At 73.0% G+C, this 113,000-nt stretch carries 98 protein-coding genes and 2 pseudogenes (1 of these 100 running past the window's edge); 56 read left to right on the plus strand and 44 right to left on the minus strand.

The window, feature by feature from the left end; all coding sequences use genetic code 11:
- Positions 1–181 precede the first annotated feature (181 nt).
- Positions 182–409: an FG-GAP repeat protein gene (locus ACFYR0_RS26675; protein WP_389333065.1), complete on the minus strand. Its 228-nt coding sequence runs from the start codon at positions 407–409 to the stop codon at positions 182–184.
- 397 nt (positions 410–806) lie between these two features.
- Here ACFYR0_RS26675 and ACFYR0_RS26680 point away from each other — a divergent pair, with 397 nt between their 5' ends.
- Complete coding sequence (locus ACFYR0_RS26680) at positions 807–1,331, plus strand: hypothetical protein (RefSeq protein ID WP_389333067.1); 525 nt, start codon at positions 807–809, stop codon at positions 1,329–1,331.
- 221 nt (positions 1,332–1,552) lie between these two features.
- On the opposite strand, the gene ACFYR0_RS26685 is transcribed toward ACFYR0_RS26680, so the two are convergent.
- Complete coding sequence (locus tag ACFYR0_RS26685) at positions 1,553–2,764, minus strand: acyltransferase family protein (RefSeq protein ID WP_389333070.1); 1,212 nt, start codon at positions 2,762–2,764, stop codon at positions 1,553–1,555.
- Between the two features lie 182 nt (positions 2,765–2,946).
- Between ACFYR0_RS26685 and ACFYR0_RS26690 the strand changes: the two genes are divergently transcribed.
- Both ACFYR0_RS26690 and ACFYR0_RS26695 read left to right on the plus strand, forming a co-directional pair.
- On the plus strand, positions 2,947–3,162 hold the full coding sequence (locus ACFYR0_RS26690) for a hypothetical protein (protein WP_389333072.1): 216 nt from the start codon (positions 2,947–2,949) through the stop codon (positions 3,160–3,162).
- 131 nt (positions 3,163–3,293) lie between these two features.
- Complete coding sequence (locus ACFYR0_RS26695) at positions 3,294–4,148, plus strand: class I SAM-dependent methyltransferase (RefSeq protein WP_389333075.1); 855 nt, start codon at positions 3,294–3,296, stop codon at positions 4,146–4,148.
- A 45-nt stretch (positions 4,149–4,193) separates the two neighbouring features.
- On the opposite strand, the gene ACFYR0_RS26700 is transcribed toward ACFYR0_RS26695, so the two are convergent.
- Positions 4,194–4,946: a GntR family transcriptional regulator gene (locus ACFYR0_RS26700; RefSeq protein WP_389333078.1), complete on the minus strand. Its 753-nt coding sequence runs from the start codon at positions 4,944–4,946 to the stop codon at positions 4,194–4,196.
- Between the two features lie 117 nt (positions 4,947–5,063).
- On the opposite strand from ACFYR0_RS26700, the gene deoC reads away from it, so the two are divergent.
- The gene (gene deoC / locus ACFYR0_RS26705; protein ID WP_389333081.1) at positions 5,064–5,825 is read left to right on the plus strand and encodes a deoxyribose-phosphate aldolase; all 762 of its coding nucleotides are present in this window, start codon (positions 5,064–5,066) and stop codon (positions 5,823–5,825) included.
- 32 nt (positions 5,826–5,857) lie between these two features.
- Here deoC and ACFYR0_RS26710 read toward each other — a convergent pair whose 3' ends face one another.
- On the minus strand, positions 5,858–6,148 hold the full coding sequence (locus ACFYR0_RS26710) for a hypothetical protein (RefSeq protein WP_389333084.1): 291 nt from the start codon (positions 6,146–6,148) through the stop codon (positions 5,858–5,860).
- A gap of 118 nt (positions 6,149–6,266) precedes the next feature.
- Positions 6,267–7,103, minus strand: coding sequence for a hypothetical protein (locus tag ACFYR0_RS26715; RefSeq protein ID WP_389333087.1), 837 nt, complete (start codon positions 7,101–7,103; stop codon positions 6,267–6,269).
- A gap of 194 nt (positions 7,104–7,297) precedes the next feature.
- Here ACFYR0_RS26715 and ACFYR0_RS26720 point away from each other — a divergent pair, with 194 nt between their 5' ends.
- Complete coding sequence (locus tag ACFYR0_RS26720; protein ID WP_389333090.1) at positions 7,298–9,370, plus strand: DUF4139 domain-containing protein; 2,073 nt, start codon at positions 7,298–7,300, stop codon at positions 9,368–9,370.
- Between the two features lie 8 nt (positions 9,371–9,378).
- Positions 9,379–10,938 carry a DUF4139 domain-containing protein gene (locus tag ACFYR0_RS26725; RefSeq protein WP_389333093.1) on the plus strand — a complete coding sequence of 520 codons (1,560 nt, stop codon included), beginning with the start codon at positions 9,379–9,381 and terminating at the stop codon, positions 10,936–10,938.
- Between the two features lie 71 nt (positions 10,939–11,009).
- On the opposite strand, the gene ACFYR0_RS26730 is transcribed toward ACFYR0_RS26725, so the two are convergent.
- Positions 11,010–12,401, minus strand: coding sequence for a glutamate decarboxylase (locus ACFYR0_RS26730; protein ID WP_389333096.1), 1,392 nt, complete (start codon positions 12,399–12,401; stop codon positions 11,010–11,012).
- 429 nt (positions 12,402–12,830) lie between these two features.
- On the opposite strand from ACFYR0_RS26730, the gene ACFYR0_RS26735 reads away from it, so the two are divergent.
- Positions 12,831–13,676, plus strand: coding sequence for a hypothetical protein (locus ACFYR0_RS26735; protein WP_389333099.1), 846 nt, complete (start codon positions 12,831–12,833; stop codon positions 13,674–13,676).
- Between the two features lie 732 nt (positions 13,677–14,408).
- On the opposite strand, the pseudogene ACFYR0_RS26740 reads toward ACFYR0_RS26735, so the two are convergent.
- Positions 14,409–14,831: pseudogene (locus tag ACFYR0_RS26740) on the minus strand (LysR family transcriptional regulator); the annotation flags it as partial.
- 218 nt (positions 14,832–15,049) lie between these two features.
- Here ACFYR0_RS26740 and ACFYR0_RS26745 point away from each other — a divergent pair.
- From ACFYR0_RS26745 to ACFYR0_RS26765, 5 genes are all read left to right on the plus strand, one after another.
- Positions 15,050–15,331: a hypothetical protein gene (locus ACFYR0_RS26745; protein WP_389333102.1), complete on the plus strand. Its 282-nt coding sequence runs from the start codon at positions 15,050–15,052 to the stop codon at positions 15,329–15,331.
- Between the two features lie 476 nt (positions 15,332–15,807).
- A complete protein-coding gene (locus tag ACFYR0_RS26750; protein WP_389333105.1) occupies positions 15,808–15,939 on the plus strand; it encodes a hypothetical protein in 132 nt (43 codons plus the stop codon).
- A complete protein-coding gene (locus tag ACFYR0_RS26755; RefSeq protein ID WP_389333108.1) occupies positions 15,936–16,547 on the plus strand; it encodes a toxin in 612 nt (203 codons plus the stop codon). The genes ACFYR0_RS26750 and ACFYR0_RS26755 overlap by 4 nt, the downstream gene beginning before the upstream one ends.
- The gene (locus tag ACFYR0_RS26760; protein ID WP_389333111.1) at positions 16,544–17,734 is read left to right on the plus strand and encodes a DUF6545 domain-containing protein; all 1,191 of its coding nucleotides are present in this window, start codon (positions 16,544–16,546) and stop codon (positions 17,732–17,734) included. Before ACFYR0_RS26755 ends, ACFYR0_RS26760 begins: the two co-directional genes overlap by 4 nt.
- Positions 17,727–19,133: an NAD(P)/FAD-dependent oxidoreductase gene (locus ACFYR0_RS26765; RefSeq protein ID WP_389333114.1), complete on the plus strand. Its 1,407-nt coding sequence runs from the start codon at positions 17,727–17,729 to the stop codon at positions 19,131–19,133. The genes ACFYR0_RS26760 and ACFYR0_RS26765 overlap by 8 nt, the downstream gene beginning before the upstream one ends.
- 183 nt (positions 19,134–19,316) lie before the next feature.
- Here ACFYR0_RS26765 and ACFYR0_RS26770 read toward each other — a convergent pair whose 3' ends face one another.
- Complete coding sequence (locus tag ACFYR0_RS26770) at positions 19,317–19,967, minus strand: sigma-70 family RNA polymerase sigma factor (protein ID WP_389333117.1); 651 nt, start codon at positions 19,965–19,967, stop codon at positions 19,317–19,319.
- 223 nt (positions 19,968–20,190) lie between these two features.
- Complete coding sequence (locus tag ACFYR0_RS26775) at positions 20,191–20,928, minus strand: hypothetical protein (RefSeq protein ID WP_389333120.1); 738 nt, start codon at positions 20,926–20,928, stop codon at positions 20,191–20,193.
- Between the two features lie 355 nt (positions 20,929–21,283).
- Here ACFYR0_RS26775 and ACFYR0_RS26780 point away from each other — a divergent pair, with 355 nt between their 5' ends.
- Together ACFYR0_RS26780 and ACFYR0_RS26785 are read left to right on the plus strand one after the other, a co-directional pair.
- Complete coding sequence (locus ACFYR0_RS26780; protein WP_389333123.1) at positions 21,284–22,402, plus strand: MFS transporter; 1,119 nt, start codon at positions 21,284–21,286, stop codon at positions 22,400–22,402.
- Entirely contained in the window at positions 22,399–23,412 is a 1,014-nt protein-coding gene (locus ACFYR0_RS26785) for a sugar ABC transporter permease (RefSeq protein WP_389333126.1), read from the plus strand. The genes ACFYR0_RS26780 and ACFYR0_RS26785 overlap by 4 nt, the downstream gene beginning before the upstream one ends.
- Before the next feature lie 46 nt (positions 23,413–23,458).
- On the opposite strand, the gene ACFYR0_RS26790 is transcribed toward ACFYR0_RS26785, so the two are convergent.
- On the minus strand, positions 23,459–24,646 hold the full coding sequence (locus ACFYR0_RS26790) for an acyl-CoA dehydrogenase family protein (RefSeq protein WP_389333129.1): 1,188 nt from the start codon (positions 24,644–24,646) through the stop codon (positions 23,459–23,461).
- Between the two features lie 124 nt (positions 24,647–24,770).
- Between ACFYR0_RS26790 and ACFYR0_RS26795 the strand changes: the two genes are divergently transcribed.
- Together ACFYR0_RS26795 and ACFYR0_RS26800 are read left to right on the plus strand one after the other, a co-directional pair.
- Positions 24,771–26,510 (plus strand): CoA transferase, encoded by a 1,740-nt coding sequence (locus ACFYR0_RS26795; protein WP_389333132.1) that lies wholly within the window; start codon positions 24,771–24,773, stop codon positions 26,508–26,510.
- Positions 26,507–28,180, plus strand: a complete 1,674-nt coding sequence (locus ACFYR0_RS26800) for a class I adenylate-forming enzyme family protein (RefSeq protein WP_389333135.1) — start codon at positions 26,507–26,509, stop codon at positions 28,178–28,180. The genes ACFYR0_RS26795 and ACFYR0_RS26800 overlap by 4 nt, the downstream gene beginning before the upstream one ends.
- Before the next feature lie 91 nt (positions 28,181–28,271).
- Here the strand turns inward: ACFYR0_RS26800 and ACFYR0_RS26805 are convergent, their stop codons facing one another.
- From ACFYR0_RS26805 to ACFYR0_RS26820, 4 genes are all read right to left on the minus strand, one after another.
- On the minus strand, positions 28,272–29,102 hold the full coding sequence (locus ACFYR0_RS26805) for a metal ABC transporter solute-binding protein, Zn/Mn family (RefSeq protein ID WP_389333138.1): 831 nt from the start codon (positions 29,100–29,102) through the stop codon (positions 28,272–28,274).
- Entirely contained in the window at positions 29,051–29,929 is an 879-nt protein-coding gene (locus ACFYR0_RS26810; RefSeq protein WP_389333141.1) for a metal ABC transporter permease, read from the minus strand. Before ACFYR0_RS26810 ends, ACFYR0_RS26805 begins: the two co-directional genes overlap by 52 nt.
- Positions 29,926–30,561: a metal ABC transporter ATP-binding protein gene (locus ACFYR0_RS26815; protein WP_389333144.1), complete on the minus strand. Its 636-nt coding sequence runs from the start codon at positions 30,559–30,561 to the stop codon at positions 29,926–29,928. The genes ACFYR0_RS26810 and ACFYR0_RS26815 overlap by 4 nt, the downstream gene beginning before the upstream one ends.
- 142 nt (positions 30,562–30,703) lie before the next feature.
- Positions 30,704–30,958 carry a hypothetical protein gene (locus tag ACFYR0_RS26820; RefSeq protein ID WP_389333147.1) on the minus strand — a complete coding sequence of 85 codons (255 nt, stop codon included), beginning with the start codon at positions 30,956–30,958 and terminating at the stop codon, positions 30,704–30,706.
- 161 nt (positions 30,959–31,119) lie between these two features.
- Between ACFYR0_RS26820 and ACFYR0_RS26825 the strand changes: the two genes are divergently transcribed.
- On the plus strand, positions 31,120–33,042 hold the full coding sequence (locus ACFYR0_RS26825) for a WD40 repeat domain-containing protein (RefSeq protein ID WP_389333150.1): 1,923 nt from the start codon (positions 31,120–31,122) through the stop codon (positions 33,040–33,042).
- 95 nt (positions 33,043–33,137) lie between these two features.
- On the opposite strand, the gene ACFYR0_RS26830 is transcribed toward ACFYR0_RS26825, so the two are convergent.
- The 3 genes from ACFYR0_RS26830 to ACFYR0_RS26840 all read right to left on the minus strand — a co-directional run bounded on the left by ACFYR0_RS26830 (position 33,138) and on the right by ACFYR0_RS26840 (position 36,390).
- Positions 33,138–34,001 (minus strand): carbohydrate ABC transporter permease, encoded by an 864-nt coding sequence (locus ACFYR0_RS26830; RefSeq protein ID WP_389333153.1) that lies wholly within the window; start codon positions 33,999–34,001, stop codon positions 33,138–33,140.
- Positions 33,998–34,975 carry a carbohydrate ABC transporter permease gene (locus ACFYR0_RS26835; RefSeq protein ID WP_389333156.1) on the minus strand — a complete coding sequence of 326 codons (978 nt, stop codon included), beginning with the start codon at positions 34,973–34,975 and terminating at the stop codon, positions 33,998–34,000. Before ACFYR0_RS26835 ends, ACFYR0_RS26830 begins: the two co-directional genes overlap by 4 nt.
- Before the next feature lie 92 nt (positions 34,976–35,067).
- Positions 35,068–36,390, minus strand: coding sequence for an ABC transporter substrate-binding protein (locus ACFYR0_RS26840; protein WP_389333159.1), 1,323 nt, complete (start codon positions 36,388–36,390; stop codon positions 35,068–35,070).
- A gap of 273 nt (positions 36,391–36,663) precedes the next feature.
- Here ACFYR0_RS26840 and ACFYR0_RS26845 point away from each other — a divergent pair, with 273 nt between their 5' ends.
- Entirely contained in the window at positions 36,664–39,093 is a 2,430-nt protein-coding gene (locus tag ACFYR0_RS26845; RefSeq protein WP_389333162.1) for a glycoside hydrolase family 2 protein, read from the plus strand.
- Positions 39,090–40,118 carry a LacI family DNA-binding transcriptional regulator gene (locus ACFYR0_RS26850; RefSeq protein ID WP_389333165.1) on the plus strand — a complete coding sequence of 343 codons (1,029 nt, stop codon included), beginning with the start codon at positions 39,090–39,092 and terminating at the stop codon, positions 40,116–40,118. Before ACFYR0_RS26845 ends, ACFYR0_RS26850 begins: the two co-directional genes overlap by 4 nt.
- Before the next feature lie 129 nt (positions 40,119–40,247).
- Here ACFYR0_RS26850 and ACFYR0_RS26855 read toward each other — a convergent pair whose 3' ends face one another.
- A complete protein-coding gene (locus tag ACFYR0_RS26855) occupies positions 40,248–41,195 on the minus strand; it encodes an ROK family protein (RefSeq protein ID WP_389333168.1) in 948 nt (315 codons plus the stop codon).
- A 160-nt stretch (positions 41,196–41,355) separates the two neighbouring features.
- Complete coding sequence (gene manA / locus ACFYR0_RS26860) at positions 41,356–42,561, minus strand: mannose-6-phosphate isomerase, class I (RefSeq protein WP_389333171.1); 1,206 nt, start codon at positions 42,559–42,561, stop codon at positions 41,356–41,358.
- A gap of 847 nt (positions 42,562–43,408) precedes the next feature.
- On the opposite strand from manA, the gene ACFYR0_RS26865 reads away from it, so the two are divergent.
- Positions 43,409–44,713 carry a cellulase family glycosylhydrolase gene (locus ACFYR0_RS26865; RefSeq protein WP_389333174.1) on the plus strand — a complete coding sequence of 435 codons (1,305 nt, stop codon included), beginning with the start codon at positions 43,409–43,411 and terminating at the stop codon, positions 44,711–44,713.
- Positions 44,714–44,876: 163 nt separating this feature from the next.
- On the opposite strand, the gene ACFYR0_RS26870 is transcribed toward ACFYR0_RS26865, so the two are convergent.
- Positions 44,877–46,151, minus strand: coding sequence for a PucR family transcriptional regulator (locus tag ACFYR0_RS26870; protein ID WP_389333177.1), 1,275 nt, complete (start codon positions 46,149–46,151; stop codon positions 44,877–44,879).
- Between the two features lie 230 nt (positions 46,152–46,381).
- Between ACFYR0_RS26870 and ACFYR0_RS26875 the strand changes: the two genes are divergently transcribed.
- The gene (locus tag ACFYR0_RS26875) at positions 46,382–47,722 is read left to right on the plus strand and encodes a lipase family protein (RefSeq protein ID WP_389333180.1); all 1,341 of its coding nucleotides are present in this window, start codon (positions 46,382–46,384) and stop codon (positions 47,720–47,722) included.
- 165 nt (positions 47,723–47,887) lie between these two features.
- On the opposite strand, the gene ACFYR0_RS26880 is transcribed toward ACFYR0_RS26875, so the two are convergent.
- Together ACFYR0_RS26880 and ACFYR0_RS26885 are read right to left on the minus strand one after the other, a co-directional pair.
- Complete coding sequence (locus tag ACFYR0_RS26880; protein WP_389333183.1) at positions 47,888–48,538, minus strand: response regulator; 651 nt, start codon at positions 48,536–48,538, stop codon at positions 47,888–47,890.
- 2 nt (positions 48,539–48,540) lie between these two features.
- Positions 48,541–49,737 carry a sensor histidine kinase gene (locus ACFYR0_RS26885; RefSeq protein ID WP_389333186.1) on the minus strand — a complete coding sequence of 399 codons (1,197 nt, stop codon included), beginning with the start codon at positions 49,735–49,737 and terminating at the stop codon, positions 48,541–48,543.
- Between the two features lie 179 nt (positions 49,738–49,916).
- Here ACFYR0_RS26885 and ACFYR0_RS26890 point away from each other — a divergent pair, with 179 nt between their 5' ends.
- A complete protein-coding gene (locus ACFYR0_RS26890) occupies positions 49,917–50,432 on the plus strand; it encodes a YceI family protein (protein WP_389333189.1) in 516 nt (171 codons plus the stop codon).
- Positions 50,433–50,591: 159 nt separating this feature from the next.
- On the opposite strand, the gene ACFYR0_RS26895 is transcribed toward ACFYR0_RS26890, so the two are convergent.
- A complete protein-coding gene (locus ACFYR0_RS26895; RefSeq protein WP_389333192.1) occupies positions 50,592–51,605 on the minus strand; it encodes a YhjD/YihY/BrkB family envelope integrity protein in 1,014 nt (337 codons plus the stop codon).
- A 208-nt stretch (positions 51,606–51,813) separates the two neighbouring features.
- Between ACFYR0_RS26895 and ACFYR0_RS26900 the strand changes: the two genes are divergently transcribed.
- Together ACFYR0_RS26900 and ACFYR0_RS26905 are read left to right on the plus strand one after the other, a co-directional pair.
- Positions 51,814–52,503, plus strand: coding sequence for a GAP family protein (locus ACFYR0_RS26900; RefSeq protein ID WP_389333195.1), 690 nt, complete (start codon positions 51,814–51,816; stop codon positions 52,501–52,503).
- A gap of 106 nt (positions 52,504–52,609) precedes the next feature.
- Positions 52,610–53,695 carry an alcohol dehydrogenase catalytic domain-containing protein gene (locus tag ACFYR0_RS26905; protein WP_389333198.1) on the plus strand — a complete coding sequence of 362 codons (1,086 nt, stop codon included), beginning with the start codon at positions 52,610–52,612 and terminating at the stop codon, positions 53,693–53,695.
- Between the two features lie 381 nt (positions 53,696–54,076).
- Here ACFYR0_RS26905 and ACFYR0_RS26910 read toward each other — a convergent pair whose 3' ends face one another.
- A complete protein-coding gene (locus ACFYR0_RS26910) occupies positions 54,077–54,367 on the minus strand; it encodes a DUF1876 domain-containing protein (RefSeq protein ID WP_389333201.1) in 291 nt (96 codons plus the stop codon).
- Positions 54,368–54,691: 324 nt separating this feature from the next.
- On the opposite strand from ACFYR0_RS26910, the gene ACFYR0_RS26915 reads away from it, so the two are divergent.
- Positions 54,692–55,687 (plus strand): Acg family FMN-binding oxidoreductase, encoded by a 996-nt coding sequence (locus tag ACFYR0_RS26915; RefSeq protein WP_389333204.1) that lies wholly within the window; start codon positions 54,692–54,694, stop codon positions 55,685–55,687.
- A 68-nt stretch (positions 55,688–55,755) separates the two neighbouring features.
- Here ACFYR0_RS26915 and ACFYR0_RS26920 read toward each other — a convergent pair whose 3' ends face one another.
- Positions 55,756–56,661, minus strand: a complete 906-nt coding sequence (locus ACFYR0_RS26920) for a universal stress protein (protein WP_389333207.1) — start codon at positions 56,659–56,661, stop codon at positions 55,756–55,758.
- A 113-nt stretch (positions 56,662–56,774) separates the two neighbouring features.
- On the minus strand, positions 56,775–57,677 hold the full coding sequence (locus tag ACFYR0_RS26925) for a universal stress protein (RefSeq protein WP_389333210.1): 903 nt from the start codon (positions 57,675–57,677) through the stop codon (positions 56,775–56,777).
- 259 nt (positions 57,678–57,936) lie between these two features.
- Here ACFYR0_RS26925 and ACFYR0_RS26930 point away from each other — a divergent pair, with 259 nt between their 5' ends.
- The 3 genes from ACFYR0_RS26930 to ACFYR0_RS26940 all read left to right on the plus strand — a co-directional run bounded on the left by ACFYR0_RS26930 (position 57,937) and on the right by ACFYR0_RS26940 (position 59,734).
- Positions 57,937–58,314, plus strand: coding sequence for a hypothetical protein (locus ACFYR0_RS26930; RefSeq protein ID WP_389333213.1), 378 nt, complete (start codon positions 57,937–57,939; stop codon positions 58,312–58,314).
- 199 nt (positions 58,315–58,513) lie between these two features.
- Entirely contained in the window at positions 58,514–58,969 is a 456-nt protein-coding gene (locus ACFYR0_RS26935; RefSeq protein ID WP_389333216.1) for a cyclic nucleotide-binding domain-containing protein, read from the plus strand.
- A 105-nt stretch (positions 58,970–59,074) separates the two neighbouring features.
- A complete protein-coding gene (locus ACFYR0_RS26940) occupies positions 59,075–59,734 on the plus strand; it encodes a CBS domain-containing protein (protein ID WP_389333219.1) in 660 nt (219 codons plus the stop codon).
- On the opposite strand, the gene ACFYR0_RS26945 is transcribed toward ACFYR0_RS26940, so the two are convergent.
- The 3 genes from ACFYR0_RS26945 to ACFYR0_RS26955 all read right to left on the minus strand — a co-directional run bounded on the left by ACFYR0_RS26945 (position 59,616) and on the right by ACFYR0_RS26955 (position 63,862).
- Positions 59,616–60,035: a CBS domain-containing protein gene (locus ACFYR0_RS26945; RefSeq protein WP_389333222.1), complete on the minus strand. Its 420-nt coding sequence runs from the start codon at positions 60,033–60,035 to the stop codon at positions 59,616–59,618. The two genes, ACFYR0_RS26940 and ACFYR0_RS26945, sit on opposite strands and share 119 nt — an antisense overlap.
- Positions 60,036–60,074: 39 nt before the next feature.
- On the minus strand, positions 60,075–62,774 hold the full coding sequence (locus tag ACFYR0_RS26950) for a GNAT family N-acetyltransferase (protein ID WP_389333225.1): 2,700 nt from the start codon (positions 62,772–62,774) through the stop codon (positions 60,075–60,077).
- A gap of 182 nt (positions 62,775–62,956) precedes the next feature.
- Positions 62,957–63,862, minus strand: a complete 906-nt coding sequence (locus ACFYR0_RS26955) for a universal stress protein (RefSeq protein WP_389333228.1) — start codon at positions 63,860–63,862, stop codon at positions 62,957–62,959.
- A gap of 265 nt (positions 63,863–64,127) precedes the next feature.
- Here ACFYR0_RS26955 and ACFYR0_RS26960 point away from each other — a divergent pair, with 265 nt between their 5' ends.
- Both ACFYR0_RS26960 and ACFYR0_RS26965 read left to right on the plus strand, forming a co-directional pair.
- Positions 64,128–64,748 carry a CBS domain-containing protein gene (locus tag ACFYR0_RS26960; RefSeq protein ID WP_389333231.1) on the plus strand — a complete coding sequence of 207 codons (621 nt, stop codon included), beginning with the start codon at positions 64,128–64,130 and terminating at the stop codon, positions 64,746–64,748.
- A gap of 116 nt (positions 64,749–64,864) precedes the next feature.
- Entirely contained in the window at positions 64,865–65,071 is a 207-nt protein-coding gene (locus ACFYR0_RS26965; RefSeq protein WP_389333234.1) for a hypothetical protein, read from the plus strand.
- Between the two features lie 83 nt (positions 65,072–65,154).
- On the opposite strand, the gene ACFYR0_RS26970 is transcribed toward ACFYR0_RS26965, so the two are convergent.
- The 3 genes from ACFYR0_RS26970 to ACFYR0_RS26980 all read right to left on the minus strand — a co-directional run bounded on the left by ACFYR0_RS26970 (position 65,155) and on the right by ACFYR0_RS26980 (position 69,141).
- Positions 65,155–65,325, minus strand: a complete 171-nt coding sequence (locus ACFYR0_RS26970; protein WP_389333237.1) for a hydrophobic protein — start codon at positions 65,323–65,325, stop codon at positions 65,155–65,157.
- 106 nt (positions 65,326–65,431) lie between these two features.
- A complete protein-coding gene (locus ACFYR0_RS26975) occupies positions 65,432–68,212 on the minus strand; it encodes a SpoIIE family protein phosphatase (protein WP_389333240.1) in 2,781 nt (926 codons plus the stop codon).
- Positions 68,213–68,286: 74 nt separating this feature from the next.
- Positions 68,287–69,141: an endonuclease/exonuclease/phosphatase family protein gene (locus ACFYR0_RS26980; protein ID WP_389333243.1), complete on the minus strand. Its 855-nt coding sequence runs from the start codon at positions 69,139–69,141 to the stop codon at positions 68,287–68,289.
- Between the two features lie 212 nt (positions 69,142–69,353).
- On the opposite strand from ACFYR0_RS26980, the gene ACFYR0_RS26985 reads away from it, so the two are divergent.
- Positions 69,354–70,724, plus strand: coding sequence for an FAD-dependent oxidoreductase (locus ACFYR0_RS26985; protein ID WP_389333246.1), 1,371 nt, complete (start codon positions 69,354–69,356; stop codon positions 70,722–70,724).
- 128 nt (positions 70,725–70,852) lie between these two features.
- On the opposite strand, the gene ACFYR0_RS26990 is transcribed toward ACFYR0_RS26985, so the two are convergent.
- Complete coding sequence (locus ACFYR0_RS26990) at positions 70,853–71,236, minus strand: VOC family protein (RefSeq protein ID WP_389333249.1); 384 nt, start codon at positions 71,234–71,236, stop codon at positions 70,853–70,855.
- A 268-nt stretch (positions 71,237–71,504) separates the two neighbouring features.
- On the opposite strand from ACFYR0_RS26990, the gene ACFYR0_RS26995 reads away from it, so the two are divergent.
- The 4 genes from ACFYR0_RS26995 to ACFYR0_RS27010 all read left to right on the plus strand — a co-directional run bounded on the left by ACFYR0_RS26995 (position 71,505) and on the right by ACFYR0_RS27010 (position 77,128).
- Positions 71,505–73,262 (plus strand): SpoIIE family protein phosphatase, encoded by a 1,758-nt coding sequence (locus tag ACFYR0_RS26995; RefSeq protein ID WP_389333252.1) that lies wholly within the window; start codon positions 71,505–71,507, stop codon positions 73,260–73,262.
- Positions 73,263–73,527: 265 nt separating this feature from the next.
- Complete coding sequence (locus ACFYR0_RS27000) at positions 73,528–73,950, plus strand: DUF6003 family protein (protein ID WP_389333255.1); 423 nt, start codon at positions 73,528–73,530, stop codon at positions 73,948–73,950.
- Between the two features lie 172 nt (positions 73,951–74,122).
- A complete protein-coding gene (locus ACFYR0_RS27005; RefSeq protein ID WP_389333258.1) occupies positions 74,123–75,241 on the plus strand; it encodes an ABC transporter substrate-binding protein in 1,119 nt (372 codons plus the stop codon).
- Between the two features lie 108 nt (positions 75,242–75,349).
- Positions 75,350–77,128 (plus strand): serine/threonine-protein kinase, encoded by a 1,779-nt coding sequence (locus ACFYR0_RS27010; RefSeq protein WP_389333261.1) that lies wholly within the window; start codon positions 75,350–75,352, stop codon positions 77,126–77,128.
- Between the two features lie 54 nt (positions 77,129–77,182).
- Here ACFYR0_RS27010 and ACFYR0_RS27015 read toward each other — a convergent pair whose 3' ends face one another.
- Positions 77,183–78,457, minus strand: a complete 1,275-nt coding sequence (locus ACFYR0_RS27015) for a hypothetical protein (protein ID WP_389333264.1) — start codon at positions 78,455–78,457, stop codon at positions 77,183–77,185.
- Positions 78,458–78,639: 182 nt separating this feature from the next.
- Here ACFYR0_RS27015 and ACFYR0_RS27020 point away from each other — a divergent pair, with 182 nt between their 5' ends.
- The 3 genes from ACFYR0_RS27020 to ACFYR0_RS27030 all read left to right on the plus strand — a co-directional run bounded on the left by ACFYR0_RS27020 (position 78,640) and on the right by ACFYR0_RS27030 (position 80,700).
- Positions 78,640–79,278 carry a hypothetical protein gene (locus ACFYR0_RS27020; protein ID WP_389333267.1) on the plus strand — a complete coding sequence of 213 codons (639 nt, stop codon included), beginning with the start codon at positions 78,640–78,642 and terminating at the stop codon, positions 79,276–79,278.
- Between the two features lie 88 nt (positions 79,279–79,366).
- Entirely contained in the window at positions 79,367–79,951 is a 585-nt protein-coding gene (locus ACFYR0_RS27025; protein ID WP_389333270.1) for a sigma-70 family RNA polymerase sigma factor, read from the plus strand.
- The gene (locus tag ACFYR0_RS27030; RefSeq protein ID WP_389333273.1) at positions 79,948–80,700 is read left to right on the plus strand and encodes an anti-sigma factor domain-containing protein; all 753 of its coding nucleotides are present in this window, start codon (positions 79,948–79,950) and stop codon (positions 80,698–80,700) included. The genes ACFYR0_RS27025 and ACFYR0_RS27030 overlap by 4 nt, the downstream gene beginning before the upstream one ends.
- Before the next feature lie 54 nt (positions 80,701–80,754).
- Here ACFYR0_RS27030 and ACFYR0_RS27035 read toward each other — a convergent pair whose 3' ends face one another.
- The 5 genes from ACFYR0_RS27035 to ACFYR0_RS27055 all read right to left on the minus strand — a co-directional run bounded on the left by ACFYR0_RS27035 (position 80,755) and on the right by ACFYR0_RS27055 (position 85,409).
- Positions 80,755–81,450 carry an alpha/beta fold hydrolase gene (locus ACFYR0_RS27035; RefSeq protein WP_389333276.1) on the minus strand — a complete coding sequence of 232 codons (696 nt, stop codon included), beginning with the start codon at positions 81,448–81,450 and terminating at the stop codon, positions 80,755–80,757.
- The gene (locus ACFYR0_RS27040) at positions 81,447–82,718 is read right to left on the minus strand and encodes a class I SAM-dependent methyltransferase (protein ID WP_389333279.1); all 1,272 of its coding nucleotides are present in this window, start codon (positions 82,716–82,718) and stop codon (positions 81,447–81,449) included. The genes ACFYR0_RS27035 and ACFYR0_RS27040 overlap by 4 nt, the downstream gene beginning before the upstream one ends.
- Positions 82,715–83,473 (minus strand): DUF1365 domain-containing protein, encoded by a 759-nt coding sequence (locus ACFYR0_RS27045; RefSeq protein WP_389333282.1) that lies wholly within the window; start codon positions 83,471–83,473, stop codon positions 82,715–82,717. Before ACFYR0_RS27045 ends, ACFYR0_RS27040 begins: the two co-directional genes overlap by 4 nt.
- Positions 83,470–84,783: an NAD(P)/FAD-dependent oxidoreductase gene (locus ACFYR0_RS27050; protein ID WP_389333285.1), complete on the minus strand. Its 1,314-nt coding sequence runs from the start codon at positions 84,781–84,783 to the stop codon at positions 83,470–83,472. The genes ACFYR0_RS27045 and ACFYR0_RS27050 overlap by 4 nt, the downstream gene beginning before the upstream one ends.
- Before the next feature lie 242 nt (positions 84,784–85,025).
- Positions 85,026–85,409, minus strand: a complete 384-nt coding sequence (locus tag ACFYR0_RS27055; protein ID WP_389333288.1) for a hypothetical protein — start codon at positions 85,407–85,409, stop codon at positions 85,026–85,028.
- A 231-nt stretch (positions 85,410–85,640) separates the two neighbouring features.
- Between ACFYR0_RS27055 and ACFYR0_RS27060 the strand changes: the two genes are divergently transcribed.
- From ACFYR0_RS27060 to ACFYR0_RS27070, 3 genes are read left to right on the plus strand one after another with little or no spacing between them, the layout of a single operon-like run.
- On the plus strand, positions 85,641–86,165 hold the full coding sequence (locus tag ACFYR0_RS27060; RefSeq protein ID WP_389333291.1) for an ATP-binding protein: 525 nt from the start codon (positions 85,641–85,643) through the stop codon (positions 86,163–86,165).
- Positions 86,166–86,170: 5 nt separating this feature from the next.
- A complete protein-coding gene (sigK, locus tag ACFYR0_RS27065; protein ID WP_389333294.1) occupies positions 86,171–86,767 on the plus strand; it encodes an ECF RNA polymerase sigma factor SigK in 597 nt (198 codons plus the stop codon).
- Complete coding sequence (locus ACFYR0_RS27070) at positions 86,764–87,516, plus strand: anti-sigma factor domain-containing protein (protein ID WP_389333296.1); 753 nt, start codon at positions 86,764–86,766, stop codon at positions 87,514–87,516. The genes sigK and ACFYR0_RS27070 overlap by 4 nt, the downstream gene beginning before the upstream one ends.
- Positions 87,517–87,570: 54 nt before the next feature.
- Here the strand turns inward: ACFYR0_RS27070 and ACFYR0_RS27075 are convergent, their stop codons facing one another.
- Positions 87,571–89,439, minus strand: a complete 1,869-nt coding sequence (locus ACFYR0_RS27075; protein ID WP_389333299.1) for an RICIN domain-containing protein — start codon at positions 89,437–89,439, stop codon at positions 87,571–87,573.
- Between the two features lie 266 nt (positions 89,440–89,705).
- On the opposite strand from ACFYR0_RS27075, the gene ACFYR0_RS27080 reads away from it, so the two are divergent.
- Together ACFYR0_RS27080 and ACFYR0_RS27085 are read left to right on the plus strand one after the other, a co-directional pair.
- On the plus strand, positions 89,706–89,885 hold the full coding sequence (locus ACFYR0_RS27080) for a hypothetical protein (RefSeq protein WP_389333302.1): 180 nt from the start codon (positions 89,706–89,708) through the stop codon (positions 89,883–89,885).
- Between the two features lie 150 nt (positions 89,886–90,035).
- Positions 90,036–90,686, plus strand: coding sequence for a TetR/AcrR family transcriptional regulator (locus tag ACFYR0_RS27085; RefSeq protein ID WP_389333305.1), 651 nt, complete (start codon positions 90,036–90,038; stop codon positions 90,684–90,686).
- A 15-nt stretch (positions 90,687–90,701) separates the two neighbouring features.
- Here ACFYR0_RS27085 and ACFYR0_RS27090 read toward each other — a convergent pair whose 3' ends face one another.
- A complete protein-coding gene (locus ACFYR0_RS27090; protein WP_389333308.1) occupies positions 90,702–92,264 on the minus strand; it encodes a serine hydrolase in 1,563 nt (520 codons plus the stop codon).
- A gap of 103 nt (positions 92,265–92,367) precedes the next feature.
- Positions 92,368–92,949 (minus strand): NUDIX domain-containing protein, encoded by a 582-nt coding sequence (locus ACFYR0_RS27095; protein WP_389333312.1) that lies wholly within the window; start codon positions 92,947–92,949, stop codon positions 92,368–92,370.
- 503 nt (positions 92,950–93,452) lie between these two features.
- Between ACFYR0_RS27095 and ACFYR0_RS27100 the strand changes: the two genes are divergently transcribed.
- The 6 genes and pseudogenes from ACFYR0_RS27100 to meaB all read left to right on the plus strand — a co-directional run bounded on the left by ACFYR0_RS27100 (position 93,453) and on the right by meaB (position 103,772).
- Positions 93,453–94,205, plus strand: coding sequence for a hypothetical protein (locus tag ACFYR0_RS27100; protein ID WP_389333315.1), 753 nt, complete (start codon positions 93,453–93,455; stop codon positions 94,203–94,205).
- Positions 94,206–94,327: 122 nt separating this feature from the next.
- Positions 94,328–94,588, plus strand: a pseudogene (locus ACFYR0_RS27105) (substrate-binding domain-containing protein); the annotation flags it as partial.
- Positions 94,589–94,861: 273 nt separating this feature from the next.
- Positions 94,862–98,245 (plus strand): CARDB domain-containing protein, encoded by a 3,384-nt coding sequence (locus tag ACFYR0_RS27110; RefSeq protein WP_389333318.1) that lies wholly within the window; start codon positions 94,862–94,864, stop codon positions 98,243–98,245.
- A 543-nt stretch (positions 98,246–98,788) separates the two neighbouring features.
- Positions 98,789–100,606, plus strand: a complete 1,818-nt coding sequence (locus tag ACFYR0_RS27115) for a methylmalonyl-CoA mutase family protein (RefSeq protein WP_389333321.1) — start codon at positions 98,789–98,791, stop codon at positions 100,604–100,606.
- Positions 100,606–102,789, plus strand: a complete 2,184-nt coding sequence (gene scpA / locus ACFYR0_RS27120; protein ID WP_389333324.1) for a methylmalonyl-CoA mutase — start codon at positions 100,606–100,608, stop codon at positions 102,787–102,789. The genes ACFYR0_RS27115 and scpA overlap by 1 nt, the downstream gene beginning before the upstream one ends.
- A 5-nt stretch (positions 102,790–102,794) precedes the next feature.
- Positions 102,795–103,772 carry a methylmalonyl Co-A mutase-associated GTPase MeaB gene (meaB, locus tag ACFYR0_RS27125; RefSeq protein ID WP_389333327.1) on the plus strand — a complete coding sequence of 326 codons (978 nt, stop codon included), beginning with the start codon at positions 102,795–102,797 and terminating at the stop codon, positions 103,770–103,772.
- A gap of 72 nt (positions 103,773–103,844) precedes the next feature.
- Here meaB and ACFYR0_RS27130 read toward each other — a convergent pair whose 3' ends face one another.
- Positions 103,845–104,585: a DUF6193 family natural product biosynthesis protein gene (locus tag ACFYR0_RS27130; RefSeq protein ID WP_389333330.1), complete on the minus strand. Its 741-nt coding sequence runs from the start codon at positions 104,583–104,585 to the stop codon at positions 103,845–103,847.
- Between the two features lie 152 nt (positions 104,586–104,737).
- Between ACFYR0_RS27130 and ACFYR0_RS27135 the strand changes: the two genes are divergently transcribed.
- Both ACFYR0_RS27135 and ACFYR0_RS27140 read left to right on the plus strand, forming a co-directional pair.
- Complete coding sequence (locus tag ACFYR0_RS27135) at positions 104,738–105,100, plus strand: DUF1304 domain-containing protein (RefSeq protein ID WP_389333333.1); 363 nt, start codon at positions 104,738–104,740, stop codon at positions 105,098–105,100.
- Positions 105,097–105,663, plus strand: a complete 567-nt coding sequence (locus tag ACFYR0_RS27140; protein ID WP_389333336.1) for a TetR/AcrR family transcriptional regulator — start codon at positions 105,097–105,099, stop codon at positions 105,661–105,663. Before ACFYR0_RS27135 ends, ACFYR0_RS27140 begins: the two co-directional genes overlap by 4 nt.
- A 15-nt stretch (positions 105,664–105,678) precedes the next feature.
- Here ACFYR0_RS27140 and ACFYR0_RS27145 read toward each other — a convergent pair whose 3' ends face one another.
- A complete protein-coding gene (locus ACFYR0_RS27145) occupies positions 105,679–110,085 on the minus strand; it encodes a CHAT domain-containing protein (RefSeq protein WP_389333339.1) in 4,407 nt (1,468 codons plus the stop codon).
- Positions 110,086–110,152: 67 nt separating this feature from the next.
- Between ACFYR0_RS27145 and ACFYR0_RS27150 the strand changes: the two genes are divergently transcribed.
- The 5 genes from ACFYR0_RS27150 to ACFYR0_RS27170 all read left to right on the plus strand — a co-directional run.
- On the plus strand, positions 110,153–110,539 hold the full coding sequence (locus ACFYR0_RS27150; protein ID WP_389333342.1) for a hypothetical protein: 387 nt from the start codon (positions 110,153–110,155) through the stop codon (positions 110,537–110,539).
- 5 nt (positions 110,540–110,544) lie between these two features.
- Positions 110,545–111,363 carry a hypothetical protein gene (locus tag ACFYR0_RS27155; protein ID WP_389333345.1) on the plus strand — a complete coding sequence of 273 codons (819 nt, stop codon included), beginning with the start codon at positions 110,545–110,547 and terminating at the stop codon, positions 111,361–111,363.
- Positions 111,364–111,459: 96 nt separating this feature from the next.
- Positions 111,460–112,296, plus strand: a complete 837-nt coding sequence (locus ACFYR0_RS27160) for an alpha/beta fold hydrolase (protein WP_389333348.1) — start codon at positions 111,460–111,462, stop codon at positions 112,294–112,296.
- Between the two features lie 22 nt (positions 112,297–112,318).
- Positions 112,319–112,852, plus strand: coding sequence for a TetR/AcrR family transcriptional regulator (locus ACFYR0_RS27165; RefSeq protein ID WP_389333438.1), 534 nt, complete (start codon positions 112,319–112,321; stop codon positions 112,850–112,852).
- Positions 112,853–112,965: 113 nt separating this feature from the next.
- Positions 112,966–113,000, plus strand: the 5' end (the start) of a protein-coding gene (locus tag ACFYR0_RS27170) for a peptidoglycan-binding domain-containing protein (protein WP_389333351.1). The gene runs 379 nt beyond the window's last position; the window shows 35 of its 414 coding nt (coding positions 1–35); it begins with the start codon at positions 112,966–112,968; the stop codon falls past the right edge of the window.

The following is a 113,000-nucleotide window of genomic DNA, read 5'->3' on the forward strand; positions in this document are numbered from 1 at the left end:
CCCTCCGCCACACCGCCCGAAACCACCTGCGGCCCCTCACCGCCCTCGGCCTGGCATGACGAACCCGGACACAACATCACTTCTCAAAGACCCTGACGGTCCTCAACCTGTCCGAGGCCCCGGACCCGACGGCCGAGGGAGGAGGTCAGGGGCCTCGCCTGCCCGTGAACGAGCCCGCGCCTCACTGCGGCAGCCTGTTGCCTCCGAGGAGCTGGTAACCCTGGGCGGGCAGGCCGAACAGCGACGTGGTGAACACCTGGCTGCCGCGTCCGGCCGGCCGGACGGCGCCGCCCGGCAGCACCCGGACGGCACCCGCGTAGCCGTCCTCGCCGACCGCCGAGACGAGCAGTTCGGGGCGGCCGTCACGGTTCAGATCGCCCGCGGTGACCGACCCGAACCACATGTCCATGCCGCGCGCCGATGGCGTGGCGCCCCGAGCGCGGTGAACGGGCCGTTGAAGGTCTGGGTGAGGTTCCGGCCGCCGACGGTCACCAGACTGGTCGAGGAGGTTCCCTTGCCCGCGGCCGTCACACCCCGGCCGAACATGTCGAAGTCGCGGGGCGTCGGCATCAGCCGCCCGGACACCAGACCGGACCCGCTGCCCCACAGGCGAGTGACCCGCGGCTCGGCTCATGGCTGCGGTCCCTGATTCCGGGCCTGCCCGGGATGGGAGCGGCACCCCGGCCGCGCCGCTCTGCCCTCCGGGAACGGAAACTTTCCGCCTCCCTGTCGCGTTACCGGGAACGACCTGATCGTTCGATGTGTGACACGACGGCGGCGCCGTCGACGGGAGCAGTGAGCAACGCATGGCCATGGTGGGTCTGTTCTGGATCGCCGAGGGCGACGTGTACGTGGGAGCGAAGCCGTCCGGTCTGGGCCGCGGGGTACGCCTGACCCCTGAGGGCGTGCTCGCGCTCGGCGACGGGCGGTCCCGCCTCTTCCTGTGGGAGGACGTACACGCCCTGACGGTGGGGGACGTGCCGGTGAAGACGCTGAGGCGGCAGGTCGGCGCGGCGACGGGCCTGGCTCTGAGCACGGTGATCAACCTTGCCGCGCCCGAGGGCGGCGCCACCGAGGAGGCCCCGCCGCTCATGACCGTATGGCTGGAATCGGGCGCCGAGACACATGGGTTGCCGACGTACTCCGCCGCGGCCGTCGGCTACACCCAGACCGAGGTCGACCTCTCCCGCGCCCTCCTGACCCACCTCACGGAGGGAGCCGCCACGATGGCCACGGCCCTGACGGCGATGTCGGAGTGGGGCCGCGCCCGGGAGGGCGGATCGCCTCGGAGGGCGGAGCGGGAGGAGTTGTTGCGGGGGTGGGTCGGCTAGGTTCCTCCCCTGGCGGATGAACCAGCAGGTGTCTTCCTCCGGCCGGACAGGTCGTCTCTCCGGCGGCCCTGTCATCCCTCGTTCCGGCCGGCCCGGTCATCCCTCGCTCCGGCAACGCGTCGCCCGAAGCCGGAGAAGTCCCGGCCAGCCGCCCTCCTCACCCCTTGATGACCACCGCTCGTACGGCTCCGCGCGGGGCTGCGGCGCGAGACCGCCGCCCCTCACGGCGGCTGGACGCGACGCCCCAGCCTGCGGCCGTAGTCGTGGCACGGGGCTTCGATGTAACGGTAGGTCAGGACGCACAGGGGCAGCAGCACGACGAAGAAGGCGACTTCCAGGAGCAGGTTGTCCTGCCATCGCCGGGCGATGGTGCCGGCGATCACCGCGAGCAGCACCGGGTGCACCAGATAGACCGAGTAACTGATCACTCCCAGTCCGGTCAGCGGTCGCGGCAGGCGTCGACGGCGCAGGGCCAGGCCGATGCCGAAGGTGAGCACGGCCAGGAGGAACGCCAGGATCCACCCACGCCGGGTGAACAGGTCCCCGTCGCCGTACCGGTAGGCGCTCCACACCCCGCAGGCGACCACCACCAGCGCCGCGCCCACCGCGTGCCACCAGGGGCTCTGGCCGTGCTCGGCCTGGTGGACGGCGGTGCCGAGGAACATGACGGCGAGGATCATCAGGCTCTCCCACAGGGGGACCGTGCCGTTGCAGACCAGAACGAGCGCCAGGACCCCGCCCAGCACGCCCCCGAACACGCGAAGCGCGGGCGTCGTGGCGCTCGCGCAGCAGATGGCGGCCACCATGCCGACCGAACCGAACGCGATCAGGGGGCCGACGCCGACCAGGTCCGACAGAGCGGAGCCGCGCAGTGTCACCCCCACGGTGACACTCACGGCCGCGAGCCCGGCCAGGACCGCGGCGACCGTCCCGGACCGCCGCACCCGCAGGGTGAACAGGGCGACGACCAGCAGGTAGAAGGCCATCTCGTACGACAGCGTCCACAGCACCAGCAGGAGACTGGGAGTCCCGAGCAGCTCCTGGAGCAGGGTGACGTGGGCGACGGCCAGCGCTCCGGCGCCCTCCGCCCCCAGGTCACGGATCCTCGCGACGCCGAGCAGGCCGAGAGCGAGGGTCACGACCACCACGGCCGCCCACAGCGGGTAGACGCGGAACACCCTCACGATCCAGAACGTCCTTACGCAGCCGCGGCGTTCGAGGGAGGCGGGGATGATGTAGCCGCTCACGAGGAAGAACACCAGGATGCCGTACCGGCTGGTGTTGAACTCCGGCATCAGATCCTGCCGGAACTCCGGCATGAAGGTCGCGGAGGAGTGGTCGAACGCCACGACGAATGCCGCGATGCCCCGCAGGGCGTCCAGCCAGCCCAGCCGCGCCGGACCGGTGACAGTGGACACAGACGGCAGTCGCATGAGTACTTAGGGTAATCGCGAGAGGGTCGGCAAGACGTGGGCACAGGGCAGCGGGTCGCCCCGCCTCCTCCGGTACGCGGCGCGTGTCCGGCGGGTTACCTGTCGCGCGAGGTCGCAAGGTCGCCGGAGTCCGCCCGCCGGGCGCCGGGCGCCACCTCCTCACCTGCGCCGACGGCTCGGCCGTGACCAGCGGCGTCCTCGTCGGTGCCGACGGCGCGTGGTCGAAGATCAGGCCGCTGCTCCCGGCGATGATGCCGCACGCGATCGGCGCCGAGGGCGGGCCCTGCGAGATCCTGGGCACCTTCGACCGGGACGCCCGCCGGGGCCATCGGCGCAGAAGCGGCGACGCGAGCGAGGGCGGCACCCAGAACGGCACGGTCCAGGGCACCGACGGGTGAGGACGGATCGGGCCGGGCGGCGACTCCGCACAACGGTCACGACCTGCGCCTCGGGCAGCACACCCGGCCATCACCTTGCGGAAACGGCAAGCAACCGTGCCGCTGAGGCATACCCGCCCTACGGTGACGGCATGACCCACGCACACCCCCACCACACTCAGCACCAGCGGCAGCACGACACCGACGGCCAGGCCGAGATCCTCGACCTCGACGCCGAGGTCCTCGCCGAGCACACCGCCTCCATCACCGCATGGCTGCCGCTGACGACCGGCCCTCGACGGATGGCCGACCTGGGCTGCGGCACGGGCGCGGGCACCTTCGCGCTCCTCGACCGTTTCCCCGACGCCCATGTCACCGCCGTCGACGCGTCCGCCGAACACCTCCGGCGGCTGCGCGCCAAGGCCCGCGCCCGCGGCGTGGACGAACGCGTGCGGACCGTGCACGCCGACCTCGACGACGCCGCCTGGCCCGACCTCGGCTCGCCGGACCTGGTGTGGGCCTCCGCGTCGATGCACCACATGGCCCACCCCGACCGCGCACTGCGCAACGTCCATGACGCACTCGCGCCCGGCGGTCTGTTCGCCGTCGTCGAACTGGCCGGATTCCCCCGCTTCCTGCCCGAGACCGCCCCCGAGGGCCGCCCGGGTCTGGAAGAACGCTGCCATGCCGCGAGCGCCCGCTTCCACGCCGAGCACGTGCCCCATCGCGGCGCCGACTGGGGGCCGTTGCTGACCGCCGCCGGATTCACCGTGGAGGGCGAACGCACGGTCAGCGTGCACATCGACGGCTCCGGCAGTGAGGGCGTCGGCCGCTACGCCCTCGGCAGCCTGCTGCGCCTCCGCGGCGCCGCCGCCGAGGCCCTCGCCCCCGAGGACCTCACCGCGCTCGACCAGCTCCTGGACACCGCGAGCCCGCACAGCGTCCTGCGCCGCGACGACCTGACGGTGCGCACCGAACGCTCCGTCTGGGCCGCACGCCGCCCCTGACCGCGGGCGTGCCCGGCTACCCGCCCAGCGGCATCCGTCAGGGTCTCACCGTGCGCCGGAGGACGCCGGTGCGGAGTGCCCGGGCGCGGCGACCGAGAAGTCGACCTTGAGGGCGTAGCGGTGCGCGACGTACGAACTGACCGTGTACTCAAGGGGGTTGCCGTGCTGGTCCACGATGGAACGCGTCTCGACGAGCATCGGCGTGGCATGGTCGACGTCGAGGTCGGGCGCGTCGTCGTCGGCGGTGCGGGCGGTCAGGACGGAGGAGCCGAGCGTCGGGTGCAGTCCCAGGCGGCGCAGCGTCTGGTGCAGGGACCCGGTCTCCAGGTCGGCGGTGAGCAGCGCCCGGAGGGAGGCGGGGAAGACCGCGCGCTCTATGGCCACGGGCAGGTCGTCGAAGAGCCGGACGCGGGTGATCGCGACGACGGACGCGGGCTGCGCCGGGGCGGCCGGGTGGAGTACGGCCTCCTCCTGGACGGTGGCGGGGCGGAGCACGGCCTCCAGGACCCGGGAGCGGGGCGTCCTGCCGGCGGCGAGGGCCTGGTCGTGAAAGCTGAGCAGGGTGCCGACGGGCCGGGCGGCGGCGGCCTGACGTACGAAGCTGCCCCTGCCGGGGACCCGCTCCAGCAGGCCGTCGCGCTCCAGCCGGACCAGGGCCGCACGTGCCGTCATACGGGAGACCCCGAACTCCTGCGCCAGCCGTGACTCGGAGGGGAACGGGTCGCCGTCGGCGGCGGCTTCCAGACGTCGGCGCAGTTCCTTCTCGATGCGCTCGTACAGCGGTTGCGACGAAGCCATGACGGGCGGGTTCCTCCTCGGTCCGACGTGCGGACTCCCAGTGTGACGCCGGTCGACACTGCCGATGACAGCTGTATAGGCTGTATATACAGCTTAGTCGAATCGAAGGAGAGCGCCATGTCCGTGGCCTCGATCGACGTCCCGCGCTGGGACGGCCCTCTGCCCTCGTACGACGAGGTGGCGAAGATGATCGACCACTCGCTGCTGCGACCCGAACTGACTCCCGCCGAGGTCGAGGACGGACTGGCGACCGCGCTCCGGTACGGCACGGCGTCGGTCTGCGTCCGGCCCGCCGACGTGACGGCGGCGGCCGCCACGCTGCGCGGCGGCCAGGTCGCCGTCGGCACGGTCGTCGGCTTCCCGCACGGCGGCGGCACCACGCGGGCGAAGGTGTTCGAGACCACCGAACTGGTCTCCCTCGGGGCGGAGGAGATCGACATGGTGATCAACATCGGCCGCCTGCGCGGCGGCGACATCGCCTACGTCCAGGACGAGATCGCGCGTGTCGTCCAGGCCGCCGAGGGCCGCGTCGTCAAGGTGATCTTCGAGAACGCGTATCTGACGGACCAGGAGAAGACCGCCGGGTACAAGGCCGCCGAGTCCGCCGGCGCGGCGTTCGTGAAGACCAGCACCGGGTTCGCCCCCGGCGGGGCGACGGCCGCCGACATCGCCCTGATGCGGCGCACCGTGTCCCCCCGCGTGCGCGTCAAGGCCGCCGGGGGCGTCCGCTCCCTGGACGCGCTGCTCGCACTCAACCGCCTGGGCGCCACCCGTTTCGGGGCCACGGCCACCGCGGCGATCCTCGAGGACCTCGAAGCCCGCCGCGCCGGCGACCCGCCCGCCGCGAGCACCACCGGCGACACGACGTCCGGCTACTGAGCCTCCCGAAGCAGGCCGCCCGTCCGCTCGGGTCAGGGCGCATCGCCGGAGTGGTGGAAGCGGCACACGACGCCGGGCGCGGGCGCGCGGGGTTCACCTGCGCGCGGAACGTAGAGCGACCGGCCGCCGGGAAACCGCCCGAGCTCGGTGAACAGCGCGGCCCCGTCCTCGACTTCCCTCGCCGCCCAGCCGGTGATGTCCAGCAGCAGCCCGTCCAGCGGCCCGCCTGTCAGCGCGGCATACGTCCGCCCGGGCAGCGGACCGGGGTCGTCATGGTCGCGGCCGTACACCCGTCCGCGCAGCAGCTGCTCGTCACCGTTCATCCGACCAGCCTTGCAGGCACCACTGACAACGGGCTGTGCTGTTCACGCCTGCCGTCCCATGGCCACCCTGCTGGTGGCCGGTCGGCCTGTGCCGAGCGGAGCGACGTCGTCGACGTGCTCATCGCAGGAGCCACCAGATGCCTACGGCGATGAGCGCCAAGGACACCAGCACCATCAGTGGCCGGAGGAACGCGGCACGGCGCCTCGTCGCCTCCTGGCCGTAGGGCGTCCGGGCTCCGCCACCGTAGGGCGTCCGGGCTCCGCCCGCGCTCGGCGGGGGCGCCGGAGCATAGGTCCGTTCGCCCTCTGGAGCCGACGGGCCCGAGGGCGGGCCGTCCGGTCGGACGACAGGTGGCTCCGGGGCACCCCAGTTCTCCTGGCCGCCGACGCCCTGCCCGGCGCGCTCCAAGGCCCCTTGGCCCTCACGGCGCCAGCGGATGCCCTGGACGTCCGTGAACTCGACAGTGACCTCGCCCAGTTGGCCGTGGTGATCGTCCGTGGTCCGCACGGGTGGCAGGGGGAAGATCTCGCTGCCGCCGGCCAGCACCGGCATCTCGCTGATCACCTCGCCGCGGAGGGAGACGCGAACGTCCAGGACCGGCTGGTCGGAGCCGTTGAGAACGACCACCTGCGGGACGACCCAGTTGTCACTGAGCGTCGACCGTGACAACCTGACCTGCCCCACGATCATGGATGCCTGATACCGCTCACGTTCTCGCCGGGCCCTCCTCGCCCGCTCCCGCCGGGCGTCCGCCTCCCGCTCCCGGTCCTGCCGCTCCCGTTCCAGCCGCTCCGCCGCCTCCCGCTCACGAGCACGCTCGGCTCTGCCCTGTTCGTCGGCACGACGCGTCGACTCCCGCTCCTGCCGGACCTTCTGCCGGTGACCCGCGTAACTCAGCGCCAGTCCCGCGAGACCGACCAACAGGCTGAACACGGCGACAAGGTTCTGCACCATGTCCGGACTCTGGTCGACCGGATCCCGCCCTGTCAGCACGCAACCCCGGCCGCGCGGACAAGTCGTTCCGGATGTCACCCTGCCGCCACCGGACGCGGGCGGCAGGGCTATGGGCGAGGTCAGGAGATACTTCCCGCCACCGCCGCCCCGCGCGCTAGGCTTCGCGCGGCACGGAGACGACGGGGGCGTAAGGCATGAAGTCCGAGGAGACACCGCGGTGGGCGTCGGCCCTCGACGCGGTAGTGGTGTACGCGCAGGGCGCGTTGTGCAGTCGGCTGGCACACGGCACGGTGCCGCCGCAGGGGCGGGTACGGGTGGCGGGTCTGCCCCGCTCGATGGACCCGGGATCCCTGCGCGCCCGTGTGCTCGGCGACACCGGTGTGCGCGTCACCGAGGTCCGGGTCGAGGTGGACGCCGAGCCGGCAGCGTCCGGCTCCACGGACGCGTTGAGGCAGGAAGTGGACCGGCTGGCCGACGAGGAGGCGGCGGTGGAAGGCCGCCGCGACCGGCTCCTCGCCCGCATCAAGGAGATCACGGACCTGCGCCCGGTCCCGCCCGCCCGCAAGCGTGACGACCCGCACCGCCGCACACCCGTCGAGGCGTGGCTGACCCTCGCCGACTTCGTCGACGAACGGCTGACGGCCCTGCACCGCCGCCTCGCCGAACTGGAGACGGAACTGAGCCGTGTCCAGCACGACCTCACCGTCGCGACCGACCGCTGGACCAGGAGCTCCACCGACGCCCCCGCCGCCCACGTCGAGACCACGGTCTGCGCCGTCCTGACCCTGGACGGGACGGGTGAGGTCGAACTGGAGCTGGAGTACGGGGTCCCGGGCGCCGTGTGGGTGCCGGCCTACCGGCTGGCCTACCGTCAGAGCGCGGACTCGGGCAGTCTCGTCCTGCGTGCCTCGGTCGCCCAGCGCACCGGCGAGGACTGGACCGGGGTGCGCATCGCCCTGGCCACCGCCGATCTGCGCCGCCGCACCGACCTGCCGCAGCTGCGCTCCCTCCGGATCGGCCGGCGCCAGCCCACCCCCGCCGCCACCGGCTGGCGCGAGCCCCCGGCGGGCCTGGCCGACCTGTTCACCGGCTACGACTCCGCCGGCCCGCGCCCGAGCACCGCCCCGGTGGCCGTCGGAGCCGCGCCTCCGCCGCCTCCTCCGGCCTTCGCCGGCAGCGCACCCGCCCCCGTCCTCCCGCCCGTCCCCATGCCTCCGCAGGAGACGTTGTACGGCGTACGGCCCCCACGCCCCGTCGAGCCGGGCGGCCTCCCGCCGTCGGTCCAGGCCGCCGCAGCCGACTCCGCGCAGGCACGGCAACGCAGCCGTCCGCGCGCGGGCGGCGCGCCCGCCGCCCGCCCGCCGGCCCCCGCCGCCTCGATGGCTCCGCCGCCCCAGGCACCCCCGGCGCCTCCCGCGCCGGTGACCGGCCCGCCGCAGCCCACCGGCGACGAGCTCGACTACGCCGCTCTCGTCCTCGACGGCCCCGAGCAGCCCGGGAACCGCAGGGGCCGCCTCTTCCCGCACACCCCCTCCGACCTGGTGGCGGTCGAGTACCGGCGACGTGCCGAGGCCGTGGCCTCGCTGCCGCTGCCCGGGCACGCCGTACGGCCCCGCGAGTCGGCGGGTTCCTTCGACCACCGGTACGACGCCGTCGCCCGCGCGGACATCCCCTCGGACGGCACCTGGCACACCGTCACCATCAGCGAGATCCCCGTCGGCCTGCGCACCGAGTACCTGTGCGTGCCCCGCGTGCAGGAGAAGGTCTACGGGACCCTGGTGCTGTCGAACGCCACCGACCAGGCGCTGCTGGCCGGGCCCGTGGAGGTCACCGTCGACGACGACTTCCTCCTCACCGCCGCCCTGCCCACCCTCGCACCCGGCGGCGTCCGCCGGATGGGGCTCGGACCCGCCGAAGGCATCCAGGTCACCCGCCGGGCTCACCTCAACGAGTCCACGGCGGGCCTGCGCAACAACGTCACCGTCCTGGACCACCGGGTGCGGGTGGACGTGGCCAACCGGCTCGCCAGGCCCGTCCGCGTCGAGGTCCACGAGCAGGTGCCGGTCACCTCCGAGGCGGACGTCCGGATCGAGGAACGGGCCGACTGGACCGTCCCCGACGACGAGAAGGGACCCGACCACCACGCCCCGGGCACCCGCGTCTGGCGCGTCGACCTGCCCGCCGGGGGCACCGCCGCCCTGCACGGCGGCTACGAGATCCGTATCCCCGCCGCGAAGGCGCTGGCCGGCGGCAACCGCAGGAGCTGACACACACCATGGCCACGGATCCCGACATCCTCCCCGCCCCCGTCACCGCCGTCACCTGCCTGGAGGACCGCGCCCAGGTGGAGCGCGCCCTCACCGTGGAGCTGCGAGCGGGGGTGCAGCGGCTGCGCCTCGGCCCGGTCAGCGCGCTCGCCCTCGACCGCACACTCCACGCCGACGTGACGGCCGGGCACGAGGCGAGCGTGCTGGACGCGCGTATCGTCCGCGCCTGGACACCGCGCCAGCCGCTGCCCACCGCCGAAGACTCGGAACTGCGTCGGCGCGCGCACGCGCTGGAGGAGGAACAGCACGCGCTGGAACAGCGCGCCGACCGGCTGCGCGCCCGGCTCGACCTGCTCGGCCGCCTCTCCACGGACCTGCTGCGCGAGATCGGCGAGGGAACCGGCTCGGGCGAGACGGACACCCTCCGCTGGACCGAGGAACTCGACCATGTGGACGCCGAACGCGACGACCACAGCGAGCAGTTGCGCGCCACACAGGCGCAGCTGACGACACTCGCCGCCAAGATCCGGGACACCTGGCAAGCCGTCCTCCTGTCGGAGCAGCAGCCCGCCGAACTGCTCGGCCACATCGAACTGACCGTACGGTCCGCCGCCGCGGGACCCGCCCGCCTGCGGCTCAGCCACCTCACCGCCTGCGCCCTGTGGCGCCCCGCCTACCGGGCCGTGCTCGACGGGGAGTCCCTGACCCTGGAGACGGACGCCATCGTCTGGCAGCGCACCGGCGAGGACTGGTCCGACGTACTGCTGACGCTGTCCACGGCCCGCTCGTCCTCGGCCACGGAACCACCGCGCCTCACCGAGGACCGGCTCACCCTGACCGACCGGTCCCCGGCCGAACGACGCACCGTCGAAGTGGAGTTGCGCGAGCAGGAGATCACCGATCTCGGCCCCGCCCCCGTGCTCGGCCTGCCCGGCGTGGACGACGGCGGCCAGGCGCGGGTAATGCACTCCCCCGCCCCCGTCACCGTGCCCACCGACGGACGCGCCCACCGCGTACCGCTGTCCTCCGTCACCACCCCCGCGCACAGCGAGTACGCCTGCTCCCCCGAACTGTCGCCGCTCGTGGCCCAGTTGGTGCGCTTCGACAACCCGACCGGACACGCCCTGCTGGCCGGACCCGTCGACCTGGTCCGCGGCAGCGGCTTCACCGGCCGCGGCACACTCGGCTTCACCGCCCCCGGCGCCCCCGTCGAACTCGCCTTCGGCAGCCACGACGACTACCGCGTCCTCCGGCACACCGAGGAGACCCGCGACACCACCACACTGACCCAACGCACCACCGTCACCCGCACGGTACGCCTGCACCTGTCCCGCTTCTCCGCCCCCGGCACCCACACCGACCAGACGGTCGTCCTGCGCGAACGCGTCCCCGTCTCCGAGGTGTCGGCCGTGGACGTACGCCTCCGCAAGGAAGCCTGCTCCCCCGTACCCGACACCGTCGACGACGAGGGCATCGTCCGCTGGGACATCGCCCTGCCACCCGGCGGCCGGCGCTCGATCACCCTCGTCTACGAACTCTCGGCGAGCGGCAAGGTCAGCGGTCTCTGAGCACGAGGAAGCCCCCTGAGGCCCACCGCACCTCAGGGGGTGCCCGCCGAATCGGCCCCTCGCGGGTGTGATCAGTGGTGGAACCCGACGCGGTCGGCGTCGTGGGGGCGTCCTTCGTCGAGGCGTCTGATCGCTCTGCGCATGTCCTCCGCGAGGAGTTCGACCTCGTCGCGGTCGACGCCGTGGCGTACGAGGACTCGCTGGATCACCGTCTCCTGGCGGTCGGGCGGGAGCGGGTAGGACGGGACCTGCCAGCCGCGCATCCGGAGCAGGTCGGAGAGGTCGTAGAGGCTCCACCCGGTCGAGGCCGGATCGGTGAGGGTCCAGGAGACGGCGGGCAGCGCTCCGGCGCCGTCGTAGAGCAGGGTGAACGGGCCCATGTCGGCGATCTGGCGGCCGAGGTGCTGCGCGGTGTCGGCACACGCCTCGTAGACGCGCCGGTACCCCTCGCGGCCCAGGCGCAGGAACATGAAGTACTGCGAGACGACCTGGCCGCCGGGGCGGGAGAAGTTGAGAGCGAGGGTGGGCATGTCGCCGCCGAGGTAGTCGACATGGAAGACCAGGTCCTCGGGCAGGGCCGCCTTGTCGCGCCACAGGGCCCAGCCGACACCGAGCGGCGCCATGCCGTACTTGTGGCCGGAGGCGTTGATCGAGGAGACCCGGGGCAGGCGGAAGTCCCACTCCAGGTCGGGGTGGAGGAACGGGGCGATGAAGCCGCCCGAGGCCGCGTCGATGTGGAGCGGGACGTCGAATCCCTTCTCCGCCTGGATACGGTCGAGTTCGGCCGCGATCTCCACCACCGGCTCGTAGGTGCAGGTGTAGGTCACGCCCAGGATCGCGACGACCCCGATGGTGTTCTCGTCGACGTACTGGCTCAGCTGGTGCGCCTGGAGGCCGGTGGCGCCCGGCTCCACCGGGACCTGGCGCAGCTCGACGTCGAAGTAGCGGGCGAACTTCTCCCAGCACACCTGCACCGGGCCGCACACGAGGTTCGGCCGCTCGGTCGACTGGCCGGCGGCGCGGCGGCGGTCGCGCCAGCGCCACTTCAGTGCCAGACCGCAGAGCATGGCGGCCTCGCTGGAGCCGGTGGTGGAACACCCCACTGCGGGTGCGTTCCCGTCGGCACCGGCCGGCGCGTGCCACAGGTTGGCGAGGATGTTGACGCACCGGGACTCGATCTCCGCCGTTTGCGGGTACTCGTCCTTGTCGACGATGTTCTTGTCGAGACACAGGTCCATCAGGCGGCGGACCTCGTCATCGGCCCAGGTGGTGCAGAACGTGGCCAGGTTCTGCGCGGCGTTGCCGTCGAGCAGGAGCTCGCCGCGCAGCAGCTGGTAGACGACGTGCGGGGGCGCCGGCAGCTCCGGCATGACCCGCTTGGACAGGGGCTGCTCGCTGATCGGCGAAGTGAAGATGTCGGCGGCCGGGTCGGCGGCCGCTTCCTTGGCGTCGTGCAGGGCCACCGGGCGCACCTCTCGCGTTGTTCTGCCGTGTCTCTCTCGGAGGCTATGGGCAGGCCTCCGGACGTGACAGCGGACGTACTCCACCCGGGGCACGGTCACGGCGGGCGGGCGTGGGCCCAGGGTCCGGTGTGCGGGCGCCGGGGGTGTCGTCGCCGCTCGGGTCGAGCTCGGTCACCCTTACGGTGAAACGCCCGGGAAATGACCGTTGCGCACGGTGTGCTCTGGCAGAGTCGGTGGCTGTTCGGCGGCGGCACGAAGCGAGGTGCCCCGTGCGCCCAGTGACCCGGGATGTGCCATGAACGACTCACAGGACGACTGCGGCGGGACGGCCGGCCGGGGCACCGGGAACCGTGCTGTGGCGTCCGCCCGCACACGCCACGCCTTCCCCGTCGTTCGGCCTACGCGCGGCATCGCCGTCGGCGCGTCCGCATGAGGTCCGCGGAGCAGCGCGCGGAGGGCGCGGGGCCGTTCACCACCCGGCTCACCTGGCGGCCTCCCGGCGGTGGTACGGCGGTGTGGGAGTCGCGGCCCGCCCGGCGGCGCGGGGTCATCGCCGTCCGGGAACCCGGCGCCCGCGGCAGCAGCCACGCCAGCGCGGACCGGGTCTCCCTGAGCCGGCTGCGCAGGCTCAACACCGTCGCCGCGACCGCCTTCGTCATCGGCGGGGCCCTCTTCGCGGTCGGCGCCGGCATCGCCCAGTTCGGCTCCGGAGACGCCCTCACCTCCGCCTCGGTCTACTTCGCCGGCGGTCTCTTCTTCAACACCGGCGGCTATGTCTCCCTGCTCCAGGCGGTCAACGCGCCCCGCCATGTGCCCGGCGGCGAGGGCCGGCTCGTCACCCGCGGCTGGCGCTGGTGGAGCTACGAGCCGACGCGGGTGGACTGGCTGAGCGCGTTCGTCCTCTTCGCCGGCACTCTGGTGTTCGCCGTCGACCTCGTGGAGTCGTTCCGCGAAGGGCTGAACGCCCACCAGGTCAACCGGCGGATCTGGGCCCCCGATGTGATCGGCTGCGTGCTGTTCCTGATCTCCGGACACCTCGGGTTCGTCGAGATCTGCCACGGCCGGGGGCCGTGTCTGCGCTGCCGCGGTCTCGGCTGGTGGATCGTCGCCGTGAACCAGGTCGGCTCGGTGCTCTTCATGGTCTCGGCACTCGCCGCGTACACCCATCCCGCCACGGACACCCTGGTCAACGCGGGCATCGCCAACTGGGGCACGCTCCTGGGCGCGGTCGCCTTCTCGGTGGGGGGTGTGCTTCAGCTCTGCGAGCATCCGTGACCTTCCAGGAACCTCACCGCACGCGTGCGGTCGAGCAGCGGACCGGCTTCGCCCTCCGACGCGTACGCGGCATCGCGGAGGCCATCCTGCATCCGACGGCGACAGCGCCTGACGCAGATGGAGCACGGCGATCGGGCCGCTCTCGGAGATGAGCGCTGCGCCCGCGGTGGGGCCGGGCTTCGGTGCGAACAGCCCTGTGTCATCAAGTCTCGCCGGTGGGCTGGACGTTACGGCGCGGTGGCCTGCGGAAGGTCTGTGCCGGGTACGCGGCGTCAGTCCCATGCGGGGTAGCCGGTGACAAAGATGATCACAGATGGCCAGGACACGCGTGTACCTCCGCGGTGACCGTAGCCCGGGAGCGCGACGGGGTCGCGGCATTTTCGTCTCGGCCGCGCGGCTTGGCCTGCACGCGGGCCCCCGGCAGTGGTATCGGGCGTCCTGTCTTGGCGGGACGCGCGGAATCTGTGGTCCCGGCCGGTGACCACCCGAGCCGCGCGCCCCGGAAGCCATCCTTCCGCTGCTCGCAGGCTCGGTCTGCCGGGCTTTGCGTCATATGCCAGGCGGGCGAGGCGCGGTACATGCCTGGTCAGGGGCTGTCGGCTTCCTGTCCGAGCTCACCACCTGCAATTGGTGTGCGACCAGAAGTTACGGGTCCCGGGAGCGGCCACCAAGCCAGGAGGTCGTCCACACCCGTTGTCGCCGCTGCCTGCTTGTACTTCGCTTCGTCTCCGGTCAGCGCGGAATGGCCCAGGCCGGTGTCCAGGTCCCGGCGGTGTCCTGGTCGGCCGCCGCGGCGGCCAGGTGGGCGCGGAGGGTGTTCAGCGCGGGGTGGGGGTTGTCGCGGTGCCAGAGGAGTGAGTGCGGGTAGACGGGGGTCGGGTCGGTCACCGGGATACGGCGCAGACCGTGGCCGGCGGGCCAGACCAGGCGGGTGTGCCCGCCCGTGAACGTGGCCAGGGCCGGGGTGTCGGCGATGGTGTCGAGGAGCACGTCGGAGCCGAAGTTGGGGCCGGTCGCCTCGATGGTGAGGCCGAACTCGGCGACGAGGGCATCGTAGTAGGCGGCCCATTCGGTTCCTGGGACGATGCCGGGCATCCAGATCCGGTGCCCGGCGAGCCGGGCGAGAGGTACCGACCGGGCGCCCGCCAGCGCGTGCCTCGACGGCTCTGCTCACTGCCCTGTGGGGCGTACCGGCCACCCTTCTCGGGCTCCGCCCGGCGATCGGCCTGGCCGGCGTACTTCTGCTGGCGACACCGCTCTTGCTCCCACGCCGGGCGACGGCGACGGCGAGGACTCCGGAGACGGAAGCGGCACGGAACGGTCCGTGACGGCCCGGGAGCCCGGCCGTGGCAGCGTGATGACACCCTGGAGCAATGGAACCTGTCACCGATGCCGCCAGCACCGGCCTGCGGCGCCTGCTCAACGAGTGGGATCCGATAGGCGTCGCGGACGACGTCGACGACGAGTACGACTGCATGCTCGTCCCCTTGCTCCAGATGCTGAGCGCCGGCGTCGACCAGCGGAAGCTCGGTGAATTTCTGCGGCACGAGCTGGAGGATCACTTCGACCTCAGCCCTGTGCCGTCCGAGCCGCATGCGATGGCCGCTCGGGTGATGTCGTGGTGGACAGCCGCCTGCTCGCACGGAGGTCGGTGAATGGCAGCTGCCGCTGCCCGAGATCTGCGTAATCCGGTGACGGGTGTCCGCTGACCCGTCCACCTGGGGCGGCGACAGCCGGAGTGGCTGAATTTCTTCTCGTTGAAACGTGTGCCGTGCACCATGCACGGGCCACGGATTCGCGGCGCAGGCGCTTCGGGCACTCGCCGTCGCGTCGCGTTGTCGTGGCTTTCTGGTCTTCTTGAGAATGCGGGCGGCCGCCCGATGCCCAGACGGTCCGCAGGAGCGGCGGATGTCGGGGAGCGGCGCTCACCTGCGATGCTCAGCAATACGGACCGCATTGCCCTTGTCAGCGATCGATTTCCTTCCCGGCAGGCCTCCTGCCGTCGTACCCGCGCGCAGGTGTCAACGACGGTTTTTGGCTAACAAGCGGTCGTTGAGCGACAGGGGGGTGTGCGTAGGGTGATGTCTGCGCGACGCTTTCGACCGTCAACACAACAACGGGGAGCAGCCAAGTGGAGCAGCCGTCCAGGCCGCTCGGCGAGACATTACGCCGACTCGGCCTGATCATCGAAGTGCAGAGACTCGCCCTCGCGGACTCGGCGGTCCGGTCGGTGATGGTGCCGCTGGAGGTCGCGGCGCGATGAGCAGCAAGGCGATGAAGTCGCTCCTGGCCGACTTGGGCCGCCGTGCGGCGCGGACTCTTGAACGGCCGGCGGATCCAAGGGTCGTGATGGAGGAGTTCTGTCGCGCCATGAGCGTGCGCCGGGGCCGGCCGATCCAACTGGTCTTCAGGGCGTTCCCCGAGGACGTCCCCGCCTCCGGCCTGCGACTGGACTGTGGTGACAGATCCGTCATCGTCGTGGAGGCGCGCGCCGTCCCTGAAGCGCAACTCGTCATTCTGGGGCATGAGTTGTGGCACGAGGAGCAGGGCGGGTGCGACCGTCATGCCACCGGGTTCTCCGCGGCTGCCCGGACGCTCGGCTCCGCCGAGTCCCCGAAGGCCCTGCATCAGGTCGCGGCCGAGATCCTCGCCGCCGAGGAGGTCCCCCGCGAGACGCTGCTGGCCGTCGCGGCCCGCGCGGCTTCCGTGGACGAACACGAAGCGGATGCCGAGACGTTCGGGCTGATCTTCGCCCGTGAGGTCCGTACGTGGGTCAAGGGGCGTTACGCCAGAGGCCCGGTCAGCCCGTCCACCGTGGAAGGGCGCATCAACCTGTCCCTCAGCAACCACAGTGGGCAGATCCTGGGATGAGTCTCGAGGACCTCCGCATCCCGTACGTCGTACCGACCGTTCTGCTGATGGCAGGGCTCGGCCTGAAGTCCCCGACGATCCTGCGCTCCTGGAAGGACCCCAACGCGCGGGCGACCTGGTTCGTGCTGCTGTTCGCCTCGGCCGTCTTCCTGAGCGTGGCGCCCAGCAGCATCCGGAGGATCAACACGGTGACCGGAGTGGCGAACTTCGCCGCCCCGTGGTCCTATTCCCTGCTCACACTGTTCTGCGGCGCCTGCCTCACCATGATCATCACCTGGCGGGAGGAGCCGACCTCGCGACGGCGGCGCAGGATCCAGCTGATCTGGGTCATCTACTCGGGCGCCGTCGCCAGCCTGTGGGTGACGTTCCTGCGGGCCGACGTACCGGTCGAGCGCGTCTACGACCTGGACACGTACTACGCCAACACGCCCTGGATGCGCGAGCACATCGTGCTGTACCTGCTGGGCTACATGGTCTCCGCCCTTGTCGCCGCGTGGATGATCTGGACCTGGATCGGGCGGGTCCGTGGCCGATGGCTACGGGGCGGTCTGGTGTTTCTCCAGGCCGGCTACGCCTTCGGCCTGGGTTTCGCCGTCTGCAAGCTCATCGCCATCGGCGCCCGCTGGACCGGCAGGGACTGGGACATGCTCAGTACCGACGTCGCTCCGCTGTTCGCCCTTCTGGGCGCGACCCTGGTGGCCACCGGCTTCATCCTGCCCGTGCTCGGACCGTTCCTCCAGACATGGCCGTGTGATCAGGCCGCCTTCTGGGTCCTGAAGCCGTTGAAGAACCTGATCCGCGAGGTCGCCCCGCTGTCGGCCCGGGCCCGGGTCAGCCGCTTCGCGCCCCTGGACCTGCGGCTGATGAAACGTCAGCAGCAGATCCACGACGGCCTGTTGCGTCTCGCGCCGTTCTTCGACGAGACGCTGTACGAGCGGGCCTACCGGGCGGCGGCCGACCGGCACGGCGAGACGGCCGCCCGGGGCGTCGCCGGAGTCATCGCCCTGCGCGCCGCCGTCGACTCGTACACCAGCGGCACGCCCCGCGATCACGCCGGAGGGCCCGCCCAGATCAGTCGGGAGGTCTCGGACCATCTCACGGCGATCTCACGGGCCATGCTCCGCCCCGATCGTGTTGACCGCGTCCGCCGACAGGCGAGCACAGGCAGCACGCCCTCCCATGTCTGACAGCACAACTGCTCGCCCATACAGAGCCGTTGTCATAGGCGCCGGCGCCGCCGGACTGTTCGCGGCCGCCGCGCTGGCGGAGTTCGCCGAGGTGACCGTCGTCGAGCGGGACCGCCTCCCCCGGCACGGCCCCCAGGCCCGACGCGGCGTTCCCCAGGCCCGGCACGCCCATCTCGTGTGGAGTGGCGGTGTGGCCGCCTTCGACGAGCTGCTCCCGGGCGTCGTCGACGAGGCCGTCCTGCGCGGCGCCCGCCTGGTCCACATCATGCGCGACATGGTCAGCCGCGCCCCGAACGAGGTGTGGTTCAGGCGGTTCACCTCCGTGTGTCACCACAGCCTGGTGTGCTCGCGCCCCCTTCTGGACGCCGTCGTCGGCGCCCGCGTTCTGAACGACCCCCGGATCACCCTCCGGGAGGGCATCACGGCACTCCGGCTCGAAGGCACCTCCGCCACCGTCACCGGCCTGCGCGTCGGCGGCGTCGGTGGCGAGGAGGAGACACTCCCCGCCGACCTGGTCGTCGACGCCTCCGGCCGGGGCTCACGCGCCCCGCACTGGCTGAGGGAACTCGGCCTGCCGGACGTACCCGAACGCGAGGTCGACGCCGGAGTCCGCTACGCCACCCGCCTGTTCAAGGCACCCGGCGGCACCACGTCCGTCGTCTTCCCCCTGGTCAACGTACAGGCCAACCCCGCCAAGCCCCCCGGCCAGGCCGGTATCATCGTGCCCGTCGAGGACGGACAGTGGATCGTCACGCTCTCCGGCAGCCGCGGCGGCGAACCCCGTGACGAGTCGGGGCAGTTCGTCGACTTCGCCCTCGGCCTCGACGACCCGCTCATCGGTGAGCTGCTGCGCGACGCCGAACCGATCGGCGACGTCGTCACCAGCCGCAGCACCGCCAACCAGCGCCGCTACTACGAGAAGGCACGCGACTGGCCCGACGGCTTCGTCGTCACCGGCGACGCAATCGCCCGCTACAACCCCGTCTACGGACATGGTCTCACCGTGGCCGCCCAGTGTGCTCTCGCCCTGCGCGACACCCTGCGGGCCCACCGGATCACCGCGCCCGGCACGGCCCGGCGCGTTCAGCGTGCCGCCGCGCGTCCGGTCGGCGCCGCCTGGGACCTCGCCGTGGGCCAGGACATCTTCTACCCGGGTGCCGGCGACAAGCCGCCGACCTTGGCCGAGAAGCTGCTCGCCCGCTACGTAGACCGCTGTGTCGCGACCGCGGCGGGCAACCCCCGCGCCCTGGACGCTCTCCTGGACGTGATGAGCCTCAGCAGGCCGCCCACCCGTCTGTTCTCGCCCGACATGCTCTGGCCCATGCTCGTCGGCCGCGGCAGGCCTCGGCTGACCGCCGCGCCGTTGCGTGACGAGGAACGCAAGAGGGCGCGTCCCTGAGTCCAGCGGAGCGTCGGGCGTGGTGCGGACCTCGCACGCCCGCGTGCCACTGCCGCTCGGAACAGCATCCCGACTTCGCACGCCCGCGTACCGTCGGCGCCCAAGAACAGCATCCCAACCCCGCGCACCCACGTACCGTCGCCGCCCGGAACAGCACCCGGGCGGCGACGGCATGACCTCTCGTCAGGCGGCCACCGCCGCACACGCCGGGTTCTCCGCGTCGTCCAGCCACGCCATCAGCGTGGTCCGGGCGCGGGACACCCGGGAACGCACGGTGCCGACGGGACAGTCGGCGACGTAAGCGGCGTCCGCGTAGGGCAATCCGACGAGTTGGGTGAGGACGAACGCCTCCCGCCGGTCGTCCGGAAGCATGGCCAGCAGCTCGGCCAGGGCGATGCCGTCGTCGAAGCCGGGCAGTTCGCGCGCCTGCGTCCGCTCGGCGGCCGACTGCCAGTCCTCCGTGTCCGACAGACGGGGGCGGGTGGACGCGTAGCGGATGCTGTCGATCACCGCGCGACGGGCGATGGACAGCAGCCAGGTGCGGGCCGAGGAGCGGCCCTCGAAGCGGGGCAGACTGCCCAGGGCGCGCAGGAAGGTGTCCTGGGTGAGGTCGTCGGCGCTTTGGGGATCCGCGCCGAGGAAGGTCACGTACCGGCGGACGTCCTTGTGCAGGGCGCGGACGAAACGCTCCACGGCGACGGGGTCACCGCCGCGGGCGTCGAGCGCCCAGGCCGTGATCGACGCCTCCAGCGCCGCGTCCCCCGAAAGCCTGCCCGACGTGGGCTCCTCACCGGACGTGGGCTCCTGACGATACGTCAACTCCTCGTGGGACATGGATCCTTGGCATGCCGAAGACAGGGCAGGCGTGATCACCTGGTGTCTCTCCTTCTCGGGAAACCAGGACCGGTTCGTACCGCGGCGGCCGGAACTGCCGTGCGGGACGGTGCGGTCCGGTGAAATGGGGGGGGACGGCCGGGCGTGAGAGTGCTCGGCCGATGCCCGGGACAGGAGCCGACGGGTCGTCGTGTCGGCAGGTGTCCCGGGAATCCGGCTGTCGTCAGGCGACGGCAGCGGTCCCCGTGGGCGGTCCCCGAGAGGTGATCGCGTGGGTGAGAAGGAGTTGGCGCGGGGCGCGTTCGGACCGGCCGCGGCGGGCGTGGACGCGCGGCCGGTGCGGTGGCGCGGGCAGCGTCAGGAGCGCGCGCAGCGGTGCGGCGAACCAACCGGCGACCGCCCGCAGGATGCGGAAGGCGGCGCGTTCGCCGTGGGCGAGCCAGACGCCGCACAGCAGCGCGGCCAGCAGGTGGGCGGCGAGCATGCCCGTGGAGGACATGCCGCCCATACCGTGGTCCAGGACCTGCCCGGCGTCCATGTGGTGCATCGGCCCCATGGAGTGCGTGCCGCTCATCCCCTGACCCTGCGTGCCCTGGGACATCGGCATGGCGTCATGCGCCTCGCCCGGTCCCGAGGGTGAACCGCACAGCAGGTAGCCCAGCCATCGCCTGCCCAGCGGTCTCGTGGCGGCCGTCTGCGGGTCGGCGAGGGCCTGGGCCAGTGAGAACGAGGTGTGGAGCAGGGCCTGGGCCGCCACGGTGGCGGCGCCGACGAGGAGCGGCCTGCGTTCCCGGCCGGCGAGGGACCACGCCACGCCCCCGCTCGCCCCCGCGCCGGCGACGAGCGCCCACCAGGGCACGGCGGTCCCCGACATCATGGCGTGGCCGAGGGAGGCGAGCAGCACGCAGACGGCCGCGAACACCGCGGCCCTGAGAGCGCGCGCACACCCCCCAGCAGTCATGTCGGCCTCATCCTCGCAGTCCGGTGCTCACACGTCACGAGAGGGTACGGAAACAATCCTGGTTCCCTACTCAACCCTCCTTTGTGACGCACGCCACGACAACCGCCGGGAACTCGCCGGGCATCAAGGCCGACTTCTGGCCTGGACCCGCGAGCACCGCGGGACTGAGGAGGGGGCGTTGGTGGCGGCGGAGCACGATGAGGCACGGGCCGGCGCGGCACGGGGCCCGGCCGCGGCGGAGACGAGCACACGGACCGAAGCGGCGGCAGCCCCGGCGCCGACGCGTACACCCACCGGGGTGGCACCGGGCCCGGCACAGGCAGGCGCGGCCATGACGGCGCTCCTGACGTGTGCCATGGCCTTCTCAATGATGCAGCTGTTCCTGCTCGGCGCCCTCGGCCCACGGCTCGTGGACGACCTCGGGGTGTCACCGACCGTGCTGGGGCTGACGACGACGGTCGGCTTCGGCGCGGCGGCCGTGCTCTCGCCTCTCGGCGGACGCGTGGTGGACCGGGTCGGCCCGCGCCGCTGTCTGATCGCGCTGCTGCTGGTGTCCGCGGCGGCTCTGGCGCTGATCGGCGCCGCGCCGGGTACGGCGTTCCTGCTGGCGGCGGTCGCGCTGGGCGGGCTGCCCCAGGCCCTCGCGAACCCCGCCACGAACAAGTCGATCCTCGCGGCCGTGCCCGCCGAACGCCGTGGCTCGGTGACCGGTACGAAACAGTCGGGCGTGCAGTTGGGGGCGTTCGCCGCCGGGCTGCCGCTGGCCGCGCTCGCGGGCGCCGTCGGCTGGCGGGGCGCGGTGTGGACGGCCGCCGCGGCCGCCGTCGTCACCGCCGTCTGGGCGGCGCGCACGCTGCCCGCCGATCCGCCGCCGAAGTACACCCCCGCCTCGTGGCTCCCCCGGGGCACGATCGCCTGGCTGGCCGCCTTCTCGCTGCTGCTGGGCTGCGGCATCGCCTCCGTCAACACCTACCTGGCCCTCTACGGCGTACGGCGCCTCGGGCTCGGGGAGACGGCGGCCGCGGCCCTGGTGGCGGTGCTGGGCGTCGCAGGCATCGCCGGACGGGTGGGCTGGTCCAGGCTCGCGGACCGGCCGGGCCGTGCGCTGTGGCTGCCGTCCGGCCTGGCGGTCGGCGCGGTCGCGGCCTCGCTGCTGCTGACGGCCTCCGCTCACGTCCGTCCGCTGGCGTGGGTGGCGGCCGTGGCCGTGGGTGTGTTCGCGGTCGCGGCCAACGCGGTGTCGATGGTGCTGGTGATGCAGCGAGCGGCACCCGGCCGCGCCGGGCAGGACTCCGCGCTGGTCTCTGCGGGCTTCTTCGCCGGGTTCGCGCTCGGCCCGCCGTTGTTCGGCCTGCTGGCCTCGGCCGGGCGGTACGGGACGGGCTGGCTGCTGGTCGCCGCGGAGTTCGCGGGCGCGGGCGCGGTGGCACTGGCCTGGGCGGTACGGGAACAACGCCGGGGCGTACGTCCATGAGCGCGGCCTCCCCGGACGGGCCCGGCGCGGTGCCCGGCTGGGCCGCCCGCGCGCTACGGGCCGTGCTAGACCGGGTCTCCGTCACCCGTGCCCAAGTGGGCGACCGCTTCCCGCTGTTCGCCGCCCCTGACGAGAGCGGGTGGACGACGACGGGACGAGGCTCCTGGGCGGGCGGCTTCTGGACGGGTCTGCTGTGGCTGCGCGCCAGGTACACGGGCTCGGCGGCGGACCGAGAGGCCGCCGCGCGGTTCACCGGGCGCCTCGCGCACTGGGTGGACGCCGACACCGCCACCCGCGGCCTGGTCTTCTGGTACGGCACCGCGCTCGCCGACACCGGCGAGGCCGCCGGCCTGCGCGGACGCGCGGCGCAGGCGTGCCGGGCCTCGTACGAGCCGCGTCTCGGCCTGGTCCCGTGGGGTGCCGCGTTCGGCGGCCCCCGTCTGCTGGCCCGCGTCGACGGGGTCCCCGGCACGGTCCCGCTGCTGGCCTCGACGGCTCCCGGCCTCGCCGCGGCCCATCTGCACAGTCATCTCCGACTCTGCCTCGGCGGCGACTCCTTCCGCTGGTCCTGGCGATACGAGGAGAGCGCCGGTTGGGTTCCGTACGACGATCCACCGCCCGGCTGGAGCCGCGGACGGGCCTGGCTGCTGCTGGCCGTCGCGGACGCGGTCCACCGCCTGGGCGGCGACGATCTGTCGCAACCGCTCCACCGTCTGCTCCCCGCGGCCGTCGTTCCCCGGGCCGACGAGGCGCACCCCGACGGCCCGCCCGACACCTCCGCCGCCGCCGTCACCGCCGTGGCCCTGCTCAAGCTCGGCCACCACGACCAGGCCGCCGCCCTGCTCCACGACCTGGTACGCCATCACCTCACCGCCGACGGCCGCCTGCTGCACGGCTGCTACGACCTCGCCGCCGGAACCGCCACCGCGCACGAACTCGTCTGGGGCGACTTCTTCCTCGCCTACGGGCTGGCCGTGCTGACGGGTCTCGTGGACCCTCACACGGCCTAGCCCGCCTGACGACGACGGAGCTCGACGGGGTGCGGCGGGCTTCGCGTCATGCACCGGTCCCCGAACCGGTCGACAGCACCCGGCGCGCGACCGACGTCATGTGGAGTTCGTCCGGGCCGTCCAGGACACGGGCCGCCCTGCCGGTGCGGAACAGGGCGGGCAGTGGGGTGTCCGGGCCGAGGCCCGCCGCACCGTGGACCTGGATCGCAGCGTCGGCGACCTGCTGCAGGGTGCGGGCGGCGGCGACCTTCGCCAGGCCCACCTCCACATGGGCGTCACGGCCCGCGTCCAGGAGGGCGACGGCCTCGTACACGAGCGGACGCGTCGTGCGCAGCGCGAGCAGGGACTCGAAGACATGGCGTTGGACGAGCTGGAGGTCGCCCAGCGGGCCCCGGGAGCGGGTGCGGGTCACCGCCCGCTCCCGCATGAGATCGAAGGCGCGTCGCGTCTGACCCAGCCAGCGCAGACAGCGCAGGGTGCGGCCGAGCTGGAGGCGTTCACCCGCGACCGCCAGTGCCTTGCCGCGCTCACCGATGAGGTGGTCGCCCTCGACCACGACGGCGTCGAGTTCGATCTCCCCTTGTCCGGCGGCCCCGAACACCGGTAGTTCCCGGACCAGTCGGAAGCCGGACGAGCTGGTGGGCACCAGCAGCAGTGACAGGCCCTCGCGGTCCGACGGGCCGCCGTCGGTTCGGGCCAGCACCGTGGCCACGTCGGCGTCGGCGGCGCCGCTGGTGAACCACTTGCGCCCGCTCACCCGCCACGCTCCGTCCGGCAGCGGCACGGCCCGTGTGGCGGTGAGGAAGGGATCGGTGCCCGGGGTGTCCGGCTCGGTCATGGCGTAGCAGGCGCGCTGCTCGCCGCTCACCAGCCGCTCGGCATGGCGTTCGCGGACCCGGGTGCTGCCGTGCCGCCACAGCATCAGCGCGTCCAGCAGCGACGCCGATCCGAGCGCGGACGGCCCGTGGTCGCTGGCGCCCTCAGCCTCGGCGATGTGCGCGTAGGAGCGCAGCGGCATTCCCTGGCCACCGAGTTCGGTGGGCAGTGGCAGCGCCCACAGCCCTTCCGCCTTCGCCAGCGCCCGGAGGTCCCGCAGCGTTTCGGCGGCCTCCGTTCCACCGGCGTCCAGCACGGGTTCGTTCGGCATCACTCGGTCGCGTACGAACGCGGCGACCCGGTCCCTCAACTCAACTACACCGCTGGGGCATTCGGGCTCTCCCGTGAACTCCACCATGCGGATACCTCCTCGCTTTCCCGGCCGCGCGGGAACCCGGGCCGTCGGCCGTCCGACTGCTTCTTTCGTGGAACTGGTCGGGGGCGACCGTCCCCGGGTTCCCGCGCGTCAGGAAAGGAGAGGCATGGCAACTCCAGCCACACCGGCCATCGCGCGAACGGCCGGACCGCTCGGCGGACTTCGCTTCGAGGGATCGGGCCCACCAGGTGCGGCGGACGGTCTGGTCGCGGACCATCTGCGGCTGCTCGGCGCCCGACCCGCCGGCGGGTCGGGCGGAACGATCACCGTCGCCGGGGGCGGCCTCGGCGAGGTCACCGTCCGCACGACCTGGGGCGAGGCCGCCATGGACGAGGCCACCGTCCAGGCCGTCACCGGCATCATGGCGGTGCACGGCCGACGCGACGGGGCTCCCCGCGGCCTGGCCGTCGACTACGCCGCCACCGCCGCCGGTGTGCTGGCCGTGCAGGGTCTGCTGGCCGGGCTGCTGGCGCGCGCCCGCGGTGGCACCGGGGTGACCGGAGTCGAGGTGACTGCGGAGCGGGCCGGACTGCTCGCGGTGTCGCAGTACCTGGCCGCCGCCGGCGCCGAGGAGGGTGAGGCCGCCGAACTCGTCCCCGGCGGGCCGCCGTTCACGACGGCCGACGGCGTCGTCTTCGAGCTGGAGGCGCTCGACCCGGGCGTCTGGGCGGCGTTCTGGCGCGCTCTCGACGCCCCCGAGGAGGCGATGCGCCGGGGATGGCGGCCCTTCCAGTTCCGCTACGCCACCGCGTGCGCGCCGTTCCCGGAGTCGCTGCACGAGGTCGCGCGGGTCGGCACCTGGGCCCGAGTGCGGAACGCCGCCCTCCTGTCCGGCGCCGATGTGTGCCGGCTGAGGTCCCTCGCCGAGCGGGCGGCCGAGTGCGACGACGCGCCGCCATGGGAGTTCTCCCCTCGGGACGCGGCGTACACCGGCCGGCCCGCCACCGGCGCACTGCCCCTCAGCGGGTTCACCGTGCTGGAGGCCGGCCGTCGTATCCAGGCGCCGCTGGCCGCCCGCCTTCTCGGCCTGCTGGGCGCTCGGGTGATCAGGATCGAGCCGCCGGGCGGTGACCCGCTGCGCGGTATGCCGCCGGCGTGTTCCGGTGTCTCGGCACGGTGGCTGGCGCTGAACCGGGGCAAGGACGCCGTCGAGGTGGACATCAAGAACCCGTCCGAGCGCGAGCGGCTGCGCGAGCTGGCCGTCGACGCCGATGTGTTCCTGCACAACTGGGCGCCGGGCAAGGCCGCCGAACTCGGTCTGGACCACGAGCACTTGGCCGCGGTCAACCCCGCGCTGGTGTACGCGTACACCAGCGGCTGGGCGGGCCGGCTGCCGGACGCGCCCCTCGGTACGGACTTCATGGTGCAGGCGCGCACCGGTGCGGGTGAGGCCGTACGGCCTGCCGACGAGGCGCCCTTCCCTTCCCTGATGACCCTGCTCGACGTGCTCGGCGGGCTGCTCGGCGCCGAGGCGATCACGGCGGGTCTGCTGTCGAGGGAGCGCACCGGGCACGGCGTACGCGTGGACTCGTCCCTGCTCGGCGCCGCCGATGTGCTCACCGCCCCCGCTCGGGCCCGGGCGGCGCGGGGACTCGGTCCACGCCGGCCGCCGGGGTTCCGGCGCCCGCTGTCCACCGCCGACGGCTGGATCGCGGTCACGGACGACACCGTGATGCCGTACGAAGTAAGCGAGTTGACAACACGTCAGGCGTTGGAGCGGCTGCGTGCGGACGGGCCGGCCGCCGTCCCGGTGGTGACCGACCTCGCCGGACTCCTCGACTCCCCCGGGGTCAGCCGCGACGCGCACGGCGCCCCCGCCGTCCCGACCCCCTGGAGCTTCGCATGACCGTGGACCTGCACGACCTGCTGCCCGCCGAGCTGCGCCGCTCCTGGGCCCTCGACGGAACCTGCCCCGACCTGGACCTGTACAGCCTCTACCGTGCCCGCCAGATCGCCGACCTGCACCGCACGGCGGTTCTCGACGCCAAGGGCAAGCTCTGTTACACCGCCCTGGACCGCAAGGCGCGCTCACTGGCCGCCGGACTGTCCGGCCTCGGCGTACGCGCCGGTGACGTGGTCGGCGTACAGCTGCCCAACGGCCGCAACGCCGTCATCACCGATCTCGCCCTCGCCGCGCTGGGGGCCGTCGCGCTGCCCTTCCCGGTGGGCCGTGGCGACCGGGAGGCGGCCTCGCTGCTGCGCAGATCGGAGGCGGTCGCCGTGATCGCGGCCACCGAGCACCGCGGCCTGTGCCATGCCGCCGGTCTGCTGGCCCTGTCCGCCGAGCTGCCCGCACTGCGAAACGTGATCGCCGCCGGGCCGGGTACGGCTCCCGAGGGTTCTGTCGCCTTCGCCTCGCTGCTGCGCACGGACCCCATGTCCTTCACGCCTCGGCGGCCCGATCCCGACTCCGCCGCCCGTGTGCTGGTCTCCTCGGGTTCCGAGGCCGAGCCGAAGATGGTGGCGTACTCGCACAACGCGCTGGCCGGCGGGCGCGGCAACTTCCTCGCCTCGCTCATACCCGACGACCGGCCGCCGGTCTGCCTCTTTCTCGTGCCGCTGGCCTCGGCGTTCGGCAGCAACGGCACCGCGGTCGCTCTGGCACGGCACGGTGGCACGCTCGTCCTGCTGGACCACTTCACCCCCGAGGCGGCCCTCGATGCGCTCGCCGAGCACGGGCCCACGCACGTGCTCGGTGTGCCGACGATGATCCGGATGATGCTCGACCGGGTCGCCGAGGGGGACACCCGGCCCTTCACACCGCCGACGGCCGTCGTGGTCGGCGGCGCGCCGCTGGACGAGGCCACCGCCGAGGAGGCACGCCGGGTCTTCGGGTGCCCGGTGGTGAACCTCTACGGCTCGGCCGACGGCGTCAACTGCCACACCGGACTGTCCGGCGCGCCCCCGCGCGGCGAGGGACCGGGCGTCCCGGCCGGGCGTCCGGACCCCCGGGTGACCGAGATACGCATCGCGGTCCCCGGCACACCGGACCTCCAGGAGGTGCCCAGCGGCTCGGTCGGCGAGATCGTGGCCCGCGGCCCCATGACCCCGCTGTGCTACGTCGCCGCCCCCGAGCTCGACGCCCGGTACCGCACCGCCGACGGCTGGGTGCGCACCGGCGACCTCGGCGTCATCGAGGAGGACGGCGGTCTGCGCGTCGTAGGCCGCCTCAAGGACGTCGTCATCCGCGGCGGGTCCAACATCAGCCCGGCGGAGGTGGAGGTGGAGCTCGCCACTCATCCGCTCGTGCGGGACGTGGTGTGCGTCGGAGTGCCCGATCCGCTGATGGGCGAGCGGCTCGCGGCCTGCGTGGTGCCGCGCGAGCACGGCCGGGCGCCGACGCCGGAACAGCTGACCGCGCATCTGGACGCGCGAGGCCTGGGGCGCGGCAAGCATCCCGAACGACTGCTGGTGCTGGACGAGTTGCCACTCACTCCGGCCGGCAAGCCCGATCGGGCCCGGCTGCGGGAGCAGTGCGTCGAGCAGATGCCGGAGACGCTCGCCCAGGCCGGGTGAGGCACACCGGGAGGGGCCGCCGGGGATTCCCGGCGGCCCCTCCCGGTGTGCGCCGAGGTCTCGGCGGCAGTGTGTCAGGGACGCTCCCGCCTCACGCGGTCATCGCCTTCTCGATCGTGTCGGCGGCGTTCTTGTAGACCGCCAGCAGGTCCAGGTCCTCGCCGGGGTAGTTCACGATCCCCACCTGCTCGGCACCCGCGTCGGGGAGGACCTCACCCGTGGTCATGTGCACGTTGTCGAAGACGTACGACGGCTTCTTCTTCGCCAGATCGGCCAGTTGACCGGCGGTGACGGCCTCGGGCCCGTACGTGCCCGTCACGTTCGCCCCCGTCATCCTGGCCGACCACACGGAGAAGACCTGTGCGACGACGGCCGGGGCCCTGCCGCCCGGCCAGGCGGCCTTCAGGTCCTTCTGCAACGTGCCGTAGGTGCTCTTGAAGGACGTGTTCCACCGCGCGGCGGCGTCCTCCGTGCCGAACAGCGCGCCCAGGCGCGTGACTTCGGCGCTCGCCTTGCCGGCGTCGTTGTCGAGTGCGACCTCCACCAGCTTCGCGCTGGACCCCGCGGCCTGCCGGATCTTCTCGGCGTACGGCTCGAAGGGGGCGTAGAGCACGAAGTCGGCGGCTGCGACGGCCGCGAGGTCGGAGGGCCTGGGGTCGTAGTCCGGGGCGTGCCGCGCGGACGAGGGGACGATGACCGTCACGTCCTCGGCGCCGGCCGCCTTGGCGAAGGCGCCCTCCCAGGTGGTCGTGGCCACGACGACGGGGCCGTCGCCGTTCTTCCCGCCCGCGCCGGAGTCCGGGCCGCCGGCGGCGTCCTTGTCGCCGGAGCCGCACGCCGTGGCCGTGAGCAGCAGGGCTGTGCTCAGGCTCAGTGCGAGGAGGGAAGGGACACGGGCGATGCGGACGCGGTTGCGCGCCATGAGCTGATTCTCCGTTCGGGGATGAGATGGACGGCCAGGACGACGGTCCCGGCGGTCAGGACGAGCACGGGTCCGGGCGGCCAGTCGAGTTTCAGCGCGATCAGGAACCCGGTGAGGTTCACGACGACGCCGATACAGACGGCCCACACGGTGATGGACTTCAGGGACGTACCGAGCCGCCGCGCCGCCAGCGCGGGCAGCAGGGTCAGCGCGTCGACGAGCAGCGCACCGGTCAGTTTGATCGCCCCGGCCACGGAGACCGCGACCAGGACGAGGAGCAGGAGGGTGAGCCGGTCGACGCGTACCCCGCAGGAGACGGCGAGTTCACGGTCGTGCAGCAGCAGCGCCAGATCGCGTCGCCGCCACCAGAACAGTGCGGGGACGACGAGGGCCAGCGCGCCGAGGAGCCACAGGTCGACGGTGCCCACGGACAGGATCGAGCCCCAGAGCAGGGCGAAGGCACCCTGCGCGTTGACCCCGGACACCGACAGCACCAGCAGGGCGGCGGCGATCGCCAGACTCATCAGCAGGCCCATCGCGCCGGACAGCCCGTCCGGGGTGCGGGCGAGCGGCGCGACCCCGGCCCCCGCGAGCGCGCACGCCACGAGTGCGCACAGCAACGGGTCGAGCCCGGTCAGCAGCCCGAGGGCGATACCGAGCAGCGCCACGTGCATCATCGCGAACCGCACCGGCATGATGTCCAGGCCGACGATCACGACACCGACCACCGGCAGACCCACGGCTGCCAACAACAGGGCCGCTCCCGCTCGTTGCACCGGCAGAAGCTGGAGGAGCTGTCCGAGGTCGGCCGCGGCCAGACTGTTCACCGGACCTCCCTCAGCCGGCCGGCGGCCATCTCCAGCGTCCGGTCGCACCGTTCGGCCAGCGACCTGTCGTGCGTGACCACGACGACCGTCACCGGCAGGGACAGCAGCACGTCTGCGGCCTCCTCCTGCCCGGCGAAGTCGAGTGCCGCCGTGGGCTCGTCCGCCAGCAGCACACCGGCCCCCGCGGCGACACAGCCGACCGCCCGGGCCAGGTACACGCGCTGCAACTGCCCTCCGGAGAGCGTGTGCAGCGGCCGCCCGGTCAGCGCGCCGACTCCCAGCTTGTCCGCGGCCTCCAGGGCCGGGGCGCTCGCGCCGCTGCTGGCCAGCAACTCGCCAGCGAGCAGCGGAAATCGGCCCACCGCGGGCTTCTGCGGGATCCAGGCGCAGGCCCGGCGCCGCCAGGACCAGTCGGCCGCCGACTCGGTGCCCCGGCCGCCGACCAGGATCCGTCCACCGGCCCGGCGGTGCAGACCGAGCACCGCCCGGATCAACGTCGTCTTGCCCGATCCGTTGGTACCCGTCAGCGCGACCCGCTCGCCCCCTTCGATGTCGAGATCAACACCGCGCACGGCTTCGACCCGGCCGTGGCGGCAGGCGACGTCACGCATCCGCACATCCAGACCGTCCATCCCACCTCCTGCTCGTCGTTCGAGAGAGCAGTCGGAAGGGCGCGGGGGTGAGTTCCCGTGAACCGCAACGGAGTCGGCTCACACAGCCACCGGCCCAGCCGGCCGGCGGGCGGACCACCACCCCGGACATCGCGACAGCGTGTCAGCCGCCTCCGGTGTGCCCGTGCCCGTGCTCGGGAACGTGGCTGCCACCGCCGTTCCCGACAGGGCTGGTCGTGCTGCTCTCGCCCGTACCGGGACCTACGGGGCCGACCTTCACGCCCACGGCGTACGACACCACGAAGACGACCGCCATGAGCAGGAGGAAGCCGAACACCGCGGGTGGCGGCAGCAGTTGCCGTACCGCGCCGCCGCCCTTCTCCTCACCCCCGACACCGGACCGCGTGGACTCGGGCATGCGCAGACCTCCAGACCGCCTCGCCTCGCACGACGGCACTCGGGGCACGCCGTACCGATCCATTGGTCGGGGCCGCGGTGGCGGGAGTTCCCGTGCGCCGGAGTGACGCCCGTCACCCACGTCTCGCGGGCCGCGCGTGGGAACAGCCGTACGATGCCTCGGTGGCAGAGATCATCGACTACGGACAGTTCGCCGAGCGGCTCAAGAGACAACGGGGCAAGGGCCGCTGGGAGTTGCTCGACGCGGTACAGCGCGAGTGGGGATACGAGGACCCGGGAGGCGAGCCGACGGCCTCCCGGTGGGGCGGGGAGAACTCCAGCTACGGGATCGACGAGAGCCTGGACATTCCCGAGGCGCTCGCCGAATGGTGGGACTCCCCGGTCAACTCCTTCTCGTTCCGGCCCCGGTTGTACTGGACGCACACGCAGTGGCCACCGACCATCTGGGTCGACGAGTACGGCGAGCGCGACGACGTCCAGGAGCTCGAGGAGGACGAGGACGAGGTAGAGACGTTCCTCGACCCGGCGCGGGCCGACGGACTGCCGAAGGACCACCCGCTGCTGCCGCCCGACGTCACCGACCGGCGGATCTGCGTCTTCATGTCGGAGTACCAGTACTGCAACCAGTGGGCCTACCTCGCCGCCGAGGCCTCCCACCCCGACCCCCGGGTGCTGGTCAGCACGGGCGGCGGCTGGCAGTTGCAGAGCAGGTCGTTGTCGGAGTTCTTCCTCCAGCTTGCGCTGGAGCGGCTGCCGAGAACATACGGCTGGACGCTCAAGGTACGTCGGGCCGACGTCGAGGCGGACCCCGCGATCCTGGAGCGACTGACGTCCTCGTACCGGGAGTTGGGGCTGCTGCCCTGGCAGGAAATGGGCTGCGACGCGCTGATGTACGGCGGTCCGGACGCACTTGTCGTCCACGGCCGTGGCAGGGGCGCCGACTTCGCCCTGGTGATGCAGGGCCGGACCCGCGAGGCGCTGCTCCAGGTCCTCGAGACACTCGGGATCACCTTCACCGACAAGGACATCCAGGGCCCCAGCGAGGTGCCCGAACCCCTGGAGCGGCTCGACCCGTTGACGCTCACCGACGGCGACGGCGACGACCGGGGCCGCTGGCGGGTGGAATCGACCGGAAGCGCCCCCGTGGAGGGCACGGTTCCCGACGCGCTCCGGGCTCTGCCGGACCGTACCGCCACCGCGCTCGGCGAGGACTCCGTCCTGGCCGCCGCCGGTGATGCCGAAGGCCGTGTCCACGTCTGGGAGTCCGCCGCGCAGGAGGTCTTCGCCAAGTCGCTGCACCGCGCTCCGGTGACCGCCCTCGTCTGCGTCCGGCTCGACGACACCGGCACCGCCGTCGTCAGCGGCGACGCCCAGGGTGTGTTGCGCTACTGGCGCACGGACAGTGCCCCGCGGGCGTACCCGTTCGACCGGCGGCGCACCGCGGTCACCGCGCTCGGGGGCGCCCGTCTGGCCACCGGCCCCGCGCTGGCATGCTGCTGGGCCGACGGGCTGGTCCGCGTCTGGGACCTGGACTCCGGCGCGGTGGCCCAACTGCCGCTCGGCACCGGCATCACGGATCTGACCCTGACCGGCGACGGCGCACTGTGCGTCACCGGACCGTCGGGGCCGGTGACGCTGCGGCTCGACGCGGCAAGGCTCTGGCCACACCGCGACCTCCAGTTGCGTCTGGACGGCATCGACTGGGGTTCGTACTGGTCGGCGAGAGGTCCCGCGCACGCGGTGCCCGGACTGATCCGCAAGGTGGCCTCCGACCAGCAGAAGACCGCCATGGACGCGGTGCACGACCTCTACCGGCTGCTGGTCTCCAAGGGCTCGGGGCTGACCGCGGCGGCGCCGGCGGTGCCGTTCCTGGCGGAGTTGATGACCGACCCGGACAACCAGGCGCGTTCCACCCTGCTGCTGCTCATCGCGGACATCGCCGACTGCGCGAACGCGGAGAACCGTGCCGCCGTGCGGGCGGTGCTCCCTGCCTTGCGCTACCTGCACGACGATCCGCAGTCGTCCATCCGGTGGGCGGCGGCGGAGCTGGAGAAGAACTGCGCTCCGCGGCCGGGCGAGGAGTGAGCGGACCGGCCACGGCGTGAACACGGGGGCCGAGAACCGGTCGGCTCATGTACGGGAGGACCGGACGGCCCGGCCCTCCCGCACCCGGGGCACGGCTATTTGCCCGACCCCTGCGCGAACCCGTTGTAGATGTAGCGCTGGAGGAAGAGGAACACCACCAGGGTCGGGACGATGACCAGGACGGCTCCGGCCGAGATGGTCTCCCAGTGCGCCCCGAAAGGCCCCTTGAAGCGGAACAGCGCCGTGGACATCGTGCCGAGTTCCTCGGAGGGCATGTACAGGAACGGGACGTAGAAGTCGTTGTACGTCGTGATGCCCTTGATGATGACCACGGTCGCGATCGCCGGCTTCAGCATCGGGAGGATGATCCTGCGGTAGACGGTGAAGGCGTTGGCGCCGTCCAGCCGCGCGGCCTCGTCGACCGATGTCGGGATGGACCGGATGAACTGCAGGAAGATGTAGATCGACACGATGTCGGTACCCATGTAGAGCAGGATCGGGGCCCAGCGGGTGTCGAAGAGGCCGAAGCTGTTGACCACCTGGAAGGTCGCGACCTGGGTCGTCACGCCCGGGACCAGGGTGGCGACCAGGAACAGCGCCATCACCAGCTTCTTGAGGCGGAAGTCGAACCGGTCGATCGCGTAGGCCGTCATCGAGCCGATGACCACGGTGCCCGTGATCGAGAACAGCAGGATGAAGGCGGTGTTCCCGAACGCCATGAGCATCTGGCCGTCGTTGAACGCGGTGACGTAGTTGGAGAAGTTCAGCCAGTCGTCCGGCAGGGCCAGCGCGCCCTTGCCGTCCGCGACCTCGCCGGAGGTCTTGAGCGAGGTCAGGAACACCACGGCGAGCGGGACCAGGACGACGAGCGACGCGGCGATCAGGACCAGATAGGTCAGCGTGCCGGCGATGCCGGGGCGTCGCCGCGGCCGGCGCTCGGCGGGAGCGGTGATGGTCATACGAGATCGACCCTCTCGTCGGGCACGAGGCGGCGCTGGATCCAGGTGATCAGCAGGATGATCGCCAGCAGCACCACGGCACAGGCCGAGGCCAGGCCCGTCTTGTTGAACTGGAAGGCGAGCTTCACCGTCTGGATCACGAAGGTCGAGGTCCCGGTGGCGCCGCCGGTCATGATGTACGGGATCTCGAAGACGGCGAGGGAGCCGGAGATCGCCAGGATGACGCCGAGGCTCAGCACGGGCCGGATGCCCGGGGCGATGATGTGCCGGAACTGCTGCCACCGGCTCGCGCCGTCGAGCTGGGCCGCTTCGTGGAGCTCACCGGGGATGGACTGGATCGCGCCGAGGAACAGCACGAAGTTCAGTCCGGTGAACCGCCACACGGACACACCCGCCAGGGAGGTGTTCGCCGACTCCGGGTCGCCGAGCCAGGCGTGGTCGGAGGTCACTCCGAACCAGGACAGGACCGAGTCGAGCGTGCCCCCGTCCTGGAAGAAGTAGAGGAAGACGAAACCGATCGCGACCCCGTTGATCAGGTAGGGGAAGAACAGGATCCCCTTGAACAGGTTCCTGAAGCGCAGGTCGAAGCTGAGCACTGTGGCCAGGTACAGGGCGATCGCGATCTGTACGGCGGACGCCGCGAGGTAGTACAGGCTCACCGCGAAGACCCGGAACATGTCGGGGCGTGTGAAGACCTCGGTGTAGTTCTCCGTGCCGACGAAGTCGCGGTCGGGGCTGACGCCGTCCCAGTCGGTGAAGCTGTAGTAGATCATGTTGCCCACGGGGACGTAGGTGAACGTCACCAGCAGGGCCAGCGGGGCCAGCAGGAACAGCCAGGGGGTGAGGCGGCGCATCGGCCTGTCGCGCCAGGAGCCTCGTCCCGGGGCGGCGGCGCGGCGCGCGCGGTGCTTCGCCGGCCGGTCCTCGTGCGGGACGTGTGCGGGCGGTGGAGTGGTGGTTACGGATCGGGGCATGTGAGGGCCAGGGCCTTTCATCGTCCGCTGAGCGGTGTTGCGCCGGGTTCCGGCCGCGGGGGCCGGCGGCCGGAACCCGGGCACGCGCAAGGTCAGGAACCGGCGGTCTGCCTGGCCTCGGACCAACGCCTGTTCAGTTCGTCGAAGTAGTCCTGGAGCGAGCCGCCCTGCGCACCGCGGGCGACGTCGACAAGCTTCTGACGGTAGTCCTGCTTGTTGAGACCGATCTCCGAGGCGTCGTCGATGGCGTTGACCTCGGCCGTCTTCAGCTCGGAACGCTCCACCATCTTGACATCGTTGTCAATGTATTCCCTCAGTGTCTCGGGCAGCTCGGCCGACCGCAGCACGGAGACGGCGCCCTCCTTGGCGGAGTAGCCGGACTTCTCGGTGAACCAGTCGATCCAGGCGCGCGCGGCCTCCTTGTGCTCGGAGTGGACGTTCACGGCCTGCTGGTAGTCGGAGACCAGGGTCGCGCAGAACTGGCCGACACTCTGGGCGGGCACCGGCATGAAGCCGATGTCGTCGGGGCTGCGCCCGGCCTGCTCGGCGGCGGCACGCATCTGGTTGACCGCCCACGAGCCCAGCATCATGCTGCCGATCTCCCCCTTGGCCAGGAGGGTCTTGGAGCTCTCCCAGTTGGTGGTGGTCGGGTCCTTCTCCGACAGCTTCTCGTGCACGATGTCGTGCAGCAGTGTGTCGAGGGCGTTGAGGTCGGTGCCCTTCGCCCAGGGGTCGTCCATCTCGGCCAGCTTGTCGGAGGCCTTGCTGTCGCAGCTGACGGAGCCGACGCTGTTGGTCCACGGGCTGCTGAGCGGCCAGCCGTCCTTGAAGTTGGTGTAGTAGGGGGTGGCGCCGGTTCTCTCCTTGACCGTCCTGAGGTCGGCGAGGAACTGCCGCGGCGTCGTCGGCCAGTCGGTGATGCCGGCCTTCCTCCACAGGGTCTTGTTGTAGACGAGGCCGTTGGCGGTGCCGAAGGTGCCGATGCCGTAGACCTTGCCGTCGACGTCGGTCTTGTCGGTGAAGAGGTACTTCGCACGCATCGAGGCCGCGGTGCCGAGCGGGGCGAAGAACTTCGGGTAGTCGCCCTTGGCGACCGCTCCGGGGATGAGGAGGACGTCACCGTAGTTCTCGGTGTTCATCCGGATCCTGACCTCGCCCTCGTAGTCGGTGATGGCCTCGAACCTGACCTTCACCTTGGGGTAGGTCTTGTTGAACTCCGCCGCGTACTTCTTCATCGTGCCGTCCTGCACGAGGTCCGTACGGTTGGTGAGCACCGTGATGCCGCCGGAGACACTGTCCGCGTCCAGCGGTGCGGCGGCGGTCTCGCCGACGTTCGGCGTCGCGCCGCCGCCGCATCCCGCGACCGTGAGCGCCGCGGTGACCAGCAGTGCGATGCTCGGCGTTCTCTTCCCCATGTGCCCCACTCCTCCATCGGATTACGGCTCGGGCTCCAGTAGTTGCCGGGGACTATGCCAGCTCGTTGATGAACCGGTAAAGCTTCACGCATGGGCGCGATACTTAATCGTTACACGCCGGTCACGACCTTCATCGGGGGAACGGTGCCTCACCTGGAGCTTCCCTCCGCGGGCCGTCGAAGTTCAGGACTAGACCGGTTCATGTCCTGAGCGTTAAGTTGAGGCTCGTCGCTACCCACATCGACAGATCTGTCCTGCAAGGAGGAGCCGTCCATGAAGGAAGTCGTCCAGCTCGCCGAGGGGTGGAGCCTGGGGCACGACGGAAGCGCGCTGCCGGCCCAGGTACCCGGTTGTGTGCACACCGACCTGCTCGCCGCGGGAGTGATCGAGGACCCCTGCACCGGCCTCAACGAGAACGAGGTGGCCTGGGTGGGGCGGCGGACATGGACCTACAGCCGCTCCGTCGACGCCGCCCACACCACCGCCGGCCGGCACGAACGCACCGACCTCGTCTTCGACGGTCTCGACACCGCGGCGGTCATCACGCTGGGCGGGCGGGAACTGGGCCGGACCCGCAACATGCACCGCGCCCACCGATTCGACGTGACCGGCCTCCACGGCGGCCTGCACGTGGAGTTCACCTCCGCCTACGACGAGGCGGACTCCGTGCGGACGACGATCGGTGAGCGGCCGAACGTCTACCCGGAGCCCTTCCAGTACATCCGCAAGACGGCGTGCGGCTTCGGCTGGGACTGGGGCCCGACCCTGGTGACGGCCGGCATCTGGCGTCCGGTACGGCTGGAGCGCTGGTCCACCGCCAGACTCGCGCAGGTCCGCCCCCTGGTGACGCTCGCCGACGGCACGGGCCGTGTGGAGGTACGGATCGACGTCGAGCGCACCGGGCAAGGAGCCGACCACTACCTCGAGGTAAGGGCGTCCCTCGGCGGCGTGCGGGCCCGGGGACGCGTCGACGGCACACGAGGCGTCCTGACCCTGGAGGTCTCCGACCCCCAACTGTGGTGGCCGCGCGGCTACGGCGAGCAGCCGCTGTACGACCTCGAGGTCACCCTCGTCGACACCGGGGACGGCTCGGCGGAGCGGCCGCTCGACTCCTGGCACCGGCGCATCGGCTTCCGCACGATCGGACTCGACCGGTCGGCCGACGACATCGGCACCGGCTTCACCCTCGTCGTCAACGGCGCACGGATCTTCGCCCGAGGCGTCAACTGGATCCCCGACGACGTCTTCCCCTCCCGGGTCACCCCCGAGCGCTACCGCACCCGCCTGACCCAGGCGGCCGACGCGAACGTGGACCTGGTCCGGGTCTGGGGCGGCGGCATCTACGAGGACTCCGCCTTCTACGACGTCTGCGACGAGCTCGGGCTCATGGTCTGGCAGGACTTCCTCTTCGCCTGCGCCGCCTACCCGGAGGAACAGCCACTGCGCGGAGAGGTGGAGGCCGAGGCAAGTGACAACGTTGTCCGACTGATGCCGCATCCCTCGCTCGTCCTGTGGAACGGCAACAACGAGAACCTCTGGGGCTTCCGTGACTGGGGCTGGGAACCCGCGCTGAAGTCGGACTCCTGGGGCGAGGGCTACTACCTCGGCCTGCTGCCCCGGGTCGTCGCGGAACTCGACCCCACCCGCCCCTACACCGCGGGCAGCCCCTGGTCCGGCTCCTGGGACCACCACCCCAACGACCCCGACCACGGCACCCACCACTCCTGGGAGGTGTGGAACCGCCAGGACTACGCCGAGTACCGGGCCAGTGTGCCCCGGTTCGTCGCGGAGTTCGGCTGGCAGGCACCGCCCGCCCTCGCCACCCTGCGCCGCGCGCTCCCCGGTGAGCGGCTCGCCCCCGACTCGCCCGGCATGCTCCACCACCAGAAGGCCGAGGACGGCAACGGCAAGCTGAACCGCGGCGTCGCCCGCCACTTCCCGCTGCCCGAGGGCGACTTCGACCGCTGGCACTACCTCACCCAGCTCGTCCAGGCCCGCGCCGTCGCCGCCGGCATCGAACACTGGCGCTCGCACTGGCCCGTCTGCGCCGGAACCGTCGTCTGGCAGCTCAACGACTGCTGGCCGGTGACCTCCTGGGCCGCGGTGGACGGCGACGGCCGCCTCAAGCCGCTCCACCACGAACTGCGCCGCGTCTACGCCGACCGTCTGCTCACCGTCCAGCCCGGCGACGACGGGCCCACGCTCGCCGTGATCAACCAGGCGGCCGAACCGTGGCGGGCGACGGTGACACTGCGCCGCTTCCGTGCGGACGGCACCGTACTCGCCGAGCGGGTCCTCGACCTGACCGTCGCGCCGCGCACCGTCGACCGGCGGCCGGTACCACCGGAACTGGTGCCGGACGCCGCCTCCGCCAAGGAGTTCCTGGTCGCGGACGAAGGGGAGCTGCGCGCCCCGTACTTCCCGGTGACCGACAAGGACTTCGCGTATCCCGCCCCCGAGTACGACGTGACCGTGTCGTCCTCCGTCGGCGCCGGTGAGGGTAGTCTCGACGTCGTGGTGACAGCACACACACTCGTACGTGATCTCCTCCTCCAGCCCGACCGCCTCGGAACCTCCGCCGTCTGCGACACCGGTCTGCGCACGCTGCTGCCCGGGGAGCGGATCCGGCTGGCAGTCCGCGGCGCCGAGGAGACGGGCGCGAACGCCGTACGAGCGGCCCTCTTCTGTGTGGAACCGGCGTGACCGCACCGACCGAACGCGTCACCATCAAGGACGTCGCGGCCGCCGCGGGGGTCTCCAAGGGCGCGGTGTCACTGGCGTTCAACCACAAGCCGGGAGTCTCGGACGCCACCCGCGAGCGGATCTTCGCCGTGGCCCGGCAACTGGGCTGGGCGCCGAACTCCTCGGCGCGCAGTCTGTCCCGGCAGGCGGTCGACACCATCGGCCTGGCCATCTGCCGGCCGGCCAGGCTGCTCGGCCTCGAACCCTTCTACATGGAGTTCATCTCCGGCATCGAGAGCGTGCTCGCCGAGCGCGACTGCTCCCTGCTGCTGCGCCTGGTCGGCTCGCTGGAGGAGGAGATCCAGCTTCAGGAACGCTGGTGGAGGGAGCGCCAGATCGGCGGCTCCATCCTGGTCGACCTCCGCCAGGGCGACCCCCGCATCGAACCGCTGCGCAGGATCGGACTGCCCGCCGTCACCGTCGGACACCCGAGCCTGACGGGCGGTTTCCCCTCGGTGTGGACCGACGACGCCACGGCCGTGGGCGAGGCGGTCCGCTATCTCGCCGCGCTCGGGCACCAGCGGATCGCCCGCGTGGGCGGACCGGGCGGGCTGGGCCACAGCGCCATCCGGGCGGAGGCCTTCCAGCGGACGATGAGCGAGCTCGGCCTGGACGGCGGGCGGCACATCGAGACCGACTTCTCCGGCGAGGAGGGTGCCCGCGCGACCCGTTCCCTGCTGCTGTCCTCCAACCGGCCGACGGCCGTCCTCTACGACAACGACATCATGGCCGTCGCCGGGCTCGGCGTGGCCACCGAGATGGGCGTCGCCGTACCCGACGAGCTGTCGCTGCTGGCCTGGGACGACTCCCAGCTGTGCCGTCTCACCCATCCCACGCTGTCGGCGATGAGCCACGATGTCCACACCTTCGGCGCCCAGGTCGCCCAGGCGCTGTTCCATGTGATCGCGGGAGACGACATGGTCTCCCAGCCCGTGGCGACCCCGCAGCTGGTACCTCGCGGGTCGACCGCACCACCGCGCCCGTAGCGGGCCGGGACCACGACGACGAGGGGCCACGGCACTCATGCCGTGGCCCCTCGTCGTCTGCGCGCTCCGGCTTCGCGCGGGAGCAGGGCGCTCGCCACCGCCCTCGCGCTCACGGCCGGCCTTCGTGCCTCACTCAGCGGCGACCGTCTCGAGTACGGTCCGTCGTGCGGCGGCGGCAGCGCCGACCAGTCCGGCGTCCCGGGCCAGCGCGGCCGGCCGCACCGTGACGTGCCGGGCGAAGTCGAGCACCGCGAAGCCGCGCAGGTGGCGCCGCAGTGGGGTGAACAGGACGTCTCCGGCCTGGGCGACTCCCCCGCCGATCACCGCGACCTCGATCTCCAGCAGTGTCGCGCTGCCCGCGATGGCCGCCGCCAGGGCACGGGCCGACCGGTCGTAGGCGGACAGGGCCCGTTCGTCCCCCGCCCTCGCCGCGACGGCCACGGCCGCGGCGGTCGCGTCCTGCCCCGGTGACGGAGCCCAGCCGAGCCGCACCGCGTGGCGGGCGATGGCGGTGCCGCTGGCGTACGCCTCGACGCATCCCCGGGCGCCGCACGCGCAGGGCGGGCCGTCCATGTCGACGCAGATGTGCCCGATGTGACCGGCGTTGCCGGAGGGGCCGGGGTGCGGTGCGCCGTCCAGGACGTAGCCGCCTCCGACACCGGTCGAGACCACCATGCACAAGGCGTTGGCGACACCCTGGGCGGCACCGCGCCAGTGCTCCGCGGCCGCCATCGCCACGGCGTCCCCGAGCAGGACCGGCTCGACGGCGTCGGACACCAGCGGATGCGCGCGAACGCTCTCGACGAGAGGGAACGAGCGCCACGCGGGGATGTTGACCGGACTCACGGTGCCCTTGACCGTGTCCACCGGTCCGGCACTGGCGATCCCCATGGCGCGGACACCGCTCCAGGCTCCGTGGGCCGCCAGCGCGTCGATCACGGCATCGACCGTGCCGCTGAGGCGGGATGTGGACTCGCGGGCAGGCGTGGGCAGTTCGGCCCGCTCGACGATCACGCCCGCGTCGTCGATCAGCGCTCCGGCGATCTTCGTGCCGCCGATGTCGATAGCTGCGTACACCTATGGGCTCATTTCTCTGTTCGACGTCCGGGGCCGTCGCCGGGCGCGAAGGCGCGGAGTCGGACGGCACTTACTTCTGACAACGTTGTCAACAGATGCTTGCGGGAAGGGCTCACATTTTCCGGGGCCGCCCCCCGGTACGCTCGCTTCCACGAGGCGTTCAGGGCCGGTGAACGGCAAGTCCGGTCCCTGCCACGAAGAGGGTCCCGGACCCCGACACGGTGATCCCCCGGTCGGAGTCGGGGAGGAAGCAGGAGTCGCCCGGCCCCAGGGAGAGCACCTCACCGTCCGGCCCGCTCAGCCGCGCCGCACCCGCCGTGCACAGCGCGATGCGCGGCCCGGCCGACGGCACCAGGGGAACAGCCGTGACAGTGAGCCCCGTTCGGTAGAGGGTGAACTCCTCGGCCGGGCACTCGTACTTGTGCGTGTCCCCCAGGCCGTCGACCGCGGTGGGGCGCACGACGGGGACCCGGACCGCGGGATCGGTGATCCGCAGCAGCTCCGGGACGTTCACCTCCTTCGTCGTCAGCCCCGCACGCAGCACGTTGTCGGAGGCCGCCATGAGCTCCACGCCCACGCCCCGTACGTACGCGTGCAGTCCGCCGGCCGGCATGTACAACGCGCTTCCCGCGTCCAACACCTGATGACGCATCAACAGCGAGGCCACGAGGCCCAGGTCGTCGGCATGGTGCCCTGCCATGCGCACCACCGCGCCGTAGGCCTCCCGGTGGGGGCCCGGCCCGTCCGCCTGCCGAGCGCTCGCCCGGACGACCTCACGCACCAGCGCCACGCGGTCCCGCGCCGGCCATTCCAGCAGGGCGCGCAGTGCGGCGATGAGCGCGGTGTCGTCGCCCTCGTCCTCGAGGAGCGTCACGACGGGGCGGAGCCTGTCCACACCGAGGCCGTCGAGCACGGCGGCGGCCTCCGCACGGGTGCGGAACCCGGCGAGGACCTCGAAGGAGCTGAGGGCGTGGAGCAGCTCGGGCTTTGGCCAGTCGTCGGAGTAGGGTCCCTCTCCCCCGCTCAGCTCCTGATCGGTGAACGCGGCGTGAGCCTGCTTCCGGTCGGGGTGCACCTGGATGGACAGGGGCTGGTCCGCCGCGAGCACCTTGAGCAGGAAGGGGAGCCGGCCGCCGAAACGGGCGACACAGTCCGCGCCGAGTTCCCGTTCCGGGGCGTCACTCACCACGTCCCGCAGGGTGCGGGTCCGTCCGTCGCGGGTGACACCGGCGGGCCCGGCCGGGTGCTCTCCCATCCACAGCTCCGCCTCGGGCCCCACGGACGGAGTGGCTCGCCCCCGCAGTCGGGCGAGCGCCTCATGGGAGCCCCAGGCATAGGGTTTGATGATCGGTTCCAGTAGATCCACCCGATTAAGTTAACCGTCGGTCGGCACCATGACGATGACGGAAAGGTTCCGTTATTAAACCGGTATAGCTTCATGGGGGAGCGGGCCGTCGCCGACGGACTGCCGCAGTTCGGACGGGGAACCGAAACGGTGGCGCGACGCGTCCGCCGCAGTCGGCAACGAGGCATGCACGGGGGCGGCAGCCTCCTCTCGGCCGGCATCCCGCGCCGGCCCGCACAGGGGCCGACCGAGCGACTTCGACGTGCCGCCCTTCGCGGCGCCGCCGTCCGGTCCCGACGACTCAAGAACGCAGAGCCACAGGACACTTGGCTGAGTAAGCGCGATCTGGACGAACGCGCTCCTCGACGCAGAGGTCTGCCGTGGACGGCCGTGCGCGGACCCGTCGCCCCCGGTCGGCGCGCGACACACCCCACGGAACACACCGGCCACCGAGCCGGTCCGCCCGGCTGGCCACGTCGATCCCGACCCCCTCGAGACCGGGCGGGTCGGGCCGGACGACCTGGCCCGGACGTCAACGTAGGGGAATCGGAACACCCCGGCAACGAACCTGACGGGGATATCGTCGATTTAGTTTTAGTTTAGTTCTTGAGCTCCTTGCATCGCGCGTAGAAACGGGAATTGATCGACCCGTCTATTGACATGACCGAAACACAGAGTGCTCTCATGGAGGCACGCCGCCGACGGCAAGTCCGGCGACACCCCTCCCCGTTGGCGCTCCCTTGCCTTCCTTTCGACTAGACAACGTTGTCGTATGCCGGAGCGACCGACGGCAACTCCCGACGCCTTCCCGGCGCTGCTCCTTCCGCTGGGCGAGGCGACTTCTGTCCGCCTTCCTCCGAGGAGAGACATGGCACATCCACAGCACGGACTGACGAGTTCGTGGCGCACCACCGCCGTCGCGGCGCTGACCGCGGTGCTCGGCCTGCTGCTGTCCGTCCTGGGCACTTCCGTCGGCGAGGCACAGGCCGCCCCGACCGGTCTGCGCGTCAGCAACGGGCGCCTCTACGAGGCGAACGGCAACGAGTTCGTGATGCGCGGGGTCAACCACGCCCACGCCTGGTACCCGGACAGGACCCGCTCCATCGCGGACATCGCGGCCAAGGGCGCCAACACCGTCCGCGTCGTGCTCAGCAGCGGCGACCGCTGGACCAGGACCAGCAGCTCGACGGTCTCCTCCCTGATCGGCCAGTGCAAGGCCAGCAAGGTCGTCTGTGTCCTGGAGGTGCACGACACCACCGGCTACGGCGAGGACTCCGCCGCCGCGACCCTCGGCAAGGCGGCCGACTACTGGATCGGCATCAGGAGCGCGCTGGCCGGCCAGGAGAACTACGTCGTCGTCAACATCGGCAACGAGCCCTTCGGCAACAGCGGTTACGGCGCCTGGACCCAGGACACCAAGAACGCCATCGTCAGGCTGCGCAGCGCCGGCATCAACAACGCCCTGATGGTGGACGCCCCCAACTGGGGCCAGGACTGGTCGAACACCATGCGGAACAACGCCGCGTCCGTGTTCGCCGCCGACCCCGACCGCAACACCGTCTTCTCGATCCACATGTACGGCGTCTACGACACCGCCGCCGAGGTGCAGTCGTACCTCAGCCACTTCGTCAACAACCGACTCCCCATCGTGGTGGGCGAGTTCGGCAACCAGCACAGTGACGGCAACCCCGACGAGGACGCCATCATGGCCACCGCCCAGTCCCTGCGCGTGGGCTACCTCGGGTGGTCGTGGAGCGGCAACGGCGGTGGCGTCGAGTACCTCGACCTGGTCAGCAACTTCGACGCGGGTTCCCTGACCACCTGGGGCCGGCGCCTGTTCAACGGGGCCAACGGCATCGCCTCCACGTCCCGTATCGCCACCGTCTACGGCGGCGGAGGCGACCCCGGCGGCGGGACGGCTCCGAACGGTTACCCGTACTGCGTCAACGGCAGTGCGTCGGACCCGGACGGTGACGGCTGGGGCTGGGAGAACAGCGCCTCCTGTGTCGTGCGCGGAAGCGCGGCGGACACGGGTGGTTCACCGGGAGGCGGGACGGCTCCGAACGGCTACCCCTACTGCGTGAACGGCAGTGCGTCCGACCCCGACGGTGACGGCTGGGGCTGGGAGAACAACAGGTCGTGCGTCGTTCGGGGCGGCGCGGCGGACCGCTGAGGCAGGGCCGACCCGGAGTTCTGAGCAGGGCCGGGGCCCGGTCACCGGGCCCCGGCCACCACGGCCGTTCGGTTTCCGGCTATCCGGACCGGGACTCTCCCGGTCCGGTCAGGTCACGCCGGCCCGCCGCGGTCAGGTCACGTCGGCAGCCCGCCGCGGTCAGTCACGCCGGCCCGGCGCCCGGCTCGCCCCGCCGTACGGCGTCGTGGGCGGCCAGCGCCGCGTGCAGGGTGAGGAGGTCGGCGCCCCGGGCCGCGTCCAGGCCGGTGAGGTCCGTCGCCCTGCGCAGGCGGTAGTCCACCGTGTTCGGGTGCACCTGGAGCCGGGCGGCGGCCTGGCGCCGGTCCTGCCCGCAGGCGAGGAAGGTCCGCAGGGTGGCGAGCAGTTCGGGGCGCGGGTCCAGCGGGTCGAGCAGCGCGGCGAGCCCGTCCCTGGCCGGGCTGGGGCGGCTCAGCTGGTACTCGAGCAGCACGTCGTCGAGCAGATACAGCCCCGGTTCCCGGCCCGAGGCCTCCGCCACCTCCCGTACCTCGGCGGCCAGCCCGGCGGCCTCGGCGACACCGTCGGGGGTGGCGGCGACGGCGGCCACGAGCAGCTCGGCGCCGCACACGCGGGCGAGCTGCCCGAGCAGCCGGGCCAGCCGGTCGCGGTCCGGCGCGCCGAAGTCGGCGGGCGGCGTCTCGCACGGGATCAGCACCAGCCCGCCGTCACCGGACAGGGCGGACAACGCCATGCCCGTGGTGTGGCGCTGGAGTTCGTTGCGCAGGCGGCGGAGTTTGCGGCGCACCACGACGGGGTGGTTCACCCCGGGCAGCAGTTCGTCCGGGTGCGGTCCGACGGCGAGGCTCAGCACCAGGTAGCAGGGCGGGAGGCGGATGCCGACGCGGTCGGCGGCGGCCTGGGGGCTGTCCCCCTCCAGCAGCCGGGAGAGCAGTGACTGGAGCGCGACCTGCTCGTCGCTGAGGGCCGCCTGACGTTCCTGCACATAACCGGCGGCCACCGCGCTGCTCACCAGCCGGAGGAAGCCGAGCACGCGGCGCTGGACGAGCAGGATGTCGTGCAGGTCGCCGGGCCGGGCGGTCGAGAGGACATGGGCGGAGCACTCCTCGGCGCCGAGGTGGTAGGCGCCGACGACGGCCTCCAGCGGTACGCCCTCGTCGGCGCGCCGGGCCGCGGACTCGCGGATCGCCTCCTGTTCCGTCTCCCCCGGCAGTTCACCGGTGCGCAGTACCTCGGCGCACATCCGGATCCCGCCCGCCACCTGCTTCACGATCTCGCCGCGCAGTTGCTCGGGCGGCAGCGTGCCGTACGCGGGCACCTGCTCCACCAGCCGGCTCATCACCGCGGACTCGAGAACCGGTGTGGCCTCCAGCAGCCGCTGATGGACCGGCGTGCCGCCGATCCGCGGCACCGGGCCGTCCTCCACCCCGTTGGACACGGTCACAACTCACCTCGCGAACCTCTGTCATACGCACTGGGCACGAGGTTCCGCACGGCCCTCATCATGGTCTGCGGAATTCCCCTACCGGTTGGTAACACGGCCGACCGGTCGATCACCAGTCATGGGCGCAACGCGGCCGCAACGCCCATGACATCTCCCGCGCACCCCAGCACCGCGCGGGAGCGGACGTATCCGCCCCTCCTCCCCTGACACGAATCGAGGGTTCCATGTCCCACGCGGCCGTTCGAACGATCGCCGTACTCGTCGCCCTCACGGCGTCCATGACCGCCGCGCCGGTGGTCTCCGCCGCCGCGGACGTCGCGGCGACGGAGGCCTCGGCCGACGACCCGTTCTACTCCTACGACGGTGGCGAACCGCTGTCGTCGTACCCGCCGGGTGCCGTGCTCAAGACGCGCACCCTGCCGTACCACCTGTTCGGCATCCCCACGCCGGTCACGGCGGTCCAGCTGCTGTACCGCACCACGGACGCCCAGGGCCGCCCGGACGCGGGCGTCACCACGGTCGTGCGCAGCCCCACGGGCGACGGCAGCCGAGCCGTCTCCTACCAGTCGTTCTACGACTCGCTGAACCCCGAGGACGGCCCGTCGCGCGCGGTCGCCGGTGATGTCACCCTGGGCGGCCTCATCCCCAACGTGGAGTCCCTCCTCTTGGTGCCGCTGCTGTTGAGGGGCTACGACGTCGTCCTCCCGGACACCGAGGGGCAGCGGGCCGACTTCGCCGCGGGACCCGAGTACGGAACGATCACGCTGGACTCGATCCGCGCCGCCACCAGGTCCTCCCACACGCGACTGGACCCGGGCACCAGGTTCGGCCTCATCGGCTACTCCGGCGGCGCCATCGCGACCAACTGGGCCGCCGCGCTGGCACCGAGCTACGCCCCCGACGTGAACAGGTCCCTGGTGGGCTTCGCCGAGGGCGGCCTGCTGGTGGCTCCGGCGCACAACCTCAAGTACGTCGACGGCTCGCTCGCGTGGTCCGGGGTCATCCCCATGGCCGTCATCGGGACCGCACGCGCCTACGACCTCGATCTCAAGCCCTATCTGAGCGCGTACGGGCTCGACGTCTACAAGAAGGTGGAAGACGCCTCCATCGTCGACGCCCTCGGGCGCTACCCCGGCCTGACCTGGAAGAAGATGGCGAAGCCGCAGTACGCCGACCCCAACTCGGTGCCCGAGTTCCTCGCGGCGGTGAACAAGCTCAACCTGGGCTCGGCCGCCACCCCGACGATCCCCGGATTCATCGCGCAGGGCGACGCGGGTGTCCTGGAGGGGACGTTCAGCGACCGCCCGGGCGTCGGTACGGGCGACGGGGTCATGGTCGCCGGTGACGTGCGCGCTCTCGCCCGGCAGTACTGCGCCACCGGCAACACCGCCATCAAGTACAACCAGTACGAGCTGCTCAGCCACCTGGGCGTGCCCGTCGTGTGGGCGCCGCCGGCCCTGGACTGGCTCGACGACCGCTTCGAGGGCCGCGCGGCCCCGTCCGACTGCGGCCGCATCCCGCGGGGCAACTCCCTCGCACCGGAGCAGCCGGCGCCGTCGTCCTGACGTCCGTGCGCGGTCCCATCGCAGCCTCTCGGCGGCGGGACCGCGCGCCCACGCGGCCGGGGCCTTCACACGTGCGGCGCGAGCCGTTCTCCGGCAGCCCGGCGACAACGCGGCAGTGTTGTGGTTCCCGTGGCCCTCGGCCCCGGGCCTTTTCGTGACCCCTCGCTACATCTCCACGATCCCCGCGTCATGGGCCAGCAGACCCGCCTGGGTGCGGTTCACGCAGCCCAGTTTGTCCAGCGTCCGTGAGACATAGCCCTTGATCGTGGCCTCGGAGAGAAAGAGCCGGGCGGCGATCTGGGCGTTGGACAGGCCCGCGCCGAGACCGGCCAGGACCTGGGTCTCCCGCTCGGTCAGGGAGCCGACGAGCTCGCGGGCGCGGTCGCGGGCCGAGAGGGTGTCCGTGGACGCGGCGACGAGACGGCGGGCGGCGGACGGGGACAGGACGGTGTGGCCCTGCGCGGCGGCGCGGACGAGGCCGATGAGTTCCTCGGGCGGTGTGGACTTCACCAGGAACCCGATCGCCCCGGCCCGCAGCGCGCGCAGCACGTACTGGTCGGCGTCGAAGGTGGTGAGCACGACGATGCGGGGCGGGTCGGCGAGCCGGTTGATGTGCTCGATGGCGGTCAGGCCGTCCATGCCCGGCATGCGCAGGTCCATGAGGACGACGTCGGGGCGGCCGCGGCGGACGGCCTCGACGGCGGCCGCACCGTCGTGCGCCTCGTCGACGACCTCGATGTCCGGGGCCGAGCCGAGGATGGTGCGCAGGAACACGCACACCATGGGCTCGTCGTCCACGACCGTCACCCGGGTCATGGTCACACCTCCGATTCGGCGGTCGGGACGAACGCGGGCAGCGTCGCCTCGACACTGAACCCGCCGTCGGAACAGGGCTCGGCACGCAGTGTGCCCCGCACCAGCTCGATACGCCGGCGCAGATGGGCGATGCCGAGGCCCGAACCGGTGCCGGCCAGCTCGCCCCGGGGGACGCCGGCCGGTGGTGTGTTGTGGACCGTCAGCCGCATCTGGGCCTGGTCGTAGCGCACGCTCACCCGCACCCGGGCACCCGGCGCGTGCTTGCGGACATTGGTCAGCGCCTCGCGCAGCACACGGTAGGCGGTGCGTCCGACGACGGGTGAGGCCAGCGCCGGATCGCCCTCCTGGACGAGTTCGGTCGGTATCCCCACCGCCACGGACTCGGCGACCAGGTCGGCGAAGCCCGCGACCGAGGGGGTTCCGTCGCCGTCGGGCGCGGTGCGCAGAATGCCGACGAGGTCGCGCAGTTCCTCCAGTGCCTGACAGCCCGCGGCGCGCAGGTCCTCGGCGGCCTGCCGGGTCGTGTCGTCCGGTGCCGTCACCTTCAGGGCACCGGCCTGCAGCACCATCAGGCTCACCCGGTGGGTGACCACGTCGTGCATCTCCCCGGCGAGCCGGGCGCGTTCCTCGGCGCGGGCCTGTTCGGCCAGCAGATGACGCTCGCGTTCGGCGCGCTCGGCACGTTCGACCAGTGCCCTCATCAGCTTGCGGCGGGCGTCGAAGTACAGCCCCACGAGCGGCCCCACCGCCGTACGCAGCAGCCCGATCGTCATGGTCGTCACGGACGCGTCCCACGGCCGCATGACGACGAGGGTCAACGCGGCGAGGGCGAAGTAGGCGACGCGGCGGTCGTGTTGGTAGAAGACCGGTCCGTACGCGGCCGGCAGTGTGGCCAACGGCGCCCACAACCAGTCCGGTTGGGCCGGGGTCACCAGCCCCAGCGGTTCGATGAGCAGGGACACCAGGAGCGTGAACCCCCCGAGCACACCGACGACGGCCAGCGGGGCGGCCCGGCGGACGACGAGCGAGGCGCAGGCGAGCGCCTGGAGGCCCAGGACCATCCATGCGACGGTGTCCGGCCGTTCGGGCCACCAGCCGGCACCGGCGAGTGTGAGAACGGTGTCCAGCGCGACGAACGCGGCGGCGATCAGCCCGTCCACGGCGAACCGGTGCCGGCAGTACCAAGGGCCGTGGGTCATGACGCTCACCGTAGGGCATCGCCCCCCACCCGCCCGAGGCCCGCGGCGGCACGGGCTGCTTACGTCTCGGGCGGACCCTACGAAAGTAGGGTGCCGGGCGGAACGGGCATGCCTTCGTCGGGTGCGGAACCGACCGCCGGCCCTGCCGCGAGGTGTGTCCGGCGCCGTGGAATGGAGGCATGGATACGACAGGGAGCACCCTCACCACCACACCCCGGCCCGGTGACTACACGATCGACACGGACCGTTCGTCCCTCTCCTTCCGGAGCAGGCATCTCTTCGGCCTGCTGCCGGTGCACGGCACCTTCGGCCTCCGCGTCGGCACCGTCGAGGTCACGGCTCCGCCCGACACCTCACGTGTCCGGGTGGCGGTCGAGGCGGCCAGTTTCACCACGGGCCACGCCCGGCGCGACACCGACGTACGGTCGGCCAGGTTCCTCGACGCCGACCGGTACCCGCTGATCACGTTCGTCTCCGACCGGCTGCTCGGCACCACGGTCTCCGGCACGCTGACCGTCCGCGAGGTCTCCCGGCCGGTCGGCCTCGAGATCGAGAGCTCCGAGGTGTTCGCGGACGCCTTCACCCTCCGGGCCGTCACCCGCGTCGACCGCACCGACTTCGGTGTGACGGCCGCCCGTGGACTGGCGGGGCGCCGGCTCGACATCACGCTTGAGGTCCGTTGCGTACGGACCTGACCGGGCTTCCCCGGCGGGACCTCGGAGTCCTGGCGCTGTGGGGCGCGGTCGGCGCGGTGGTGGCCGTGCGGCGGTTCCGACGGTCTCCGCGGGGCGAGTGCGCTCGTCACAACGCCCATGTGGGCGACGGCCGACGGGTCCTGCTCGGTGATCACGAGGTCACCGGCCGGGCGGACAGGGCGGACCCTGCGGAGCCGGAGGTCCCGGCGCGGGCGGCGGGTCCGGCAGCGCGGGGGTTCCGAGACGATGGGCCGCCCACGGCTCGCGGGCGACGACCGCCCCGGCGGTGACGCACAGGGTCACCACCACGCACAGCGTGATGAGCCAGGACAGCAGGGTGAAGACGGCGCCCATCGAGCCGTACTCGTCGAGGCTGTGGTTGAGAGCCCGGGGTACGTACAGCGACGCGGTGGACGTGAAGACGCTCAGGGCCGCGCCGGTCAGCAGCGCGCCCGGCAGCAGGGGAAGCCAGCGCAGGCGCCCGGCCAGCAGGAGGTGCTGCGTCCACCACCACATCCCGACCTCCGCCGTCAGCAGCAGCGGCACGCCCAGCCACAGGCCGAGACCGAAGCCCTCCCGCAGATCCCCCTGAAGCGCGATCATGACCAGCCAGGCCGCGAGCCAGACGATCCAGCGCCAGGCGGCCAGGCGCGCGCCCGTCTTCGGCAGCCTCCAGGCCCGCTCGCACAGCCGTTGCATGGCACGGCTGCACGCGGTGGCCGAGACGAGGACCATCAGACCGCCGACCGCACCGGTCGTCTGCCGCAACTCGTCCGGGGAGTCACCGGCTCCCTTGATGGCCTTCTCCAACTCGGCCTGGGCACTTCCGTTCAGCCCGAACACATGGTGCAAGGAGTCGAGGAACTGGTCCCGCACCGTCTGCGGGGCGATGGAGGCCACCACGAACAGCAGGGGGACGGCCGTCAGGAACGTCTGGGCGGCCAGCCGGGTCGCCGAGTCGAACAGGTTCACCGAGATCAGCCGGGACATGAAGTTGGTGATCACCGGGAACCGCGTCTCGATCCGCTCGCGCAGCGCCAGCAGCCGGGTTCCGATCGAGGCCGAGCCGCCGGCGCCCCCTCGCCCCCGTCCGTGTCTGTGCCGCCGCAGGGCGTCCGGCTCACCGTCCGGACCGCTCCCTCCGGGCCCGTCGGCCCCTGTCCCTGGCTGCATGGTGCCAGCGTGCCGCCGATCCACCCGCCTGTCTCGGCGGGAACGCGGGGAAGCGGGTGGGTGGCGCCCCGGGGTGGCGGAGGGTGGGAACAGTGCCCGCGCCCCGGCCCCGCAGAGGATTTGTGCGGTTCTCGCGGCGCCGTGAAGATGGATTCATGCGCGACAGTGGCCTGGCGGGTCGGGTGCGTCTGCCTGCGCGGGAGCCGTGATGGTCCTCGACCTGGTGATCATCGGCCTCGCGATCGCGGTGTTCCCGCTGTCGGTCACCGCATTCGTCCTGGTGCTGTCGGCCCGGGGCGGTACCTGGAAGGGCCTGGCCTTCATCCTCGCCTGGCTGGCCTGCTTCGTGGGCGTTCTCGCCATCGTCCTGTTCGCCACCGGCGGCAAGCCCCCCGCACCCCGGTCCCCGCCCTCCACCGCCTCCTCCGCCGTGAAACTCGCCGTCGGCGTGGGACTGATCGCGTACGGCTGGTACCGCCACCGGCGCGGGCCGCGGCGGTCCGACAGCGAGGAGGCCGACGGCGAGGAGAGCGACACCCCGCGGCGCCAGCCGGGCGGGATGATGTCACGGCTCGACCGGAGCTCCGTGTGGACCGCCGCGGCCATGGGCCCCCTGCTCCAGCCCTGGGGGTTGGTGGCGGCGGGCGCGGCGACGGTGGTGGGCGCCGACCTCTCCCACACCTCCTCCTATCTGGCCCTGGCCGTGTACTGCGTTCTCGCCACGAGCAGCCTGCTCGCCATGGAGATCTACGCGGCCGTGTCCCCCGACGCCGCCCACGAGCGTCTGGGGAAGCTGCGCGCCTGGCTCCAGAGCCACCAGAACCAGGCGCTCGTCGCCGTGTCGCTGACGGCGGGGGTGTTCCTGGTGGGCCGGAGCATCTACGCGCTGGCGGCCTGACGTCCGTCGGCACGGGGAGCGGGGGCCGCATGGACCCGCCGGAAGGGGCCGGACGACCCTTCCGGCGGCCGGACCCCCGTGCCAAGTCTGGGAGGGGGTGAGGCAAATGCGTGCACTCGTCTACCACAGCGCCGGACGGATCTCCTGGGACGTCGTGGAGGACCCGGTGATCGAGGCCCCTACGGATGCCGTCGTCCGGGTAGAGGCGGCCACCGTCTCCGGCCGCGACCTGAGAGTGGTCCGGGGAGAGGTGCCGCAGGTCGAACCGGGCACCGTACTCGGTCACGAGGCGGTCGGCGAGGTGCTGGAGGTGGGGCCCGCGGTGACGTCCCTGCGCCCGGGCGACCGGGTCGTCGTCTCGTCGGTGTCGGCGTGCGGGGGCTGCGCCCACTGCCGGGCCGACGAATACGTCCGGTGCGAGGTGGGAGGCCGACTGCTCGGGCTCCGGATCGACGGTACGCAGGCGGACCTCGTGCGCGTGCCGTACGCCGACCGGTCCACCCACCGCTGGCCCGCCTCGCTGCGGCCCGAGGTGGCCGTCCTGCTCTCCGAAGTGCTGCCGACCGCCTGTGAACGCGGCGTACGCGCGGGCGGTGTCGCCCCCGGGCAGACCGTGGTCGTGGTGGGAGCCGGGCCGGTGGGGCTGGCCACGGTGGCCCTGGCCCGCGTGTACTCCCCGCGCCGGGTCATCGCCGTGGATCTGTCGCGGCCCAGGCTGACCGCCGCTCGCCGGGTGGGTGCCGACGCGGCGTACCTGCCCGGGACGGTGATCTCCGAACTGGCGAAGGGACCGGGCGCCGATGTCGTCGTCGAGGCCGCCGGGAACCCGGAGAGCTTCCTGCTCAGCACGCGGCTCGTCCGCCGCGGCGGCACCGTGGCCGTCGTCGGCTCGCACACCGAACCGGCGCCGCTGCACCTGGAGACGCTGTGGAACAGCGACATCACCCTCCGCACCGGTCAGGTCGACACCCGCTCCGTTCCCTGGCTGATCGAGCTCATGGAGTGCGGCAGGCTCGACGCCGCACCGCTGGTCACCGGCACCCGCGGCCTCGCGGACATGGTGGACGTCTACGACGAGTTCGCGCACGGCACGGCCTCCGGGGCCCTGAAACTGGTCGCCCTGCGCGACGGCTCCGACGCCGACTACCGGCCGCGGCTCCCGCAGGCACCGGGGGGTGGCACGGCCACGTGAGCGGGGGCGGTGGAAGCGGCTGGCCGCGGCCGGGCGGCGGAGGTGACTGCGTCAACTGCCGTCAGGCGGCTGCGGGCCGTTCGGGGCCGGTCGCGCCCACGCGGCGAGCCGCACATCGACACAGCCCCGCGGCCCTAGTGCGATGCTCTGCCCGGCGGCTGCAAGTCAGTCGCACCCACGCGGCGGAGGTGACTGCGTGACCTGCCGTCAGGCGGCTGCGGGCCGTTCGGGGCCGGTCACGCCCACGCGGCGAGCCGCACATCGACACAGCCCCGCGCCCCTTAAGGGCGGCTGCAAACCAGGCGCGCCCACGCGGCGGAGGGGGAGCAGGCGGCAGCGGCGACTGCGTGCAGCCGGGCTGTGGGTGCGGGCGGCGCCAGGTCACATCGGCCAGCCGGGCGCCTGGCGAGGGCCGGGGCGCCGGGCGGCGCCCATTCCCTCCATGTCCCGTTCGGCGGCGTTCAGCAACTGCTGGGCGAGGTCGTTCATGGCCCGGCCGACCGCCAGTTCGTCGCCGATCTCCGGCACGTCGGTGTCCGCCGGATGACAGTGCGCTCTCCCCCGGCCGCTGAGCGCCGTGGTGCCGGTGTCGAGCAGCACATGCGCCCTGGTCTGCCCCTCGTCGTCCTCGACGATACGAAGCCGGACCTTCCATTCCACCGTGCGTGACATGGCCGGCCTCCTCCGCCGCGAAGTCGTCACGCTGCCATTCTCGCCGGTCGGGCGCAGGCGTGCCGAGCCCGCCGGACGGCGGACCGAACGGCCCCGGACGGGGGCCCGTTAGACCCTGTCGCCGGGGACCGATCCCGGCGACCGTGGCAGGAGAAGGCGCCACGCGACCGTCCCCTCCGGGGACCAGCGACACGGCGGACCGAAGCCGGTGCGCCGCGTTCGCCGCCACGGCGACAGCGCCTTCCACGGCACGGGCGCCGACGAGCCCCGAGCGGCGCCCGGCGGCCGGCCGTCCGGTCACCTCACCCAGGCAGGACAGTTGCCATGTCTCTCCACCACCCCGACACCGCGCTCGTGACCTCCCTGGTGGAGGACGCGGTGACCGCGCCGTCCATGCACAACGCCCAGCCCTGGCGCTTCCTCCACCACGCCGGAGGCGACACGGTCGAGATCTACGGCGACCCCGGGCGGACCATGCCGCGGGGCGACCCCCGGCTGCGCGCGCTGCACCTCGGTGTGGGTGCCGCGGTGTTCAGCCTGCGGGTCGGCGCCGCCTGGCGGGGCTGGAGCACCTCGGTGCGTCTGCTCCCGGACCGGGAGAACCCGTGGTTCCTCGCGGAGGTGACCCTGCGCCGCGCCACGGACCCCGGTGAGCCGGACGGCCTCGCCCTGCTCCGTCCGGCCCTGCGGCGGCGGCACACCAGCCGCCACCCGTTCTCCGAGGAACGGGTCCCCGGCCCCGTACTCGACCGGCTGCGGTCGGCGGCGCTGCTGGAGGGCGCGCAACTGCTCGTGCCCGGTCCGTGGCACACCGACATCCTGCGGGACCTCGTGCGCGACGCGGAGCTGTCCGAGGCGATGGACGCCGGGCTGCGGGCCGAGATCGCCGGCTGGACCCGGGTCCGCGACCGCGAGGAGGACGGCCCGTCCGACGGCATCCCCTCCTACGCCCTGGGCCCCCGCCAGCACGGGGTGAGCGCGCCGGTACGGGAATTCGACCCCACGGGGCGGATCCCCGGGCGCCCGGCCGCGTCCTTCGAGGAGCGGCCGCAGATCGTCATCCTCGGCACCGGGGACGACCGGCCCGCGGACTGGCTGCGGGCGGGGCAGGCACTGCAGCGGGTGCTGCTCCAGGCGACGCTCGACGGCCTCGCCACATCGCCGATCTCCCAGCCTCTGGAGTGGCCCGACCTGCGGGAGACGGCCCGCGCGCCCCATTCGGAAATGGGCTATGTGCACATGCTGGTGCGGCTGGGCTACGGCCCCGCGGGCGCGCCCACGGGACGCAGGCCCGTCGCCGAGGTGCTGGAGTTCGTCTGACGGTCCGGCAGCGGGACACCACCCGGCCGTGAGCGCACGGAGGTGCTCACGGCCGGCCGGCGTCCTGGTCACCGGGGCGGTGCCGGGGCGGCGAAGTCGGGCGGGACGATCTGGACGGGGCAGTGCCCGTGGTGCAGCACGGTGTGGGCGACCCGGCCCAGGGCCGGCCCGACGCCCAGGGCGCGATGGTGGCTGCCCATGACGAGGAGATCGGTGTGCGCGCTCGCCTCGACCAGCAGACCCGGTGTGCTGGTGGCGGTCTCGACGCGGTGGTGCACGATCAGCCCGGGGAAGGTCTGCCGTACGGCGTCGGCGAGTTCCTTGACCTCGTGGACGCGGGCGTGGGCGATGTCGTCCAGGTCGTCCAGCATGGTGGCGACGGTGCCGATGTGGGCGAGCACGTTCCAGACGGACAGGATCCGCAGGGAGGCCTTGCGGGCCTGGGCCTCGGAGGCGGCGGTCAGCAGCCAGCCCAGATCGGAGGCGCCCTTCACGGCGGCGGTCACGGTGCCCGTCTCGGGACGGTCCCCGTCGCCTCGTACGACGATCACCGGGACCCCGGCGCGGGACACCACGCCCAGGCTGACCGAGCCCAGGGCTAGGGAGGCGAACCCGCCGAGGCCCCGCGGGCCGACCACGAGCGTGCCGTACCGCCCGGCGGCGGCCAGCAGCCCCGCCACGGGTTCCTGGCGGCTCAGCTCACGGGTGACGGCCACTTCGGGATAGCGGTCCTGGACGGCCCGCGCGGTGTCGAGCAGCAGGTCGCGGCCGGCCTCCCGCACCGCATCGACCGTCTCCGCGGCGGCGAACAGGGCCCGCCGGTCGGTGTCGGCGGCGTGCACCAGGCGCAGGGGACTGCCCCTGCGGTCGGCCTCGGCGGCGGCCCACAGGGCGGCCGTCCGGGCGGTCGGGGAGGCGTCGACACCGACGACGACAGTGCCGAGTCCGGGGCGGGCGAGGATGTCGCTGGTCATGACTCCTCCTCGGGAGCGACGGTTCCACGGGCGTGTGCACCTCCCGGGAACACCTCTCACTCTGGCATCCGGGTCACCGGGCGGGGCAGGGGCCACTCGGCCCTGAGATCCGCTCAGTCGTCCGGTGCCGTGCGGGGCCCCTGGGGTACGACGGCCACCGGGCTGGCGGCGTGGTGAAGGGCCCGGTGGGCGACCGGGCCCAGTTCCATGCCGACCAGGCCGGCCCGCCGCCGGGCTCCGATCACCAGCAGGTCCGCGGCCGCCGAACGGTGGACCAGCACCTTACGGGCCGGGCCCTCGACCGTGGTGCGGCGCACCCGGACGTCCGGGTGCTTCTCGGCGGCCGCCTCGATGGCCCGGTCGAGGAGCCGGGCGGCGCGACGTTCGAGGAAGGAGTCCGGGGTCCCGGTCATGAGCGGGTGGTCGGCCGGATGGTGGGCCGGGCGGCGCCAGGCGCTGACGACGTCCAGTTCGCAGCCGCGGGCCGCCGCCTCGTGGAAGGCGAAGTGCACGGCGGGGGCGTCGATGTCCCCACCGCCGACGCCGAGCAGCACGCGTTCGTGGCGGGACGCCAGGGCGATCCGGTCGCCCCGTACGACGACCACGGGGCTCGGTGACCGGCCGGCCACGACCAGCCCGACCGACCCCAGCAGCAGATCGGCGACCTCGCCCCGGCCGCGGGACCCGACGACCACGGTCCGTCCCGCCGCGCCTTCGCTCAGCAGCGCGTCGGCCGCGTCCTCGGGCACGACCTCGGTCGAGACCACGAGCCCGGACGCCCGCCGCCTCGCGCGCTCCACGGCCGTCCACGCGATGTTCTCCGCCAGCACCTGCCCCGCGGGACGCTGCAGGCTCCACGACGGCACGTCCCCCTCGTAGCGCTCCCAGAGCGAGGCGTGGACGACGCGGAGCAGGACCCCGTGCCGTACGGCCTCGTCCACGGCCCAGTCCACCGCCACGAGACTGCCGTCGGAACCGTCGACGCCGACCACCAGGGGTGACTGCATGCTCCCCACCGCCTTCCGTTCGCGGGGTGGCCCTCCTTCCACGCTTCCACCGGGCCGGGGGCCGGAAAAGGGCCGTTCGGGCCCCTCGCCCGGCCACTGGTCCCGCGTCCGCTCCCGGCAGGGGCCCTTCGGTTCCGGCCGAGGACGTTCGGCCCCTGCCGGGTGGGGCTCCGGGGGCGGACGCTGATCATCGCGGCCGGTCCCGTCCGCCGACGTCTGTCCGCCGCCCCCGGCCCGGCCGGGGGCGGCGAGAACCGGAGCCCACGTCATGACCACCCTGCTCGTCTCCGGCCTCCTGTTCCTCCACGGCCTGCTCCACCTCGCGGTCTGGCTGCCCCACGAGGGCTCCGCACGGGCCTTCGACCCGCGGCGCTCGTGGGCGCTGGCCGCGGCCGGGGTGCCGCAGACCCGGGAGGTGGGCCGGGCCGCGCTGGGGCTGGCGGCCATGGCGGCGGCCCTGTACGTCATCGCGGGCGCGGCCACCGCGGCCCACAGCCCCGAGTGGCCCGCGGCGGCCGTCCTCGCCGCCTGCTCGGGGCTGCTGCTGAAGGCGCTGTGGTTCAACCCGTGGCTGTCCTTCGGTGTCCTGCTGGACGTGGGTGTGGTGGCGGCCGTGGCGGCGGGCTGGCCGGCGTCGCTGTACTGACGTCGCGCCCGCGCCGCCTGGGCCGAACGACCCCGGGACGTGCCCGAGCGGCCCGTGGCCCGCGCGGGCCACAGGGCTCACGCTGGAAGCGGCGGGCCGGCCCGCGGGCGTGGCCCACCACCTGAGAGGCGGGCGGCCGTCCGCGCCGCGAGGCGTGCGCCGGCCGGTCGCGGCGACAGCGACGAACCGAGGGGGAACGATGACTTCCACCACCTCTCTGGCCACGGGCCTTCCGGCCGGACACCGGGAGCGGCTGCTCGGCCTCGCCCGCGAGGTCTCCTTCGACATCGGCACCCGGCTGTTCGAGGAGGGCCGGCCTGCCGACCGGTTCTGGATCATCCGCACCGGAACCGTCGCCCTCGACCTGCACGTCCCAGGCCGGCGGGCCGCGGTCGTGGAGTCGCTCGGCCACGGTGAACTGGTCGGCTGGTCCTGGCACTTCCCGCCGTACGTCTGGCAGTTGGACGCCGAGGCGACGAGTCCGGTGCGGGCCTGGGAGTTCGAGGCGGAGTCCGTGCGCACGATGTGCGCGGACGACCCCGAGTTCGGGCGCGCGGTCGCGGTCTGGCTCGGCCGCGTGGTCGCCCACCGCCTGCACGCCTCCCGCGTCCGCCTGCTCGACCTCTACGCCCCTCACGGCAGCGGCACGCGGTGACGGCCGAAGTCCCCTGCCGTGCCGATCCGTCCGGCCGGGCCCGCCCAAGTCCTCGGCCCCCGGCCGTCGTCCGTCCCCGACCCGTGAGCCCTTCAGGAGGAGACCATGTACGGCAGCCCGCATCTCGTGAACGACGTCATGACGCAGACCGTCGTGTCGGTGGGCCGGGAGGCCCCGTTCAAGGACGTCGTCGGCGTCATGGGGCAGTGGCGGGTCAGTGCCCTGCCGGTGGTGGAGGGCGAGGGCCGCGTCGTGGGAGTCGTCTCGGAGGCCGACCTGCTGCCCAAGGAGGAGTTCCGCGACAGCGACCCCGCCCGGTTCGACCAGCTGCGCCGGCTGTCCGACCTGGCGAAGGCCGGGGCCGTGACGGCCGGTGAGCTGATGACGTCCCCGGCGGTGACGGTGCGCGCGGACGCGACCCTCGCCCAGGCCGCGCGTGTCATGGCGCGGCACCGGGTCAAGCGGCTGCCGGTGGTGGACGCCCACGGCGTGCTGGAGGGGGTGGTCAGCCGGGCGGACCTGCTGAAGGTCTTCCTCCGTGCGGACGAGGAGATCGCCGACGAGGTGCGCCGGGAGGTCGTCTCCCACCTGTTCCCCGCTCCCCCGGAGCCGGTCCTGGTGGACGTCACCGACGGCGTGGTCACCCTCACGGGCCGTGTCCGGGACACGTCCCTGGTGCCGGTCGCCGCGCGGCTGGTGCGCGCGGTGGAGGGCGTCGTGGACGTGCGGTGGGATCTGCGCGACGGCCCGGACGCGAGCCGCTGAACGACCCGGGGCACGAACCCTCAGGCGCGGGCGGCAGGTTGCCGCCCGCGCCTCGCGCTGTGCACCGTCCGCCGGGGCGGGCGCCTCGCGTCAGCCCCGTCGGCGGCCGGCGCGCGGGTCCCGTGCCGGGGCCCTCCTCGGTCACGGCCCGGCGCATCAGCAGGTCCGTCTCGGAGACGACCCCCATCACCTTGTCGTCCTCGTCGGTCACCGGGAGTCCGCTGATGTGGTGGCCGGCCAGCAGCCGTGCCACTTCCTTGAACGGTGTGGTGGTTCCGGCGCGGACGACGTCGCTCGTCATCACGGAGCCGACCTTGTCGTGCTTCCAGGCTGGTCCTCCTCAGCGCAGTCGGCGCAGGTAGGGGTCGTGGGACCGGCGCGGCAGCAGCCGGATGCGGGCGTCGAGCGCCACGGCCCCGTCCGGTGTCGCGAGGACCGGGTTGAGGTCGGCCTCGGCGAGCTGCGGCAGATCCGCCGCCATCCGGGACAGACGGTGCAGCAGCTGTTCCAGTGCTTCGAGGTCGGCGGGCGGGCTGCCGTGCGCGCCGAACAGCAGCGGGGCGCAGCGCGGGGACGTGATCAGGTCGTGCACGTCGTGGTCGGTGAGCGGGGCGAGCCGGGCCGCGTGGTCGGCGAGGACCTCGACGGCCGTGCCGCCGTGCCCGAACAGCACGAGGGGGCCGAAGACGTCGTCCTGGACCACGCCGGCGAAGAGTTCGGTGCCGCGGCCGGCCAGTGGCTGCACGACCACCCCGGTCATCAGACCGGCGAACCGTGTGCGCAGGTCCTTGAACGCCGCCCGCACCTCCGCGTCGCCGCGCAGGTCCAGCAGGACGGCCCGTTCGACGCTCTTGTGCACCAGTCCGGGCCAGTGCGCCTTCAGGACGACGCGTCCGTCGCGTCCGCGCAGCCGCTCGGCGGCGGCCACGGCCTCGTCCTCCGTCTCGGCCCACGCCCACGGCATCTGGGAGACGCCGTAGCAGGCCAGCAGGTCGGCGCAGGACCGCGGGTCGAGCCGGCCGCCGTCGGGGTGGGCGGCGAGGTACGCCTCGACCACGGCCTGCGCGCGCGGGACGTCGACGTCCTCGGTTTCCGGCACCGTGCCCGGGGGCCGGGCGAGCCAGGCGGCACGACGGGCCGCGTGGGCCAACGCCCGTGCGGCCGCGTGGGGTTCGGCGTACGAGGGGACGGTTCCGTCGGCGGCGGCGAGCAGTTCGACCGGCCGTGCCTGCTCCAGCCGGACGAGGACGACGGGCCGGGCCCGGTGCCCGGGGGCCCGGGTGAGCGCCCGGACGAGATCGTCGCCGGTCGCCTCGGCGACCGCGGTCGGGACGAGGGCCACGATCACGGCGTCGACACCCGGGCAGCGTGCGAGCCGGTCCACGCACGCGCCGAGCTGCTCCTCGGTCACGGCCGCGGTGGCGTCGACCGGGTTGCCGGCCGTGGCTCCCGCGGGCAGTACGGCGAGCAGGTCGTCGACGGTCGTGGGGGTGAGCGGCGGCAGGGTGAGCCCGGCCTCCGCGCAGGCGTCCGCCACCAGGACGCCTGCGCCCCCGGCGTTGGTGACGACCGCCACCCGGGCGCCCTCCGGCAGCGGCTGGGAGTGCAGCAGGGCGGCCGTTTCCAGGAGTTCGCCGATGGAGTGGGTGGCGGTGACGCCGGCCTGGGTGAACAGGGCCTGGCGGGTCATGGTGCGGGGGGAGGCGGCCGCGGTGTGCGAGGCGGCGGCGCGACGGCCGGCCTCGGTGCGTCCGGCGTCCACGGTGAGCACCGGCATCCGTCGGGTCACCCGGCGGGCGGTCCGGGAGAACGCCCGTGGGCTGCCGAAGGACTCCAGGTGCAGCACGGCGAGGTCGGTGCGGTCGTCGCTCTCCCACCACTGGAGCATGTCGTTGCCGCTGACGTCGTACTTGTCGCCGAGCGAGACGAACGAGGAGACGCCGACGCCGAGGCGGGAGAGTCCGTCGAGCAGGGCGACGCCCACCCCGCCGGACTGTACGGCGACTCCGGCGGTGCCGGGGCGGGCGTGGCCGGAGGCGAAGGTGGCGTCGAGCCGCAGGCCGGGTTCGGTGTTGGCGATGCCCAGGCAGCCGGGTCCGGCCAGGCGCATGCCGTAGCTGCGGCAGGCCGACAGCAGCGCCTTCGCCTGCGCGTCGTCGAGTCCCGCGGTCACCACGATCAGTGCCCGTACGCCCGCCTTGCCGCACTCCTCGGCGGTGTCGGGCACGGCGGCGGCCGGTACGGCGACGACCACCAGGTCGGGGGTGAGGGGCAGGTCGCCGACGCTGGGGTGGCAGGGGACGCCGAGGATGGCGTCGGCGGCGGGGTTCACCGCGAACAGTCGCCGGGTGAAGCCGCCGGTGCGCAGGTGGTGGAGGACCGCGCGGCCGACGGAGCCGGGCCTGCGGCCGGCGCCGACGACGGCCACCACCTCCGGCCGCAGCAGTGGTCGCAGGCTGGCCACGTCGGCGCGGCTGCCGCGGGCCTCCACGGCGGACAGATAGGCGTCGTCGGCGTCGAGCCCGACGGTGCAGCGCACCTCCGGGCCGTCGAAGCGGCGGCTGACGCGCAGTCCCAGGTCGACGAAGAGGCGGAGCACCTCGTAGTTCTCGCTGAGCGCGTCGGCGGTGAAGGAGGTGACGCCCTCGGCGCGGGCGGCGGAGGCGAGGTGTTCGACGAGGAGGGTGCCCACGCCGCGGTGGTGCACGCCGTCGGCCACGGCGATGGAGATCTCCGCGGTGTCCTCCTCGCCGCCGGTGTCGTACTCGGCGAGTCCGACGATGCGGTCCTGTGTCTCGGCCACCAGTGCCCGGTAGCCGGGGCGGGGCGGGGCGCAGGCGCGGGCGGCGGCCCGGGCGACCGAACGGTGGCTCACCGCGAAGAACCTGCGCCTGAGGTTCTCCGGGGACATCTCGTCGTAGAGCGCCTCCAGCCGGTCGTGGTCGGCGGGCACGGCCGGGCGGACGCACACCGTGGTGCCGTCCGTGAGCAGTGCGTGGACCGGGGCCGGTTCGCCCCGGTCGCCGGTGGTCGTGGTCATGGTGGGCCTCCTCCAGGGCTGTCGGCGCTTCGAGGATCCTGCGGACCGGTGACGCGCCGCTCGGGCTGACCGGGGTGCGTCGGGGACCGGTCGGCCCCGTCCTCGGCCCGCACCGCCCGCGGACCCGGCGCGCGCCCGTCGGCGCGGGCCGGGTCCGCGGGGTCTGTTCCCCGGCCCGCCGGTCAGTGGTGCGGGACGACGGCGACGGGGGCCGCGGCGTGGTGCAGGACGGCATGGGTCACATGGCCGATGTGCGCGCCGAAGGGGCTGCGGCGGATACGGCGGCCCACGACGACCAGCGAGGCCTCGCGGGAGGCGTCGACGAGGTGGTCGGAGGCGGACCCGTAGGGGGCTTCCTCGGTGACCTCGACGTCCGGGAACTTCTCGCGCCACGGCCGCAGCACGTCGCTCAGCGCGTGGGTCTCCTGGCGTGCCAGGGCTCCGTGGAGTTCGAGGCCGGCGGCGAGGCCGTAGGCGTAGTAGGGCGGCGGGTTCCAGCCGTGGACGACGCGCAGCGAGGTGTGCCGACGGGAGGCGGCGGCGAACGCGAACTCGATCAGGGTCGCGTCGGGGCTCTCGATGTCGAGGCCGAGCAGGACGGGCCGGAAGGGCGTCTCGGTGGACGGGCCGCCTGCCGGGTCCGTCTCGTGCTCGTCGGCGGCCTGCTCGCCCGCCCTGACGAGGACGACGGGCCGCTCGGTGTGCGCGACCAGGGACAGGCCGATCGAGCCGACGACGTATCCGCCGAACCCTCCAAGTCCGCGGGAGCCGAGCACCAGAAGGTCCGCTTCGCCCGCCTCCTGGGGCAGCAACTCCGTGGCACGTCCGGCTCGTTGTTCCATCGTGATCTCGAGGTCCGGGTGGCGCGCGCGCAGGCCCTCGGCGGCCTCGCGGGGGATGCGTTCGGACCAGTGCTGCTGGGTCTCGACGCCGAGCAGCGGCGCCTCCGCCCAGGGCACCGGTACCGGCTCCATGACGTGAACCAGTTTCAACGGGGCGCCGAGCAGCCGCGCCTCACGCGCCGCCCATTCGGCCGCCGCACCGCTCTCTCGGGAGCCGTCGAGTCCGACGATGACGCTGCGGGTCATGACCTTCCACCTTCCTGGACCGGGGGTTGCGATTCGAGCCTCTCTCCTCGGCACGGTCGCGGACAGGGGCCGCAGGGCCCGGCGGGGGGCCGACCGGCCCTGGTTCGCGTGCCCAACGTCCCGGGCGGCGGGAGCTGTTGCGGTGCGGCGCGGCCGTGACGGCCGGGGCCGACCGGTTCCCCGTCGGGGCCCCCTGGCACCTGTGCGTTCCGTGCGGGGTCCCGCACGCTCGAAGGTGAGGGGGGCTCCACCGCGGGAGGCCGGGATGCCTGGATCGCCGTACACCGTGAGCGACGTGATGACCCACACGGTCGTCGCCGTCGGCAGCGAGGCACTCTTCAAGGAGGTCGTCGAACTGCTCGACCAGTGGAAGGTGAGCGCCCTGCCGGTACTGGCCGGTGAGGGCCGGGTCGTCGGAGTCGTCTCCGAGGCCGATCTGCTCGCCAAGGAGGAGTTCCGTGACACCGAGGACGGCGACCTCGCCCTGCGGCTCAAGGCGGGCGCCGTGACCGCGGGGGAGCTGATGAGCGCCCCGGCGGTGACCGTGCACGCGGACGCGACGGTGGCCGACGCCGCGCGCATCATGGCCCGACGGCACGTCAAGCGCCTGCCGGTGGTGGACGGCGCCGGATTCCTTCAGGGCGTCGTGAGCCGCGGTGACCTGCTGAAGGTGTTCCTGCGCTCCGACGAGGACATCGCCGGGGAGATCCGCCACGGCGTCCTCGGCACGCTGCCCTACGGCGACGTCCTCACCGCGTCGGTGACCGACGGGGTGGCCACGCTCGGCGGCTCCCTGCCCGACCGCGGGCTGGAACCCGTGATCGCCCGGGCGGTGCGCGCCGTCGAGGGCGTCGTCGACGTCCGCCTGGAGCTGACTCATCGCTGACGGGGAGCGTGGGGCCGGGCCCTGGCCGCACTTTCACCGCATCGTCACACACCGCCCGCGCCGGACCGTCTCGATCCGGGCACCCGCCCGGCACGGTTCGACGAAAGGACGCTGCCGTGATCGTCACTGCGGCCCTGCTGCTGCCGGGGCTCTGCGCACTGTTGCTTCTGCTGGACCGCTTCGAGAACTGGCTGTCCGCGCCGTCCTCCCGCCCGCGGCACGCCCGCGCGCGCCGTCACCTCAGGGCCGTCCCCGGTGACGGGCCCGGCACCACGCGGGGGCGCGCGTCCGGACGCGCCGCGCGGCGGGCGCACGCGGCATGAGCTCCGGGCACCCGGCACCACGACGGTGGGGCCCGACCGTCACCGGTCGGGCCCCACCGTCGTGGATGTGCGGGCGGGTCAGGTCACCAGCGGTACCAGCGCCCGCGGCCGCCCCCGGCGGTCGTGGACCGCATCACGAAACCGAGCAGCCACACCACCAGCACGGCGACGGCCACCCACCACAGAAGCTTGACGGCGAAGCCGGCACCGAACAGGAGCAGCGCAAGAAGCAGAACCAGCAGAACAGGAACCATGGATATCAACCTCCTGACCGTCCGGTTACCCTGCGATCCACGCCCCATACGCCCTAAGTTCCTTGTTTACGAAGGCGGACTCGGGGCATCCGGAGGGCCCTTCGGATCACCAGGCCAGTTCGTCGATCAGGGCGGCGGGGTCCGGTTCGGTGCTGTGGCCCAGGGACTGTTCGGCCCAGATCACCTTTCCGTTCGCCGCGTAGCGGGTGCCCCAGCGGTCCGCGAACTCGGAGACGAGGAACAGGCCCCGGCCCCCTTCGTCGGTGGTGGCCGCGCGGCGCAGACGCGGTGAGGTGTTGCTGCCGTCCGAGACCTCCAGGACGAGGGTGCCGCCCAGCAGGAGCCTGACCCGGACCGGCGCGGCGCCGTAGCGCACGGCGTTGGTGAGGAGCTCGCTGAGGATGAGTTCCGTGGAGAAGGACGCGGCCTCCAGGCCCCAGTCGTCGAGCCGGCGGCCCACCTCCTTGCGCACGCGCGAGACGGCGGTCACGTCGAAGGGCACGTCCCAGGTCGCGACATGGTCCGGGTCCAGCAGCCGGGTCCGGGCCACGAGCAGGGCCACGTCGTCCTGGGGATGCTCGGGCAGCATCGACTCGATGACGGCCCGGCAGGTCTCCTCGGGCGTGCGGTGCGGACCGGCGACGGCCGAGCGGAGCCGGCCCAGCCCCTCGTCGATGTCGCTGCCGCGGTCCTCGACCAGGCCGTCGGTGAACAGCGCCAGCCGGCTGCCCTCGGGCAGCTCCAGTTCGCCGGTCTCGAAGGGGTGTCCGCCCACGCCCAGGGGCGGCGACAGCGGCAGGTCGGGGAAGGTCACCGCACCGTCGGGACCGACCACGGCGGGTGCGAGATGCCCGGCGCGCGCGACGGTGCAGCGCCCGGCGACCGGGTCGTAGACGGCGTACAGACAGGTGGCGCCGGTGACCTGGGCGTCATGGGCGCCCGCGGTCGACGTCTCGGCGTCCCACGAGGCGACCATCTCGTCGAGGTGGCCGAGCAGGTCGTCCGGGGCGAGGTCGAGCGAGGAGAAGTTCAGCACCGCCGTGCGCAGCCGGCCCATGGTCACCGCCGCGTGCAGCCCGTGGCCGACGACGTCGCCGACGACCAGCGCGACCCGGAATCCGGGCAGCGGGATGACGTCGAACCAGTCGCCGCCCACCCCGGACTGTGCGGGCAGATAGCGCCAGGCGATCTCCAGTGCCTCCTGCTCCGGGACGTCTCGGGGCAGCAGGCTGCGCTGCAGGGTCACGGCCATGGTGTGCTCTCGGGCGTAGCGGCGGGCGTTGTCGATCGCGACGGCGGCCCGCGCCACGAGTTCCTCGGCGACCGAGACGTCCTCCGCCTCGAAGGGCGGTGAGCCCGAGCCCCGCCAGAAGTTGACCATGCCGAGGATCACACCCCGGGCCTGCAGGGGCACGGAGATCATCGAGTGGATGCCGTACTCGAGCGCCTCGCGGGCGCCCTGCGGGTCCTGGGCCCGCCAGTCCTGGGCGCTGTTCAGGTCCGCCACACGGACGGCCTTGCCCCGGTGCAGTGCCGCCACCATCGGGGTGTCTGCCACCACGAACTGGATCAGGTCGCCCACGGGTTGCAGCGGGTGGCCCTGGGCGCCGCTCAGCGCCGTGCGGCGCATCCGGCGGACGGCGCCGGTGGGCTCCTCGCCGTGCAGGACCAGGTCGAGGAGTTCCACCGTGACGAAGTCGGCGACGCGCGGGACCGCGACCTCGGCGAGCTCCTCCGCCGTGCGCCGGATGTCGAGTGTGGTGCCGATGCGTACGCCCGCCTCGTACAGCAGGGTCAGCCGTCCCCGCGCCGTCTCGGCCTGCCCCGACAGGGCCGCCAGCTCCGTGGTGTCGCGCAGGGTGGCCACCAGGCCCTGTCCGCCGCCGTAGGGCTCGGTGAGCCGGGTGTTGACGGCGAGCAGCCGCTCTCCGGCCGGGAGCACCTCGTCGGAGACGGGTTCGTCCGACTCCAGGAGCCGGGTCAGGCGGGTGCCGAGCCCCAGCTCGGCGACGGGCCGCCGGTCGGCGCCCCGCGGGAGGTCCAGCAGGCGGCGCGCCTCGTCGTTGGCCAGCATCAGACGGCCGTCGCCGCCGACGATCAGGACGCCCTCGCGCACCGCGTGCAGCACGGCGTCGTGGTGCTCGAACAGCCGGGTCATCTCGGCGGGGCCGAGCCCGTGCGTCTGCCGCCGCAGCCGCCGGCTGACCAGGGCCGTGCCGACGGTGGCCAGGGCGAGCGCGGCCGCCGCGGCGGCCACCATCGCCGGGACCTGCCGGTTCAGCACCTGCCCCAGGGTGTCGAACTGGATTCCGGCGCTGACCATGCCGACCACCCGCCCGTCGGCGTCCTTGACGGGCACGACCGCGCGCACGGCGTCCGCGGGCTCGCCGTGGAACGTCTCCGTGAAGGTCTCCCCCGCGACGGCCCGGTCGACCCCCTGCGCCCTGGTGCCGATCAGGTCGGGCACGGGGTCGGTGAGCCGTACCCCGTTGCCGTCCAGGACGGTGACGAAGTCGACGCCGGAGCCTCGTCTGGCGGCCTCCGCGGCGGGCTGGAGCAGCACCGTCGCCCCCGGCGACGCCAGCAGGGCCGCGGTGCCGGGCGTCTGCGCGAATCCCTGCGCCACGGCCAGGCAGCGGTTCCTGGCACCCTGCTCGGCCTCCCAGCGTCCCTGCACCACCAGGGCCGCGACCGCCGCCACGATCAGCACCAGCATGATCAGTACCTGGAGCAGGAAGACCTGGGCGGCGAGCGGGCGGAAGCTCAGTGCCGGGGTGACGCGGTGTTCCGGGGAACGCGGCCGCGCCGCACGGCGGGACGAGTCGGTGGGGCGTCCTTCGCCGAACGGCGCCGCTCTCGTCCTGGACCGGCGAGAAGGACCGATCATGTCCCATTTCTAGCACTGTGCCCGTATGGCGAGCGAACCGTGCGGTTCCGCGGCGGCCCGGGGGCGGGGCGGGCCTAGGGCCCGGGTGATGCCCGGATCGGGTCGAGTTCCGCGTACACGAGGTGGTGGTCCGAGTACACGCTGGGCTTCACCTGGTGCCCGCGCGAGGTGATGCCGCGCAGGAAGACGTAGTCGAACTTGGTGTTCCAGTCGGCGGTCGTCCGGCAGGCGCCGTAGAGCGCGGGGCGGCACTGGGGGTCCGTGTCGGTGGCCAGTGCCCAGACGCGGTCGAGCTCGGGAGCGTCCGGTACGGCGTTGAAGTCGCCGAGGAGGACGGTGCGGTCGTACCGGGCCACCGCGGCGGCGAGTACCCGTGTCTGCTTCGCGCGCACGAGTTCCTGACGTCGCTCGGCGAGATGCGTGTTGAAGACCCGGACGCGCGCGCCGCCGACCGTGGTGGTGACCGCCATGTACCCGCGGTCCTCGGAGCCTCCGTCGGGGTACTCGACGTTGACGCGGTCCGTCATCGGTGCCGCCGAGAGGATCGCCTGCCCGTACCCGCCCGGCCGCCAGGGCGCTCCTCCGCACCGGCTCCAGCTACGCAGCACCGTGCCGTACTCGACGTGGTAGACCAGCCCGTGACGGGTCTCCAGGTACTCCCTGATCCGCTCGACGTCCCGCGCGCACGCTTCCTGGAGGCCGACGACCTGGGGCGCGTACCTCGCGATCTCCGCGGCCCGGTCGGTGTTGCCCTCCTCGCACGGGTTGCACATGTTCCATGTCATGACCCGGTTCGCTACGACGTCCCCGTCGGTGCTGACGGCCCGTGGACCGCCGAAGAGGGGGCCGCCCGGCGCGCTGGGACCGACGAGCACCACGCACGCCACGATCACGGCGCCCACGAACAACCGCGTATCCCTACCGAGCACTGCCGCCTCCTCAGCGTGGATGCACAGGGCGTCCGGCCGCCTCCCTCACGAGCGTATGGGACGGGGATGTGAGGAGCGCGTATTGCCGGTCCTTTCCGGACCACTCGCCGGGCGGGTGCGCACGCGCGCTCCCCGTCGGCCGAGGGCGCCGCCCGCCTGAAGATCGTCAACTAGTAGGCTCGTCACGCAACACGACGCGAAGGGGATCATCGGTGGCGCGGGTTGCAGTGATGGGCGGGGGCATCAGCGGGCTGGGGACAGCGCTGATGCTCGGTCGAAGAGGTCACACGGTCACGTTGTTCGAACAGGACGCCCGGCAGCCCGGAGAGGACCTGGAAAGGGACTTCTTCGACTGGCACCGTCCCCGCGTCCCGCAGGCCGCCCAGCCCCACTCGCTGCTGGCACCCGTGCGCACCGTGCTGCGCGCCGAGGCTCCCGACGTCTACGCCGACCTGCTCGCACGAGGGGCCCGCGAGTACCACGAGTTCGACTGGTTCGACGAGCATCCGCCGCACCGGCCCGGCGACGAGGACCTGGTGACGGTGCGCACCCGGCGCATCGTGCTGGAGGCCGCCCTGGCCGCGGCGGCGCGGCACGAACCGAACGTCGAACTGCGCGGCGGCCGCCGGGTCGACGGCCTCGCGGTGCAGGAGGGCAGCCCCGCCCGGGTCACCGGAGTCAGGGTGGGGACGGACACGTATCCCGCGGACCTCGTCGTGGACGCGTCCGGCCGTCGTTCGCCGGTGCCCGGCTGGCTCACCGCGGCCGGCTGCCGTCCGCCCGTGGTCGACGGCGGACGCATCGGCATCGCCTATCTGTGCCGCTGGTACCGCCTGCGCGCCGACGGCCCGCGCGACCCCGGACGGGTGAAGACCGGCTCGTCCGTCCCGTTCGCCCTCGCGGGTGTCTTCCCGTCCGACAACGACTCGTTCGCCCTGCACCTGGTCCTCTCCACCGGCGATCCGACCCGCGCCGCGCTGACCGACCCGGCGGTGTTCGAGGCCGCCGCCCGCCGGTTCCCCGCGACCGCCGCCTGGCTCGGCCTGGACGCCGAACCGCGGTCCCCCGTCCTGGCGATGGCGGGTCTCGACAACCGCTGGACGGCCCTCGCCGACGACGCGGGACCGATCGTGACCGGCCTGGTCAACGCGGGGGACAGCCTCATCCACACCAACCCCACCTTCGGCCACGGCGTGGCCCTGGGCCTGCTCGCCGGCCAGTACCTCGCCGCCCACGCCGACCAGGTCGCCGCCGACCCGGCCGGGTACCACTCCTGGGCGGCACAGACGCTGCGTCCGTGGTTCGACGCCCAGGTGAAGTCCGACAGCGCCAGCGCCCGGCGCCTCGCCGACGGCTCACCCTCCACGGACCGCCGGGCCGCCGCACAGGCCGCCTGCGCCTTCGACGACCCCGTCGTCATGAGGGCCCGGGCCCAGGTACGCCACCTGCTGCGCCGGGCCGACGAGGCCTACGGCACCGAGGAGGTGGACCGGCACGTCACCGCCTGGCTGGACGCCCGTCCGGACTTCACTCCCCGGCAGGAGGGCCCGACGCGCGACCAGTGGGAGGCGCTGGTCTCGTGAGAGACCGCCGGGGCCGGGCCGGCTCGTGAGAGACCACCCGGGCCGGGCCGGCTCGTGAGAGACCCGCCCGGACCCGGCCCGCTCGTGGGAGACCCGCCCGGACCCGGCCTCGACCGGCCCGCGCCACGTCAGACGGGCTGGATGCGCGCGTGCAGGAGACAGAACTCGTTGCCCTCCGGGTCGGCCAGGACGTGCCAGCTCTCGGCACCGGTCTGGCCGACGTCGGCGGGCCTGGCGCCGAGCGCCAGCAGCCGCTCCAGCTCGGCGTCCTGACCGCGGTCGGTGGCGCTGACGTCGATGTGCAGCCGGAGCCCGGCCGGCCGCGGATCGCCGCTGGGACTGAGGACGAGGGTGGGCAGCGGGCCGCCGAAGCCGGTGCCGGGCGGCCCGATGTGGATGCTGCCGTCGTCCTCCCGCCCGCACTCCACGTACCCGAGGACCTCGCCCCAGAAAGCGGCGAGCCGCTCGGGGTCGACGCAGTCGATGACCAGCTCACTGATGCGACAAGCCATGCCCGGCACTGTACGGGCTGTCCGGTCGCCCGGGGAGCCGCGCACCGGGCCGCAGCCGAACGGCACCCGGCTGAGCGAGCGCTTGGTACCGCCCGCCCGGGTGCGCGGAGGGCCCCGCCGACCAGCGCCGGACCACCGGCCGGCCGACATGGGGTCGCGCCAGCGGTTGCCCGGCCGCGAAGGAATACGAGAGGCTGCGCAGTGGGGCACGGGCACCGTGACGGTGACCCGGGCGGGATCGGCGGAGACAGAGCGCGACGGAGGTGGCGTGGGCGTACCACAGCGGGGCGGCGGCGCGCCGGGCCCGGTCCAGCGGTTCCTCGAAGGGCACCGGGCATTGCGCGACGTACTGGCGCCGGTGACCGACGTACTGGCGGCGCGGCGTCGGCTGGCCTGGCTGAACGCCGCGGGACTGCGCATCGGCACCACGCTGGACCTGCGCCACACCGCCGAGGAACTGGCCGGCTTCGCGGTGCCCGAACTCGCGGACGGCTGCGCGGTGGACCTGCTGGAGTCCGTCCTGAGGTTCGAGGAGGGCGATCGCAGCAAGGGGCACGAGGCGCCGCTGCTGCGGGCCATGGCGGTGTCCCAGATCGCGGGCCTCGATCTCGCCCCCGATCCCGTCGGACAGCTGACCGTGCACACCCCGCAGCGCCTCGGCGCCCAGTGCCTGTTGTCCCGCACCCCGGTCCTGCGCAGCCGCATGACCCGGGCCGACTACGACTCCGTCGGGCCCAGCCCGCAGGCGGCCGACCTGATGCGCCGCGCCGGGGTGCACTCCTACATGGCCGTCCCGCTGATCGCCCGCGGGATGCTGCTCGGCATGGCCGACTTCATCCGGGCGGGCAGGCGCCCCTCGTTCACCCGCGCCGACCTGGCGCTGGCCACGGAACTCGCCTCCAAGGCGGCCGTCTACATCGACAACGCCCGCCTGTACGGCCGCGAGCGCATCCAGGTCGTCACCCTGCAGCGGACCCTGCTCCCCCGCAGCGCCCCTCGGACGCCCGGGCTCAACGTCTCCTCGTGCTACACCCCCACCCCCGACCCCGGCGGGGTGGGAGGCGACTGGTTCGACGTGGTGGCGCTGCCCAGCGGCCGCAGCGCGGTGATGGTGGGCGACGTCATGGGCCGCGGGCTGGCCGCCGCCGCGACCATGGGCCGCCTGCGCACGGTGGCGCGGACGCTGATGGCCCTCGACATCGCGCCCGAGCGCGTGCTCGCCCGCCTCGACCTCGCGGTGCGGGACCTGGAGGAGGACCAGGTCGCGACCTGTCTGTGCGCGGTGTACGACCCCTGGGACAACACCTTCCGCGTGGCCAGCGCCGGTCATCTGCCGCCCCTGGTGACCTCCCCGGACGGCACCGCGTCCTTCCTGGACATCCCGGTCGGGGCACCCCTCGGCACCGGAGTGATCCCGTACGACCCGATCGAGTGCGCCGTGCCCCCGGGCGGGCGGCTGATGCTCTACACGGACGGGCTCATCCGCTCCCGCACGGAGGACGTCGACGAACAACTGGCCGGCCTGCTGCGGACCACCCGCACCACCCTCCCCCAGGCGGCGGCCGTCTGTGACGCGGTCCGGGCCGACGCGGGCGGGGACCCCGCGGACGACGCCATCGTGCTCGTCGCCGACACCGTGGCGCTCGCCCCGGACAGCGATGTGTACGTGCACCAGCTGCCCCCCGACGGTTCGGCCGCGTCCCAGGCCCGGCGCACCGTGCGCGGCCTGCTGGCGAAGTGGGGGCTCCAGGATCTGCTCGACAGCGCCGAGCTGGTGGTGAGCGAGCTGGTGGGCAACGCCCTGCGCTACGGCCACGCCCCGGGCGAACTGCGACTGGTACGGCACGAGCGGCTGTCGGTGGAGGTGTCCGACACGGGCCCGGATCTGCCGCAGATCCAGCATGCCGACCTCAGCGACGAGGGGGGACGAGGGCTGCAGCTGATCAACATGCTGTGTCGGCGCTGGGGGGCCTGCCGCACGCCGTCGGGGAAGGTCGTCTGGGCGGAGCTGGATCTGCCGTCCTGACACCGGAGCCGGTGACGACGGAACCGGACCCGCCTTCCTGACGCGGGAGTCGGCGACGGTCGAGCCGAATCCACCACCCTGGCACGGGAGTCGGCAACGATTGAACTGAACCCGCCCTCCTGGCAAGGAAGTCGCCGCCCGAGCACGCCGGGATCCCCACGCCGAGTGCCACGCCCACGCCGGCCCGCGATGAAGTGAGCAACCGCGGGTATACGGAAGCCCCATGGCAGCAACCGGCAGGAACATCTCGCGTGAGGAGCCGAGAATGACCGACGACGCCTACCTCGTCCTGGTGAACGGCACGGGCTCGACGCTCGGCGTACCTCCCAGCGCCGTCGGCGACCTCGCCTGTATGGACACCCCCGCCGTACGGGCCTGGCTGCACGCCTTCGGCGTCACCGCGAACTCGCCCCAGCTGCGCCTGGTCCCCCCGGAGGCGACCTCGGCCGTTCCGGAGGACGCCGAGCGGCTCCCCGTCCCCCTCGGCGAGGAGGAACTGAGCCGCGTACGCCACCAGACCGCGCCGCGGGACCTAGCGCGGCTGGAGGACGAGCTGCTCGCCTACCGCTCCACCACGGACGGCCGTGACGCCCTGCTCACCCGCGCGCTGGCCGCCGGCGTACCGGCCCATCGCGTCGCGGAACTGACGGGCGAGGACCTGGCGGTCGTGGAGGCGGCGGCACGCTGACGCCGGAGTGCGGAGCAGGTACGGGGCGCCGGGCACGCCGCTGCCGGAGACGCCGGTGCCGGTACGGGGCGTCCGAGACGCCGGTGTCCGGCTGGGTTAGTCTCGACGCCACTGACGATCACTCAGGATCCGGGCCGGCCGCCACGCATCGTCCGACGGGAGACGCCGCAGCATGACCACGCCACCGACGACATCCGGAGCAGGGCGGTTCGACGGACCGTCATCGCCCGTCCGGATCGGCGCGCTCGTTCCGCTGAGCCGGCCCGGCTGGGTCGGGGCGGGCAGGCACCTGCTCGCCGGTCTCGAACTGGCCGTCCGTGAGGTCAACGACGGCGGCGGCATCTCCGGAAGGCCGCTGGAGCTGGTGGTGCGGGACACCGCCGCCGACCCGGAGAAGGCCGCGGCGGCCGTGGACGAGCTGGCGGGGCTGGGCGTCGCCGCCCTGGCCGGGGAGTACCACAGCGTCGTCGCGCGCGCGGCCGCCGCCCGGGCGGACGCGCTCGGTCTGCCGTACCTCTGCTCGTCGGCGGTGCTCGACGCGCTCGCCGAGCAGCCGACGCCATGGGTGGCGCGGCTGTGCCCGGCGCAGTCGCACGGCTGGCGGATCTACGCCGACTTCCTCCTCGGCGCGGGCCACCGCCGCGTCGCCGTGGCGACCCAGCCGAGTGTGTACTGGGCGTCCGGGGTGCGCGTCCTGCGGGAGCGCCTCGGCGCACAGGGCGGCGGTGTCGTCGAGCTCGAGACGGGCGCGCTGTCCCCCGAGGCGGTGTGCGACGAACTCGCCGACAGCGGTGCGACCGCCCTCCTGCTGCTGGTCGGGCACCCGGATCCGGCCGTGCCGGTCGTCCGGGCCGTCCGCGCCGACCAGCGCCTCACCGGCGTACTGATCGGTGCGCCGGCCGGGCAGCCGGAGTTCGCCGAGTGGGCGGAACTGCTGGGCGGCGACGGCGCGGCGATCCCGTTCCTGCGCTATCTGCCCGAGCGTCTCGACTCCCTCGGCACCCGGGTCGAGTCGGCGCTCCGCGAGCAACTCGCCGGGGAACCCTCCTTCGTCGCCTTCGAGGGCTACGACACGATCACCGTCCTAGCCGAGGTACTGCGGGCCCACGGCACGGACCGGGCCCGCATCGCCGAGGCCTGGCCGGGTGTGGCGGTCGAGGGCACCCGCGGGAAGATCCGGTTCTCCCGTGTTCCCGGCATCGACGTGTGGCAATGGGCCTGGCCACCGGTCCAGGTCGTCGACCGGGACCCGGCCGACCCGGGCCGCTTCCGGGTCCTGCGCACCGGCTGAACGCGTCCCGCCGAACTCCCCGGTACAGGCCACCCGCACGGGCGGGGGCCATACGTCCCGGGCCACCTGCTTGGGGCGTTGTCACCGGCATCTCGTAGGCTCCCGCTCATGAACGACGGGGAATCCGGCAGACGGGTCATCGACGGGCGCTTCGAACTGGAGGCGCGGCTCGGCGGCGGCGGTATGGGCATGGTGTGGCGGGCACGCGATCTGGTCCTGGACCGGGCCGTGGCGCTCAAGGAGGTACGGCCGCCCGATCCGGGCCTCGCCGAGTACGACCCGCAGGGCGCGGCGATGCTCCGGGCGCGCGTGCTGCGCGAGGCGCGGGCGCTGGCCCGGGTCGAGCACCCCAACGTGGTGACCATCCACCACGTGGTGGACGGCGGGGAGCACACGTACCCGTGGCTCGTCATGGAACTGGTCAACGGCGGTTCGCTGCAGGACCGTCTGGCGAAGGGGCCGCTGTCACCGGTCGAGGCCGCGCGGATCGGCCGTGAGGTGCTCTCCGCCCTGCGCGCCGCCCACGACGTCGGCATCCTCCACCGTGACGTGAAGCCCGCCAACGTCCTGATGCGGCTCGACCAGCGCCCCGTCCTCACCGACTTCGGCATCGCGGCCATCAGGGAGTCGACCGCCCTGACCGCGACCGGCTCCATCATCGGCACGCCCGACTACATGGCGCCCGAGCGCATCGCGGGCCAGGAGGGCGGACCGGGCTCCGACCTGTGGTCGCTGGCGATGATGCTGTACGTCGCCGTCGAGGGGCACCACCCGTTGCGCAGGGCGACCACCCTGGCGACGCTGGCGGCCCTGCTCAGCGAGGAGTTGCCGCCGCCCGTCCGGTCGGGGCCGCTGACCGGTTTCCTGAACGCCATGCTGGCCAAGGACCCGGCGGTCCGGCCGGACGCGGAGACCGCCGACCGCATGCTCGCGGAGGCGGCCGAGGGCCGGGGCTCGGCTTCGGGTACGCCTGGAGTCGCGCCGGGGACCACCTCGTACCCGCTGGCGCCGCCCGGCGCGCCGGCCCCGCCGTCGGCACCGGCCGGCTTCGGACCGCCGATCGGCTTCGGGCCGTCGACCCCGCACCCGGGTTTCCCGGGTCCGGCCGGACCGTCGACACCTCACCCCGGTTTCCCCGGTCCCGCCGGTACGCCGACGCCCTATCCGGCGGGCCCCACACGGCAGACACCCCAGCGCGGGAACGGCCGTGCCAGGGGCCGTGTCGCGATCGCCTCGTCCGTCGTCGGGACCGTGCTCGTGGGCGTGCTGGTGTGGACCCTCCTCCCGGACGGAGGCGAGAAGGACGGCGGCAAGGGCGCCCAGGGAGCCAGCTCGTCCTCGTCCTCGTCCACACCCGCGGCGAAGGACAAGGACGTCACTCCCACGGCGCCCTCGGCGTCCCGTTCGGCGTCGGCGTCCCAGGCCAATGCCGAGACCGACCTGCTCACGCCGGACGGCATCCGGACCGCGGTGAAGGAGATCAAGGAGGCGACCGGCACGGACCGCGCGGGCGACTTCACCGTCTATCCGGAATATGTGTCGGTGGAAGTCATGGTCAAGGGCAGCGACACCAAGTACGACAGCTACACCTACCGTCCCGGCCAGGGCGTGGAGAAGGGCATCATCAGCAGCACGATCTTCCCCGGCCACCTCCCCTTCAGCCTGGACGAATTCGACTGGGACGTCGTTCCGGCCCTGCTGAAGCGGGCCGAGAAGGATCTCAACGTCTCGCAGCCGACGCTGTCGTACATCATGGTCCGCCCCGCCGACGAGACCTTCGACACCCCACTGGGCCTGGCCGTCTATCGCACCGACGACCACACGTCCGGCTATCTGGAGGCCGACCTCAAGGGCAAGGTCACCAGAGTGATGCCGGCCGAGGACTGACCGGGGACGGTACGGCGGCTCCCGTTCGCGTGCGGGAGCCGCCGTCGGCGGGTGTCAGATGCGGAGCGTCCCGGGAAAGGCCCCGTGGCCGACGCCCGGGGCCGTGACGGCCAGCCAGCCGTGACCGCGTCGCACGGTGTCCGGGCCGACCGCGCCCGGGTCGACCGAGAGGTACGCGCAGGCGGAACGGGCCCCGGTGGTACCCGCGTTGGCCGGGGCCTCGTCGTACTCGGGGTCGAAGTCGGGGTCGTCGGCCGCGAGGGTCTCCCAGGGCAGCGGATCGCCCTCCCACTCGGGCTCGCCCTCGGCGACGTACTGACGGATCACCCGGCCCTTCTCGGCGACGAGCCACACGTCGGAGCCGCCGGCGTCGTCCAGGAAGAAGAACTGGGCGTGGCCGCAGTGGACGCTGAGCCGCTCGACCGTCTCGATCATGCCGTCCCAGGGGTCGCCGACGAGCAGGTCGAAGGAGCCGAAGATCAGCCGCCAGCCGTCCAGTTCGGGGGAGACGAAGGCCCGTCCCACCGTGAGGTCGGCACCGTCCTCGCCGGTCACCCTGATCTCCCGGCACTCCGTCGCCTCCACGCCCGCGGAGACCGTGACGGGCTGCGGGTCGTGCAGGCCCAGCGCCTCGAAGGCCCCCTCGTACGACGCGCCGGGCACGGCCATCCACCAGCCGCTGAGGGTCGAGTCCGGCAGTCTCGGGATCTCGCTGAGGATCTTCACCTGTATCAGCCGCCGGATCGCCGCGCGGTCGCGGTCGTCGAGCGCGTCGGCGCCGCCGCCCGCCACCAGCGCGGCCATCGCGCCCCGCCGGGTCCTCGGGGACTCGGCCGGGTCACGGCGCAGGGCGCGCAGCCGCGGACCGAACGCGTCGTGCATCTGGCGGGCGTAGTCCCTGCCCTTGAAGGGGACGAGCCGGCCGCTGCCGTAGACGTCGACCAGGGCCCGCAGTCCGGCCTCCGAGTCCACTCGCAGCCGCAGCAGCCCCTGGAAGCCGTCGTCCGACTTCCCGAAGTCAGGATCGGCGGCCAGCGCCGCGTACTGGCCGGCGGAGCGCTCGTCGAACACGTCCAGCAGTCGGCCTGCCAGCCAGTCCTTCAGTTCCTTGCGCCGCCAGGCCGCGAGCACGGCGTCGAAAGCTCTCGGCCCTATGTGCTTCAACGCCCTGATGCCCGGCTGAAGATCAGGGGTCCGCTGCACACCGGCCAGACTCCGCAGGAGTGTTGGCAGCACGCTGTCCGCCTGCTCCGTCAACTGGGCGGCGGCGGCCTCCTTGAGTGCTGGGTCGTCACTCGCCAGGTCGTCGAGAAGAGAAGTGATCCCCATGTGTCAGCACAGTAGCTCCCGCCACTGACATCACCGGCCGGCCCACTTCGGGCTCCGGGGCCCGCACCGCCCAGGGCTTCGTCACCCTTTCGGCGGCGCGTGTGCTCCCCGGTCTCCCGAGTCGCGCGCGGTCGGATGTGCCGTGACGATGAGATGCCAGATCATCGACCTGGGACGGCACCATGTCTGCAACCACGAACGGCGGCTCCGGAAAGACCCGGCGGCGGCTCGCGGTGACGAGCGCGCTCGGCTGCCTCGTCCTCACCCTGGGCCTCGTCGGATGCGACTCCGACAACGGCGACGACTCCGCGACCTCGCCGACGCCCGGCCTCACCCGCGCGCCCGACACCGCCTCCTTCTCCGGTACGCCACCGTCCGCGCTGGCCTCCAAGGCCTCCTCCGCCGTCGACTCGGCGCGCGCCTCCGCGTCGGCCGCCGCCTCGTCCGCGTCGGCGCGCGCCTCCGAGTTCGAGGCGTCGGTGAGCGCCGAGACGGCCCGTAGGAGCGCGGCGGCGCAGGAGGAGCTGAAGGGCGTCCAGGGCAGGGGCAACGCGCTGTCCGAGGTCGGGATGACCGGGCTGCCGACGACCGAGACCGGAGGACTGCTCGCCGTCGCGGTGACCATCACCAACAAGACGCGGAGCGAGGCCTCCTACGCCGTACAGGTCGACTTCAAGGACGCGGACGGCAAGGTGGTCGAGTCACGGTTCGTGGGCGCGGAGGACCTGGAGCCGGGGCAGCGCGAACAGGCGTTCGCGATCAGTCGTCAGCCTCTGGAGCCGAAGCTGACTCCCTATCTCGCCAAGGCGCAGCGCTACTGACCACGGAAACTTCCAGCCCGCTGCAACCAATCCGCGGTCCGGACAGGAACGGATTACACCCGGACATGTCCCGACCGCGGAGGCCTCGGTGAAGGAAGCAGTACATATCGGCGTGCACCCCCAGGCCGAACCGGATCTGGAGGAGCTCGTCGGACGTGTGGCACTGGGCGACGAGGACGCCTTCGCCCGTGTCTACGACGCGGTGGTGAGCCAGGTGCTGGGTGTCGCACGGGCCGTGCTGCGCGATCAGGCGCAGTCGGAGGAAGTGGCGCAGGAGGTGCTGGTGGAGGTCTGGCGGACCGCGCCCCGCTACCGGCCGGACCGCGGGACGGCCGTCAACTGGATCCTCACGCTGGCCCACCGCCGGGCGGTGGACCGGGTGCGCTCGGTGGACGCCGCGGCCGTCCGGGACCACAAGGCCGCCCTGCTCGACCGGATGCCCGAGTACGACCAGGTCGCCGAGCACGTGGAGGCGCGCCTGGAACGCGAACACGTACGGCGCTGTCTGCGCACCCTGACCGACATCCAGCACCAGGCCGTCACCCTGGCCTACTACCGGGGACTCACGTACCGCGAGGTGGCCGAGGCGCTGGCCCTGCCGCTGGGAACGGTGAAGACCCGGCTGCGGGACGGGCTCATCCGGATGCGCGACTGCCTGGGAGTGACCGCGTGACGACCACCGACCTGCACCGGCTGACCGGTGCCTACGCCCTGCACGCCCTGTCCGCCGAGGAGGACGAGCGGTTCCGGCGTCACCTCACGGGCTGCGAGCCGTGCGCCCAGGAGACGACCGAACTGTCCGCGACGGCCGTCCGGCTGGGTCTGGCCGTCGCCACCGCGCCCGCGCCCGGCATGCGTGAGGAGGTGCTGCGCCGGATCGCCACCGTCCGCCAGCAGACACCCGGCGGCCCCGACCCGGTCAGGGCCGCCCGGTCCGTGCGGCGGTCGCGGGCGCTGTCCCGGTGGGCGCTGGCCGCGTGTCTGGCGGCCGCCGCGACGCTCGGCGGGACGACCGTGTGGCAGCACCGGCAGGCGGAGGACGCCCGCGACCAGGCGCGCGACGCGACGCGTGCGGCGGACGAGATCGCCGGCGTGCTGTCCGCGCCGGACGCCAGGACGCGAGCCTCGCGGCTGGCCGACGGCGGCACCGGTGCGGTGGTGGTGTCCCGAGGGCAGGACCGGGCCGTGTTCGTCGCCTCGAGGATGGCCCGTCCGCCGGGCGGCAAGGTGTACCAGCTGTGGTTCGACGACGGGGGAACGATGCGGCCGGCCGGCCTGCTCGACCCCGCCCGCACCGACCAGACGGTCCTGATGCGCGGCGGGGTCGGCGACGCGTCGGGCATGGGCATCACCCTCGAACCCGACGGCGGCTCGCCCCGGCCCACGTCCGCCCCGCTGGCCCAGATGCCCTTCGCCGGCTGACGGGGCGGAGCGCCTCGCCCCCTGATCGGGCCGCCCACGCGCAGGGCGGCCCTCTCAGAGCACCGGGAACCCATTCGGCCCGTAGCACTGCTCCGGCAGGGGGTCGGGCACCTCGGCGGGGTCCAGGAGGTGCGCGACGAGCGTCGACGCGGTGCCGTGCCAGAAGTCCCGGCGGCGCAGCATCGCGTGGTCGCCGCCGCCGACGACGGCCATGCCCGCCCGCGCGGCGGTGCGCTGGGCGCGGCGCACGCAGTCGGCCGATTCGGCCGGCGAGGTGATCCGGTCGCGGTCGCCGTGCAGGGCGACGACATGGCGGCCCGCGACCTGTTCGACCGGCTCTCCCCGCGGCCACCACGGCGCCACGGCGACCACGCCGGACACCTGTGGGTGACCCGCGGCGCGCAGTGCGGCGCGGCCGCCCATGGAGTGGCCGAGGAGCACCGTGGGCACCGGGCCGACGTGTTCGGCGAGGTGGTCGAGCGCCCGCTCGGTGTCCCGGGCGGGGTCGGCGTGCGGGTCGTTCCAGCCGCGCAGCCGGTAGCGGACCTGGGCGACCAGGACGTCCCGCGCGGGCAGCGCGTCCGACAGGGCCCGTACGAAGAGGTCCATGCGCAGGGCCGCGAGCTGCCAGGGCCGGGCCGGGCGGGCGCTCACGGCCTGGCCGCCGTGCAGCACCAGCACGGCGGCCCGTGGCCGTGGCGGGCACGACCGGAGCAGCAGCGTGCGCGCGGGCGGTGGCGCGTCCGTCACCGCGGGCCGGCCTCCTTGGTGAACAGGTACTGCTGGACATCGAGGTATCCGGAGCGGAATCCGGCCTCGGAGTAGGCGAGGTAGAAGGTCCACAGCCGGCGGAAGACGTCGTCGAAGCCGAGGGCGGCGACGTCGTCGGAGCGCTCGGTGAACCGTTCGCGCCACAGGCGCAGTGTCTCGGCGTAGTGGGCGCCGAAGGCGTCGCGACGGGCCAGGCGCAGCCGTGTGTGGTCGCGGGCGGTCTCCTCCACGGCCCGGGTGGAGGGGAGGAAGCCGCCGGGGAAGACGTACTTGTGGATCCAGGTGAAGGTGTCGCGGGTGGCGAGCATCCGCTCGTGCGGCATGGTGATGGCCTGGAGCGCGGCCCGGCCGCCCGGGGCCAGCCGGGCGTCCAGGACACGGAAGTAGTCCGGCCAGAACTCCGCGCCGACCGCCTCGATCATCTCCACGCTGACGACGGCGTCGTACTCGCCGCGTGCCTCGCGGTAGTCGCGCAGCTCGACGGAGACCCGATCCGCGAGACCGGCGGCGCGCACCCGTTCCCGGGCGAGGGTCCGTTGCTCGTGGGAGAGGGTGAGCGAGGTGACCCGGGCGCCGCGGGCGGCGGCCCGCAGGGCGAGTTCGCCCCAGCCGGTGCCTATCTCGAGCAGCCGGGTGCCCTCGCCCACGTCGGCCAGGTCGAGCAGCCGGTCGATCTTGCGCCGCTGGGCGGCGGCGAGCAGGTCCCACTGCGCCGGGAAACCGCGGAAGACGGCCGAGGAATAGGTGAGGGTGTCGTCGAGGAACAGGGCGAACAGGTCGTAGTGGCGGCTGATGTTGGAGCGGGAGCCGTCGGGGGTGTTGCGTTCCTCGTGCGGACGGCGCGGCGCCCACAGGCCGCGCAGCCGTTGCAGCGGGGCCGGGATCAGCTCGGGGGCGTGCGCGGCGAGCACGGTGAGGGTGGCCACGAGGTCGGGGGCGTCCCACTCGCCCGCCATGTACGACTCGCCGAAGCCGACCAGTCCGGCGGTGCCGATCCGGGCGTGGAAGGCAGCCGGGTCGCGCACCTCCAGCAGCGGGCCGCCCAGTCCGACGGCGTCCGCCCCGGCGTAGCGGGCGTGCAGCGGCAGCCGGGCCAGGGCCCGGCGCACCAGCCGCCCGGTCACCGCGGCACGGGGCCGTGAGCACGCGGGTACGGCGGTGACGTCGGGCCAGAGGGCCGGTCCGGCGGCCTGTCCTTCGGACCCGCCGTCCGCGTCGGGGGTCGTCGGGGCCTGTGCGATGGTCATATGGCCTTCTTCGGGGTGTGATGCGCGGGCCGGGGCTGTACGGGGAGTCCCCGCAGGAACAGACGGATGCCGTGGACGCGGATGGCGGCGGACACGGCGAGGGTGGACCAGGGGTGGCGCACGGCGAGCCGCAGCACGGTGGCGGTGTCGGCCTCCCGCCGGATGCCGCGCACGGTCGCCGTGAAGGCCCGGCCGCCCTGCCGGTCCAGGTGCACGGTGAGATCGAGCCGCTCCCCCGGCGTGGGCAGCCGCATCCGGTAGCGGCCGTCCACGGGGAAGAAGGGCGACACGTAGAACTCCTTGCCCACGTGGTGGGCGTCGTCGTGCCGCGGCTCCCGGGGTCCGGTCGTCCGGTGCGGGCGCAGCAGGTAGCAGTGCCGTCCGCCGTAGGTGTTGTGCACCTCCGCCACGACGCAGCGCAGTTCGCCGCCGGGTCCGTGGCACCAGTAAAGGGTGAGCGGGTTGAAGACGTACCCGAACACCCGGGCGTGGGTGAGCATGAGCACCCGGCCGCCGTCCAGGCGCAGTCCGTGCCCGGCGAGGAACGCCTCCAGCCCGGCCCGGATCGAGGGCTGCTCGCCGGTGAAGTGGTCGCGCGGGTCGAACCGGGCCAGGGACCGCAGCGGCCTCGGGAGCCGGGGCGGCCGGTCGAGGTCGACGAGCCACAGGTAGGTGCGGTGGCGCAGCGCGTGGCGGCGGGGCGCGGTGCGCACATGGGCGATCGTGGACTCGTACAGTGCGGGGACGGTGTTCACCAGCGCGCTCCCAGGGCCGCGGCGGCCCGCACACCGGAGCGGCAGCCGTCCTCGTGGAAGCCCCAGCCGTGGTAGGCGCCGGCGAACGCGCAGACCTGGCTGTCCAGTTCGGGCAGCCGGCGCTGCGCGGCCACCGACTCCGGTGTGAAGACGGGGTGTTCGTAGACCATGCGGGCCAGCACCCGGTCCGGGTCGACCCGGTCCTCGCCGCCCAGGGTGACCACGAACCTCTCGGTGGCGTCCAGGCGTTGCAGCCGGTTCATGTCGTAGCTGACCCGCACCCGGTCGGCGCCCGCCTCGCAGGAGGGCATCAGGTAGTTCCAGGAGGCCCGGGCGCCGCGGGAGCGGGGCAGCAGCCGGGAGTCGGTGTGCAGGAGGGTGGTGTTGCGGGAGCAGCGGAACGCGCCCAGCACCTCGCGCTCCGGCCGGGTCGGGTCGGCCAGCAGCCGCAGTGCCTGGTCCGGGTGGGTCGCGACCACCACGGCGTCGTGGGAGGTGGTGACGCCGTCCTCGCCGGTCACCTCGACGCCGTCGGCGTGGCGGCGTATCGCGCGTACGGGTGTTCCGGTGCGGATCTCGCCGATGTGCTTCGCGATCCGGTCGACGTAGGTGCGGGAACCGCCGGTCACCGTGCGCCACGTCGGCGAGCCGCTCACCGAGAGCATCCCGTGATGGGAGAGGAAGCGGAACAGATGGGCGGCGGGGTAGCACAGCGCGGTGGCGGCGTCGCAGGACCAGACGGCCGACACCACGGGCGTCATGAAATGGGTCCTGAAGTACGCGGAGAAGCCCTCCCGGTCCAGGAACTCCCCCAGGGTCAGAGTCTGTTCGCCGTCCCTGGCCAGCTGCCGCCGGGCCGCCCGGTGGAAGGCGGGCACCTCGGTGAGCAGTCGCAGATAGGGGCCGCGCAGAAGGTTGCGGGGCCGGGCGAAGAGCCCGGACGGGCCGCGCGCCCCCGCGTACTCGAGCCCGCACCCCTCGCACCGCACCGACATGCTCATCTCCGACTCCCGCGTGGGCACGCCGAGTTCCTCGAACAGCCGCAGCAGATACGGGTAGGTGCGCCGGTTGTGCACGATGAAGCCGGAGTCGACGCGATGCACCCGGCCGTCGTGGGCCGAGGTCAGTTCATGGGTGTGCGCGTGGCCGCCGAGCCGGTCGTCGGCCTCGTACAACGTGACGTGATCGTGCAGGCCCAGGATGTACGCGGCGGTCAGCCCCGCCACTCCGGACCCCACCACGGCCACCCGCCTGACCTGGGGTGTTGTGTGCTCCGGGCTGTCCGGGACACCGCCCGAGCTCCGTACCATCGTCTTCTCTCCCGCCCTCGGCCATCAGGGATTTCGCGGTAATCCGGAGCCGGAGCGGTGGCGGATTGGTCCGCCGGCGCGTCGGTTCGCCGCGTCTCCGGTCGGGGGGCGGAGGCCGTGCGGGACTCTGATGTGAAGCGGCCCGCGGGTCCCGGGCGGGAGAGGGCGGAGGCCGTGCGGGATTCTGGTGTGAAGCGGCCCGCGGGAGGAGTCCCGCGGGCCGTGTGCAGTGCTGTGTGGCGTCACCGGTGGTGGCACTCCCAGTGCCCCTTCACCCAGTAGTGGTGCCAGTGGGCGGGGACGAAGACCCACTTGTAGTGGCGCTCGTGGTCCCAGTAGCCCTTGTGCCACTTGCCGTGGTGGTCGTAGTGGCCCTTGTGCCAGGTCTTCGTGTAGTAGACCTTCTTCTCCCAGTGGGCCTTGACCCACTTCTTGGCCCAGTGGCCCTTCTGCCACTCGCAGCGGTCGTGGCGGTCGGGGCGGTCGTGGGTCGGCGCCGCGGCCGGGGCCGTGGTCGTCGGAGCCGCCGCGGCCGTGCCGGACAGACCGAGGGCCGTGCCTCCGGCCAGCAGTCCGGTGGCGGCGGCGCCGGCCACCAGACGGCGGACCCGCAGGGAAACAGCCATTGAGGCTCACCTCTTCCGAGCTCGAGAACCGTGACGCAAGGGATTCGAGGCACGGGGAGCCGCGTATGAGTCGCGGGTGAAGTTTTTTGCGGTGGAGGGAGAACGGGGGCCGCGGCGGGCGGGAGGGCAGGAGGCGGCGGGCGAGAAAGGCGGGGCCGTCGGCAATCCGGGGCGGCCGCGGTCTCGAATCCCTGACAGAGCAGTGCCACCCCTCTTCGTCCAGGACCGGTCATGACCACCACCGACCTCCCCCCGTTCCGCGGCAGCGGTGCCGGTCACCGCGTCGCGCTGGCCCGCAGCCGCCACGCTCCGGCCGTGGCGCGCCGGGTGGCGGGCCGCTGGCTCGCCGTCCACGGCGTGCCGAACGGCCCCGCCTCCGACGCGCTGCTCATCGTCTCCGAGCTGGTCACCAACGCCCTGCGGCACACGAGTGGCCGCTGCGCCCTCGCCCTCACCGCGCACGGCACCGTGGTGGACATCGCCGTCGCCGACACCAGCCCGCGCGACCCCCGCATACGGGAGGTCACTGACGCGGACGCGACCGGTGGCCGTGGTCTGGCCCTGGTGTGCGCGACCGGGGCCAGGATCACCGTCGCGCACACCGCGTCGGGCAAGACCGTGCACGCCCTGCTCGACCTCGGGCAGGGAACACGGCGATCGTGGGGTGATCCCGGTGGGCCGGACGACCCCGCCCGGCTGCGCACTCGGCTCCAGGGGTGCAGGATCGCTCGGGGAGAGCACGTCGACGGAACGTGAGTGACATGCCCGGTACCGCCTACGAGGAAGAACCCGAGCCGACCGCCGCCGAGGACGACCAGAGCGTGGAGGCCCTGCTGGCCAGGGTCGCGGACGGCGACAAGGGCGCGTTCGCGGGTGTCTACCGGGCGATGGCGCGTCCGGTCATGGGACTGACCTGCCGGATCCTGCACGACCCGGCGCAGGCGGAGGAGGTCACGCAGGACGTGATGGTCGAGGTCTGGCGCACGGCGGGCCGCTACCGGCGGGACCGGGGAAGCGCCAAGGGGTGGGTGCTGACCCTGGCCCATCGCCGGGCCGTGGACCGGGTCCGCCATGCGGAGGCGTCGGTACGGCGTGAGCGCCGGGCCGGGGCGGTCGTGGCGGGCCGGGAGCACGACGAGGTCGCCGAGGCCGTCGAGGACGACGACGAGCGCCGACGGGCCAGGGAGTGCCTGGAACGGCTCTCCCGCATGTACCGCGTCCCCCTCGTGCTGGCCTACTACCAGGGGCTGACCTACGTCGAGGTGGCGGCCACGCTGTCCGCTCCGGCCGGTACCGTGAAGTCCCGGATGCGCACCGGACTGCGCCTGCTGCGCGACTGTCTGGAGGCCCGCGCATGACGACCGAGGACGATCCGCACCTGGCCGCCGGGGCCTACGTCCTGCACGCTCTGCCCCCGGACGAGGAAACCGCCTTCGAACGGCATCTGGAGACCTGTCCGGACTGCCGGCGCGAGGTCGCCGAGCTCTCCGAGACGGCGGCCGGGCTCGCGCTCATCGGCAGCGAGCCGACGCCCGTGCCGGACCGTCTCCTCGACAACCTGCTGCGTGAGATCGACCGCACCCCGCAGGACCGTCCCCCGCCCGCCGCCCGGCCGCCCGCCCGGCGACGCGGGCGCGTGCTGTCCTGGGCACTGGCCGCCAGCGTCGCCGCCGCCGCGGCGCTCGGCGGCGTCGCGGTCTGGCAGTACGACCGGGCCGAGGACGCCCGGGCCCGGACCGCGGCGCTCCAGAGCACGAGGCAGGCCCTGACCGAGGTGCTGACCGCGCCGGACGCCACGGTGCACACCGCGGAACTGACCGGAGGCGCCTCCGCCGCCGTCGTCGTCTCCCGCACCGCCGACCGGGCCGCCTTCGCCGCCGCGGGACTCCCGGCGCTCGACGACGGCAAGGTGTACGAGCTGTGGTACGCCGCCCCGTCGGGCAGCCTGCGCCCGGCCGGTCTCCTGCCCGGTACCGGGGACCGCTCGGCCCGGGTCCTGGCCGGGCCTCTCGGCGAGGCGGTCGCCGTCGGCATCACCGTCGAACCGTCCGGCGGATCGGCCCAGCCCACCTCGGAGCCGCTCGGGCTCATCGAGGTCGGTGCGTGAGGTGCGCGCCGACGGGACCCGGCGACGCGTGCCGGGCCCCGTCGTCCGCGCGGGTCAGCCGGTCAGGGCGAACCGCTGCGCGTTCGAGCTGGTGCAGGGCTGCTGGGAGAGCCGGGCCCCGTCGGCGGTCGAGCCGTTGTCCACCGTGAGGCACTTGCCGCTGTGGCGGGCGACGAAGCGGTACTGGCCGCCCGTGCCGACGGCCTCGGGACGCCACTGCTGGTTGGTGCCGCCCACATAGCTCCACAGGTGGACCCGGGTGCCGTCGGCGGTGGCACCCGGACCGCCGTCGACGTCCCACACCTTGGTGTTGAACTGGTTGACGGCCTGGTAGTAGCCGTTGCCCGTCGGACGGAACTGCCACCGCTGGTTGGTGCCGGTGCCGCAGGACCACTGCTGCAGCGCGGTGCCGTCACCGGTGCCCCAGTCGGCGGCGTCCAGGCAGGCGTTGCCGCCCGCGTTGACGACGCGGTACCAGGCGGCGGAGTCGATGGGACCGCCCGGCTCGTCACCGCCGCCGGTCCAGACGACGGTCGCCACGGCGCCCGCCGGGAGGGTGTAGGCGAGGGTCCTGCCGCCCTCGGTCAGCGAGAACCGCTGGGCGCCGGAAGCGGTGTTGACCACGTAGGCGGCGAAGGAGCCGTCGGGATTCTGGAAGGTGACGTTCTGCACGCCGCCGGCGCCCTGGCTGGTGGAACCGACCCGGGTGGCGCCGGGCTTGATGAACTTGGTGACGTGGCCGAGCACGTAGTACTCGGCGTTACGGGTGACGTTGCCGTTCGCGATCTCGACGACACCGTTGCACCGATTGGTGCAGTGGCCCTGGTGAGGGCCGCCGTTCTGGTCCAGGGCGAGGTTCCAGTTGACGACCGTCTCGCCGCCGTTGCGCATGTTCTGCACGACGAGGTTCTCCGCGTGCCACCGGAGCGTGTCGCCGAAGGTGGCGGCCGTGTCGGCACTGTCGGTGCCGGAGCACTCGGTGAAGAAGACCCGCTTGCCCGCGTTGACGACCTGCTGCTGCGCCGAGGGCGCTCCGCCGTAGCAGTGGAACGCCGCGCCGATCACCCGCGGGATGTTCGGGACGGCGTCGAAGACCTCCAGCGGATAGTTGGGGTGGTCCCAGTTGTGGTCGTAGGCGAGGACGTTGGTGGGCAGCCCGTTCGCGGTCAGGGTCTGGTCGAGCACCTTGAGGAAGGCGGCCTGCTCGCCCGAGGTCATCGACATCGACGGGTAACTGGTCGCGAACTCGGGCTCGTTCTGGACGGTGAGGTCGGTGAGGGTGATGCCCTGCTGTCCGTAGGCCTTGATCGCCTTGACCAGGTAGTCGGCGTAGGCCTGGTGCTGGTCGGTCCTGAGGCCGCCGCCGTTCAGGGAGTTGCCGGTCTTCATCCAGGCGGGCGGTGACCAGGGCGAACCCATGAAGCGGATCGAGGAGTTGAGGGCGGTCGCCTGCTTGACGACGGGGATGATCTCCTGCTGGTCGCGGGAGATGGAGAACGAACCCCTGGTGTCCTCGTAGGTGTAGAAGCCGCCGGAGTTGAAGTCGGTGCTGCCCAGCGGCTGACGCAGGTAGTTCAGCCCGATGCCCTCGGTGGTGGAGAACAGGGACTTCATCAGGTCGGCGCGGCGGTCCGCGGGCAGGCTCTGGACGAGGTGGGCGGACGCCTCGGTGACGGAGGCGCCGGCGCCGGTGAACCTCTGGCCCCTGCTGCCCGCGTCGACCCGGATGTCGATGGGCTGGACCGTGCTGTTGAAGGTCACGGTCTCGGCGCTGAGCTTCCTGGCTCCGTCCGGGGTGGTGACCCAGACCCGGGCCGTGGGGTCGGCGGCCTGGGCGGACGTGGTGCCGGCGGCGAGTCCGGCGACGGCGAGGACGAGGGCGGCGCCCGCGGCGCGGGCCCGGATCGTCGTTCTGGTGGACACGGTGCGGCTCTCCTTCGGTGGGGTGACCTGATGCGAGGAGGTGGTGCACCCGGACCGCGGCGGGGCGGGCACGGGCGTGCTCGCGCGGCGTTCCGGAGACGTGGAGGGGTGTTCGGCTGCTTCGGACCCGGCACCAGGCACTGCTGCGGACCCGGCACGGCGACGCTTGAGGCCCGTCGTGGCGACTGTTTCGGACCCGGCACGGCGGCGCTTCAGGCCCGCTGAGGCGACCACTTCAGGCCTGTCGTGGCGATGCCCGCGATGAAGTGGCGCTGGAAGAGAAGGAAGACGACGAGTACGGGGATCAGGGCGACGGCCGCTCCGGCGAGCAGGCGGCCCAGTTGCGCTCGTCCGGCGGTTCCGGCCGGGCCGGGGAGGCGGAGACTGCGGGCGACAGGACGGGCAGGGGAATCCTTTCGAGCCGTATCGGCGGCATGTCGTCGTGATGACGGCCACATGAAAGCACACCTGCTAAGTACTTAGTAAGTGACAGGGGTCACACTTGCTGAGTAGTTGGTAAGCGGCTTGGATCACACCTCGCCGACGGGTCCCGGAAGTCGATCAACGGGGATTGGGGGAGGTTTATGCTGTCGCAGGTGAGTAACCACCCGGTAGGCAGAACGGCCCGCAGGGGCGGGCCCCGCACACCTCGCAGCGCGGAGGCCAAGCAGCGGCAGCAGGACATCCTGGGCATCGCGATGGACACGTTCGCCGCCCGTGGCTACAACAACGCCTCGCTCCAGGAGATCGCCGACCGCGCCGGACTCACCCAGGCAGGCGTCCTGCACTACTTCCGCACCAAGGCCCAGCTCCTCACCAGCGTCCTCGAACTGCGCGACCACAGCGACATCGAGCAGCTCGGCCCCGTCCGACCGCACGGGCTGGAGTTCCTGCACCACCTCGTGGACACCGCCCGCCGCAACGCGGAGCGCGAGGGCATCGTGCGGCTCTACGCCGTGCTGTCGGCCGAGTCCGTCACCGACGACCACCCCGCGCAGTCCTACTTCCGCGACCGCTACACCGGACTGCGGGCCTTCGTCGCCGACGCGCTGCGCGAGGCCGCGGGACTGCCCGAGGACGACGCCCGCGTGGAGCCCGCCGCCAACGCGGTCATCGCCGTCATGGACGGCCTCCAGGTCCAGTGGCTCCTGGCGCCCGGCTCCGTCGACATGGCGGTGTCGACGGACCTCGTCGTGTCCTCCCTCCTCAGCACGCTCGCACCCGACCGGTTCCCCGTCGCCCGGTGACGAGCAGCAGGGGCGTCAGGGCGTCGACGAAGTACGGGTGAAGGTGCCGAGGCCCTCGGCGTTCAGGTACTCGACGGTGAAGGACTTGCCGTCCGGGGTGAAGGTGACCCCGGTGAGGCCGACGGCGTTCTCGCCGGCGGTCCGGAAGCTGAACGTGTCGCCGTCGTAGTGCGTGAGGCGGTACGACTGCGGCTTCGGTCCCAGCCGGAGTGTCAGGGTGCCGTCCGTGCCCGCGACGACCTGGGCCGGGCCGTAGTAGTCGCTCCGGAACGTCCCCGTGTAGGTGCCGGAGGGCTTCGCGGGCTCGGCGCCGGAGGGCGGGTGGGCGTAGTCGGTCTTCGACCTGCCCGCGTCCTCCTGCTGCTGGTACAGCGCGTCCACGAGCGGGATCCAGTCGCGGCTGACCTTGCCGTGCTCCGCGATGTCGAAGAAGTCCAGGGCGACGGCGTCGGCGACCCCCACCGGTGAGGTGTTGGTCAGGACGACGATGCCGAGCTGTTCGCCGGGCAGCATGGTGACGTTGGTGTGCGCGCCCAGCGCGAACGCGCCGGTGTGCGAGAGCCTGAGCCGGCCCGCGTCGTCGTAACTCACGTTCCAGCCGAGGCCGTAGAAGCCGGTCCGGGCGGCCGGGGCCCCGGGCGGGTTGGCGACCGACTCGGGCCAGTGGGTGCGCTCCAGGGCCTCGGCGTCGATGATCTGCTTGCCGTCGAGCTTGCCGTCCGCGAGCTGGAGCCGCGTCCAGACCGCCATGTCACGGGCGCTGGAGCTGACCCCGCCGGCGGGTGACTGCGCGTCCGGGTCCCTCACGTACCGCGCCGTCCAGTCGCCGTCGGCGGTCTCCACGTGGCCCCAGGCCCGGTTCCGCGCCTTCGCGAAGTCCTCGAAGCGCGAGCTGGTGGACGTCATACCGGCGGGCTTGTAGAGGGTGTCGGCGGCGAGCTTCTCCCAGGTCGTGTTCTTCTCGTCGGCGACGGCCTGGGCGGCGGCCGTCAGACCGAAGTTGGTGTACGCGTAGCTCGCCCGGAACGGCGCGAGGGGCTCGTAGCGCAGATGGGAGAGGACGTACGCCCTGTCGTAGCCGAGGTCCTCGAGGAGGTCGCCGGCGTGGTCGGGCAGGCCGCTGCGGTGCGAGAAGAGGTCGGCGGCCGTCACATGGCGGGTGACCCACGGGTCCTTGAGCCGGAAGTCCGGCACGTTCGGCGCGACGGGCTCGCTCCAGCCGTCGACGCCCACGGCACCGGCGACGACGGTGGAGGCGATCGGTTTGGAGACGGAGGCGAGCTGGAAGACGGTGTCGGCGTTCACCGCGGCCTTCTCACCGGCCTTGCGGACGCCGTAGCCCTTGAGGTGGACGACCTGGCCCTCGTGGACGACGGCCACGGCCACTCCGGGCGCCCCGGTGCGTTTCATGGCCGCCTCGACCACCTGGTCCAGCTGGTCCACGGCCCGCTGGACATCGGCGTCGTCCAGCTGGGGCGGCGGCTGCGGTGGGGGCGGCGAGGGCCCCGGCGCGCTGACCCCGAGCAGTGCTGTCAGTCCGGCCGCGGCCATGCATCCGAGAAGGCTCACGTCTTCCATTGAAGGACGCGTGGCTCGTTCTGTCGCGCGATGACCTGGCCGGTCGCGGACGGCTGGAGCGGATGCGCCGGGTCCTACAGGGCCTGGCCGGTACGGGGCCGGGTCAGTACCGGGGCGGGCCGGCGTGGGTGGCCGGGTCGTCCTCCGGGTCGGCGTCCCAGTCCCAGGTGTCGAGGTAGGCCGCCACGCCTGTGCGGCGGGCCCGCATGACACCGTGGAGGCGTTCGAAGTCCCGCCGGGGCATCAGATCGCGCCAGTCCTCCAGGGCCAGCACGCGTACCTCGTCGTGCTCCGCGGGCGAGAGCGTGATGTGCGCGATCTGCTCGTCGGTGAGACGGCCGCCGTCGAAGACGTAGCCCACCGTCGCGTGCGGCCATGCCGCGCCGGGCAGTCCGAACACGGCCGCGAGCAGCCTCGGCGGCCCGTTCACCACGAGCCCGGTCTCCTCCCGGGTCTCGCGAACGGCGGTGTCCCACGGCCGTTCACCCTCCTCCGCCGTGCCGCCGGGCCACTGCCAGGGGTGTTCCACGGTGTAGACGGCGTGGAGCTGGAGGGGCCGGTCGTGCCGGTCGGTGAAGAAGAACGCGCCGAACACCGTCGCCTTCGGCAGGGTCGCGGCGTACTCCTCCGGCGGCAGCCAGAAGTCACCGGCCGCGGCCGCGTCGTCGGGGACGGAAGTCGTCATCGTCGGCCTCGGTTCAGCAGGTTGGCGGCTGTCTACGGAGTCCAACGATGCGGCGCGGTGTTTCAGGACATGTCTTTCGGTCGGCTCCTGGCCGAATCCCTCCACCTGTCCAGGGCACTCGCGTGAGGTGCGGTCGGGCGTGGCCAGGTGCGGGAAGAGCCGTCGGGCGTTGCGGATCGTCGGGGAGCGCCAGGTGTGGAGGTCCGGGCGGCCGAGTCCAGGGAGGCGAACTGGGCCGTGGCGCCCTGGGGGGGGGTGAAGCAGTAGTCGCTTCCGCAGAGGAGCCGTTCCGTACCGAACGCGGCGGCCGGGGACGGAACTTGACACGGGAACGGGGGATCACGGCACCCGGCGCCCCGCGCACCGGTCGGCATCCGGCCCCCGCCCCTCACCTCCGGACTGCGGCCCGGGGAGGGGGCGCATATCCTGGAAAGAGCTGCTCCGCCAGCTCCTCGTCCTCTCTTCCCCTCCCCTTCTCCTTCGATGTGTGCGGGAGCCGTGCGATGGACCTGTCACCGGTCGAGATCAAGGTCAATGTCGAGGACGACGTCCCTGCCGCGGTGTCGGCACTCGGCGGGGGGAACGGTCCGATGACGACTCGTCGGATCTGGTTCGCCGAGGACCGTGACGGCGTCAGCGAGGGGCGGCTGCCGCTCCTGACCGGCGGCGTGATCGTACGGTTCAGAATCGGCGGCAAGAGCGACGATCTGACGGTCAAGTTGCGCCCCTGCGAACGGGAACAGCTCGTCGGCCGGTTCGCCGCGCCCTTCGAGGTGCGACCGCTCACGTACAAGATCGAGCATGACTGGTCGCCCGCCGGGCGGGTGCTGGCAGCTTCCCTCGTACGCGACCACCCGCCGGGCGCGCTGTCCGGCGCGGTGGCTCCCGGGGGCGATCCCGCCCTGCCCGTCGACGCCGTGCAGGACCAGTTCCTGCACGTTTGCGCTCCCGATGTCCCGGTCGACACGCTCGTCGCGCTCGGGCCGGTCCTGGTGACCAAGTTCGACGACGTTCCGCTCGACGATCTGGAGGTCGACCTGGAGGCGTGGTCGGTCGCCGGACTGGAGTTCCTGGAGTGCTCGATCCGGGTGAAGCCCAAGGACGGTGACGACTCCGAGGAGTTCGTCGCTCGGGCCGAGCGGAAGCAGCGGAGGCTGTCGGATGCGGTGCGGGGGCGTGGGGTGACGGTCTCGGAGCACGCCGAGAACAAGACCAAGCGTGTCCTCACCGCGCTGGCGATGGCCACCCAGCACTGAGCCTTTCACCGCCCTCTGCGGGCCGCGGGGGCTGATCGCGCAGTTCCCCGCGCCCCTTGAAAGACCGCGCAGTTCCCCGCGCCCCCGAAACAGGGCGCGGGACTGTATCGATATGCGGTTCCGGCGCCGTCCGCGCCGCCCGCCGCCGCGGCCTCGTCGTCCCCACCGACGTCTCCGTCGTCGGCTTCGACGACTCCGCCTTCATGACCTGCACCGAACCCCCGCTGTCGACCGTCCGCCAGCCCATCGAGGCCATGGGCCGCGCCGCCGTCGACCTGCTCTGCGCCCAGATCCAGGGCACCCAGGCCCACCCCGGCGAACTCCTCTTCGAGCCCGAACCCGTCGTCCGCGGCTCCACCGCCCCGCCGCCCGGCGCCCGCTGACCCACCGCCGGCCGACCGGCGACCGAACACCCCTCACCCCACCGGCACCGGTGTCCCGCCCCAGCGGCGGACGACACCGGTGCCGTCGCCGTTCCCGGACACGTCCACCGAGAGGGAACTTGACTGAACCGTTGACAAAGTCGTCACGCAGTAGAAACCTCTCACCCTGGCGCACGCAAATGAAGAACAAAATTACTCAAGAAGTCGCCTTACTGTCGCCACCCCTCATCGGAGCAGGCAGGGCAGGTGCCGCCCGGGTCATGGAGAGGCACCATGAGACGAAGCCATACCGGCAGCCGGCTCGCCGCCGGACTGCTGACCGCCGGACTGTTCGCCGTCGGACTGAATCCCGCCCCCGCCTCCGCCGCCGCGGCGGCGGATCCCAACCTCGCCCTCGGCAGGCCGACTTCGGCCGGCGGAGCGCTCGGCGGATACCCGGCGGCCCATGTCACCGACGGCAGCCAGCAGTCGTACTGGGAGGGTCCGACCGGTTCCTTCCCGCAGTGGGTGCAGGTCGACCTCGGCTCCCAAATCGCCCTGGACCGCGTCGCGTTGAAGCTGCCCACGGGCTGGGAGCGGCGCACGCAGTCGCTCACCGTGCTCGGCAGCAGCGACGGCAGCTCGTTCACCACGCTCACCACCGCGCAGGCCCGGTCCTTCGACCCGGCCGCGGCGAACACCGTGGACATCGACCTGCCGTCCGCCGACGCCCGCTACGTCCGCGTGCAGGTGGCGTCCAACACCGGCTGGAACGCGGCCCAGTTGTCCGAGCTGGAGGTCTACGGCTCAAGCGGCCAGAACCCCGAGGAACCGCCTCCGGTCGAAGGGACGAACCTCGCCCGGGGCAAGCCGATCGAGGCGACCTCCACGACCCAGAACTACGTGGCGACGAACGCCAACGACGACAACACCGGCACCTACTGGGAGTCGGCCGGATTCCCCTCCAGCCTGACGGTCGGGCTCGGCGCCGACGCGAACGTCAGCGCAGTCGTCGTCAAGCTGAACCCCGAGCAGGTCTGGGGACCGCGCACCCAGTCGTTCCAGGTGCTCGGACGCGGTGGGTCGGCGACCGACTTCACCACGCTCAAGGCGCGCGCCGACTACGCCTTCAGCCCGTCCTCCGGCCAGAACTCCGTCGTCGTCCCGGTGACCGGCAAGGTCGCCGACCTCCGGCTGGCCTTCTTCTCCAACACCGGCGCCCCGGGCGCCCAGGTCGCCGAGGTCCAGGTGAGGGGCACGGCCGCGCCGAACCCGGACCTCGTCGTCACCGACCTGACCTGGTCGCCGTCCGCGCCGTCCGAGCGGGACGACGTCACGGTCGCCGCCACCGTCCGCAACGCGGGCACCGCCGCCGCGCCCGCGACGACGGTGAACGTCAGTGTCGAGGGCACCGTCGCCGGTTCCGCCGCGGTACCCGCACTCGCGGCCGGTGCCGCCGCGACCGTCGACGTCCCCGTCGGCAAGCGCCCGACGGGCTCCTACAGCGTGTCCGCCGCCGTCGACCCCACCGACACGGTCACCGAGCTGGACAACAGCAACAACAGCCGGACCGCGTCGAGCAGACTGGCCGTCAGCCAGAGCCCCGGTCCCGACCTGAGGGTCACCGACATCACCAGCAACCCCGCCTCACCCGCGGTCGGCGCGCCCGTCTCCTTCACGGTCGCCGTCCACAACCGTGGTACCACGGCCGTCCCCGCCGGAACCGTCACCCGGCTGACCGTCGGCGGCACCACCCTGAACGGCACCACCGGTGCCGTCGCCGCCGGTGAGACCGCCTCCGTCGCCCTGTCCGGCACCTGGACCGCCACCAACGGCGGCGCCACGCTCACCGCGACCGCCGACGCCACGAACACCGTGCAGGAGACCGACGAGAACAACAACGTCCTCTCCCGCTCCATCGTCGTCGGACGCGGCGCGGCGCTCCCCTACACCGAGTACGAGGCCGAGGACGCCCGCTACAACGGCACGCTGCTGACCGCGGACGCGCAACGCACCTTCGGCCACACCAACTTCGCCACCGAGTCCTCCGGCCGCAGGTCGGTACGGCTCGACACCACCGGTGACTACGTCGAGTTCACCTCCACCGTCGCCGCCAACTCCGTCGTGGTCCGCAACTCGATCCCGGACGCCGCGGGCGGCGGCGGCCGCGAGGCCACCCTCAGCCTGTACGCCGACGGGCAGTTCGTGCGCAAGCTGTCGCTGTCCTCCAAGCACAGCTGGCTCTACGGCAACACCGACCAGCCCGAGGGCCTGACCAACACGCCGGGCGGAGACGCGCGCCGGCTGTTCGACGAGGCCAGCGCCCTGCTGGCGGGCAGCTACCCGGCGGGCACCAGGTTCCGCCTCCAGCGCGACGCCGACGACACCGCCGCCTTCTACATCGTCGACCTCGTCGACCTGGAGCAGGTCGCGCCGCCGTCGCCGAAACCCGCCGCGTGCACCTCGATCACCGAGTACGGCGCCGTGCCCAACGACGGCATCGACGACACCGACGCCATCCAGCGGGCCGTCACCGCCGACCAGAACGGCACGATCGAGTGTGTGTGGATCCCCGCGGGCCAGTGGCGCCAGGAGCAGAAGATCCTCACCGACGACCCGCTCAACCGCGGCACCCACAACCAGGTCGGCATCCATGACGTCACCGTCCGTGGCGCCGGCATGTGGCACTCCCAGCTGTACACGCTGACGCCACCGCACCAGGCGGGCGGCATCAACCACCCGCACGAGGGCAACTTCGGCTTCGACATCGACGACAACACCAAGATCTCCGACATCGCGATCTTCGGCTCCGGCACCATCCGCGGCGGTGACGGCAACGCCGAGGGCGGCGTCGGCCTCAACGGCCGGTTCGGCAAGAACACGAAGATCAGCAACGTGTGGATCGAGCACGCCAACGTCGGCGTCTGGGTCGGCCGCGACTACTCGAACATCCCCGAGCTGTGGAACCCCGGCGACGGCCTGGAGTTCACCGGCGTGCGGGTGCGCGACACCTACGCCGACGGCATCAACTTCGCCAACGGCACCCGCAACTCGACCGTGTACAACTCGTCGTTCCGCAACACCGGCGACGACGCGCTCGCCGTCTGGGCCAGCAAGTACGTCAAGGACACCTCGGTCGACGTCGGCCACGACAACCACTTCCGCAACAACACCGTCCAGTTGCCCTGGCGCGCCAACGGCATCGCCGTCTACGGCGGGTACGGCAACACGATCGAGAACAACATCGTCTCCGACACGATGAACTACCCCGGCATCATGCTGGCCACCGACCACGACCCGATCCCGTTCTCCGGGCAGACCCTCATCGCCGACAACGCGCTGCACCGCACGGGCGGGGCGTTCTGGAACGAGGACCAGGAGTTCGGCGCCATCACGCTCTTCGCGCAGGGCCCGGACATCCCGGGCGTGACCATCAGGGACACCGAGATCCACGACTCGACGTACGACGGCATCCAGTTCAAGACGGGTGGCGGCGCGATGCCGGGCGTGCGGGTCAGCAACGTCCGGATCGACAAGTCGGTGGGCGGCTGCGGCGTCCTCGCGATGGGCGGTGCCCGCGGCAGCGCGACCCTGACGGGGGTGACCATCACGAACTCGGCGCAGGGCGACGTCTGCGTGGAGCCCGGCTCGCAGTTCGTCGTCAACCGCACCGGCTGACACCTCGCGCACCCCGGCGGGGGGGGGCGGCGCGCCGCCCCCCCCCCCCCCCCCCCCCCCCCCCCCCCCCGCCCCCCCCCCCCCCCCCCCGGGGGGGGGGGCGGGCCGCGGCCGCCCCCCCGCCCGGTCGTGTCCGCGGCGCCGGGGCGCCCGGCCCCGGCGCCCGCCGGGCCAGGGCCCTTCTGACGGACCTCCGTGGGAGAAAAAGCGACGTTCGGTGCGTGCGATCGGCGTGCGGTGCGGAGGGACAGGTGGCTCCGCGCCGTGCGACTGGGGGTACCTCCCACGCCCTCGAGGCGGTGGGGAGGGCGTCGCGACGCCGCGGAGATCCATCAGAAGGGCCCTGGGGTGAGATCCTCGCGACGGCACCCGCGTGACCCCCCTCACCATGCGGCTCCCGGGCGCCGGGACCCCCGCGGGCCGGGCCGGGAGGCGGCGCGGCGGCGGCGCCGGGCATGGGACAAAATGCGTACGGCCGTGGAGAGGGATATGTCACAGAGGATCGTGCTGCTGCTCCGATGAGCATCTGGCTAGCATCCGATCATGACTGTGCTGCCTGACGACGGCCTCCCGCTGGCCGCCGAATTCCCCGCAGCGACCCATGCACAGTGGCAGCGCCTCGTGGCAGGCGTACTGAGCAGGTCGGGCAAGGACGTACCCGAGGCCGAGGCCGAGCAGAAGCTGTCCACGGCTCTGGAGGACGGGCTTCGCGCCCGTCCCCTCTACACGGCCGCCGACGGCGTGCCCGATCCCGGCCTGCCCGGCTTCGCCCCGTTCGTACGCTCCGGGCGTGCCGAGGGCAACACGGTCGGCGGCTGGGACGTACGGCAGCGCCACGCGGCGCCCGACCCCGAGGCGGTGCTCACCGACCTCGAGAACGGCGTCTCCTCCCTGTGGCTCGCCATGGGGCCGGGCGGCATCCCGACGGGCGAGCTGGACCGGCTCCTCAAGGGCGTGTACCTGGACCTCGCCCCGGTCGTCCTGGACGCCGGCCACGAGACCGCGGTCGCGGCGGAGGAGCTCCTCGCGCTGTACGGCAGCCGCGGCGTCGCCCCCGAGGCGGCGCGCGGCAACCTCGGCGCCGACCCGCTCGGCACCCGGGCGCGCACCGGGACCGCGTACGACGAGGACGGATTCCCCGTCGCCGTCTCCCTCGCCCGGCGCTGCGCCGAGACGTACCCGGGGCTGCGGGCCATGACCGTGGACGCCCTGCCGTACCACGAGGCCGGCGGCTCGGCCGCGCAGGAGCTGGGCGCCTCCCTCGCCACCGGCGTGGCCTACCTGCGCGCGCTCACCGACGCCGGCCTGAGCGTCGAACAGGCGCTGGGTCAGCTGGAGTTCCGCTACGCGGCGACCGCCGACCAGTTCCTGACCATCGCCAAGCTGCGCGCGGCACGCCGCCTGTGGGCCCGGGTCGCCGAGGCGTGCGGGGCGTCCGGCGCGGGCGCGCAGCTCCAGCACGCGGTCACCTCGCCGGTGATGATGACCGCCCGCGACCCGTGGGTGAACATGCTGCGCGCGACGGTCGCGACCCTCGCGGCCGGTGTGGGCGGCGCGGAGAGCGTGACCGTGCACCCCTTCGACCACGTGCTGGGCCTGCCCGACGCGTTCGCGCGGCGGATCGCCCGCAACACCTCGACGATCCTGATCGAGGAGTCGCACATGGCGCGGGTCATCGACCCGGCCGGCGGCTCCTGGTACGTGGAGTCGCTGACGGACGAACTCGCACACGCGGGCTGGGAGTTCTTCCAGGAGACCGAGCGGGAGGGCGGCCAGTCAGCCGCGCTGGCGTCCGGCTGGACCGAGCGGCGGCTCGCGGCGACCTGGGCCGAGCGCTCCAAGGCACTCGCCGAGCGGCGTGAACCGGTCACCGGTGTGAGCGAGTTCCCGCACCTCGGCGAGAAGCCGGTCGTGCGCGAGCCCTCTCCCGACCGGCCCGGCGGCGGGCTGCCGCGGGTGCGTCGCGACGAGGCGTTCGAGGCGTTGCGTGCCCGTTCCGACGCCCACCTCGCGGCGACCGGCGCCCGCCCGCGCGTCTATCTGGCCGCGCTCGGGCCCGCCGCCGCGCACACCGCGCGGCTGACCTTCGCCGCGAACCTGTTCCAGGCGGGCGGCATCGAGCCCGTCACGGAGGGCTCGTTCGCCGACAGCGGCGCAACCGAGGCGTGCCTGTGCTCCAGCGACGCGCTGTACGAGGAGCGGGCCGAGGCCGAGGCCGCCGCCCTCGGCGCCGCCGGTGCCACACATGTCGCCCTGGCGGGCCGGCCCGGCTCGTACCCGGGCGTGGACTCCTACGTCTTCTCCGGATGCGACGCGGTCGCCGTCCTGTCCGCCGCCCTCGACCGCATGGGAGTGTCCTGATGGGAATCCCCGACTTCACCGGGATCGACCTCGGATCCCCGTCGCCGTCCTCGTCCGGCGGCGGTCTCGACGAGTGGCGGGCCGCCGTCGAGCAGGCGTCCGGTGGTGAGGACCTGCTCTGGGAGACCCCCGAGGGCATCGGCGTCAAGCCGCTGTACACCGCGCGTGACCTGGAGGACGTGGACTTCCTGGGCACGTACCCGGGTGTGGCGCCGTTCCTGCGCGGCCCCTACCCGACGATGTACGTCAACCAGCCCTGGACGATCCGCCAGTACGCCGGCTTCTCCACCGCGGAGGAGTCCAACGCCTTCTACCGCCGCAACCTCGCGGCCGGCCAGAAGGGTCTGTCGGTCGCCTTCGACCTGCCCACGCACCGCGGCTACGACAGCGATCACCCGCGTGTCACGGGCGACGTCGGCATGGCGGGCGTGGCGATCGACTCGATCTACGACATGCGGACCCTGTTCGACGGCATCCCGCTGGACCGGATGTCGGTGTCGATGACGATGAACGGCGCGGTGCTGCCCGTCCTCGCGCTCTACATCGTGGCGGCCGAGGAACAGGGCGTGTCCGCGGACAAGCTCGCCGGGACCATCCAGAACGACATCCTCAAGGAGTTCATGGTCCGCAACACCTACATCTACCCGCCGAAGCCGTCGATGCGGATCATCTCCGACATCTTCGCCTTCACCTCGCGGAACATGCCCCGCTACAACTCGATCTCCATCTCGGGCTACCACATCCAGGAAGCCGGTGCCACGGCCGACCTGGAGCTGGCGTACACGCTCGCGGACGGCGTCGAGTACATCCGGGCCGGGCGGGAAGCGGGCCTGGACGTCGACGCGTTCGCGCCCCGGCTGTCGTTCTTCTGGGCGATCGGCATGAACTTCTTCATGGAGGTCGCCAAGCTGCGCGCCGCGCGGCTGCTGTGGGCCAGGCTGGTCAAGGAGTTCGACCCGAAGAACTCCAAGTCGCTGTCGCTGCGCACCCATTCGCAGACCTCCGGCTGGTCGCTGACCGCGCAGGACGTCTTCAACAACGTCACGCGTACGTGCGTGGAGGCGATGGCGGCCACGCAGGGACACACCCAGTCGCTGCACACCAACGCCCTGGACGAGGCGCTGGCGCTGCCGACCGACTTCTCGGCGCGCATCGCCCGCAACACCCAGCTGCTCATCCAGCAGGAGTCCGGCACCACTCGGGTCATCGACCCGTGGGGCGGCAGCGCCTACGTGGAGCGGCTCACCTACGACCTGGCGCGCAAGGCGTGGCAGCACATCCAGGAGGTCGAGGCCGCGGGCGGTATGGCCAAGGCCATCGACGCGGGCATTCCCAAGCTGCGCATCGAGGAGGCCGCGGCCCGTACCCAGGCCCGCATCGACTCCGGCCGCCAGCCCGTCATCGGCGTCAACAAGTACCGCGTGGACGGCGACGAGCAGATCGACGTGCTCAAGGTCGACAACTCCTCGGTGCGCGCCCGGCAGATCGACAAGCTGCGGCGGCTGCGCGAGGAGCGCGACGAGCGGGTCTGCCAGGCCGCGCTGGAGGACCTCACCCGGGCCGCGGGCGGCGAGGGCAACCTGCTGGAGCTGGCCGTGCGGGCGGCTCGCGCCAAGGCCACGGTCGGGGAGATCTCGGACGCCCTGGAGAAGGTGTACGGACGGCACGCGGGGCAGATCCGTACGATCTCCGGTGTGTACCGCAACGAAGCAGGTGAGTCCCAGTCCGTGACGTCCACCCGGACGCTCGTGGACGCCTTCGAGGAGGCCGAGGGCCGGCGTCCGCGCATCCTGGTCGCCAAGATGGGCCAGGACGGCCACGACCGCGGCCAGAAGGTCATCGCGACCGCCTTCGCCGACCTGGGCTTCGACGTCGACGTCGGCCCGCTGTTCCAGACGCCGGGCGAGGTGGCCCGGCAGGCCGTCGAGGCGGACGTGCACATCGTGGGCGTCTCGTCGCTGGCGGCGGGCCACCTCACGCTCGTCCCCGCGCTGCGGGACGAGCTGGCCGCGGAGGGCCGGGAGGACATCATGATCGTGGTCGGCGGGGTCATCCCGCCCCAGGACGTCCCCACCCTGCTGGAGATGGGCGCCGCGGCCGTCTTCCCGCCCGGCACGGTGATCCCGGACGCGGCGGCGGACCTGGTCCACCGCCTCGCCGCCGACCTGGGGCACGGCCAGTAGTCCCCATGGCCATCGACATCGACGCGTACGAGAAGGGCGTACGGGACGGCAGGCGCGCCCTCGTGGCGCGCGCCATCACCCTGGTGGAGTCGACCCGTCCGGCCCACCGCGCCCTCGCCCAGGAACTGCTGACCCGGCTGCTGCCCCACAGCGGCCGGGCCCGCCGGATCGGCATCAGCGGGGTGCCGGGCGTCGGCAAGTCCACCTTCATCGACGCCTTCGGCACGATGCTCACCGGGCTGGGGCACCGGGTGGCGGTGCTCGCCGTCGACCCGTCCTCCACCCGGACCGGGGGCTCGATCCTCGGCGACAAGACCCGGATGGAACGGCTCGCGGTCGACCCGGCCGCGTTCGTGCGGCCCTCCCCCAGCGCCGGCACGCTCGGTGGTGTCGCCAAGGCGACCCGCGAGTCGATGGTGGTGATGGAGGCGGCCGGCTACGACGTCGTCCTCGTGGAGACGGTCGGCGTCGGCCAGTCGGAGACGGCCGTGGCCGACATGGTCGACTCCTTCCTCCTGCTCACGCTGGCGCGCACGGGCGACCAGTTGCAGGGCATCAAGAAGGGCGTCCTGGAGCTCGCGGACGTGGTGGCGGTGAACAAGGCGGACGGTCCGCACGCGACCGACGCCCGTGCCGCCGCCCGTGAACTCGCGGGCGCGCTACGGCTGATGCACGGCCGCGAGGCCGTCTGGACGCCGCCGGTGCTCAGTTGCAGTGCCCGGGAATCGACCGGTCTGGACGAGGTGTGGGAGCGCCTGGAGAAGCACCGCTCGCTCCTGGACGCGACCGGCCGTCTCGACGCCCGCCGCCGTGAACAGCAGGTCGGCTGGGCCTGGTCGATGGTCCGCGACGAACTCCTCACCCGGCTGCACTCCAGCCCCGCCGTACGCGACCTCACTCCCGAGGTAGAACGGCAGCTCAGGGAAGGCCTGTTGACGCCGACGCTGGCGGCGGAGCGGATCCTCGGGGCCTTCGGGTCCTGAGGGCGTCCACGGACCGGGGGACGGGGCCGGGCATCCGGGAGACGCCCGGCCCCGTCCCGTCCTCATGTCAGGTCATGCGCCGGGAGCCGGCGTCTCGGGGTCGGACCGCAGCCGGCTCACGGCCAGCGCCACCGCCTCCTCCGCCGTGGCGAAGACACCGAGATCCTGGGTGATGAAGCCCCTGCCCACGCCGTACGTACCGTCGCAGTTCGCGGTCAGGCACGGTCCGACGATGCTCAGGTGCGGGCGGGGGCCGCTCGAGAACCGCAGCACCCGGTGACTGGTGAACGGGTAGAGAGCGCGCAGGGCGGACTCGGCGTACGCCGTCTCGATCAGGGTCTGGTACGGCCCTCTCCAGGGCTGTTCGAGCTCGGCCGCCTCCTGGCGCATGCTCCGCCACTCGGACTCCGTCAGCCTTGCGGGATCGCCGTCGGGAACCTCGAAGCGGCCCGTCAAACGCACGAAGGGCGCCGCTCGCGCGATGTCCGGCAGCTCCGCCCCGTCGTACCAGGCCCGCGCGGCCCTGGCGACCTGCGCCAGGTCCTCGGTCCTCCCTTCGACGAGGGCGAGGCCCTGGTGCGACTCCTCACCGCGGACGGACCAACGCCGCTCGTACGACCACGCGCCGATCTGAAGCGGTTCGCGGTACGGCAGCAGACTGGGGACGCTCGCGTACATCAGCGGCTCGGAGTCCGAGGCCGTGACGGGCACGGTGTCGAGACGGGCCTCCGCCACGGCCCGCAGCGCCGAGGCGAGGCTGCCGCGGGCCGACACGTCGGGGAACAGGACGGCGGGATCAGGAGGGGTGGGCATGACACCGGATTCTTCGCCGAATTTCCGCCCTCGGAGGCATTCATCGCACAGTGCCCCGCCTGCGCGTGACGACGTTCACAGGAACGGCGCACTTCATGGACGACTGTCCAGTTAAGATGGACACCTGTCCATTAACTATGAAGGGCGTCCCCATGACGACAACCGCCGACATCCTGGTCGGGCTGGTAGCAGCGCTGCACGCGTACATCCTGGTCCTGGAGATGTTCCTGTGGGAGCGCAGACCGGGGCGCGAACTGTCCGGCTTCGACGCGGAGATGGCCCGTGCCACCGCGCCGCTCGCCGCGAACCAGGGCCTCTACAACGGGTTCCTGGCCGCCGGCCTGGTGTGGGGTCTGATCGCGGCGGACCCGACCGGGTTCCGGGTCCAGGTCTTCTTCCTCTCCTGCGTGCTCGTCGCGGGGCTGTACGGCGGGTTCACGGCCAACCGGCGCATCTTCGTCGCCCAGGCGCTGCCCGGGGCACTGGCGCTCGCGGCCGTTCTGGTGGCCGGGTGACCGGCGCGCAGGCGGACCCCCGCGCCGCGCGCACCAGGGCGAGGCTGCGCCAGGCGCTGCTGGAGGAGTGCGCCGACCGGCCGCTCGCCGAGGTCAGCGTCGCCGCGCTGGTCCGCAGGGCCGGCGTCGGCCGCGCCACGTTCTACGTCCACTACGCCGACCTGGAGGCACTGGCCGTCGACGCATGCGCCGATGTCGTCCGTGAGGCCGTCGACGCGCTGCACGCGTGGCGCGGGAAGCCCGATCCCGCGGTCCCGCCGCCCGCCCTGGCCGACTTCTTCCGCCGCCTGGCCCCGCACGCCGGGCTGTACCGGGAGCTGCTCGGCCCCGGGGGCGGCGGCCCGCTCGGCCGCGTGCTCCACCAGGACCTGCGGGCGCGCAGCCTCACCGAGCGCACCCTCGCCGGCGCGCCGGAGCCGGGCCTGGTCGCCTCGGCCGTGGCCGCGACCTTCGCCGGAGTCGTCGCGGACTGGCTGCACGGACTCATCGAGGCCACCCCCGACGGGATCGCCCTGCGGGTCTGGCGGCTGCTCGTCAATCTGCACCGCACTCCCCTGCCCTGAGTCCCGCGGCCGTGCCTACGCCCCCGCGTGGACGTACGCCGCCCAGATGTGCGGGCGGTCCGGGACGCGACGCCGCAGCTGGCGGACGGTGTCGTGCAGGGCCCGCGCGACACCGGGGCCGCCGACGGCGGTCGTACGGCGGTAGAAGTCGCGTGTCACGTGGTCCGCGTGGGTGGCGTCGATCTTCCACAGGGTGCCGACCGCCGCCGGGAAGCCCGCGAGCAGGAACGAGCTGGTGATGTGGATGGCCTCGTCCACGAGGCGTTCGGCGGTACGGGCCGTGCCGCAGGCCGCGAGGAAGGCGAGGCGCGCGGCACGGGGGCGGACCCGGCAGATCTCCAGGACCGAGACCGGCTCACCGCTGGGCAGGTGCAGCAGGGCGCCGGAGGGCTCCGCGGGGTCCGTCGCGGCATGGCAGCCGAAGTGGGCCCAGGAGGCGTCGTGCAGCGCGGCGAGCACGGAGGCGCGGGTGGCATCCGGGCCGATCAACGGCTGCCGCGCGCCGAGAAGTCCGGCCGCGTAGGCGGCGGCCGCCGCGACACCGGGGAGGTCGTCCTCCGGCGCGGCGACCAGCAGGGCTCCGCCGGGCCCGGCGGTGTCGCGCCGCCGGGCGCGGGCGCGCGCGTACGTCAGGGTCTGCAGGCCGGGCGCGTACGACGACACCACGGCGTCGAGGGCGGCGCCGCAGCCGTCCTCGGCGCAGTCGGCCGCCGTGCACTCGGCCGCGTGCAGCGGCAGGGCGCTGAACGGGCCGGTCGGCACCCACCACACGCGCGGCCAGACGCCGTGACGCCGGACGGGTTCCGCCGCCCCGAGGGAGTCCAGGACGGGGCGGACGATCCGGTGCCAGGTCCACGCCAGGGTCTCGCGGACCTCCTTCCCCGCGGCGACGAGACGGAGCGGCGAGGGGCGCTCGGTGCCCTGCGCGTTGATGGCGTCGACGGCGTCGCGCAGCCGGCGCGCCGCGTCGGTGGTCTCCTCGGCCTCGGCTTCGAGGCGCAGCGCGGTGACCGACTCCGGGGTGATGACGAGGGCGTGGCAGTGGCGCCTGCCGTGGTTGAGGAGGACGACGGGGCCTTCGGCCGCGAGTGCCTTGCACTCCTCGGCGGTCGGCGGCCGCAGGAAGCCTTCGAAGCCGGGCAGGGTGCGGATGCGCCGTACGAGGTCGTCGAGTTCGTTGGAGGCGCGCAGACCGGCGAGCCGGGCCCATTCGGCGGCGCCCGCGGTGGCCCCGCCGGTGTCCGGCGCGGGCCGGGAGTCGAGGGTGTCGGTCAACCGCTCGAACTCGGCGGCCAGTTCGGGGTGGGCCGAGTGCAGCTCGCCGATGTCGGCGCGGGCCTCGATGCGGCGGGCCAGCAGCAGTCCGCGGCCGCGTTCCAGGAGTTCGGCGGTACGGTCCACCTCGGGGCCGCGGACCGTGTGGTCGAGCGCGGGCAGGCCGTCGAGGTCGGCCGTCCGTCCCCCCTCCAGCGCCGCGACGGTCTCTTCCAGGACGCGCATCCGCTCGGAGACCTTCGCGGGGGCGTCGCGCAGTTCGACGGCGGACAAGACCAGTTCGACGACGGACCGGATGTCGCCCTCGAAGGTCGACAGTCCGTGTTCGGCGGACGTCTGGTCGCTGCCGCGGTCGGTGAGGCCGGCCATCGCCTCGACGGCCGCCTCGAGATGCGTCAGCGCCAGGTCGATCCGCGGCGTCCCCCGGCCGAGCGCGCCGGCGGCCGCGGCGATCTCGCCGTGGGCGCGCATCCAGACGGGCAGGGCGGGGTTGTTCCAGCCGTCGGGGGCGGGTTGTCCCGCGAGACGGGCGAGCATCGCGGCGAGCGGTCCGAAGGGGCCGGTGTCCGCCGGTGCGGGGGCGTCCGTGCCGGTGGTGCCCGGGAGCCGCGGGGGACCAGGGGTGTTCGCTGTCTCGGGGAGGCGGTCGCGGCCGACGAGGTCGGCGACCGTGCCGACCATGCCGGCCAGATCGATCGGCGACCCCTCCGGCGTCGCTTCGCGCAGGATGCCGTGCAGGCCCCGTGCCTCGGCGAGCAGTGCCCGTGACCGCTCCGGTCCGGTGGCGCGCAGGGTGGCGGCGCGCTGCATCAGGACCCGGGCGAGGGTCATCGTCACCATGGGCCGCATGGGGTGGCCGGCGGGGCACGCGGCGAACGTCCTGCGGCACTGTTCGACGACCGTGTCGTCGAGGTCGGGGCGCGGGCCGCCCGGTCCCACGGTCTCCACCAGGTCGGCGTAGGCGTCGCCCATCAGGTCGTACCAGGGCCGGTCCTGCCCGTCGGCCGGCGCGGCGCGGGTGATCTCCCGCAGCCGGTGGGCGACCCGCCGGGCCCGTTCCAGCTGGGCGGGCTCATGACCCAGGATGTAGTTCTGCAGGGCGTTGTGGAACTCCGTGCGTGCCGCCAGCACCTCCCGGTCGACCCCGGTCACCGCCGTGCCGTCGTACGGGACGGGCCCCTCGGGGACCGGCTGGGCGTGGCCGGGCATCGAGGCGAGCAGGGCGGCCGCCTCGCGCGCGCCTTCCGCGTCGAAGCTGCCCGCCGACAGCATGGTGAGCGCGTCGGCGAGCGCCCGGTCGTAGGCGCCGGGCGCCTCGCCGGAACCGGCGCGGGCGTAGCGCAGGAGTTGTACGACCTCTTCGAGGACGGCGGGGTCGGGCCGTTCCGCGACGCCGGCGGACAGGGCGCTGCCGAGGGCGCCCGCCAGGTGCTGCCGCAGCTCGGGGTCGTCCTCGTCCGCGGCGTCGAGGAGCTCCCGGATGATCGCGATGTCGGAGTCGAGGTGGTCGGGGCCGTCGAGGCGGACATCGGCCATCCTCGACAACTGGGCCAGCACTGAGCGGAGTTCGTCGGGCAGGTCCTCGTCGTGCGTGATGTCAGCGGTGACGGCGAGGGCCGCGACGGGCAGGGCGGCCTCGAACAGTCCGCGGCGCAGCAGGTCCGCCGCCGGGAAGCCGGGCGGCGCGGTGGCGAGCGTCTCCTCGGTCAGCTCCCGGCACTCCACGTCCAGCAGTCCCGCTCGGGCGGGGGCGCGGCCGCGCAGCGCCTCGGCCCTCAGCCCCGTGAGGGCGGCCAGGACGGCGACGTAGGCGGACCGATGGGGACCGTCGGCGGGGAGGACGGCGAGGGCGGCGCGGTAGCGGCCGATGCGTTCGTCGGCGCTGTCGTCCGGTACGAATCCGGTGCTCAGGGAGAGGACTTCGAGGTCGAGGTCGATGTGCCGGCCCACGCGGTCGGCGCGCTCCCTGTCCAGTTCGGCGAGGCGCCCGAGCAGCGGTCCGGCCCGCTCCGGGGCGTCCGGGGCGCCGCTCTCGGTCAGCGCCTCGAACTCCCGGTAGGCGGCGACCATCTCGCCGTGCTCCGCACTCATCTCCCCGGCCGAGGTGAGCAGTTCCGTGGCCTCCAGGGCGGCGTCGGCGTCCTCGCGCGCCTGGGCGAACGCGGCGAGTGCCCGGCCGAGGGCGACGGTGACCGCGGGGTGCGCGGGGTGGCCGGCCGGGGTGTCGGCGAGGGCCGCGCGCAGCCGTCGTACGCCGCAGGCGATCCGGCTCGCGTCCCGCTCGTCGACGCCCGCGTCGGCGATCACCGCGCCGACCCGCAGGTCGCGTTCGCCGGGCCAGGTGACGGGCTGGGCGTTCAGGCTCCGCAAGGACTCCAGCCCGTCGGCGGTCTCCGGGGTGACGATACGGTCCGGCAGGGCCGCGATCAGCCGGTCCACCCGGGCGACCCCGGGGGTGCCGAGCAGTCGGGCCGAGTCCACGACCGTGCGCAGACAGGCCGCGGCGGCGGCCCGCGCCACGTCGGTGTCGAACAGGGCGGGTTCGGCGGCCAGTCGCGCGCACACCTCCCGTCCGTAGCGCGCGGCGGTGACCAGCCCGTCCGGGTCGGCCTCCGACTGGAACCGGCACATCCACAAGTCGTGCGCGTAGACGGCCAGTTCGACGAATCCCACCGGATCGTCGGCGCGTACGAAGTCGAGCGCGGTGTCCGACCAGGCGAGCGCGCGGTCGAGCGCGGACGCTTGTTCCTCCGGCGGTCCGTTCAGCGCGACCTCGGCGTGCACCGAGCACACCAGGTGCGCGAACCGCGCCTCGTGGGACGGGTCGGAGGGGTCGAAGTTCTCCTTGAGGGGCTCGGGGAGGCCGGCCTCCTCCGGAAGGCGCGGGCACAGGAAGCCGAAGGCGGCCACGCCGACACTCATGTTCTGCGCGGCCTCCGGGTCCTCGGGACCCTGGTGGCGGAACCAGAACGTCCAGAACACCGCGGCGACCGCTTCGAGGTCGACGGGGTCCTCGGGCGAGGGTGCCGCCTCCCGCAACAGGGCCAGTGCGTCGAGCACCGCCTCCCGGTCGCGCACGGGTGCGGGATCGCCGGTGCCGTATGCCGTGGCCAGACGCCCGACCACGCGTTCCCGAAGCTCGGTCATCGCCACCTACATTAGTCTGACCGGCTGTCAGTAAGCAGTGGTAATCAGGACTTCGAGGGAGGCCGGGGTGGCGGACGGGGCGAAGGCGCGCGGTGTGTACGAGGACGCCGTGGAATACCTGTGCCGCAACGTCGAGGAGTTGCGGCCACTCGTTCCCGCGGCCGTCTGGGAGTCGGCCTTCGCCGTCGTACGGGACGCCGATCCGGCCGGTCCCCGATGGCGGGACGCGGTACGCGCGCTGCACGAGGCGGTCGAGTCCGCCGGGGTCCCCAACGGGCTCGGGCTGCCCGCCACCATGGGTGTCGGCGACTGGCCGGGCGCCCCCACCCCGCGGTCGGTCGGCTGGGTCTGCCCCACCGACCGCTGCGGCCGGGTCGAACTGCGCGAGGGGGCCACGAGCGCCACACCGGCCTGCGAACTGGCCGGAGGGCTCATGCGCCTGGTGGACGGCTGACCACGATGGGCCTGCTGCTCGAACTCCAGAAGCGCATACCCGACGGCTGGTTCCTGCGGCGGCTGCTGCCCGCCGCGCTGTTCGTCGTCGTCGCGGTCGTCGGCGGTGGGGAACTGGGACACGCCCACTGGAACGACACGGCCCTCGCGCGCGAGCGGATCGCCGACGCCCTGCGGACGGGCGGTGGCCTGACCGCGGACGCCTTCGCCTCGCTCGTGCTCGTCGCGGTGCCGGTGGTGGGTGCCGCGTTCGCGGTGCCCTACGTGGCGGCCGCCGTCGGGGCGCTGGCGTCCGGGGCCTGGCCTTGGTGGCTGATGCCGGTGGGCCGGCGGGTGACCGCGTGGCGCGCACGGCGCTGGGCCGAGCCGGACGTGCTGGCCCGGCGGTCCGTGCGGGCCCGCGCCGACGGCCACGCGCTGCGCGCCGACCGGCTGGACGCGCGGGCCGCCCGCGCCCGGTCGGGCGGGCGGCCGCGGTCACCGACGTGGTCCGGCGACCGTCTGCGCGTCACCGAGGAGAACGTCGGACGGGAGACCGGCGGCGATGTCGCCGGCGGCTGGACCACCCTTCTGCTCGGCGCGGCCGACCCGCCCCGCGCCGCCCTCGCCGAGGCCCGCGACGCCTACGACGCCGCCTGCGAGGCCCTCGTCTGGAGCGCGGCGTTCACAGTCCTGGGCGCCTGGTGGTGGCCCGCGGCCCCCTTCGGCGTCCTCCTCGGCCTGGCCTCCTGGCGCTCCCTGCGCCACGCGGTGCAGGCGCTGTGCCGCACGACGGAGGCGGCGTTCACCCTGCGCGAGACGGAGCCGCCGGTCGGGCCGGGGTGAGGGACGGCGGGCGCCGCGCGATTCCGGAGCCGTTGACAGACTTGGCTAATAGAATTAGCTTTTGGCTAACAACGTTAGCCAAGTCTGGGGGAAGCGATGACCGAGTACCTCGACGTCGACGGCGGCACGATCGCCTACGAGGTGACCGGGTCCGGCCCGCTGGTCGTGCTCGCGCACGGGATGGGCGACAGCCGCGAGGCGTACCGTCGGGTGATCCCGGCCCTGGCGGCGGCGGGCCACCGGGTCGCCGCGGTCGATCTGCGCGGCTGCGGCGAGTCAGGCACCGACTGGCCGGCCTGGAGCCGCACCGCCATCGCCGGTGATCTGCTCGCCGTGATCCGCCACCTGGGCGGCCCGGCCGTACTCGTCGGACACTCGGTCTCCGGTGGCGCCGCCACCATCGCCGCCGCGCGGGAGCCCGAGCTGGTCACCGCGGTCGTCGAGCTGGCCCCGTTCACCCGCAAGCAGTCGATCCGCCTCGGCGACCTGCGCGTGAAGCGGTTCCGGCAGGGCATGCTGCGGCTGCTCGGCGCCGGCGTGTTCGGCAGCGTGCCGCTGTGGCGCTCGTACCTCGACGTGGCCTACCCCGGTGTGAAACCGGCCGACTGGGCCGCCCGGCTCGACCGCATCGAGGCGCGGCTGCGCGAGCCGGGCCGTATGAAGGCGATGCAGAGCATGGGCCGCAGCGCCCCCACCGACGCCGGGGCGCAGCTCGGCAACGTCCGCTGCCCGGTCCTGGTCGTCATGGGCACACAGGACCCCGACTGGGCCGACCCGCACGCGGAGGGCGCGGCGGTCGTCGACGCGCTGCCGTCCGGCCTCGGCCGCCTGGGGATGGTCGAGGGCGCCGGGCACTACCCGCACGACCAGTTCCCGGACGAGACCGTCTCGCTGGTGCTCGCCTTCCTGCGCCCGGACGCCGCCCGTGCCTAGGGCGGGCCTGGACCCGGCGGCCGTGGTCGCGGCCGGTGCCGCGCTCGCCGACGAGGTGGGGCCCGGCAGACTGACGATGGGGCTGCTGGCCGAACGGCTGGGGGTGCGGACCCCGTCCCTGTACAAGCATGTGGCCGGCCAGGACGACCTCAACCGGCGTATCGCGGCGCTGGCGCTGGACGAGGTCGCGGGCGCGGTCGGCCACGCGGTCCAGGGGTACGCAGGCCGCGACGCACTGGCGGCGGCGGCGCGTGCCTTCCGGGCGTTCGTCGTGGAGCACCCGGGCCGGTACGCCGCGACGATCGGGGTGGAACCGGCGGGCCCGGACGATCCCCTCGCCGTCTCCGGCCAGAAGCTGCTGAACGCGTTCCTGGCCGTGCTGCGCGGCTACGACGTCGAGGCCTCCGACGTCGACCATGCCCTGCGGATGCTGCGCAGTCTCTGCCACGGGTTCGCCACGCTGGAGGCGGCCGACGCCTTTCAGTGGAGCGCCGACGTCGACGAGAGCTTCGAGTGGCTGATCGCCTTCGCCGACCGGGGCCTGCGGGCGCTCTGAGCGCCGGACCTCCCCTCGGGGGCCGGGTGGTGGGGCCCTAGTATGCGAGGCGAAGATCACGAACCGTAGGAACACGCTTTCGTCAGCGCCGAGTTGCGCCATCAGGGGGAGTCATGAGGAACAGAGTCCGGGCCGGCCGTCTCGTAGC

The sequence above is a fragment of the Streptomyces sp. NPDC005017 genome (genome assembly GCF_042873115.1).
In the GTDB taxonomy this organism is placed as follows: Bacteria; Actinomycetota; Actinomycetes; order Streptomycetales; family Streptomycetaceae; genus Streptomyces.

Excerpts from the sequence above, each read along its gene's own strand:
- ACFYR0_RS26845 (WP_389333162.1), top strand. The coding sequence starts at position 36,664 with ATGAAGGAAGTCGTCCAGCTCGCCGAGGGGTGGAGCCTGGGGCACGAC.
- ACFYR0_RS26840 (WP_389333159.1), bottom strand. The coding sequence starts at position 36,390 with ATGGGGAAGAGAACGCCGAGCATCGCACTGCTGGTCACCGCGGCGCTC.
- ACFYR0_RS26830 (WP_389333153.1), bottom strand. The coding sequence starts at position 34,001 with ATGACCATCACCGCTCCCGCCGAGCGCCGGCCGCGGCGACGCCCCGGC.
- ACFYR0_RS26900 (WP_389333195.1), top strand. The coding sequence starts at position 51,814 with ATGGTCCTCGACCTGGTGATCATCGGCCTCGCGATCGCGGTGTTCCCG.
- ACFYR0_RS26795 (WP_389333132.1), top strand. The coding sequence starts at position 24,771 with ATGGCAACTCCAGCCACACCGGCCATCGCGCGAACGGCCGGACCGCTC.
- ACFYR0_RS26725 (WP_389333093.1), top strand. The coding sequence starts at position 9,379 with ATGGCCACGGATCCCGACATCCTCCCCGCCCCCGTCACCGCCGTCACC.
- ACFYR0_RS26875 (WP_389333180.1), top strand. The coding sequence starts at position 46,382 with ATGTCCCACGCGGCCGTTCGAACGATCGCCGTACTCGTCGCCCTCACG.
- ACFYR0_RS26960 (WP_389333231.1), top strand. The coding sequence starts at position 64,128 with ATGCCTGGATCGCCGTACACCGTGAGCGACGTGATGACCCACACGGTC.
- ACFYR0_RS27005 (WP_389333258.1), top strand. The coding sequence starts at position 74,123 with ATGACCACGCCACCGACGACATCCGGAGCAGGGCGGTTCGACGGACCG.
- ACFYR0_RS27090 (WP_389333308.1), bottom strand. The coding sequence starts at position 92,264 with ATGGAAGACGTGAGCCTTCTCGGATGCATGGCCGCGGCCGGACTGACA.
- ACFYR0_RS26720 (WP_389333090.1), top strand. The coding sequence starts at position 7,298 with ATGAAGTCCGAGGAGACACCGCGGTGGGCGTCGGCCCTCGACGCGGTA.
- ACFYR0_RS26770 (WP_389333117.1), bottom strand. The coding sequence starts at position 19,967 with ATGTCCCACGAGGAGTTGACGTATCGTCAGGAGCCCACGTCCGGTGAG.
- ACFYR0_RS26760 (WP_389333111.1), top strand. The coding sequence starts at position 16,544 with ATGAGTCTCGAGGACCTCCGCATCCCGTACGTCGTACCGACCGTTCTG.
- ACFYR0_RS26970 (WP_389333237.1), bottom strand. The coding sequence starts at position 65,325 with ATGGTTCCTGTTCTGCTGGTTCTGCTTCTTGCGCTGCTCCTGTTCGGT.
- ACFYR0_RS26940 (WP_389333219.1), top strand. The coding sequence starts at position 59,075 with ATGTACGGCAGCCCGCATCTCGTGAACGACGTCATGACGCAGACCGTC.
- ACFYR0_RS26790 (WP_389333129.1), bottom strand. The coding sequence starts at position 24,646 with ATGGTGGAGTTCACGGGAGAGCCCGAATGCCCCAGCGGTGTAGTTGAG.
- deoC (WP_389333081.1), top strand. The coding sequence starts at position 5,064 with ATGTCCGTGGCCTCGATCGACGTCCCGCGCTGGGACGGCCCTCTGCCC.
- ACFYR0_RS26945 (WP_389333222.1), bottom strand. The coding sequence starts at position 60,035 with ATGACGAGCGACGTCGTCCGCGCCGGAACCACCACACCGTTCAAGGAA.
- ACFYR0_RS27160 (WP_389333348.1), top strand. The coding sequence starts at position 111,460 with ATGACCGAGTACCTCGACGTCGACGGCGGCACGATCGCCTACGAGGTG.
- ACFYR0_RS26695 (WP_389333075.1), top strand. The coding sequence starts at position 3,294 with ATGACCCACGCACACCCCCACCACACTCAGCACCAGCGGCAGCACGAC.
- meaB (WP_389333327.1), top strand. The coding sequence starts at position 102,795 with ATGGCCATCGACATCGACGCGTACGAGAAGGGCGTACGGGACGGCAGG.
- ACFYR0_RS26950 (WP_389333225.1), bottom strand. The coding sequence starts at position 62,774 with ATGACCACGACCACCGGCGACCGGGGCGAACCGGCCCCGGTCCACGCA.
- ACFYR0_RS26765 (WP_389333114.1), top strand. The coding sequence starts at position 17,727 with ATGTCTGACAGCACAACTGCTCGCCCATACAGAGCCGTTGTCATAGGC.
- scpA (WP_389333324.1), top strand. The coding sequence starts at position 100,606 with ATGGGAATCCCCGACTTCACCGGGATCGACCTCGGATCCCCGTCGCCG.
- ACFYR0_RS26775 (WP_389333120.1), bottom strand. The coding sequence starts at position 20,928 with ATGACTGCTGGGGGGTGTGCGCGCGCTCTCAGGGCCGCGGTGTTCGCG.
- ACFYR0_RS26880 (WP_389333183.1), bottom strand. The coding sequence starts at position 48,538 with ATGACCCGGGTGACGGTCGTGGACGACGAGCCCATGGTGTGCGTGTTC.
- ACFYR0_RS26915 (WP_389333204.1), top strand. The coding sequence starts at position 54,692 with ATGTCTCTCCACCACCCCGACACCGCGCTCGTGACCTCCCTGGTGGAG.
- sigK (WP_389333294.1), top strand. The coding sequence starts at position 86,171 with ATGCCCGGTACCGCCTACGAGGAAGAACCCGAGCCGACCGCCGCCGAG.
- ACFYR0_RS26745 (WP_389333102.1), top strand. The coding sequence starts at position 15,050 with ATGGAACCTGTCACCGATGCCGCCAGCACCGGCCTGCGGCGCCTGCTC.
- ACFYR0_RS27110 (WP_389333318.1), top strand. The coding sequence starts at position 94,862 with ATGAGACGAAGCCATACCGGCAGCCGGCTCGCCGCCGGACTGCTGACC.
- ACFYR0_RS26820 (WP_389333147.1), bottom strand. The coding sequence starts at position 30,958 with ATGCCCGAGTCCACGCGGTCCGGTGTCGGGGGTGAGGAGAAGGGCGGC.
- ACFYR0_RS26865 (WP_389333174.1), top strand. The coding sequence starts at position 43,409 with ATGGCACATCCACAGCACGGACTGACGAGTTCGTGGCGCACCACCGCC.
- ACFYR0_RS26685 (WP_389333070.1), bottom strand. The coding sequence starts at position 2,764 with ATGCGACTGCCGTCTGTGTCCACTGTCACCGGTCCGGCGCGGCTGGGC.
- ACFYR0_RS27015 (WP_389333264.1), bottom strand. The coding sequence starts at position 78,457 with ATGGGGATCACTTCTCTTCTCGACGACCTGGCGAGTGACGACCCAGCA.
- ACFYR0_RS26835 (WP_389333156.1), bottom strand. The coding sequence starts at position 34,975 with ATGCCCCGATCCGTAACCACCACTCCACCGCCCGCACACGTCCCGCAC.
- ACFYR0_RS27010 (WP_389333261.1), top strand. The coding sequence starts at position 75,350 with ATGAACGACGGGGAATCCGGCAGACGGGTCATCGACGGGCGCTTCGAA.
- ACFYR0_RS27115 (WP_389333321.1), top strand. The coding sequence starts at position 98,789 with ATGACTGTGCTGCCTGACGACGGCCTCCCGCTGGCCGCCGAATTCCCC.
- ACFYR0_RS27070 (WP_389333296.1), top strand. The coding sequence starts at position 86,764 with ATGACGACCGAGGACGATCCGCACCTGGCCGCCGGGGCCTACGTCCTG.
- ACFYR0_RS26815 (WP_389333144.1), bottom strand. The coding sequence starts at position 30,561 with ATGGACGGTCTGGATGTGCGGATGCGTGACGTCGCCTGCCGCCACGGC.
- ACFYR0_RS26780 (WP_389333123.1), top strand. The coding sequence starts at position 21,284 with ATGGCCTTCTCAATGATGCAGCTGTTCCTGCTCGGCGCCCTCGGCCCA.
- ACFYR0_RS26805 (WP_389333138.1), bottom strand. The coding sequence starts at position 29,102 with ATGGCGCGCAACCGCGTCCGCATCGCCCGTGTCCCTTCCCTCCTCGCA.
- ACFYR0_RS27050 (WP_389333285.1), bottom strand. The coding sequence starts at position 84,783 with ATGGTACGGAGCTCGGGCGGTGTCCCGGACAGCCCGGAGCACACAACA.
- ACFYR0_RS26785 (WP_389333126.1), top strand. The coding sequence starts at position 22,399 with ATGAGCGCGGCCTCCCCGGACGGGCCCGGCGCGGTGCCCGGCTGGGCC.
- ACFYR0_RS27155 (WP_389333345.1), top strand. The coding sequence starts at position 110,545 with ATGGGCCTGCTGCTCGAACTCCAGAAGCGCATACCCGACGGCTGGTTC.
- ACFYR0_RS26680 (WP_389333067.1), top strand. The coding sequence starts at position 807 with ATGGCCATGGTGGGTCTGTTCTGGATCGCCGAGGGCGACGTGTACGTG.
- ACFYR0_RS26700 (WP_389333078.1), bottom strand. The coding sequence starts at position 4,946 with ATGGCTTCGTCGCAACCGCTGTACGAGCGCATCGAGAAGGAACTGCGC.
- ACFYR0_RS26800 (WP_389333135.1), top strand. The coding sequence starts at position 26,507 with ATGACCGTGGACCTGCACGACCTGCTGCCCGCCGAGCTGCGCCGCTCC.
- ACFYR0_RS26935 (WP_389333216.1), top strand. The coding sequence starts at position 58,514 with ATGACTTCCACCACCTCTCTGGCCACGGGCCTTCCGGCCGGACACCGG.
- ACFYR0_RS26930 (WP_389333213.1), top strand. The coding sequence starts at position 57,937 with ATGACCACCCTGCTCGTCTCCGGCCTCCTGTTCCTCCACGGCCTGCTC.
- ACFYR0_RS27145 (WP_389333339.1), bottom strand. The coding sequence starts at position 110,085 with ATGACCGAGCTTCGGGAACGCGTGGTCGGGCGTCTGGCCACGGCATAC.
- ACFYR0_RS27135 (WP_389333333.1), top strand. The coding sequence starts at position 104,738 with ATGACGACAACCGCCGACATCCTGGTCGGGCTGGTAGCAGCGCTGCAC.
- ACFYR0_RS26990 (WP_389333249.1), bottom strand. The coding sequence starts at position 71,236 with ATGGCTTGTCGCATCAGTGAGCTGGTCATCGACTGCGTCGACCCCGAG.
- ACFYR0_RS27055 (WP_389333288.1), bottom strand. The coding sequence starts at position 85,409 with ATGGCTGTTTCCCTGCGGGTCCGCCGTCTGGTGGCCGGCGCCGCCGCC.
- ACFYR0_RS27020 (WP_389333267.1), top strand. The coding sequence starts at position 78,640 with ATGTCTGCAACCACGAACGGCGGCTCCGGAAAGACCCGGCGGCGGCTC.
- ACFYR0_RS27040 (WP_389333279.1), bottom strand. The coding sequence starts at position 82,718 with ATGACCATCGCACAGGCCCCGACGACCCCCGACGCGGACGGCGGGTCC.
- ACFYR0_RS26885 (WP_389333186.1), bottom strand. The coding sequence starts at position 49,737 with ATGACCCACGGCCCTTGGTACTGCCGGCACCGGTTCGCCGTGGACGGG.
- ACFYR0_RS27100 (WP_389333315.1), top strand. The coding sequence starts at position 93,453 with ATGGACCTGTCACCGGTCGAGATCAAGGTCAATGTCGAGGACGACGTC.
- ACFYR0_RS26755 (WP_389333108.1), top strand. The coding sequence starts at position 15,936 with ATGAGCAGCAAGGCGATGAAGTCGCTCCTGGCCGACTTGGGCCGCCGT.
- ACFYR0_RS27060 (WP_389333291.1), top strand. The coding sequence starts at position 85,641 with ATGACCACCACCGACCTCCCCCCGTTCCGCGGCAGCGGTGCCGGTCAC.
- ACFYR0_RS26955 (WP_389333228.1), bottom strand. The coding sequence starts at position 63,862 with ATGACCCGCAGCGTCATCGTCGGACTCGACGGCTCCCGAGAGAGCGGT.
- ACFYR0_RS26975 (WP_389333240.1), bottom strand. The coding sequence starts at position 68,212 with ATGATCGGTCCTTCTCGCCGGTCCAGGACGAGAGCGGCGCCGTTCGGC.
- ACFYR0_RS26910 (WP_389333201.1), bottom strand. The coding sequence starts at position 54,367 with ATGTCACGCACGGTGGAATGGAAGGTCCGGCTTCGTATCGTCGAGGAC.
- ACFYR0_RS26895 (WP_389333192.1), bottom strand. The coding sequence starts at position 51,605 with ATGCAGCCAGGGACAGGGGCCGACGGGCCCGGAGGGAGCGGTCCGGAC.
- ACFYR0_RS26675 (WP_389333065.1), bottom strand. The coding sequence starts at position 409 with ATGGACATGTGGTTCGGGTCGGTCACCGCGGGCGATCTGAACCGTGAC.
- ACFYR0_RS27095 (WP_389333312.1), bottom strand. The coding sequence starts at position 92,949 with ATGACGACTTCCGTCCCCGACGACGCGGCCGCGGCCGGTGACTTCTGG.
- ACFYR0_RS26710 (WP_389333084.1), bottom strand. The coding sequence starts at position 6,148 with ATGAACGGTGACGAGCAGCTGCTGCGCGGACGGGTGTACGGCCGCGAC.
- ACFYR0_RS26715 (WP_389333087.1), bottom strand. The coding sequence starts at position 7,103 with ATGGTGCAGAACCTTGTCGCCGTGTTCAGCCTGTTGGTCGGTCTCGCG.
- ACFYR0_RS27000 (WP_389333255.1), top strand. The coding sequence starts at position 73,528 with ATGACCGACGACGCCTACCTCGTCCTGGTGAACGGCACGGGCTCGACG.
- ACFYR0_RS26735 (WP_389333099.1), top strand. The coding sequence starts at position 12,831 with ATGAGGTCCGCGGAGCAGCGCGCGGAGGGCGCGGGGCCGTTCACCACC.
- ACFYR0_RS26890 (WP_389333189.1), top strand. The coding sequence starts at position 49,917 with ATGGATACGACAGGGAGCACCCTCACCACCACACCCCGGCCCGGTGAC.
- ACFYR0_RS26905 (WP_389333198.1), top strand. The coding sequence starts at position 52,610 with ATGCGTGCACTCGTCTACCACAGCGCCGGACGGATCTCCTGGGACGTC.
- ACFYR0_RS26920 (WP_389333207.1), bottom strand. The coding sequence starts at position 56,661 with ATGACCAGCGACATCCTCGCCCGCCCCGGACTCGGCACTGTCGTCGTC.
- ACFYR0_RS27130 (WP_389333330.1), bottom strand. The coding sequence starts at position 104,585 with ATGCCCACCCCTCCTGATCCCGCCGTCCTGTTCCCCGACGTGTCGGCC.